General features: G+C 35.4%; 106 protein-coding genes, 1 CRISPR repeat array and 2 other annotated features (1 of these 109 only partly in view). Of the genes, 86 read left to right on the plus strand and 20 right to left on the minus strand.

Annotated features, from left to right (window positions below; all coding sequences use genetic code 11):
• Window positions 1-104 precede the first annotated feature (104 nt).
• Window positions 105-701: a recombination mediator RecR gene (gene recR / locus IGI43_RS14630; protein ID WP_438758860.1), complete on the plus strand. Its 597-nt coding sequence runs from the start codon at window positions 105-107 to the stop codon at window positions 699-701.
• Between the two features lie 320 nt (window positions 702-1,021).
• Here recR and IGI43_RS14635 read toward each other — a convergent pair whose 3' ends face one another.
• Window positions 1,022-1,693 (minus strand): O-methyltransferase, encoded by a 672-nt coding sequence (locus IGI43_RS14635; protein ID WP_438758861.1) that lies wholly within the window; start codon window positions 1,691-1,693, stop codon window positions 1,022-1,024.
• A 193-nt stretch (window positions 1,694-1,886) separates the two neighbouring features.
• Here IGI43_RS14635 and tmk point away from each other — a divergent pair, with 193 nt between their 5' ends.
• From tmk to IGI43_RS14690, 11 genes are all read left to right on the plus strand, one after another.
• Window positions 1,887-2,531: a dTMP kinase gene (tmk, locus tag IGI43_RS14640; protein WP_438758516.1), complete on the plus strand. Its 645-nt coding sequence runs from the start codon at window positions 1,887-1,889 to the stop codon at window positions 2,529-2,531.
• Window positions 2,532-2,545: 14 nt separating this feature from the next.
• Entirely contained in the window at window positions 2,546-2,875 is a 330-nt protein-coding gene (locus IGI43_RS14645) for a cyclic-di-AMP receptor (protein ID WP_438758518.1), read from the plus strand.
• A 1-nt stretch (window position 2,876) separates the two neighbouring features.
• Entirely contained in the window at window positions 2,877-3,827 is a 951-nt protein-coding gene (holB, locus tag IGI43_RS14650) for a DNA polymerase III subunit delta' (RefSeq protein ID WP_438758519.1), read from the plus strand.
• Between the two features lie 14 nt (window positions 3,828-3,841).
• Window positions 3,842-4,681 (plus strand): PSP1 domain-containing protein, encoded by an 840-nt coding sequence (locus tag IGI43_RS14655; protein ID WP_438758520.1) that lies wholly within the window; start codon window positions 3,842-3,844, stop codon window positions 4,679-4,681.
• On the plus strand, window positions 4,674-5,021 hold the full coding sequence (locus IGI43_RS14660; protein ID WP_010773302.1) for a DNA replication initiation control protein YabA: 348 nt from the start codon (window positions 4,674-4,676) through the stop codon (window positions 5,019-5,021). The genes IGI43_RS14655 and IGI43_RS14660 overlap by 8 nt, the downstream gene beginning before the upstream one ends.
• 166 nt (window positions 5,022-5,187) lie before the next feature.
• Window positions 5,188-6,054, plus strand: coding sequence for a 16S rRNA (cytidine(1402)-2'-O)-methyltransferase (gene rsmI, locus IGI43_RS14665; protein WP_438758521.1), 867 nt, complete (start codon window positions 5,188-5,190; stop codon window positions 6,052-6,054).
• Between the two features lie 253 nt (window positions 6,055-6,307).
• Window positions 6,308-7,525 (plus strand): ammonium transporter, encoded by a 1,218-nt coding sequence (locus tag IGI43_RS14670; protein WP_438758522.1) that lies wholly within the window; start codon window positions 6,308-6,310, stop codon window positions 7,523-7,525.
• Window positions 7,526-7,536: 11 nt separating this feature from the next.
• Window positions 7,537-7,878: a P-II family nitrogen regulator gene (locus IGI43_RS14675; protein ID WP_438758523.1), complete on the plus strand. Its 342-nt coding sequence runs from the start codon at window positions 7,537-7,539 to the stop codon at window positions 7,876-7,878.
• 156 nt (window positions 7,879-8,034) lie between these two features.
• On the plus strand, window positions 8,035-9,012 hold the full coding sequence (locus IGI43_RS14680) for an HD domain-containing protein (protein ID WP_438758524.1): 978 nt from the start codon (window positions 8,035-8,037) through the stop codon (window positions 9,010-9,012).
• A gap of 45 nt (window positions 9,013-9,057) precedes the next feature.
• Entirely contained in the window at window positions 9,058-10,200 is a 1,143-nt protein-coding gene (gene dinB, locus IGI43_RS14685; protein WP_438758525.1) for a DNA polymerase IV, read from the plus strand.
• Window positions 10,201-10,294: 94 nt separating this feature from the next.
• Entirely contained in the window at window positions 10,295-11,713 is a 1,419-nt protein-coding gene (locus tag IGI43_RS14690; protein WP_438758526.1) for a cryptochrome/photolyase family protein, read from the plus strand.
• A 126-nt stretch (window positions 11,714-11,839) separates the two neighbouring features.
• Here the strand turns inward: IGI43_RS14690 and IGI43_RS14695 are convergent, their stop codons facing one another.
• The 3 genes from IGI43_RS14695 to nrdD all read right to left on the minus strand — a co-directional run bounded on the left by IGI43_RS14695 (window position 11,840) and on the right by nrdD (window position 15,750).
• Window positions 11,840-12,628, minus strand: a complete 789-nt coding sequence (locus tag IGI43_RS14695) for an SDR family oxidoreductase (RefSeq protein ID WP_438758528.1) — start codon at window positions 12,626-12,628, stop codon at window positions 11,840-11,842.
• Between the two features lie 178 nt (window positions 12,629-12,806).
• Complete coding sequence (gene nrdG / locus IGI43_RS14700; protein WP_438758529.1) at window positions 12,807-13,409, minus strand: anaerobic ribonucleoside-triphosphate reductase activating protein; 603 nt, start codon at window positions 13,407-13,409, stop codon at window positions 12,807-12,809.
• A gap of 148 nt (window positions 13,410-13,557) precedes the next feature.
• Window positions 13,558-15,750 carry an anaerobic ribonucleoside-triphosphate reductase gene (gene nrdD, locus IGI43_RS14705; protein ID WP_438758530.1) on the minus strand — a complete coding sequence of 731 codons (2,193 nt, stop codon included), beginning with the start codon at window positions 15,748-15,750 and terminating at the stop codon, window positions 13,558-13,560.
• A 308-nt stretch (window positions 15,751-16,058) separates the two neighbouring features.
• On the opposite strand from nrdD, the gene IGI43_RS14710 reads away from it, so the two are divergent.
• The 18 genes from IGI43_RS14710 to IGI43_RS14795 all read left to right on the plus strand — a co-directional run bounded on the left by IGI43_RS14710 (window position 16,059) and on the right by IGI43_RS14795 (window position 35,337).
• Window positions 16,059-16,826, plus strand: coding sequence for an ABC transporter ATP-binding protein (locus tag IGI43_RS14710; RefSeq protein WP_438758531.1), 768 nt, complete (start codon window positions 16,059-16,061; stop codon window positions 16,824-16,826).
• Window positions 16,816-18,900 (plus strand): FtsX-like permease family protein, encoded by a 2,085-nt coding sequence (locus IGI43_RS14715; RefSeq protein ID WP_438758532.1) that lies wholly within the window; start codon window positions 16,816-16,818, stop codon window positions 18,898-18,900. Before IGI43_RS14710 ends, IGI43_RS14715 begins: the two co-directional genes overlap by 11 nt.
• Before the next feature lie 263 nt (window positions 18,901-19,163).
• Complete coding sequence (locus IGI43_RS14720; RefSeq protein WP_438758533.1) at window positions 19,164-19,313, plus strand: teichoic acid D-Ala incorporation-associated protein DltX; 150 nt, start codon at window positions 19,164-19,166, stop codon at window positions 19,311-19,313.
• A gap of 14 nt (window positions 19,314-19,327) precedes the next feature.
• Window positions 19,328-20,845, plus strand: coding sequence for a D-alanine--poly(phosphoribitol) ligase subunit DltA (dltA, locus tag IGI43_RS14725; RefSeq protein ID WP_438758534.1), 1,518 nt, complete (start codon window positions 19,328-19,330; stop codon window positions 20,843-20,845).
• On the plus strand, window positions 20,842-22,047 hold the full coding sequence (gene dltB, locus IGI43_RS14730; RefSeq protein ID WP_438758535.1) for a D-alanyl-lipoteichoic acid biosynthesis protein DltB: 1,206 nt from the start codon (window positions 20,842-20,844) through the stop codon (window positions 22,045-22,047). Before dltA ends, dltB begins: the two co-directional genes overlap by 4 nt.
• A gap of 48 nt (window positions 22,048-22,095) precedes the next feature.
• Window positions 22,096-22,332, plus strand: coding sequence for a D-alanine--poly(phosphoribitol) ligase subunit DltC (dltC, locus tag IGI43_RS14735; protein ID WP_438758536.1), 237 nt, complete (start codon window positions 22,096-22,098; stop codon window positions 22,330-22,332).
• Window positions 22,332-23,603: a D-alanyl-lipoteichoic acid biosynthesis protein DltD gene (gene dltD, locus IGI43_RS14740; RefSeq protein WP_438758537.1), complete on the plus strand. Its 1,272-nt coding sequence runs from the start codon at window positions 22,332-22,334 to the stop codon at window positions 23,601-23,603. The genes dltC and dltD overlap by 1 nt, the downstream gene beginning before the upstream one ends.
• 181 nt (window positions 23,604-23,784) lie before the next feature.
• On the plus strand, window positions 23,785-24,867 hold the full coding sequence (locus tag IGI43_RS14745; protein ID WP_438758538.1) for a M42 family metallopeptidase: 1,083 nt from the start codon (window positions 23,785-23,787) through the stop codon (window positions 24,865-24,867).
• Between the two features lie 19 nt (window positions 24,868-24,886).
• Window positions 24,887-25,684 (plus strand): DUF975 family protein, encoded by a 798-nt coding sequence (locus IGI43_RS14750; protein WP_438758539.1) that lies wholly within the window; start codon window positions 24,887-24,889, stop codon window positions 25,682-25,684.
• A 179-nt stretch (window positions 25,685-25,863) separates the two neighbouring features.
• Complete coding sequence (locus IGI43_RS14755) at window positions 25,864-26,604, plus strand: MBL fold metallo-hydrolase (RefSeq protein ID WP_438758540.1); 741 nt, start codon at window positions 25,864-25,866, stop codon at window positions 26,602-26,604.
• A gap of 13 nt (window positions 26,605-26,617) precedes the next feature.
• Window positions 26,618-27,622 (plus strand): lipoate--protein ligase, encoded by a 1,005-nt coding sequence (locus IGI43_RS14760; RefSeq protein WP_438758541.1) that lies wholly within the window; start codon window positions 26,618-26,620, stop codon window positions 27,620-27,622.
• Window positions 27,623-27,882: 260 nt separating this feature from the next.
• Window positions 27,883-29,379 carry a phytoene desaturase family protein gene (locus IGI43_RS14765; RefSeq protein ID WP_438758542.1) on the plus strand — a complete coding sequence of 499 codons (1,497 nt, stop codon included), beginning with the start codon at window positions 27,883-27,885 and terminating at the stop codon, window positions 29,377-29,379.
• A complete protein-coding gene (locus tag IGI43_RS14770; RefSeq protein ID WP_438758543.1) occupies window positions 29,360-30,247 on the plus strand; it encodes a phytoene/squalene synthase family protein in 888 nt (295 codons plus the stop codon). Before IGI43_RS14765 ends, IGI43_RS14770 begins: the two co-directional genes overlap by 20 nt.
• Before the next feature lie 156 nt (window positions 30,248-30,403).
• Window positions 30,404-31,084 carry an O-methyltransferase gene (locus tag IGI43_RS14775; RefSeq protein ID WP_438758544.1) on the plus strand — a complete coding sequence of 227 codons (681 nt, stop codon included), beginning with the start codon at window positions 30,404-30,406 and terminating at the stop codon, window positions 31,082-31,084.
• 76 nt (window positions 31,085-31,160) lie between these two features.
• A complete protein-coding gene (locus IGI43_RS14780) occupies window positions 31,161-31,787 on the plus strand; it encodes an endonuclease III domain-containing protein (protein WP_438758545.1) in 627 nt (208 codons plus the stop codon).
• Window positions 31,788-31,870: 83 nt separating this feature from the next.
• A complete protein-coding gene (locus IGI43_RS14785) occupies window positions 31,871-32,719 on the plus strand; it encodes an alpha/beta hydrolase (RefSeq protein ID WP_438758546.1) in 849 nt (282 codons plus the stop codon).
• A gap of 272 nt (window positions 32,720-32,991) precedes the next feature.
• Complete coding sequence (gene ahpC, locus IGI43_RS14790; RefSeq protein ID WP_438758547.1) at window positions 32,992-33,555, plus strand: alkyl hydroperoxide reductase subunit C; 564 nt, start codon at window positions 32,992-32,994, stop codon at window positions 33,553-33,555.
• 96 nt (window positions 33,556-33,651) lie between these two features.
• Window positions 33,652-35,337 carry an FAD-dependent oxidoreductase gene (locus IGI43_RS14795; protein WP_438758548.1) on the plus strand — a complete coding sequence of 562 codons (1,686 nt, stop codon included), beginning with the start codon at window positions 33,652-33,654 and terminating at the stop codon, window positions 35,335-35,337.
• A gap of 46 nt (window positions 35,338-35,383) precedes the next feature.
• On the opposite strand, the gene IGI43_RS14800 is transcribed toward IGI43_RS14795, so the two are convergent.
• Window positions 35,384-35,917: a 3'-5' exonuclease gene (locus tag IGI43_RS14800; RefSeq protein WP_438758863.1), complete on the minus strand. Its 534-nt coding sequence runs from the start codon at window positions 35,915-35,917 to the stop codon at window positions 35,384-35,386.
• Window positions 35,918-36,043: 126 nt separating this feature from the next.
• Window positions 36,044-36,802: an exodeoxyribonuclease III gene (locus IGI43_RS14805; RefSeq protein ID WP_438758549.1), complete on the minus strand. Its 759-nt coding sequence runs from the start codon at window positions 36,800-36,802 to the stop codon at window positions 36,044-36,046.
• Window positions 36,803-37,358: 556 nt separating this feature from the next.
• Between IGI43_RS14805 and IGI43_RS14810 the strand changes: the two genes are divergently transcribed.
• Both IGI43_RS14810 and murB read left to right on the plus strand, forming a co-directional pair.
• Window positions 37,359-38,273, plus strand: a complete 915-nt coding sequence (locus IGI43_RS14810) for a Gfo/Idh/MocA family protein (protein WP_438758550.1) — start codon at window positions 37,359-37,361, stop codon at window positions 38,271-38,273.
• A 71-nt stretch (window positions 38,274-38,344) separates the two neighbouring features.
• Window positions 38,345-39,247, plus strand: a complete 903-nt coding sequence (gene murB / locus IGI43_RS14815; RefSeq protein WP_438758551.1) for a UDP-N-acetylmuramate dehydrogenase — start codon at window positions 38,345-38,347, stop codon at window positions 39,245-39,247.
• Between the two features lie 133 nt (window positions 39,248-39,380).
• Here murB and IGI43_RS14820 read toward each other — a convergent pair whose 3' ends face one another.
• A complete protein-coding gene (locus tag IGI43_RS14820; protein WP_438758552.1) occupies window positions 39,381-40,238 on the minus strand; it encodes a PhzF family phenazine biosynthesis protein in 858 nt (285 codons plus the stop codon).
• 181 nt (window positions 40,239-40,419) lie between these two features.
• Window positions 40,420-41,064, minus strand: a complete 645-nt coding sequence (gene cbpA, locus IGI43_RS14825; protein ID WP_069654322.1) for a cyclic di-AMP binding protein CbpA — start codon at window positions 41,062-41,064, stop codon at window positions 40,420-40,422.
• A gap of 148 nt (window positions 41,065-41,212) precedes the next feature.
• Here cbpA and rpmG point away from each other — a divergent pair, with 148 nt between their 5' ends.
• The 8 genes from rpmG to rbsK all read left to right on the plus strand — a co-directional run bounded on the left by rpmG (window position 41,213) and on the right by rbsK (window position 47,982).
• Window positions 41,213-41,365, plus strand: coding sequence for a 50S ribosomal protein L33 (rpmG, locus tag IGI43_RS14830; protein WP_010760564.1), 153 nt, complete (start codon window positions 41,213-41,215; stop codon window positions 41,363-41,365).
• 17 nt (window positions 41,366-41,382) lie between these two features.
• Window positions 41,383-41,553, plus strand: coding sequence for a preprotein translocase subunit SecE (secE, locus tag IGI43_RS14835; RefSeq protein ID WP_438758553.1), 171 nt, complete (start codon window positions 41,383-41,385; stop codon window positions 41,551-41,553).
• Window positions 41,554-41,726: 173 nt separating this feature from the next.
• Entirely contained in the window at window positions 41,727-42,272 is a 546-nt protein-coding gene (gene nusG, locus IGI43_RS14840) for a transcription termination/antitermination protein NusG (protein WP_010760566.1), read from the plus strand.
• Window positions 42,273-42,362: 90 nt separating this feature from the next.
• Complete coding sequence (locus tag IGI43_RS14845; protein WP_438758554.1) at window positions 42,363-43,229, plus strand: alpha/beta fold hydrolase; 867 nt, start codon at window positions 42,363-42,365, stop codon at window positions 43,227-43,229.
• Window positions 43,230-43,265: 36 nt separating this feature from the next.
• Window positions 43,266-44,282, plus strand: coding sequence for a LacI family DNA-binding transcriptional regulator (locus tag IGI43_RS14850; protein WP_438758555.1), 1,017 nt, complete (start codon window positions 43,266-43,268; stop codon window positions 44,280-44,282).
• Between the two features lie 143 nt (window positions 44,283-44,425).
• Window positions 44,426-45,346: a ribonucleoside hydrolase RihC gene (gene rihC / locus IGI43_RS14855; RefSeq protein WP_438758556.1), complete on the plus strand. Its 921-nt coding sequence runs from the start codon at window positions 44,426-44,428 to the stop codon at window positions 45,344-45,346.
• 15 nt (window positions 45,347-45,361) lie between these two features.
• Window positions 45,362-46,735 (plus strand): C4-dicarboxylate transporter DcuC, encoded by a 1,374-nt coding sequence (gene dcuC / locus IGI43_RS14860; protein ID WP_438758557.1) that lies wholly within the window; start codon window positions 45,362-45,364, stop codon window positions 46,733-46,735.
• Between the two features lie 347 nt (window positions 46,736-47,082).
• A complete protein-coding gene (gene rbsK / locus IGI43_RS14865; protein WP_438758558.1) occupies window positions 47,083-47,982 on the plus strand; it encodes a ribokinase in 900 nt (299 codons plus the stop codon).
• A 129-nt stretch (window positions 47,983-48,111) separates the two neighbouring features.
• On the opposite strand, the gene sdaAA is transcribed toward rbsK, so the two are convergent.
• Both sdaAA and sdaAB read right to left on the minus strand, forming a co-directional pair.
• Window positions 48,112-49,005 (minus strand): L-serine ammonia-lyase, iron-sulfur-dependent, subunit alpha, encoded by an 894-nt coding sequence (gene sdaAA, locus IGI43_RS14870; protein ID WP_438758559.1) that lies wholly within the window; start codon window positions 49,003-49,005, stop codon window positions 48,112-48,114.
• A gap of 25 nt (window positions 49,006-49,030) precedes the next feature.
• Window positions 49,031-49,699 (minus strand): L-serine ammonia-lyase, iron-sulfur-dependent subunit beta, encoded by a 669-nt coding sequence (gene sdaAB, locus IGI43_RS14875; protein ID WP_438758560.1) that lies wholly within the window; start codon window positions 49,697-49,699, stop codon window positions 49,031-49,033.
• Window positions 49,700-49,999: 300 nt separating this feature from the next.
• On the opposite strand from sdaAB, the gene rplK reads away from it, so the two are divergent.
• From rplK to IGI43_RS14900, 5 genes are all read left to right on the plus strand, one after another.
• A complete protein-coding gene (gene rplK / locus IGI43_RS14880) occupies window positions 50,000-50,422 on the plus strand; it encodes a 50S ribosomal protein L11 (RefSeq protein WP_069645399.1) in 423 nt (140 codons plus the stop codon).
• A gap of 112 nt (window positions 50,423-50,534) precedes the next feature.
• Window positions 50,535-51,224: a 50S ribosomal protein L1 gene (rplA, locus tag IGI43_RS14885; RefSeq protein ID WP_438758561.1), complete on the plus strand. Its 690-nt coding sequence runs from the start codon at window positions 50,535-50,537 to the stop codon at window positions 51,222-51,224.
• Window positions 51,225-51,311: 87 nt separating this feature from the next.
• Window positions 51,312-51,439: a sequence feature (ribosomal protein L10 leader region), on the plus strand.
• Window positions 51,440-51,482: 43 nt separating this feature from the next.
• Window positions 51,483-51,983: a 50S ribosomal protein L10 gene (rplJ, locus tag IGI43_RS14890; RefSeq protein WP_438758562.1), complete on the plus strand. Its 501-nt coding sequence runs from the start codon at window positions 51,483-51,485 to the stop codon at window positions 51,981-51,983.
• Window positions 51,984-52,045: 62 nt separating this feature from the next.
• The gene (gene rplL / locus IGI43_RS14895) at window positions 52,046-52,411 is read left to right on the plus strand and encodes a 50S ribosomal protein L7/L12 (protein ID WP_438758563.1); all 366 of its coding nucleotides are present in this window, start codon (window positions 52,046-52,048) and stop codon (window positions 52,409-52,411) included.
• Window positions 52,412-52,784: 373 nt separating this feature from the next.
• The gene (locus IGI43_RS14900; RefSeq protein ID WP_438758564.1) at window positions 52,785-53,027 is read left to right on the plus strand and encodes a GlsB/YeaQ/YmgE family stress response membrane protein; all 243 of its coding nucleotides are present in this window, start codon (window positions 52,785-52,787) and stop codon (window positions 53,025-53,027) included.
• Between the two features lie 70 nt (window positions 53,028-53,097).
• On the opposite strand, the gene IGI43_RS14905 is transcribed toward IGI43_RS14900, so the two are convergent.
• Window positions 53,098-54,996: a BglG family transcription antiterminator gene (locus tag IGI43_RS14905; protein WP_438758565.1), complete on the minus strand. Its 1,899-nt coding sequence runs from the start codon at window positions 54,994-54,996 to the stop codon at window positions 53,098-53,100.
• Window positions 54,997-55,396: 400 nt separating this feature from the next.
• Here IGI43_RS14905 and IGI43_RS14910 point away from each other — a divergent pair, with 400 nt between their 5' ends.
• The 4 genes from IGI43_RS14910 to IGI43_RS14925 are packed head-to-tail and all read left to right on the plus strand — an operon-like array spanning window position 55,397 to window position 58,784.
• Window positions 55,397-55,717, plus strand: coding sequence for a PTS sugar transporter subunit IIB (locus IGI43_RS14910; protein ID WP_438758566.1), 321 nt, complete (start codon window positions 55,397-55,399; stop codon window positions 55,715-55,717).
• 21 nt (window positions 55,718-55,738) lie between these two features.
• Window positions 55,739-56,992 carry a PTS sugar transporter subunit IIC gene (locus IGI43_RS14915; RefSeq protein WP_438758567.1) on the plus strand — a complete coding sequence of 418 codons (1,254 nt, stop codon included), beginning with the start codon at window positions 55,739-55,741 and terminating at the stop codon, window positions 56,990-56,992.
• 4 nt (window positions 56,993-56,996) lie between these two features.
• A complete protein-coding gene (locus IGI43_RS14920) occupies window positions 56,997-57,341 on the plus strand; it encodes a PTS lactose/cellobiose transporter subunit IIA (protein ID WP_438758568.1) in 345 nt (114 codons plus the stop codon).
• An 18-nt stretch (window positions 57,342-57,359) separates the two neighbouring features.
• Window positions 57,360-58,784: a glycoside hydrolase family 1 protein gene (locus IGI43_RS14925; RefSeq protein WP_438758569.1), complete on the plus strand. Its 1,425-nt coding sequence runs from the start codon at window positions 57,360-57,362 to the stop codon at window positions 58,782-58,784.
• Window positions 58,785-58,849: 65 nt separating this feature from the next.
• On the opposite strand, the gene rlmD is transcribed toward IGI43_RS14925, so the two are convergent.
• On the minus strand, window positions 58,850-60,220 hold the full coding sequence (gene rlmD / locus IGI43_RS14930; protein ID WP_438758570.1) for a 23S rRNA (uracil(1939)-C(5))-methyltransferase RlmD: 1,371 nt from the start codon (window positions 60,218-60,220) through the stop codon (window positions 58,850-58,852).
• A 137-nt stretch (window positions 60,221-60,357) separates the two neighbouring features.
• On the opposite strand from rlmD, the gene recX reads away from it, so the two are divergent.
• From recX to bph, 3 genes are all read left to right on the plus strand, one after another.
• Window positions 60,358-61,158, plus strand: coding sequence for a recombination regulator RecX (gene recX, locus IGI43_RS14935; RefSeq protein WP_438758571.1), 801 nt, complete (start codon window positions 60,358-60,360; stop codon window positions 61,156-61,158).
• Window positions 61,148-62,317, plus strand: a complete 1,170-nt coding sequence (gene mutY / locus IGI43_RS14940) for an A/G-specific adenine glycosylase (RefSeq protein ID WP_438758572.1) — start codon at window positions 61,148-61,150, stop codon at window positions 62,315-62,317. Before recX ends, mutY begins: the two co-directional genes overlap by 11 nt.
• 221 nt (window positions 62,318-62,538) lie before the next feature.
• A complete protein-coding gene (gene bph / locus IGI43_RS14945; RefSeq protein WP_438758573.1) occupies window positions 62,539-63,072 on the plus strand; it encodes a biofilm phosphatase Bph in 534 nt (177 codons plus the stop codon).
• 70 nt (window positions 63,073-63,142) lie between these two features.
• Here bph and IGI43_RS14950 read toward each other — a convergent pair whose 3' ends face one another.
• Window positions 63,143-63,577 (minus strand): GNAT family N-acetyltransferase, encoded by a 435-nt coding sequence (locus IGI43_RS14950; protein WP_438758574.1) that lies wholly within the window; start codon window positions 63,575-63,577, stop codon window positions 63,143-63,145.
• A 341-nt stretch (window positions 63,578-63,918) separates the two neighbouring features.
• Here IGI43_RS14950 and IGI43_RS14955 point away from each other — a divergent pair, with 341 nt between their 5' ends.
• Window positions 63,919-65,055: an AI-2E family transporter gene (locus IGI43_RS14955; RefSeq protein ID WP_438758575.1), complete on the plus strand. Its 1,137-nt coding sequence runs from the start codon at window positions 63,919-63,921 to the stop codon at window positions 65,053-65,055.
• Between the two features lie 165 nt (window positions 65,056-65,220).
• Window positions 65,221-66,597, plus strand: a complete 1,377-nt coding sequence (locus IGI43_RS14960) for a hemolysin family protein (RefSeq protein ID WP_438758864.1) — start codon at window positions 65,221-65,223, stop codon at window positions 66,595-66,597.
• Between the two features lie 120 nt (window positions 66,598-66,717).
• Here the strand turns inward: IGI43_RS14960 and IGI43_RS14965 are convergent, their stop codons facing one another.
• Entirely contained in the window at window positions 66,718-68,208 is a 1,491-nt protein-coding gene (locus IGI43_RS14965; protein WP_438758576.1) for a helix-turn-helix domain-containing protein, read from the minus strand.
• Between the two features lie 521 nt (window positions 68,209-68,729).
• On the opposite strand from IGI43_RS14965, the gene IGI43_RS14970 reads away from it, so the two are divergent.
• Window positions 68,730-70,307 (plus strand): peptide chain release factor 3, encoded by a 1,578-nt coding sequence (locus tag IGI43_RS14970; RefSeq protein WP_438758577.1) that lies wholly within the window; start codon window positions 68,730-68,732, stop codon window positions 70,305-70,307.
• 135 nt (window positions 70,308-70,442) lie between these two features.
• Here IGI43_RS14970 and IGI43_RS14975 read toward each other — a convergent pair whose 3' ends face one another.
• Entirely contained in the window at window positions 70,443-71,612 is a 1,170-nt protein-coding gene (locus IGI43_RS14975; protein ID WP_438758578.1) for a SulP family inorganic anion transporter, read from the minus strand.
• A 136-nt stretch (window positions 71,613-71,748) separates the two neighbouring features.
• On the opposite strand from IGI43_RS14975, the gene IGI43_RS14980 reads away from it, so the two are divergent.
• The gene (locus IGI43_RS14980) at window positions 71,749-72,054 is read left to right on the plus strand and encodes a helix-turn-helix domain-containing protein (protein ID WP_438758579.1); all 306 of its coding nucleotides are present in this window, start codon (window positions 71,749-71,751) and stop codon (window positions 72,052-72,054) included.
• Between the two features lie 115 nt (window positions 72,055-72,169).
• Here IGI43_RS14980 and IGI43_RS14985 read toward each other — a convergent pair whose 3' ends face one another.
• Both IGI43_RS14985 and IGI43_RS14990 read right to left on the minus strand, forming a co-directional pair.
• On the minus strand, window positions 72,170-72,484 hold the full coding sequence (locus IGI43_RS14985) for a DUF1827 family protein (protein WP_438758580.1): 315 nt from the start codon (window positions 72,482-72,484) through the stop codon (window positions 72,170-72,172).
• Between the two features lie 205 nt (window positions 72,485-72,689).
• The gene (locus IGI43_RS14990) at window positions 72,690-74,945 is read right to left on the minus strand and encodes an AAA family ATPase (protein ID WP_438758581.1); all 2,256 of its coding nucleotides are present in this window, start codon (window positions 74,943-74,945) and stop codon (window positions 72,690-72,692) included.
• 311 nt (window positions 74,946-75,256) lie between these two features.
• On the opposite strand from IGI43_RS14990, the gene IGI43_RS14995 reads away from it, so the two are divergent.
• The 13 genes from IGI43_RS14995 to cas6 all read left to right on the plus strand — a co-directional run bounded on the left by IGI43_RS14995 (window position 75,257) and on the right by cas6 (window position 89,032).
• On the plus strand, window positions 75,257-75,448 hold the full coding sequence (locus IGI43_RS14995) for a hypothetical protein (RefSeq protein WP_438758582.1): 192 nt from the start codon (window positions 75,257-75,259) through the stop codon (window positions 75,446-75,448).
• Between the two features lie 173 nt (window positions 75,449-75,621).
• Complete coding sequence (locus IGI43_RS15000; protein WP_010773230.1) at window positions 75,622-75,888, plus strand: phosphocarrier protein HPr; 267 nt, start codon at window positions 75,622-75,624, stop codon at window positions 75,886-75,888.
• Window positions 75,888-77,615, plus strand: coding sequence for a phosphoenolpyruvate--protein phosphotransferase (ptsP, locus tag IGI43_RS15005; protein WP_438758583.1), 1,728 nt, complete (start codon window positions 75,888-75,890; stop codon window positions 77,613-77,615). Before IGI43_RS15000 ends, ptsP begins: the two co-directional genes overlap by 1 nt.
• 604 nt (window positions 77,616-78,219) lie before the next feature.
• Window positions 78,220-79,140, plus strand: a complete 921-nt coding sequence (locus IGI43_RS15010) for an ABC transporter substrate-binding protein (RefSeq protein WP_438758584.1) — start codon at window positions 78,220-78,222, stop codon at window positions 79,138-79,140.
• A 14-nt stretch (window positions 79,141-79,154) separates the two neighbouring features.
• Window positions 79,155-79,877 (plus strand): aspartate/glutamate racemase family protein, encoded by a 723-nt coding sequence (locus tag IGI43_RS15015; RefSeq protein ID WP_438758585.1) that lies wholly within the window; start codon window positions 79,155-79,157, stop codon window positions 79,875-79,877.
• Between the two features lie 17 nt (window positions 79,878-79,894).
• Complete coding sequence (locus IGI43_RS15020; protein ID WP_438758586.1) at window positions 79,895-81,133, plus strand: dicarboxylate/amino acid:cation symporter; 1,239 nt, start codon at window positions 79,895-79,897, stop codon at window positions 81,131-81,133.
• A gap of 284 nt (window positions 81,134-81,417) precedes the next feature.
• Complete coding sequence (locus IGI43_RS15025) at window positions 81,418-82,389, plus strand: DUF1002 domain-containing protein (RefSeq protein ID WP_438758587.1); 972 nt, start codon at window positions 81,418-81,420, stop codon at window positions 82,387-82,389.
• 387 nt (window positions 82,390-82,776) lie between these two features.
• On the plus strand, window positions 82,777-83,646 hold the full coding sequence (locus IGI43_RS15030) for a DUF6602 domain-containing protein (protein ID WP_438758588.1): 870 nt from the start codon (window positions 82,777-82,779) through the stop codon (window positions 83,644-83,646).
• Window positions 83,646-85,703, plus strand: coding sequence for a Cas10/Cmr2 second palm domain-containing protein (locus IGI43_RS15035; protein ID WP_438758589.1), 2,058 nt, complete (start codon window positions 83,646-83,648; stop codon window positions 85,701-85,703). The genes IGI43_RS15030 and IGI43_RS15035 overlap by 1 nt, the downstream gene beginning before the upstream one ends.
• The gene (locus IGI43_RS15040; RefSeq protein WP_438758590.1) at window positions 85,700-86,407 is read left to right on the plus strand and encodes an RAMP superfamily CRISPR-associated protein; all 708 of its coding nucleotides are present in this window, start codon (window positions 85,700-85,702) and stop codon (window positions 86,405-86,407) included. The genes IGI43_RS15035 and IGI43_RS15040 overlap by 4 nt, the downstream gene beginning before the upstream one ends.
• Before the next feature lie 79 nt (window positions 86,408-86,486).
• Window positions 86,487-87,374: a hypothetical protein gene (locus IGI43_RS15045; RefSeq protein WP_438758592.1), complete on the plus strand. Its 888-nt coding sequence runs from the start codon at window positions 86,487-86,489 to the stop codon at window positions 87,372-87,374.
• Complete coding sequence (locus tag IGI43_RS15050; RefSeq protein WP_438758593.1) at window positions 87,358-88,158, plus strand: hypothetical protein; 801 nt, start codon at window positions 87,358-87,360, stop codon at window positions 88,156-88,158. Before IGI43_RS15045 ends, IGI43_RS15050 begins: the two co-directional genes overlap by 17 nt.
• Window positions 88,151-89,032 carry a CRISPR system precrRNA processing endoribonuclease RAMP protein Cas6 gene (gene cas6, locus IGI43_RS15055; protein WP_438758594.1) on the plus strand — a complete coding sequence of 294 codons (882 nt, stop codon included), beginning with the start codon at window positions 88,151-88,153 and terminating at the stop codon, window positions 89,030-89,032. Before IGI43_RS15050 ends, cas6 begins: the two co-directional genes overlap by 8 nt.
• A 167-nt stretch (window positions 89,033-89,199) precedes the next feature.
• Window positions 89,200-90,524: a CRISPR direct-repeat array (repeat unit 33 nt; unit sequence GTCTCACTCTTTATTGAGTGAGTGGATTGAAAT).
• A 112-nt stretch (window positions 90,525-90,636) separates the two neighbouring features.
• Here cas6 and IGI43_RS15060 read toward each other — a convergent pair.
• Entirely contained in the window at window positions 90,637-90,909 is a 273-nt protein-coding gene (locus tag IGI43_RS15060; protein ID WP_438758595.1) for a hypothetical protein, read from the minus strand.
• Window positions 90,910-91,828: 919 nt separating this feature from the next.
• Between IGI43_RS15060 and IGI43_RS15065 the strand changes: the two genes are divergently transcribed.
• The 4 genes from IGI43_RS15065 (at window position 91,829) to tig (ending at window position 96,351) form a co-directional block, all read left to right on the plus strand.
• On the plus strand, window positions 91,829-92,200 hold the full coding sequence (locus IGI43_RS15065) for a T7SS effector LXG polymorphic toxin (RefSeq protein WP_438758596.1): 372 nt from the start codon (window positions 91,829-91,831) through the stop codon (window positions 92,198-92,200).
• Complete coding sequence (locus tag IGI43_RS15070; protein ID WP_438758597.1) at window positions 92,201-92,428, plus strand: hypothetical protein; 228 nt, start codon at window positions 92,201-92,203, stop codon at window positions 92,426-92,428.
• 639 nt (window positions 92,429-93,067) lie between these two features.
• Window positions 93,068-93,324 (plus strand) — a binding site (T-box leader).
• Window positions 93,325-93,388: 64 nt separating this feature from the next.
• Window positions 93,389-94,501, plus strand: a complete 1,113-nt coding sequence (locus IGI43_RS15075; RefSeq protein ID WP_438758598.1) for a 5-methyltetrahydropteroyltriglutamate--homocysteine S-methyltransferase — start codon at window positions 93,389-93,391, stop codon at window positions 94,499-94,501.
• Window positions 94,502-95,067: 566 nt separating this feature from the next.
• Window positions 95,068-96,351: a trigger factor gene (tig, locus tag IGI43_RS15080; protein WP_438758599.1), complete on the plus strand. Its 1,284-nt coding sequence runs from the start codon at window positions 95,068-95,070 to the stop codon at window positions 96,349-96,351.
• 78 nt (window positions 96,352-96,429) lie between these two features.
• Here the strand turns inward: tig and IGI43_RS15085 are convergent, their stop codons facing one another.
• Window positions 96,430-97,293, minus strand: a complete 864-nt coding sequence (locus tag IGI43_RS15085) for an alpha/beta hydrolase (protein ID WP_438758600.1) — start codon at window positions 97,291-97,293, stop codon at window positions 96,430-96,432.
• Between the two features lie 332 nt (window positions 97,294-97,625).
• Between IGI43_RS15085 and allC the strand changes: the two genes are divergently transcribed.
• The 8 genes from allC (at window position 97,626) to arcC (ending at window position 107,136) form a co-directional block, all read left to right on the plus strand.
• Entirely contained in the window at window positions 97,626-98,852 is a 1,227-nt protein-coding gene (gene allC / locus IGI43_RS15090; RefSeq protein ID WP_438758601.1) for an allantoate deiminase, read from the plus strand.
• Window positions 98,853-98,874: 22 nt separating this feature from the next.
• A complete protein-coding gene (gene allE / locus IGI43_RS15095; RefSeq protein WP_438758602.1) occupies window positions 98,875-99,660 on the plus strand; it encodes a (S)-ureidoglycine aminohydrolase in 786 nt (261 codons plus the stop codon).
• Window positions 99,661-99,679: 19 nt separating this feature from the next.
• Window positions 99,680-100,747 (plus strand): ureidoglycolate dehydrogenase, encoded by a 1,068-nt coding sequence (gene allD / locus IGI43_RS15100; protein WP_438758603.1) that lies wholly within the window; start codon window positions 99,680-99,682, stop codon window positions 100,745-100,747.
• Window positions 100,748-100,958: 211 nt separating this feature from the next.
• Complete coding sequence (allD, locus tag IGI43_RS15105; protein WP_438758604.1) at window positions 100,959-102,008, plus strand: ureidoglycolate dehydrogenase; 1,050 nt, start codon at window positions 100,959-100,961, stop codon at window positions 102,006-102,008.
• A gap of 154 nt (window positions 102,009-102,162) precedes the next feature.
• On the plus strand, window positions 102,163-103,920 hold the full coding sequence (fdrA, locus tag IGI43_RS15110) for an acyl-CoA synthetase FdrA (RefSeq protein ID WP_438758605.1): 1,758 nt from the start codon (window positions 102,163-102,165) through the stop codon (window positions 103,918-103,920).
• A gap of 135 nt (window positions 103,921-104,055) precedes the next feature.
• The gene (locus IGI43_RS15115; protein ID WP_438758606.1) at window positions 104,056-105,324 is read left to right on the plus strand and encodes a DUF1116 domain-containing protein; all 1,269 of its coding nucleotides are present in this window, start codon (window positions 104,056-104,058) and stop codon (window positions 105,322-105,324) included.
• Between the two features lie 3 nt (window positions 105,325-105,327).
• On the plus strand, window positions 105,328-106,185 hold the full coding sequence (locus IGI43_RS15120; protein ID WP_438758607.1) for a DUF2877 domain-containing protein: 858 nt from the start codon (window positions 105,328-105,330) through the stop codon (window positions 106,183-106,185).
• A gap of 12 nt (window positions 106,186-106,197) precedes the next feature.
• A complete protein-coding gene (gene arcC / locus IGI43_RS15125; protein ID WP_438758608.1) occupies window positions 106,198-107,136 on the plus strand; it encodes a carbamate kinase in 939 nt (312 codons plus the stop codon).
• Between the two features lie 59 nt (window positions 107,137-107,195).
• On the opposite strand, the gene IGI43_RS15130 is transcribed toward arcC, so the two are convergent.
• Complete coding sequence (locus IGI43_RS15130; RefSeq protein ID WP_438758609.1) at window positions 107,196-108,833, minus strand: PucR family transcriptional regulator; 1,638 nt, start codon at window positions 108,831-108,833, stop codon at window positions 107,196-107,198.
• A 343-nt stretch (window positions 108,834-109,176) separates the two neighbouring features.
• Between IGI43_RS15130 and IGI43_RS15135 the strand changes: the two genes are divergently transcribed.
• The 5 genes from IGI43_RS15135 to IGI43_RS15155 all read left to right on the plus strand — a co-directional run.
• Window positions 109,177-110,385 carry a pyridoxal-phosphate-dependent aminotransferase family protein gene (locus IGI43_RS15135; RefSeq protein WP_438758610.1) on the plus strand — a complete coding sequence of 403 codons (1,209 nt, stop codon included), beginning with the start codon at window positions 109,177-109,179 and terminating at the stop codon, window positions 110,383-110,385.
• A gap of 212 nt (window positions 110,386-110,597) precedes the next feature.
• A complete protein-coding gene (locus tag IGI43_RS15140) occupies window positions 110,598-111,881 on the plus strand; it encodes an MFS transporter (protein ID WP_438758611.1) in 1,284 nt (427 codons plus the stop codon).
• A 163-nt stretch (window positions 111,882-112,044) separates the two neighbouring features.
• Entirely contained in the window at window positions 112,045-113,505 is a 1,461-nt protein-coding gene (gene allW / locus IGI43_RS15145; RefSeq protein ID WP_438758612.1) for an allantoin permease, read from the plus strand.
• Window positions 113,506-113,601: 96 nt separating this feature from the next.
• Complete coding sequence (gene allB, locus IGI43_RS15150; protein WP_438758613.1) at window positions 113,602-114,969, plus strand: allantoinase AllB; 1,368 nt, start codon at window positions 113,602-113,604, stop codon at window positions 114,967-114,969.
• Between the two features lie 121 nt (window positions 114,970-115,090).
• Window positions 115,091-115,343: the beginning of an MFS transporter gene (locus IGI43_RS15155; RefSeq protein ID WP_438758614.1), read on the plus strand. Its footprint extends 986 nt past the window's final position; 253 of the gene's 1,239 nt are visible here — the first part of the coding sequence; its start codon is at window positions 115,091-115,093; its stop codon lies beyond the right edge, outside the window.

A 115,343-nucleotide genomic window follows, 5' to 3' on the forward strand; every position in this document is an offset into this window, starting at 1 on the left:
ATGAAACGAAGGTACTTGAATTATATTGATTGTTTTGTTACTCTATTTGTTACCTTAAAAAATCATTCTCTGAATGCCTGATATGAAAGGAATTGTTGGAAAATATGCATTATCCAGAACCCATCGCCAAATTAGTTGAAAGTTACATGAAGTTACCAGGTATTGGTCAAAAAACGGCCGTTCGTTTGGCTTTTTATACACTTGATATGAAAGAAGAAGATGTCAATGCTTTTGCCAAATCCTTGATCAGTGTGAAACGTGATCTGCATTTTTGTAGTATCTGTGGGAATATTACAGAGGAAGATCCTTGTGAAATTTGTCAGGATACAACAAGAGACCGTAGTATTATTTTAGTTGTTGAAGAATCGAAAGATGTGATGGCGATGGAGAAAATGCGTGAATATCATGGACTGTATCATGTCCTTCACGGTGTGTTGTCACCAATGGAAGGAACTGGACCAGAAGACATCAATATTGCCTCGTTGATTCAGCGTCTCCATGATGATGAGGTCAAAGAAGTGATTATTGCAACGAATGCGACAACGGAAGGAGAAGCGACAGCAATGTACCTTTCTCGTTTAATCAAACCAGCAGGAATCAAAGTGACAAGATTAGCTCATGGATTATCTGTCGGCAGTGATATTGAATATGCAGATGAAGTGACTTTATTAAAAGCGGTAGAAGGACGACGTGAACTTTAAAATAAAAAAGATTACGGGAAAAAGTCTGGATTTCACTTAATAATGCAAGATTTGCAGAAGTAAATTTAGTGAAAGAGCTTGTAAGAGAGTAAATTTCAAATAAATAGTACATTAAGGTTTTGAAGTGAATCGAACACGTCAAATCACAATAACAACTCAAAGAATATTAAAACAATAAAGAAAAAATGGGGCGATAATATAACTTGTAGAGTTATATTATCGCCTCATTTTTTCTTACTATTTTTGAAAGGTTCTTCACTGTCTCATTCCTAAATACCGATAAATAAGTTTATCTTTTATACGCGTATATCTTTTATTTATTATTCTACAATACTGATTGTGAAACCATCGTACCCTTTCACACCAACTGTTTCAATTGCCGTTGAAGTCAAGGTCTTAGAAGTGGCAAGATCATCTACAAAAGATCGTACCCCTAAAACTCTTCCATCAGAACTACTCGAATCAAGAATAGCTCCATCACGAACGACATTGTCACCAATAATAATTGTTCCTGGCGTTGAAAGTTGTAGTGCATATTGCAAATAAACTGAATTATTTTCTTTATCTGCATCAATAAAGATCAAATCGAAAGGTGCTGTTTGAGTGTGTACCATTTTTTTTAAACTATCAGAAGCCGTTCCGACTATAATCGTTGTTCTATTTGAAACACCAGCAAAATCTAAATTCTCTTGAGCAACTTCTGCATGCTTTTTATCATATTCAAGCGAGATGACCTGTCCATCATTATCCAAAGCTTTAGCAAACCAAAGTGTACTATAGCCACCAAGTGTGCCAATTTCTAAAATACGTTTAGCACCTTTGATTTTTGCAAGAAGATAAAGAAATTTTCCTTGAGAAGGTGAAACATCATGCGGTGGTAATTGATGTTTTTGATTATTTGCAAGGATTTGATCAAAGACGGGATCATTTTCTACTAATTTTTCAATAAAATAATCATCAACTGCTGCAAATAATTGTTCCAAATAAATCACTCCCGGTTTTTTATTGATATCTCTAAAGTAATTATACTTCTTTTCTATCAAAAGGCAAAGCCTATCAGGTTTTTCATCCCAGTTTTATTTATTCAACAGGAAAATTTTAATAATAAGGAATTCAATTAGACTGATAGCAATAGATAAAGTATAATAGATAAAAGGAATCAAAGTAAGTAAGGGGATTAGTAAAGTGCAAGGTATTTTTATAACGATCGAAGGTCCAGACGGTGCTGGAAAGACAAGTGTATTGAATGAGTTATATCCAAGGCTAGATCTGGCAGCAGAAAGAAGTATCATTAAGACAAGAGAACCTGGCGGTATTCCCATTGCTGAGAAGATTCGTCAAATTATTTTAGATCCAAGGAATCAGGAGATGGATGAGCGTACAGAAGCATTGCTTTATGCAGCCGCAAGACGTCAGCACTTGATGGAAAAAGTATTACCAGCATTAGAAGATGGCAAGATTGTTTTATGTGATCGTTTTGTGGATAGTTCATTAGCTTATCAAGGTGCAGGGCGACGAATTGGCGTTGAAGCAATTGCTGCAATCAATGAGTTTGCGATTGAAGGGACCGTACCTGATTTTACAATTTATTTAGATGTAGATTCAGATACAGGATTGAACCGTATCAAAAATCATCGCCATCAACAAATTGATCGATTAGATTCAGAAGGGCTTGAATTTCATCAACGTGTTCGCCATGAATATTTGAAACTAGTGGAGGCAAATCCAGAACGAATTATCAAGATCGACGCAAGAATGAGCTTGGAGAATGTTGTAGAGGCAACTTTTCAAGCAATCGTAAACCGTTATCCAGAATATTTTAGAAATTAGGAAGGTGACCGAATATGAAAATTATTTTAGCAATTGTCCAAGATAAAGATAGCAACCGTTTAGCCAATGAACTGATTGATGCTAATATTCGTGCGACAAAACTTTCATCAACAGGCGGCTTTTTAAAAGCTGGAAACAGTACATTTATCGTAGGGATCGATGACGATCGTGTAGATGAAGCATTGGAATTGATCAAAAAAACTTGCCAATCTCGTAAACAATATGTGTCAACTCCTGTAACACTAGATATTACGATGGATGGACAAATTCCTTACCCTGTCGAGGTAGAAGTAGGCGGTGCAACTGTCTTTGTTCTTCCTGTAGAAGGTTTCCATCAATACTAAGATGAATGAAGCACAGATTTTAAAAGAACAACAACCGCTTCTTTACCAGCAACTTCAAAAAAGTTTCGAGCATGGTCGTCTTGCCCATGCTTATCTTTTTGAAGGCGATACAGGAGCTGGTAAAAAAGAATTTGGCTTATGGATGGCAAAGCACATTTTCTGTACGAATCTGACTGAGAATAATCCTTGCAATCAATGCAATAATTGTCTGCGAATCAATGGAAATGAACATCCTGATGTGTTACGTATCGCACCAGATGGTCAAACGATCAAAGTAGATCAAATCCGAGAGTTGAAAGCAGAATTTAGTAAAAGTGGGGTTGAGACTGCTCAAAAAGTCTTCTTGATCGAACAAGCAGATAAAATGAGTATTGGTGCAGCAAACAGCCTATTAAAATTTCTGGAAGAGCCGGAAGGTAAGGTTTTAGCGATATTAGAGACGACGTCATTAGCAAAAATTTTACCGACGATCCAATCACGGTGTCAAGTTCTTCATTTTCAACCTTTAGTGAAGGAAAAACTAGTTCAGACTTTAGTAGAATCTGGAATCAGTAAAAATACAGCCAGCCTTTTGACAGAGTTAACAAATAGTTTTGACAAAGCAGTTGAAATCTCGCAGGATGAATGGTTTAATGAAGCTAGGGAAATTATTCAACAATGGTTTGATTATATGATAAAAGATGATTTACAGGCTTTTGTCTATGTTCAAAAAAAGATGATCAAAGTATTTAAAGAAAAAGATCAACAAGCGTTGAGTTTCGATTTATTACTTGCTTATTACCGAAAACAACTCACTGAGAGTGTGACTCAAGAACAGCTAAAACGTGTGATAGTACAACAAGCACAACGAGTTGAACTGATTTTAAGAGCACGGCAAAAGTGGGAAGCCAATGTAAGCTATCAAAGTGTTTGTGAGCAATTAGTAATACGAATGATTCACCCTAAAACTTAATTAGGAGGATGAAAATGGTAGAAGTAGTAGGAGTTCGCTTCCGTGAAGCAGGTCATATCTATTATTTTGCTCCTGGAAAATCAGAATATTTTTACAACGATAAAGTACTTGTGGAATCACAGCAATCCAAACAGCTTGCCACAGTTGCAGTACCGAAAAAAACGATTGATCCGGAAGATTTACCCGAGGATTTAAAACCTATTTTAAATAAAGCATCAGAAACCGATTTAGAAAAAGAACAAAAGAACGTAGATGATGCAAAAGCTGCATTGAGTGTGGCCAAAGAAAAAATTAGAGCACACGAATTAGAAATGAAATTGATTCGTGTTGAATACACGTTTGACCGCAGCAAGATGGTTTTTTATTTTACAGCAGACGGTAGAATCGACTTCCGTGAGTTGGTCAAAGATTTAGCGGCTATCTTCCGCACAAGGATTGAATTACGTCAAATCGGTGTCAGAGATGAAGCAAAAATTTTGGGTGGAATTGGTCCATGTGGTAGACAATTATGCTGTTCTACTTTTTTGGGTGATTTTATGCCAGTATCGATCAAAATGGCAAAAGACCAAGGCTTATCATTAAACCCAGTAAAAATTTCAGGTTTATGTGGACGCTTGATGTGTTGTTTGAAATACGAAAATGATGAATACGAAGCAGCGAAAAAAGAATTACCCGATTATGGTAAAGATGTATTAACACCTGAAGGTAAAGGTCGAGTAGTCGGTTTGAATTTATTGAGCCGTATTATCAAAGTCCGTTTAGTTGGACGAGAAATCGCTGTGGAATATGATTACGAAGAAATCAAAGAAGCAACACAAAAAGCTCAAGCCGAAAAAGGTGATCAGAATGGATAAACGTTCTTTATACGATGGTCTTAGTTCGTTAGAGACAGATCTACAAGGAACTTTGGGACAATTATCAGAAATTAAAGAAGCACTTCATGAGTTAGTCGAAAAAAATACCACACTTGAAATCGAAAACCAACGCTTAAGGGAACATTTGCAGGAATTGACCAAATTAGCCAGTGACCCAAATGATCCAGCGAAGCAAGAGTTATCTAAATCTCGTATGAATTTAGAAAAACTTTATGAAGAAGGATTTCATGTCTGTAACATTTTATATGGTTCACGCCGTGAGAATGATGAGGAATGTGCTTTTTGTTTAGATGTTATTTATGGAGAACGATATAAATAACTGGTAATCAAATCAAATTTAGAGGGTGTGGGACAAAAGTAAATCCACTTTTGCTTCACACCCTCTATGCGAATAAATGGTGGAACAGAAACAATCCTTTTGGGTACAAGCTTCTGTTTCAGCCTCTTTTTATAATAGCGTAAATAAAAAGTTAAAAGGAGCGCCTATGCAAAAACAAAAAAGTTTTGATTCATCAAGTATTGGGCAACTATATTTGGTGCCGACACCAATCGGAAACTTAGAAGATATAAGCTTTCGCTGTATCAACATTTTAAAAGAAGCAACGATCATTGCAAGTGAAGACACTAGAAATACGCAAAAATTACTGAATCACTTTGAGATAGCAACTCCTCAAATCAGTTTTCATGAACATAATTATAAAGAACGGATTCCACAGTTTATTGAACGCTTAGAAGCTGGCGAACTGATTGCTCAAGTCAGTGATGCTGGGATGCCCTCAATTAGTGATCCAGGTCATGAATTGGTTGAAGCATGTATTGAAGCTGGAATCAAAGTGGTTGCTTTGCCAGGACCGACAGCTGGAATTACGGCATTGATTGCTTCAGGATTATCGCCGCAGCCATTTACGTTTTATGGCTTTTTACCTAGAAAGAAAAAAGAACAAATAGATGTTTTAGAAAAGTTAAAAACAGCATCGCCAACGCAAATTTTTTACGAATCACCACATCGAATTGCGACAACGATTAAGCATTTCTCAGAAGTATTTGGTGAAGAACGTAAAGCCGTGATTTGTCGTGAATTGACGAAACTCCACGAAGAATATCTTCGAGGTACTTTGGCTGAATTGAGTGATTATTTAGCAGAGCATACGTTAAAAGGAGAGTGTTGTCTTTTGGTTGAAGGGGCTGATGGATTAGAAGTAACAGAAAATGCAGATCTAGAGCTTTCAATTAGGGCGCATATCGACGTATTGATGAATACGGGCAGTTCCTCTAAAGAAGCAATCAAAGAAGTTGCAAAGCTTCGTGGGTTAAAAAAACAAGAAGTTTATAAGGAATTTCATGTAGATTAAATACTAAAAGATAAGCTGATTTCAAAAGTCAGCTTATTTTTGTATAATCGGTGTAGTTGATTAAACCTTGATAATAGAATGAGAGCGTTCTATTGGTATAGATGTTATTTTTTATAACGTGAATTGTCAGAAAAATGAAATTATTTTAGTTGATTAAGCGATTTTTGCTAGGATAATTTAAAAAACGATGCTAAAATAACCGACAAAGCTAAAAAGAAGGTTGGCTTTATTTTTTGAATTGGAGGGGTTTGGTATGGAAACAGGAAATATTGCCTTTATTATGATTTGTTCGGCAATGGTATTTTTGATGACACCTGCTTTAGCATTTTTTTACGGTGGTTTGGAAAGAAGGAAAAATATTCTCAATACAATGATGATGGTGATTTGTGTGATGGGTTTGGCGTCCGTTCTTTGGATCATTTTAGGGTATTCCATGTCATTCAGTGGAGAAAATTTATTTGTAGGAAACATTGACAAGCTATTTTTCAATCATGTGTCAATGACAAAAGGTGAGACAATTCCAGAAGGACTATTTGCAGGATTTCAAATGATGTTTGCATTGATCACGACAGCGATCATTACGGGGGCTGTAGTTGGGCGGATGCGCTTTTCAGCTATCTTCTTATTTATAGCTATTTGGTCGATCGTCGTTTATTATCCAATGGCTCACATGGTTTGGGGCGGAGGATTTTTAGAAAAAATAGGATCGATCGATTTTGCAGGCGGAAATGTGGTTCATATTAGTTCTGGAATTGCAGGCCTTGTATTGGCGATTGTGTTAGGTCAACGTCGTGAATATCGGCAAATAGAATATCGTCCACATAACATTCCTTTTGTAGTGTTAGGTGCTGGGTTGCTATGGTTTGGCTGGTTTGGATTTAATGCAGGATCGGCATTGGCAGCTGACGGATTGGCGATTCATGCTATGCTTACAACGAATACAGCTGCTGCAAGTGGAATGCTTTCGTGGATGTTGATTGAAAAATTGGCAATTGGCAAACCTACTGTTGTTGGTGCTTGTACGGGAGCGGTTGTTGGTTTAGTTGCGATTAGGCCAGGTGCAGGTTTTGTTTCTCTTTGGAGTTCATTTGTCCTGGGTGCTTTAGTTAGCCCGTTTTGTTATTATTTTATTTCATTTGTTAAACATAAATTTGGCTATGATGATGCACTGGATGCTTTTGGTTGTCATGGTGTGGGTGGCATTTTTGGAGGAATCATGACAGGGATATTTGCTGATCCAGCTGTAGGAGGAAAAAGCGGACTGATCTATGGTGGAACGGAATTGTTTATAGCGCAGGTTGCGAGTATTGCTTTTACGATTGTATTTGCTGGTATTGCTAGTTTTCTTATTATTAAAGGAATTCAATTGTTTATGCCGATTCGAGTTTCAGCTAAAGAAGAAGCATTAGGATTAGACAGAATCGAACATGATGAGACGGCGTATCCGACATTTATGGGACTAGATTCTTAGGAGGAAAATAAATGAAAAAAGTAGAAGCAATCATTCAGCAAGAAAAATTAGAAGAATTGAAAGTGAAAATAGATGACAGTTTTGAAGCTTTAGGCATGACTGTCAGCCAAGTATTAGGTTTTGGTAATCAGAAAGGGTTAAAAGAATATGTGCGTGGTCAAGAAATCATCACGACATTACTACCTAAAGTCAAAGTCAGTTTTGTTGTTTTAGATGAACAAGTCGAAGAGGTTATTTCATTGATTTTGACTATTTGTCAAACAGGAGAAGTGGGCGATGGAAAGATTTTTGTTTATAATGTAGAAGAGGCGGTTCGAATTAGAACAGGTGAAAGAGGCGTAAAAGCGATTTAAAGAGATAAAAAGAAGTGATTTAGCTGAATTTTAATGCTGAATTGCTTCTTTATTTTTTATAAATGTAGTATATTCAAAAAAATGAATGTAGTTGTAAATGAACAAACGTTCGTATATAATGGTTGTAAAGGACAGCAAAATTTGGAGGAAAAATAGATGATTGTTGAAGATGCTCTTTATGGTTCGTTTGAAGTTGAGGATGTTCTAACTACTTTGATTTTATCGGAAGAAATCCAGCGTTTAAAAGATGTTCACATGGCTGGTCCTGCATTTTTGATCCATTCACTTTGGAATGAGACAAGATATGAACATTCTATCGGGGTTATGTTGCTGATCAGAAAACTTGGCGGAACAATGGAAGAGCAAATTGCAGGGTTATTGCATGATGTGTCTCATACAGCCTTTTCACATGTGGTCGATCTGACGTTATTTAATGAAGCGGATGATTACCATGAACAGATCAAATCACAATTGATCGAACAATCAGAAATTCCTACTCTCATGAAGCAGTATGGCTTTGATTATAAGACGATTCTTTTTTATGAGGAACAATGGCAATTGTTAGAACAAAAAGTACCTTTATTATGTTGTGATAGGATCGATTATACATTGAGAGAAGTATATCGTTATTTTTCAGTTCCAATAGAAGAAATTCAGCAATTTTTAAAATCAATCCGCATTATAGAAAATAAAATTGTTTTAGATTCAATTGAATGGGCAATTTGGTTTATAGATCAGTATAGAAAAGTAGTCATCGATTTTTTTTATGATACTCGAAATATTTGTAGTTATGAGTGGCTGGCAAAAGCGATTCGTCTTAGTTTAGAGAATCATGAAATTACTTTAGATGATTTAATGACGACCGATTCGGTCTTTCTAAAAAAATTACAATCAAGTCAAAGAATTGAAATCATTCAATTGCTAGATAAATTAGATAATCCGCCGAAATGCAGTGTTTGTTCTAGTGAAGATAATTATGATATTTGGCAAAAGAAAAAAATCAGATTTGTTGATCCTTTAGTAAAAGTCGCTGATAAAGTTGTGTCAGTATCAAGTGTGTCAACACCTGCTCAAATAAAAGTTAAAAAAATTCTTGAAGATAGCGAAAAAGGAATTTTTCTTAAATTTGATTAAAGATCAACTATTATACTGCATCCGTATGAAAGGAGAATGGCGATTATGATTAGTGAACTACGTTTTCCCTTGAAAAAAGATATATCACGTAAGATTATTCATATCGATATGGATGCCTTTTTCGCGTCAGTAGAAGAACGTGATCATCCTGAACTTGTGGGGCATCCTCTAGTGATCGCGCGCCATCCAAGTGATACAGGTGGTAAAGGTGTTGTGACTACTGCGAATTATGAAGCGCGTAAATTTGGGATCCATTCCGCAATGAGTGCTCAAAAAGCTTATGAATTATGTCCAGAGGCAATTTTTAAACCTGGAAATTATGAAAAATATTCTGAAATTTCTAAGCAGATTAGAGAAATTTTTCATCGTTATACAGATATTATCGAACCAGTTTCGATAGATGAGGCTTATCTAGATGTAACAACGAATAAAATCCATAGTAAGTCAGCAATAAAAGTTGCTAAATTGATTCAATACGATATCTGGAATGAGCTACATTTAACTTGTTCTGCAGGTGTCAGTTATAATAAATTTTTAGCAAAATTAGCTTCTGATTTTCAAAAACCGAAGGGCTTGACAATTGTCATGCCAGATGAAGCCGAAGCTTTTTTGAAAGCTTTACCGATTGAAGCATTTCATGGAGTTGGAAAAAAAACAGTTCCTAAAATGCATGATTTAGGTATTTATACGGGTGAAGATTTATACGGACAAGATGAGATGGAATTGATCCGCCATTTTGGTAAAATGGGTTATTCTCTTTACCGAAAAGTACGAGGAATCCATGATTCACCTGTAAACATAACGAGAGACCGTAAATCCGTGGGCAAAGAACATACATATGGCACGCCTCTAACGACTGAAGCCCAAGTGACTGCTCAGTTACGACAGTTGGCCAAACGAGTAGAGGAATCATTAGAACGAGTTCAAAAACATGGGAAAACAGTTGTTTTAAAAGTGCGTTATGCAGATTATACAACGGTGACGAAACGTCGAACACTGCCGGAATATATTTCTAAAAAAGAAGAATTATACTATCAGGCCAATTTGATTTGGGAAGAAATTCTCGGTTTGGAACAAGGAATTCGACTATTAGGGATAACGTTGACCAATCTTGATCCGATGGCGTATGAGAATATGGTTTTACCTTTATGGGAAAAACGACAAAAAGAGGAGAATCAAAAAAACTAATTGATTCGTTGATAGAATCGAATCAATTTTAAATCTTGGTGATAAATTCATTTCTATGCTACGATTTATTCAGAAATGCGAAAGGAAAGATACAATGAGTAAAACAATCATGTGGTTTCGTAAAGACCTTCGTTTTGATGATAATACAGCATTTAATAAGATGTTGGAGAATAGTACAGACAAGGATGAATTAGTCTGTATTTTTCAATTAAATCCAGTGCAGTTCTTGGAAGAGAGCTACAATCAGGATTCTTTTTTCTACAGTCTATTGACTTTTTATGAGCAGGCCAAAGCACAAAATATAACGATTCATTTTTTATACGGAGACTTAGAAGATAATTTTATTGAATTAAAAAAAGCATTTCAGGATTGGAATGCAGTATATTTTAATAAAGATGAACGTGGCTTTGGTAGAGAACGCGATCAAAAGATGATTGCTTTTTTTGAACATAACCAGATTCAAGTATATTCTTATCAAGACAGTCATTTACACGGTGTTCAGGAAATAAAAAAACCTACCGGAGAAAGTTACAAAGTCTTTACCCCTTATTTTAGAAAATGGATTACAATGCCTAAAAGACCCTATCAAAGAACTAAAGAAATAGATCACCACTTAAACGAAATCAATCACTCTTTATTTAGTGAAGGGGAAAAAAAGTTTAAACAAATCATTGAACAAATTGACTTACCTTTTGATTATGAATGTGGAGAGGCAGCAGCAGAGAGTTATCTCAAAGATTTTGTGAAAAATCACTTACACGATTATCAAAAAGGGAGAGACTATCCTTATTCAGATCAAACAAGTAAATTATCAAGATTTTTAAGAACGGGTGAATTATCAATCAGAAAAGTTTGGTACGCTCTTAATGCCGAGCCAGATTCTGATGGTCGTCAAACCTTTATTTCTGAACTTTGCTGGCGAGATTTTTACAATATGATTTATTTTGAGAATCCCAAACAGAAGACGCAAGAAATCAAAGAAAAGTATAGAAAACTACATTGGAATTATACTCAAGAATCCTTTGAGCGGTGGAAAAATGGTCAGACCGGTTTTCCGATCGTAGATGCTGGTATGCGGCAACTCAATCAGACTGGTTGGATGCATAACCGTTTGCGAATGATCGTGGCTTCATTTTTGACTAAAGATTTAATGATCGATTGGCGGATGGGGGAGAAATATTTTCAACAAAAATTGATCGATTATGATGCAGCAAGTAACATTGGAGGTTGGCAATGGGCTGCTTCTACGGGAACGGATGCTGTTCCTTATTTTCGAATATTCAATCCCACGACACAAGGTGAAAAATTTGATCCTCAGGGTGATTTTATTCGTCAATTTATTCCAGAATTAAAAAATGTGCCAAATAAATATATCCACGAGCCGAGTAAAATGCCAATAGAGATTCAAAGATCTATTGATGTTTCAATTGGGAAAGAATATCCAACTCCAATAGTTGATCATGGTAAAATTCGTTCGGAAATCCTTGAATTTTTCAAGACAAGTTCTTCATAGAATAGATAAGAAGGGTGTGAAACAAAAGTAGATTTTACTTTTGCTTCACACCCTATATACGAATAAGCGTTGAAAGCAGAAACAAGATCTTCTTACTTCTCACAGGTCAGCTTCCACTGATACTTATCAAAGTAAAGATTCTGCTCCATCTACATACAGTTCAGTTCCAGAAATATTGGCTGAAGCATCCGTTGCTAAAAATAAAACAGAATGAGCGACTTGTTCACTAGTTCCTGTTTCACGTTTTAATGGGCGATCACCTTCTGGAAATTCCACTTTTATCTCAACTTCTTTTAATTCATCAGAATATGTTGTTTTTTCATTGATTGCAGTATCAATAGCACCAGGACAAATTACGTTTACACGAATATTGTAGCGGGCTAGTTCTAATGCAGCCATTTTTGTAAATGCTACTTGTCCAGCTTTAGAAGCACTATATGCAGAAGCACCAAAATTATTGAAAATCCTAGTACCATTGATAGAGCTTGTTATAATGATCGAACCACCATTTTCTTTCATATGAGGAATCGCAAATTTTGTGCATAAAAACGTACTGCGTAGATTTGTGTTTAGCGTACGATCCCATTCATCAATTGTTAATGATTCAATGGGTGCCCAAGTTCCATTTATTCCAGCATTACTGAAAAAAATGTCTAGTCCTTGAAGACTATCAGTTAATTCATCGATTGCTTTTTTTAGACTGGTTTCATTCGTTACATCCACACTTCGATAGTAGCATTCATAGCCATCTTCTTTGAAATCTTTAGAGATTGTTTCTAAACGAGTTTGGTCGGCATCGATCAGACCAACTTTAAAGCCCTGTTCAACAAATAATTTAGCTGTTGCATAGCCAATTCCTGAAGCAGCTCCTGTGATAATTGCCCTTTTTACAGATGATGACTGATTTATCGTCATAATAATTTTCCTCCTATTTTCTTTTTTGAGTCTGTTTGGGAATAAGTCATTCTTTTTTATTGTAATATACATACAAAAGATGAGCCAATAATTCGATAGAGGATAAAACGCAAAGAAAAACCAATGAAGCAATGAGGTGTTTATCTCAAGCTGCATCGGTTGATTGTAATAGGATCGATTAAATCAATTTATCTTTTTTTATTTGTTCATAACCTTGTTCAGCATCATGGCATTTGTCCCAAATGACAGCTTGCCCACAACTTAAGGATTTTTTAACATCGATAATCCGTTGATTGCTACTGCCTCTGAATTGGAGATTCAAGTTTCGTTTTGACAATTCAAAACGTCCATCTACTAAGATATCTATCTTGTTTAATAATTCAAGTTTATCGTCAGATTCTAACAGTAGTTCTTCAAAAGTATAACCTGACCAAGACCAGATATCTTTTTTTTGCCCGAATTCTTGATGAACTCGATCGACAACATTTAGACAAACATCAGTATTTAAAAAAGGTTCTCCACCTAATAAGGTCAAACCTTGTACATAATCGTGAGATAAATCTTCAATGATTCGGTCTTCTAATTCTTTGGTGAAAGGTTTGCCATAGCGAAAGTTCTGGACTGCTTGATTAAAGCAACCTTCACAAGCAAATAGACAGCCGCTAACATATAGGCTATTTCTTACACCTTCACCATCTACAAAATTGAATGCTTTATAATCCGCGATATAATTTTGACTGAAGTCTTTTGTTACCCATTCTTGTGGTTTAGGATTTCTCATTTCTAGCATCCTTTCAACTAAAAACGATGCCTGCAAATTATTGCAGGGAGCATCGTTTTTTTGTGATTGGTTCGTTCCTCTTTTTACTAATCTAGCTATATGAACCATATCTCTCAACAAATAGATATAACCGGTCCAATCCTCTTTTTTATTTCATGTGTTTCACTCGCGAAGAGATTTCTTTATGTCGTCCATGAACCATTGGTCTAGCTTGTGGATTGCCTAGATAGCCACAAGTTCGTTTCACGACGTCGCAGGATTTTGGATCATGATTGCCGCATTGAGGACATTCAAAACCACGTTCAGTTGGGTTGAAATCTCCTTCAAAGTTACATTCATAGCAGTGATCGATAGGTGTATTCGTACCTAGATAGCCAACACGATCATACGCATAATCCCAAACAGATTCTAGTGCTTTGGGATTTTGTTGTAAAACTGGATATTCACAATAATGGATAAAACCGCCAGAGCAATATTGCGGATAGTCCTTCTCAAAATCTAACTTTTCAAATGGAGTTGGGTTTTTACGAACATCATAGTGGAAACTGTTTGTATAATATTCTTTATCCGTGATATTTTCTACTACTCCGAATTTTTCAGTATCTAAATGACAAAAACGGTCAGTTAAACTTTCACTTGGCGTTGAATACACGCTAAAGTGATAACCATATTCATTCCCCCATTCATCAGCATGACTTTTTAAATTCTTTAAAATATCAAGCGTAAATTCCTTCGCTTCAGGAACGGTTTCCCAATCACCGCCGTAAAAAGCGGACGCAACTTCATATAAGCCAATATAACCTAGAGAAACAGTTGCTCGTTTATTTTTGAATAATTCATTCACTGATTCTTTTCTAGATAAACGTTTACCAAAAGCACCATACATATAAAGAATGGGCGCATTTGCAGGAGTTGCTTCCTTACAACGATCAACACGATAGACCAAGGCATCTTTCATTATTTCAAGACGCTCGCTTAAAAGTGTCCAGAATTTATCCACATCACCATGAGCTTCCATTGCGATTCTAGGCAGGTTCAAGGTAACAACACCTAAATTCATACGGCCCACATTAATGTCTTCCCCCTGTTCATTTTTCCAACCTTGTAGAAATGAACGGCATCCCATCGGTACTTTAAAGCTGCCTGTTAAATCAACTAATTTATCATAATTTAAAATATCAGGATACATACGTTTCGTTGCGCATTCTAATGCTAATTGTTTTATATCATAATTTGGATCTGTTTCATTTAAATTTACGCCGCGTTTTAATGTGAAAATCAATTTAGGAAAAATAGCCGTTCTGTGTTCACTGCCTAAACCATTGATCCGGATTTGTAAAATAGCTCGTTGAATTTCACGTTCAAACCAGCTCAGACCTAAACCAAATCCTAAAGAAGTGAACGGTGTCTGACCATTGGAAGTAAATAATGTATTGATCTCGTATTCTAAACTTTGCATCGCATCGTAAATATCTTTTTTTGTTTTACTTTTTGCGTAAGCTTCCTGGCGATCAGAGCCTTCGATCCATTCTTTTGCGTCAGCTAAATGTTTTTGATAATTTAATTCAGCAAACGGTGCCAACAATTCATCTACACGATCTGCCGAACAACCACCGTACTGGCTAGAAGCTACGTTTGCGATGATTTGTGAAATTTGAGCAGTCGCTGTTTGGATCGACTTTGGTGCTTCAACTTCGGCATTTCCGATTTTAAAACCATTATTCAACATCCCTTTAAAATCAATCAAACAGCAGTTTGTCATTGGTGTATAGGGATGATAATCTAAATCGTGATAATGTATATCACCTTTTTGGTGAGCATTGGCAACATGAGGAGGCAGCATTTTAAGTCCAATCGATTTACCAACGATTCCAGCAGTTAAATCTCGTTGTGTATTAAAAACATCACTATCTTTATTAGCATTTTCATTCACAACAGACTGATCCTTATTGATCAACTTACTGATCGTAAAGTTGATATCAGTTGCTTTACTACGCTCAAAATCACGGCGAGTACGGTAATTGATGTATTCTTCAGCCAACTCATATTCATTTCTTGCTAGTAAAATATGTTCGACAATATTTTGGATTTCATATATTTTTACATCTTCAGCGAAACGATCGGCAATTTCTCGATCGATTCTTTCGACAATTTCTTGAATACGCTCATGGGCAAGCGGGTCTAAAGAACCGCGAATATTTTGTTCAGCTTTGATCAAAGCGTCATAAATTTTCTGATCATCAAAATCGACCAATCGCCCATCTCTTTTTACAATTTTTATCTTGTGCAGGGCTGAATCAGTAGAACTTACTTCATTATTAGCTTGCTTAATCTCCATCATTTTTACCCATCTCCTCATAGATTTATTCCTTCCTTATCATAAAACAATTCAATAAATCTTTCAACTATATATAGTGTGAAACTTAATTTTAATCATACTGATGCAACTACATATAGTGTTTATTAGAAATGAAAAAATAGTGAAAACAACTCGCCGAAAGGTTTGTAGGAATTGTCACAACATTCTTGCTTAGAAATTAAAAAATAAAATAAAAAAAATGATTCTTACTTAATTGTAAGAGGAAACGATGTTCAGTTACGCCAAATATTGATAGAATAAGAATAATGAATAAACTGGAGCGAAAAAAGATGAAAAAAATTCTAGAAGTGAATCATTTAAGTAAATCATATGGCTATCGAAATAATAAAGTTCAGGTATTGAATAATATTTCCTTTTCCGTTGATCAAGGTGAATTTGTGGGAATTATGGGACCAAGTGGTGCGGGAAAATCAACATTACTGAGTACTATCTCAACGATTACGTTGCCTACGATCGGGACTGTTCAAATTGACGGGCAGGATATTTTGAAAATGCGCGATAATCAGATCAGTGATTTTCGTCGTAAAAAATTAGGGTTTATCTTTCAAAATTTCAATTTAATGGATACTTTGACTGTTAAAGATAATATTTTACTCCCTTTGACAGTCGATCGAATGCCCTTAGTTGAAATGGAAAAGCGTTTAGCTCATGTTGCAAGTGTTTTAGGTATCGACCAATTACTAAACACTTTTCCAAATACTATTTCTGTTGGACAAAAGCAACGAGTAGCAGCTGCTCGTGCATTGATCACTAAACCCAAAATAATTTTTGCAGATGAACCAACAGGATCTTTGGATTCTAAATCAGCTGCTGAGTTATTGCAATATATGACAAATATGAACTTACAAGATGATGCGACCATCATGATGGTCACACATGATCCTTATACAGCAAGTTATTGCAATCGGATTTTATTTATTAAAGATGGTGTGATATTTTCAGAAGTTGTTCGCCAAGGCTCAAGAAAAGAATTTTTTAACCGTGTGATCGATATGCAAGCTACGATTGGCGGAGGTGGTCGTGCCAATGATTTTTAATTTGTCTTGGAAAAATTTCAAAGGCCAATTTCTTAATTATTTTGTTTACTTTGTTAGTATGACTTTTGCAGTAGTTGTTTACTATTCTTTTAGTGCGATTACCTATAATAGAACACTGGCAAATCGGGTTGGACAAGAGGTTCATATCGATGGCGCCATGAATTTAGGCGGTATTCTTATTGTGATCATGATTTTAGGTTTTATGCTATCTGCGAATCATTTCTTCTTATTAAAACGTGCTAAGGAGATTGGGTTATATCATTTAATTGGGATGCGAAAAGATAAAATCTCTTTTTTATTTTTTGTGGAGACACTAATGCTAGGTGCAGTATCTTTGATTACCGGTATTTTTCTAGGTATTATTTTCTCTAAATTATTTTCGATGATACTTGCAAAAGCGATGTTCTTGCAAGTAGAGAGTCTATTTTTTGTATCCATTCCATCTATGATACAGACTAGTCTAGTCTTTGTTTTTATGTTGTTAGTGGTCTCTCTTCGAAGTAGTTGGCTAATTTATCGTTATCGACTAACTAATTTGATGAAACCAAGTGAAAAAAATACTGTTAAACCCAATAAATTTCCTCTAATGAAGGGGGGGCTAGGGATTGTTGGATTAATCCTTATTATTACAGGATATTTCTTATCCTATAATGTGATTCAATTTGCAACAATTTTGACGCACACATCATTAGGGTTGACTGGCTTTTTTGTTGCACCATTGGTGATTATGTTTATCTGTATGATAGGAACGTATCTATTTTTTAACTATACGATGTACTTGTTTGCATTTCTTTTCGGAAAGAATAAAGTTAATTATTATAGAAATCTAAATATGTTAGCTTTAGGAAATACAAAACTCCACATTAAAAGAAGCGGGAACATGTTGTCGGCGGTAACTATATTTATTGCCATAGCATTAGGCATGATTGGCGGATCGGCGTCTATGTATACACTCGGTATGAATTCAGTGAATACAACAGCACCGACAGATTTTATTGTTGCAGAGGATAATTTTAAAGCAATAGAACAAATAATCGAAAAGGAACCGGATACAAAAATTGATTCCATAGTAAAATTAAATTATAAGTTGACGGGTAGCCAATTTCGTCTTAAAATTGGACAGGATGAAAAAGGAGACACTCTAGGTCCTGTAAATTTACTAGCACTTTCAAATTATCAAGCGTTTCAGAAAATAAATCCCTATTTGAAAAATATCAAGCTGAAAAATAAACAGGATATTGTCATCATAGATAGTATTCAAAATATTCTAGGTGGTTATATTCGTTACGATTCTACATTAAATTTATCAGAAGGAATAAAACTTCATGTTTCTGCTGTACGTCCAGATTATTTGGGTCAAGTTTTATTAAGATACAGTTTTCCAACAGTCGTTGTATCCGATGAACAATTCAATGAGATAAATTCTGGCATCACATACACGCTTAGAGCGTTTAATATTCAATCGAAAGATGAAGAGGCATTAGCCAATAAATTATCTGAAGCGGTAAAACCAAATTGGAGCGCACCGATATATTATAAATATCAATGGGTCAATAATCAGTTGGAAGGCTACACATCTAAAACCAGTCGAGAACCTGAAAAAAAGAATACACAAGGGTATTCAGAAGAAAATGAGCAAGAATATTCACAATTAAACTATATTAGTCGTTTCGTTGAATTAAGATATGAGAGAAGAGTGATGGGCTTATTTATTTATGTCGCAATGTTTTTAGGCATCCTAGCCTTGATCATCACGGGTAGTATCTTGATGCTGCAGCAATTTTCTGAGGCAGAGCGAGAAAAGGAAAGTTATGATTTATTAAAGAAAATCGGAATTCCTAAAAAGCAAATCACTAAACTTGTTTATCAGCAAAATAGTATTGTCTTCTTTCCACCGATGATCATCGGGGTGTTGCATGCAACGTTTGCGATTTATGTTTTCAGTAAATTTATTTCAAGTTCGGGTTATTGGTTAGCTTATCTTTCTTGCGGAATGTTGATTTTGATTTATTTAGCATATTACTTTTTAACGTCAGCGATTTATTCACGGATCATACATGGAAGAGACAATTAATAGTTAAAATTTTTTTAAATCATTCGTATGTGAAATTTACCTGAATGTGGAATGAAAAGATTTCTTTGTTCTATTGTTTATACTACTAAAGGGGTGGAACAATGATTCTATTTTTTGTCCCACCTTCTTTTTATATGCAAGTGACAAAACTGTTAGCGGAAAAGAAACTTTTGTTAGCAAATTCCGTATCTTTTCTCTTGGGTTTTGATTACAATAACAGTACAAAAAAATGAATGAATGTAATTTTGGAGGCATAAAATAAAATGAAACAATTTTTTGATAAACCTAATATAAACTATTGGGGCAAATTCATTGGAAAAACCGTTTTTTATTTTGGAATACTTTTAATGTTGATTTATTTATACCATTACAAAAATATTGATGGCGGCTCATTTATTTATAATGAGTTTTAGAAAGGGGACACTTCATGACGATTTTAAATATTATTGATGCAATCGATCGTTGGGGGATGAAGGAACCAAACCGTCCCGTTTATATTGAAACTACTCAAACGTATACTTATGGAGAGTTAAAAAAAACCTCCGATGCAATAGCTGCATACTTGCAGAAAAACATAGAACGCGATCGTCCAGTAGTCGTTTATGGAGAATTGGAATTTGAAATGCTGACGTGCTTTTTAGGCGCATCCAAAGCAGGACATGCTTATATCCCAATTGAGGCACATACACCAAAAGAAAGAGTTGACATGATTTTAGAGGTAGCAAATCCGGCTGTGATTTTTTCTGTAAAGGAATGGCCTGACTTGGATACGGAAGCTGAGATTGTTTCATTAGAAAAAATCCATGATATTTGTGCAAAGTCTTGGATCTTGGATGTACCGCTTAAACCAGTAGACGATTCAGAAACCTATTATATTATCTTTACTTCTGGTACAACCGGTGTACCGAAAGGCGTCCAAATTAGCCATAAAAATCTTTTGAGCTTTGTTAATTGGGAATTGACCGATTTTGGTATTACGCAAGGCATGCGTTTTTTATCCCAGGCACCCTATTCATTTGATTTATCCGTGATGGATGTCTATCCAGCTTTGACTTCGGGCGGCTCTTTAACACCAATGCGCAAAGAAGTCATCAATGACTTTAAGAAATTATTTACAGTACTGCCAACATTAGATATAGAAGTTTGGGTTTCGACGCCATCATTTATGGATATTTGTTTGATGGAACTAACTTTTGATGGGAAACATGTTGAAAGCTTGAAGATTTTTCTCTTTTGCGGAGAAGAGTTACCTAAAATGACAGCACAGAAATTAGTGGAACGTTTTCCTAAAGCGCGTATTTTTAATACGTATGGGCCAACAGAAGCGACAGTTGCTATTTCTGGTGTGGAGATCACACCCGAACTTTTGGAGAAATACAGTCGTGTTCCAATTGGTTATGTAAAAAGTGATACGCAAGTTTATATCATGAATGAAGATCAGGAAGTTTTAGCTGAAGAAGTTGGCGAAATTGTGATTGCAGGTCCCAGTGTATCTAAAGGCTATCTAAATAATCCAGAAAAAACGGAAGCGGCTTTTTTTAACTATAAAGGCCAACCAGCTTATCGCACTGGTGATGCTGGAAAACTAAAAGATAGTTTATTGATTTATGACGGACGGATCGATTTTCAGGTCAAACTTCACGGTTATCGTATCGAACTTGAAGATATCGATCATCATCTAGCAGAGGTTTCCTATGTAAAACAAGCTGCAGTTGTTCCCAAATATCAACATCATAAAGTCCAACAGCTTGTCGCTTTTGTGGTCGCACATCCTCATGATTTTGACAAAGAATTCAAATTAACAAAGGCAATCAAAGAGGAATTAAGCACCTCAGTGATGGATTACATGGTTCCACAAAAATTCATTTATGTAGAACGACTACCACTTACAGCTAATGGAAAGATCGACCGTAAAGGGCTGATGAATGAGGTGAATGCAACATGATCGACTTTCCTCACATGATTCCCTATGCGAATCCGATTTATTTTGTTTACTTGTTGATTGCTCTACTACCGATGATCTTGACGTTATTGATTAAAGGAAAGCGTTGGGGCTGGTATCAAGTACTCGTTACATTATTATTCTTGTATATGAGCTTTGGCGGTGAAGATTGGAAACAAGGCGTAGCATTGATTGTTTATGTCATCTGGCAGACGATTCTTGTTTGGTTCTATTTTCATTATCGGCAAAAGAAAAATGCAAGTATGGTTTTTTATCTGGCAGTATTTTTGGCAATTTTACCCTTATTTTTAGTTAAGGTAATGCCTTTTATTTCTGGACATGCCTCGTTGTTAGGTTTTCTAGGTATTTCCTATTTGACCTTCAAGTCTGTGCAGATCATCATGGAAATGCGGGATGGTTCGATCAAAGAGTACAACATCTTTCGTTACATCGAATTTCTGTTGTTTTTTCCAACGATCTCGTCTGGACCGATCGATCGTTATCGTCGTTTTGAAAAAGATGTTGAGAATCCACCAGCACCTGACAAATATGTCGATTTTTTAGGAAAAGGAATCCATAATTTTTTCCTAGGATTTTTATATAAATTTATTATTGGGTATTATTTTGGTCAAGTGTGGTTGCCTGTTGTAGCTAAAGTAGCCTTGAAAACAGGTGGTTTTTCTTGGGAATTAGTTGCTTATATGTATATTTATAGTATGTATTTATTCTTTGATTTTGCTGGTTATAGCTTGTTTGCTGTAGGAACTAGTTACTTGATGGGATATGATACACCAGTCAACTTTAACAAGCCGTTCTTGAGTTGGAATATAAAGGAATTTTGGAATCGTTGGCACATGACCCTATCATTTTGGTTCCGAGATTATGTTTATATGCGTTTGATGTTTACTTTGATCAAGAAAAAAGTATTTAAAAGTAGAATCGTTGCGTCAAATGTTGGTTATTTTGCCTTGTTCTTATTGATGGGCGTCTGGCATGGGCTAACGTGGTATTATCTAGTTTACGGAATTTATCATGCTGCATTGATTTGTTTGACAGATGCTTGGTTGCGTTTTAAGAAAAAACATAAAGAGAAAATTCCTTCGAATAAATTTACACATGTGTTTGCGATTTTCTTAACTTTTAATGCGGTTTGCTTTAGCTTCTTGATTTTCTCAGGATTTTTAGATACATTATTTTTTAAATAAAAACAAATAACTTACAGCTAAAAACTGTACGATAGAGGAGAAATACACATGAATATAGAAGAGACGATTTTAGATATTTTAGAAGAAATTGCAGGTACAGATGAAGTAAAAGAAAACAGAGATGTCGACTTATTTGAAGAAGGCTTGATGGATTCACTTGCAACTGTTCAGTTATTAGTTGAGATCGATGGACAATTAGGTGTACAGGTACCAGTTTCAGAATTTGACCGCGATTTATGGAACACACCTAATAAAGTTATTGACCAAGTGAAAGCACTACAATAATGAGTATGAAGAAAAAACTTTTTGGAATCTTTGGGCCACTCTTAACTGCCGCGGTTCTACTAAGTATTTTTTTCTTTGCACCGTTTAAAATAGATTTGGATAGTAAACAGGTATTAGCGGATGCATCCACTTCTATGGCGACCAATGTGCTTAGAGGAAATGCTATCAAAAATAAAGCGATTGGTTCAAAGGAATATATTCCATTTTTTGGCTCTTCAGAGTTGAGCCGAATCAGTCCGTTTCATCCATCTGTTTTAGCAGAGAAATATGATCGTAATTACCGCCCCTTTTTGTTAGGAGCTCCAGGGACGCAGTCTTTAACGCAAGCATTGATGATGCAATCGATGGGGGAAAATCTTTCTCATAAAAAAGTAGTGTTCATTATTTCGCCACAATGGTTTGTAAAAGATGGCGTAACCGATGATTATTTTAATGCTTATTATTCTGAACTGCAAACCTATCAATGGGTTAGTGATTTGAAAAAAGTAACCCCTGATGATATTTATCTGGCAACACGATTAATGGATTTTCCAAAAGTTAAGGAAGATAAACGCTTAGACAGTGCGTTGAACGATATTATTGCTGGAAAATTGCCGAGTACTTCCGATAAGGAGTATATCGATTGGATGATCAATCTGTTTTCTCGTGAAGATGAATTATTCGGTAAGATTGGTATGATAAGCAAAGAGAATGAAATCGAAAAAGCTAAAAAGCATTTGCCTAATGCCTATAATGTGACAGAGTTGGATCAACTAGCAGCTAAAATAGGTCAGAAGGCGACCAATAATAATTCGTTAGAAATTTCTAATTCTTTTTATGCGAAACGGCTGAAAAATAAACTGAATCGCTTGGAGAATTCTCAGACAAAATTGGATTATCGTTTTTCTCCAGAATTTTCTGATTTGCAGCTAGTATTGAGCCAATTGGCTCAAGATAATGCGGAAGTGTTATTCATTATCCCACCAGTAAATAAACGATGGTCGGATTTTACAGGACTTTCTCAAGAGATGTTGCAAGATTTTTCAAAAAAGGTCAAATATCAATTAACTAGCCAAGGGTTCAATAATATTGCCGATTTTACCAAAGATTCTGATAAGCAATATTTTATGGCTGATACGATTCATTTAGGCTGGAGAGGTTGGCTAGCTGCGGATCAACGAATTGAACCATTCTTGGAAAAAAAATCAACAGAAGCACCGAAATATAAGCTTGACGAATCCTTTTATTCGAAAGAATGGCAACAAAAGGAGCCGGATGACATAAAAAAATAAATTCTATTTAAAGCAAGGAAGAACCCAAGTTTGTTCTTCACTTGTTTTTTATTGAAATAAATAATTTTTAATTGACTATTGGTTTGATACCATTTGAAATTGAGTGAAGTAATGTTTTCATTTAAATGATCAATGAATGGTATAATACTCGTGAACATATAGTTGAAAGGAGTGTTAGAATTTGGATCAAAAAGAAGAACGATTATTAATAGACTTAACAACTGCTAAAGGTGTACCTGGAAACGAAGAGGAAGTCAGAGAAATATTTAAAAAATATGCAGAACCTTTTGCAGATAAAATCATGTATGATGGTTTAGGTAGTATTATTGCCAAACATGTAGGGGATAAAGAAGGACCCAAAATTTTCTTCTCCGGGCATTTGGATGAAGTTGGTTTTATGGTAACGCAAATCACTGAAAAAGGGTTTATCAAGTTCCAAACTCTCGGTGGCTGGTGGGGGCAAGTAATGCTGGCCCAGCAAGTACAAATCAAAACGGCTAAAGGTGAATTGTTTCATGGTGTGATTGGTTCAAAACCACCACACGTTTTGACAGTAGAAGCGAGAAAACAGCCGTATGATGTAGCAGATATGTTTATTGATATCGGTGCATCAAGTGACGAAGAAGTTGCACAGTGGGGCATTAAACCAGGAGATATGATTACACCATATATTGAATATCGCCGAATGAACGATACTAAATTTATGTTAGCTAAAGCTTGGGATAACCGTATTGGTACTGCTGTATCTTTAAGAGTTTTAGAAAATTTAGCGACAGAAGGACATCCCAATATTTTATTTGCGGGTAGTGATGTACAAGAGGAAGTTGGCTTGCGTGGCGCTCAAACAAGTACGCATTTAGTTGATCCGGATATTGCCTTTGCGCTAGATACTGGAACCGCAGGAGATACACCAGGAATGACACCTAAAGAGGCCGATTCTGAATTAGGAAAAGGACCACAAATCTTGATTTTTGATGCATCAATGATCCCCCATAAAAAATTGCGTGATTTTGTGATCCAAGTAGCGGAAGAAAATAATATTCCATTCCAATATACCGTGATCACTGGAGGAGGAACCGATGCTGGGAGAATGCACTTAACAAGAAATGGTGTACCATCGCTTGCTATTACAGTGCCTGTTCGTTATCTCCATTCTCATACATCCATGATCCATGAAGATGATTATTTGAATACCGTTAAATTAGTAACAGAAGTTGTGAAACGATTGGATAAAGAAACAGTAAATAAGCTTCGTAGCTATTAAACCAAGAGGAGAACTTTAAATGAAAAGTCAAATTAAAAATTCAATGCATCGAGAACAAGCTAGAATATCATTAAAAAATCAATGGGGAACGATGGCTTGGATTACATTTCTAGCTGTATTCATCCGCTTTATCATTGGCTCAGTAGTTGGTAGTATTGCCAATTTACCCCAAGATAGTGCAGGAAGCAATGTTATGTCATTTTTACTAAATAACTTCCTTTTTTTCGCGATTACCTATGGGACTTATTACTGCGCATTACAAGTTTTAAGAGGAAAAAAAGTTCAGCCAGGAATGTTGACACACATTTTTCAAGGAAAATTTTATCTACCAATGTTATTGATTAATTTAATTCAATATTTTGTTGAATTAGTCTTGAATTTAGTGGTGTTGTTACCAATACTTTTATCGTATGGCGTGACGATGTACTTTGGTTTGATGTTTAATACTGTATCAGTTGATCAATTTCAAACGCAAATGGGAGGAGATATCTTTTTAGCACTATTATTATTGATCTTCGGATTTTTAATGATTTTAGTCGGTGTCTTTGTCAGTGGTGTTTTCCAATTTGCTGTTTGGGTAAAACTTGATGATCCTGAATTGTCAGTAGGTGATGCCCTTAAATATGCATTGTTCTTGATGAAAGGCCGTTTTGGTCAATATTTACTTTTACAAATTTCATTTATCGGTTGGTTTATTATTGGTGCTTTAGTCTTTGGGATCGGTCTATTATGGGTGATTCCTTATCATGATGTTGCTGTGGCAAGTTTTTATGATACTGCACGTGAGGAAAAAGGGGCACCAGCAATAGTTGAATAAAATATAAAAGCAGAGCAGTCTCTCATTAGAGTTGTTCTGTTTTTTTATAGCTCATCAAATTAGGAATAGGAACATACTCTAAAAATAGAGCAAACTTTCCTTTTGAAGGACAAATAACTGTCGCCATTTGCTTTTTTTATGTTACCATTAAGTGAAGAAGAATCAGGAGGTCGATAAAGTTGAAAATAACCGTTTTAGGCTGTCTAGGAGCGTACCCGTACAAAGGTGAAGGCACTAGTTCTTATCTTCTAGAATCAGATGGATTTAAGCTCTTGTTAGATGCTGGAAGTACAACTTTAGTCAATTTAGAAGAGCATCTGGATCCCCTAACATTAGATGCAGTGATTTTGTCTCACTACCATTATGATCATATCGCAGATCTTGGTGTGCTGCAGTATTATCGTCAATTATATCCAGCGCTCGAACCGACACCTGTTTTACCAATTTATGGACATACAGATGATCCTGTTCATTTTGAAGCATTGAATATGCCAGGAGTGTCAAAAGCTGTTCCTTATTTTGAAGCAGAAGAATTAAAATTAGGGCCTTTTCTTGTGACATTTATGAAAACAATTCATCCAGTGCCTTGTTATGCAATGCGATTTGTAGAAGAAAAAACGGGTAAAGTGTTTGTTTTCACCGGTGATTCTGGCTATTTGGAAAGTTTTGTCGATTTTGCAAAAGAGGCTGATGTTTTTTTAGCAGATACCTATCTGTTTGAAGGAAATGAGAACCATCATGCTCATTTTACCTCAAAAGAATCAGGAGAAATCGCAAAAGCAGCCCAGGCTAAACATCTGATCTTGACTCACTTGCCTCAACATGGCTCTTTAGAAGAGTTGAAACAGCAAGCAGAAAATGCTACTGGCGACCAAGTAGCTGTTAGTTTGGCAGAGAAAAATTTAGTTATCGAAATTTAAGGAGTGGTAAACGATGATTTTTGTACCAAATGAAAACAATGATCCTAGAATCAATTTAGCGATCGAGACGTATTTGTTAAAAGAGAAACCTTTAGATGAGCCGATTTTATTATTTTATATCAATGATCCATCGATCATTATCGGCCGTAACCAAAATACAATCGAAGAAATCAATAAAGAATATGTAGATAAACATGGCATCCATGTAGTTCGTCGATTAAGTGGCGGTGGCGCTGTCTATCATGATCATGGAAATTTGAATTTCAGTTTTATCATGCCGGATGATGGCAATTCTTTCCGTGATTTTGCGAAAGTAACCCAACCGATCATTCAAGCATTGCATGAGCTTGGTGTTTCAGGTGCAGAATTAAAGGGCCGTAACGATTTAGTCATCGATGGGATGAAATTTTCTGGCAATGCGATGTATGCAACAGCTGGCAGAATGTTTGCTCATGGTACATTGATGTTTGACAGCGATATTGATGAAGTAGTCAATACATTAAAAGTTCGCAAAGATAAAATCGAATCCAAAGGCATTAAATCGGTCCGTTCGCGTGTAACCAATATCAAACCATTTTTGCCAGCTGATAAACAAGATATGACGACAGAAGAATTCCGTGAAGATATTTTATTGAAAATCTTTGGTGTAAATTCTGTTGATCAAGTAAAAACATACGAATTAACGGATGAAGATTGGGAAAAAATCAACAAAATTTCAGACGAATATTATCGTAATTGGGATTGGAATTATGGTAAATCACCAGCATTTAACATAGAACGTCATCAACGCTTTCCTATCGGTTCTATTGATGCGCAAATGAATGTAGAAGCTGGTGAAATCAAAGAAATCAAAATCTTTGGTGATTTCTTTGGGCTAGGTGAAATAAAAGATGTAGAAACTATTTTGACTGGCACAAAATATGAAAAATCAGCGATTGGGACAGCTGTTGATCAAATCGATATTAAAAAATATTTCGGTAATATTGAAAAGAAAGATTTAGTTGATTTGCTTTATTAAATTAAAAATCAAGCAATTAAAATAATATCACTGGATAATAGAAAGAAATAATGAGTATTCTGATAGTTAGGGTGTGAAACAAAAGTATAATTCACTTTTGTTTCACACCCTAAATGCAAACAAACGAAATCTCATCTTATATCCAGAGCATCAACTATCTGTTATTTCTGCTCATTTATTTTTTCTCTTGAAAATCTAAATAATTTACATTATCGTTTGATAAGGATATACTAAAAAAAACAAGTTGGCGGTGTAATATAGTGAAAAAAATTATAGTTATTGGTGCTGGAGCAGCTGGTTTAGCAGCTGCTATTCGTTTACAACATGAAGGTTATGAAGTCCATTTATACGAAAAAAATAAGCAAGTCGGCGGCAAAATGTATCAAATCAAGGAGCAAGGTTTTACGTTTGATGTAGGTCCAACGATTGTCATGATGCCAGATATCTATCGTGAAGTCTTTGAACAATGTGGGAAAGATCCTGAACAATACATACCAATGAAAAAAGTTGATCCAATGTTATCCTTAAATTTTCCAAATGAAGAAACATTGAACATGTCATCGGATTTAGTTTCGTTGACGACTCTTTTAGAAGGCATTTCAGAAGACGATATGCAAGGGTATTTAGAATATTTGGCAAGTATTTACAAACGGTATCAAATCGCTAAAAAAGCATTTATTATGAAATCATTTCGGTCTTTTTGGGACTTTTACAATCCAAAATCATTAATTGATGGTTTTAGATTACATACATTTAATGATGCGTATAGTTCAATTTCAAAGTTTGTAAAAGACGAAAGATTACGCAAAGCATTGGCATTTCAAACGCTCTATATAGGGGTTTCTCCATATAATGGTCCGTCGCTTTATACGATTATTCCTATGATTGAATTGATTTATGGCATCTGGTTTATTGAAGGCGGCATGTATACTTTAGCTACAGGGATGGCCAAGGCATTTGAAGAGCTTGGCGGTACGATCCACCTTGATACAGCTGTGGAAGAAATTATTATTGAAAACAAACAAGCAAAAGGAATCAAGACAGCAGATGGGATTATTTCAAGCGATTATGTAGTTTGTAATGCTGATTTTCCTTACGCAATGAAATCGTTGCTGCCAGATGAAAAAACAAGAGGAAAATATACAGATAAAAAGATTGATCAGTTAGATTATTCCTGCTCATGTTTTATTCTTTATCTTGGGCTGGATAAAAAATATCCAGTAGAGTCTCTTCATACAATTCGATTCGCTGAAGATTTTGAGAAAAATATTAATGACATTTTTGAAGATGGCAATCTACCAGAAGATCCTTCTTTTTATGTGTATGTTCCATCATCCATCGATGAGAGTTTAGCGCCGGAAGGGCATGAAGGTGTTTATATTTTAGTTCCTGTCCCAGAACTTTCTCAAGGAGTGAACTGGAATGAGTCAACAACGAGTGAATTTCGTCAAAAGATTTTAAACTTAGTTAAAAAGGAAACCATTTTTTCAGATATTGAAGAACATATCGTATTTGAAACGGTTTATACACCTGAAGATTTTAAGAAAAATTTCAATGCATACAATGGTGCAACATTTGGCCTAAAACCTACTTTGAAACAAAGTAATTACTATCGTCCGCATAATAAATTTGATTATGCAGATAATCTTTACTTTTGTGGAAGTAGTACGCACCCAGGCGCAGGCGTTCCAATTGTTTTAACAAGCGCTAAGCTAGCAGCGGAGGAGTTATTGAAAGATGATGCAAAGAAAAAATGAATTAAATGAAGTATTTTCAATGTACGAATCAGATTTTGCTATTTGCGAGCAAACAATTCGAAATCATTCAAAAAGCTTTTATAAAGCATTTTCTAAACTCCCTAAACAAAAAGCATTAAGTATTTTTGCGATTTATTCTTTTTGTCGTGAAGCGGACGATAGTATCGATGTGCATAATGACCTTGAGCGTCTAAATAAATTAAAGCTTGAATTGGACGATTTCTTAGCTGGTGAAATTCCAGATCGCTATTTTTGGCGTGCATTAGTTCCTGTTTTTGAAACATACAAGATGGACGATCAACCTTTTTATGATATGTTAGCTGGACAGGAAAAAGATTGGCATTTTCACCAACCCGATACACAAGCACAATTAGAGGAGTATTCTTATTTTGTTGCCAGTTCAGTGGGATTGATGTTACTTCCCATTCTCTCAGACAAAGCAGAATATATAAAAACACAAGCGATTCAATTGGGGCAAGCAATGCAGATCACAAATATATTAAGGGATATCGGGGAGGATTTAAAAAATCAACGAGTTTACCTTCCTAAAGAAGTGATGAGAACCTTTAATGTTTCTTTGGACATGCTAAAAAAAGAAACGATCAATGATTCCTTTATTGAAATGTGGGAATATGAAGCGAATAGAGCAGAGCAATTATACGAACAATCCACAACAATGCTTTCAGCTATAGATGAAGATTGCCGAGAAGCGCTCCTGCTGGCTATGTATTTTTACAAAGGCATTCTAGATGCGGTTAGACAAAACGGTTATCAGTGTTATAACAAAAGAAATTTTGTGAATAAAAAGCAGCAATTTGAACTTTATCAAAAGGTGAAAAGTCGTTTAAAAGGCAGTTTAAAAGAATAAATCTTGTTGAGCCGATAAGTATCTAACGCGTTAAATTTAGAGAATATCTATTTTTATGGGGAAATTGTAAAAAAAGCCTATTTTCTGAAAAGGATTTCTGTTATATTACTATTTAGTGAATAATAGAAATGATAGATGTGTGGAAGGATGAATATAGTGCGAAATGAAATGATGCATCGACCAGTTGTGAAAGAAGAGCTTGTTGATTTTATGAGAAATAAACAAAAAAAGATCGAAGGCGAACTTGGCTTGATCGAAGAAGAAGCGCACGAGGCAGGAGTGCCGATCATTCCTCATGAAACAGTTGTCTTTCTGCAATTTTTCCTAAATCAGATCAAGCCTAAAAATATTTTAGAAATTGGTACAGCAATCGGTTTTTCTTCTAGTTTGATGGCTCAATATGTAGGAGAAGACGGGCATGTTACGACGATCGATCGTTTTGATGTGATGATCAGAAAAGCGAAAGTAACCTATGAACGCTTAGGATTGACAGATAAAGTAACCTTATTAGAAGGCCAAGCAGCTGAAATTCTACCTACTTTAACGGGTCCATATGACTTTATTTTTATGGACAGCGCTAAATCCAAATATATTGAATTTTTACCAGAATGTTTACGTTTATTACGTGTTGGTGGTGTGCTGATGGTAGATGATGTCTTCCAAGCAGGAACGATTTTAGATCCAATCGAGGAAATCCCACGTAGTCAAAGGACGATCCATAGAAAATTAAATCAATTTTTAGACACGGTCATGACCCATCCTGAGTTGACTTCTACATTGTTGCCACTTGGGGATGGTGTGATCATGATCACAAAAGAAAAAGAATTATCTGAATAAAAACACTACGACTTGGGTCAGAATTTAATTATTTTGATCTAAGTTTTTTTATATGATACTAAAGGAGTAGATAAACGTGGAATTAGATAAAGAAAAGCTTCAAGTACTAAACAATCTAGTAAGTCATTATGGGTTCCAATATTGGTGGGAAGATGAGAACCGCATCTCTGATTGGGTATCGATGATCTTGATTCAACAAACGACTGAAAAAAATGCCCATAAAGCATTGGGGAATCTAGAACCTTATTTAACCGTGGAAAGCCTTCAGGAAATTGAATTGGAAACACTACAAGAACTGATTCGTCCAGCAGGATTTTTCACCCAAAAAAGTAACTATATCAAAGCTTTGATCAATTGGTTTATTTCTCATGGGAGTGATTTTGATAAATTCAGTGCTTACTCCACTGATGAACTTAGAAAAGAGCTACTGACGATCAAAGGTGTTGGCTCAGAGACAGCGGATGCAATGCTTCTTTATATCTTTGAACGAAATGTTTTTATCGCGGATCAATATGCCATTCGTCTCTTTAATCGCTTAGGTTTTGGTCCATATAAGACATACGAAGAAATGCGGAAAGACTTTATTCATTTGACCGAATCGATTCCCCATGATTTATGCAAAGAGTGGCATGCCGTAATTGACGTTCATGGAAAGCATTTTAATAAAGATAAGAATATGGATGAATCGTTTTTAATCTCTTAAACTAAGATCCTCCTCTTTACTTTGTGTTTAATTTTCGTTTAAGTTTCAAGGCGTACACTTTCCTTAGAAGAGGAGGCAATGCCTTGAATAATAATACGAAAACTATAAAAAAAGGGGTTTCTAAAATACTTTTGATTGTAGGTGTTGTTCTAATGCTCTTTTTTTTATTTCAAAAAAGCTTAACGGCATTTGCCGAAAAATTTACACTAGTGAGTGAACCTGTGGAAATTCAAACCCCGACGATTTTTGTTCCAGGTACAAACGGGACAGTCAATCGATTTAATGGATTGATCAAAAATCTAGATCCAAAAGCCGATGTGTTAAAAGTTACTGTGGCAACGGATGGAACTGTTTCATCTAAAGGAAAACTAACAAGTTCAACGGAACATCCTATGATAGTGATTGCTTTTGAAGATAGTAGTGACAAAACATTACCTGTTCAAGGTAAATGGTATCAATTAGCCTTGCGTTATATTAAAGAAAAATATTCATTTAAAACATACAATTATCTAGGCCATTCCAATGGTGGACTAGTGATTACTTCTTATCTGGAAGAATTTCAGCAATCTGATGATCCAAAATTAGCCAAACTGATAACACTAGGAACACCATATAATGATACTTCAAAAAAATATAATGACGCTGTGACTTCCTTTGTACAACTAAAAGAAACTAGCGATCTACTCAAAAGCTATTTAAAAAATTTAGAAAACATTCCTAATACGATCAAGATGCTGAATATAGCTGGAGAAGTGGACGACACCGCTTCTGATAGTACGGTATCAGTTCAAAGTGTTTTTTCTGGGAGATATATTTATCAGGATCAAGTAGCTGAGTATCAGGAAGTATTGATTCAAGGAGAAAATACCAGTCACAGTGAGTTGGTTGAAAATCAGAAAGTCGTTCAATTATTTAAAGATTTTTTTTGGTAGAATAGAATGAAGATGAAATAAATGGAGAGGGCTATTTTTGTTTTGTTTTCATTTCATTGTGTAATAAGGATCGAACAATCAATAAACAGTAGTTTTTCATGTTATTGAGAATTAGAGAGCTATTTTCTCAAATAAAAAACAAAAACAGCAAAAATAAAATAACTAAACTATAATAATTCTATTGACATAATAATTTTAAATTGATACGCTAAGAGTGTAGAAAAATGGAGTAGCTTTGCTACTAACTTTTAAATTTTAGGAGGAATAATTAGATGAACTTAATCAACACAAAACTATTAAACTTTGAATGTGACGCATACCAAGACGGAGACTTTATTAAAGTATCAACAGCAGATGTATTAGGCAAATGGAGTATTTTCTTTTTCTATCCAGCTGACTTTTCATTTGTTTGTCCGACAGAACTTGGTGACATGCAAGATCACTATGATCATTTAAAAGAGTTGAATTGTGAAGTATACTCAGTATCAGAAGATAGCCACTTTGTTCATAAAGCGTGGGCAGATGCGACAGATACGATCGGTAAAATCAAATACCCTATGTTAGCTGATCCAAATGGTAAAATTGCACGTTTCTTCGGTGTTTTAAATGAAGAGCTAGGTCAAGCATACCGTGGAACATTCATCGTTAGCCCAGAAGGCGAAATCAAATCTTACGAAATCAATGATATGGGCATCGGCCGTAACGCAGATGAATTAGTTCGTAAATTAGAAGCTTCTCAATTTGTAGCAGAACATGGCGACAAAGTTTGTCCAGCAAATTGGAAACCGGGCGAAGAAACGATTGCACCAAGTTTAGACTTAGTTGGTAAAATCTAAACCATTAAATAGACAACTGTAAGACTTCCTTTTTTAGGGGAGTCTTTCTTAAAATTTATAGATCAAAATAATGAAATGTACAAAAGGAGAACATACATGAGTCAAGAAATTTATGATTTGATCGTAATCGGCGGCGGATCAGCTGCTTTATCAGCTGGGATTTATGCAGGTCGTGCGATGTTAGATACATTGATCATCGAAAAAGATAAGATCGGTGGACAAGTAACGACAACTTCTGAAATCGTAAACTATCCAGCGATCCGAGCAACAACTGGTCCTGAATTGATGGAAGACATGCGTTTACAAGCGCTGGATTTCGGAGTTGAATTTACAACGGATGAAATCATTGATGTTGATTTAAGCCAAACGGTCAAAACAGTCAAATCCGCGACGAAAACCTACCAAGCATATGCTGTGATTATTGCAACAGGCGCTTCAGCACGTAAAATCGGTTTTCCTGGTGAAGTTGAATTTACAGGACGTGGCATTGCCTATTGTTCGACATGTGATGGTGAATTCTTCCAAGGATTAGATATTTTCGTACTTGGCGGCGGTTATGCGGCAGCCGAAGAAGCCGTTTATTTAACTCGTTATGGTAAATCAGTCACAATGATCATCCGTGAACCTGATTTTACTTGTGCCAAACTAACAGCGGAAGATGCCAAACAACATCCTGATATCAAAATCGTCTACAATACAGAAGTCAAAGAAATCACCGGGGATGACTTTGTTCGTAAAGCCGTTTTTGTCAACAATGAAACAGGCGAAGAAACAACTTACGAAGCACCAACTGACAGTACGTTTGGCATGTTTGTCTTCGCTGGAAATAAACCAAGTACAGAAATTTTTGAAGGAAAAGTTGAATTAGACCGCGGTTATGTACCAACAAATGAAAATATGGAAACCAATGTTCCAGGCGTATATGCAGCTGGAGATTTACGTATCAAAGAATTGCGTCAAATCGTCACCGCTGTTGCAGACGGTGCGATCGCTGCAACGAATGCACAAAAATATATCACAGAAGAAAAAACAAAAGCTGGTTTGCCAATCGTCAATGAACGTATGGAAAAACGTTTAGCGAAACAACATGCTGAAAGTAAAGAAACACAACCAAAAGCAGACAAAAAACCGGCTAAAGCAACTAGCAATAACACATGGTTCCCTGATGCAATGAGAGAACAATTAGGGGGCATTTTCGGGAAATTGACGAAGAATGTAACGTTATTACAAGTTATGGATAGCAGCGAAGAGAAATCACTAGAATTGAATTCTTTCCTAACTGAATTTGCGTCATTAAGTGATAAAATCTTGCTGGAAACCGTTCAAAAAGGTGCGGATTCTGACGTAGAAACAAAATATGGTATCGATAAATTGCCAAGCGTGGTTGTTTTAAATGATCAAGGCGAGTACACAGGAATCAAATTCAGCGGTATTCCAAGCGGACATGAAGTCAACTCAATCGTGTTAGCCGTTTATAATGTAGGAAGTGCTGGACAGCCAATAGAAGAGCCAGTTGTTAATAAAATCAAAGAACTACCTAAAAAGAAAGTACAGATTTTTGTTTCATTGACTTGTCATTACTGTCCAGATGTCGTAGCAGCGTGTCAGCGAATTGCTTCAATCAATCATAATATTGAAGCTGAAATGATCGACATCGGTGTTTTCCCAGAGTTAAAAACAGAAAAGAAAATCATGAGCGTCCCTGCAATGATCATCGATGACAAAGATATTGTTTTTGGGTCTAAAAACATGGATGAAATCGTTGAGATTTTAGAAAAATAAAAAAAAGCCGAATCAAGTGAACATTTAGTTCATGATTCGGCTTTTTTTATTTTATCGTAACAAGTTTTTTTAACGGTTCCACACCAAAATGCTTTTCTTGATACAATAAAATTTCAGCACATGCCCGGCTATCTTCCAACGCATCGTGGTGATTGTTCAATTGAATATCTAGATTCTCACAAACCGTGTTCAGCTTGTGATTGGGCATCTCTGGGAATAGCTTACGACTGGTTTTCACTGTACAGAGTGAAAGGTAATTCGGCTGATCAATACCATAATAACCTAAACAACCAGCTAAAACACCACAGTCAAACGGCGCATTATGCGCAACAACTAAACTATTCGGTTTAAAACAAGACTGGATCTGATTCCAAACATCAGGAAACTTGGGTGCATCCGCCACATCTTCTGGTTTGATCCCGTGAACTTGAATATTTTTCCAGAAAAAATCTGTTTCTGGTTTGATCAGGGAATAATATTCATCAACGATTTTATTGTTTTCTACTTTTACTAACGCGACAGAACAGGCACTATGCTTAGCATAACTAGCTGTTTCAAAGTCTATGGAATAAAAATTCATATTCATTATCCCTTTCGGTTCAAAATTAATTCATACATGTAGTATAACAAAATAAGTGAGATATAGTAAGTGCATATTAAAAATATTAACAGAAACTAAATAAAAAACGAGAGAAGAAACCTCTCGCTAAGCAATTGTCAAATCAACTTCGACTGGACAATGATCGCTACCCGTAATGTCAGTATGGATCTTCGCACTCGTTAAAGCCTCTTTCAATCCGTCAGAAACAACAAAATAATCGATTCTCCATCCAGCATTATTTTTCCGAGCATTAAAACGGTAACTCCACCAAGAATAAACACCTTCTTGGTCAGGGTAGAAGTAACGGTAAGTATCAATAAAACCACTATCCAATAATTCTGAGAACTTCTCACGTTCTTCTGGTGTAAACCCAGCATTTTTTTGATTTGTTTTCCAGTTTTTTAAATCGATATTTTGATGAGCCACATTCAAGTCACCACATAAAATCACTGGTTTTTCTTTGCTCAATTCGTTCAAATACCCACGAAACGCATCTTCCCATGTCATGCGATAATCTAAACGTTTCAATTCATTTTGTGAATTTGGTGTATAACAAGTGATCATAAAGAAGTTAGGATATTCCAATGTGATCAGACGTCCTTCTTGATCATGCTCTTCAAGATCCATGCCGTAGCGAACGCTGATTGCTTCTTCCTTGGCAAAAATGGCCGTGCCAGAGTAGCCTTTCTTTTCAGCATAATTCCAGTATTGATGGTAACCTGGTAGATCTAAATCAATTTGACCTTCTTGCAATTTTGTTTCTTGTAGGCAGAAAAAATCGGCGTCTAATTCGTTAAAGACTTCCATAAAGTTTTTCTTAACAACAGCACGCAAGCCGTTGACATTCCATGATATACATTTCATTTTCATAACTCCTTTCGAAATAAGCTTCTTATTATTTTACTCTATCTTAGTTTAACATAAGGCGTATTGAATGTATGGAAAGTTGTTTATTTACTTCTGAATAAAATGAGTCGCTACTTTTCTTTCATGAGCTAACTTCTGAATTTTGACTTGTTCGGCTTTCAGCAAACGGATAAATTCTGTAAAAAAGACATGGAACAAATGACCGCATACGTAGTATTTTTTGACTACCTTTTTCTTGTTGATCGAACGCGTGCGGAATTGGAAGAAATAATCAATCATTAGTTTAAGCAGGTTAACTGATTATTTTTTCCAATAAAATTATGCTACTGACTTTAAAGGTTCAACATGGGAGAGGTATGTTAGCCCATATCGCTCATATTTAAATTACAGCACAAGATTTTTTTGGCCATATTTATAGAGTTATATTTAGATTGCAAGTAGATATATAGCATTAATATTACTAATTAAATCGATTTTAAAATGCTTTTGTCTTAAGGACAATCCAAAAATATAGTACTATGAGTAAAGAACGACCCAATCAAGGAGGACTCTCATGAAAATCGGAATCATCGGCTTAGGAAATATCGCACAAAAAGCGTATCTACCTGTTTATTCTCAACTAAGAGACAAAGCAACATTTGTTTTAGCCACCAGAAATAAACAGACTCAAAAAGAAATCAGTGAAAAATATGGCTTCAACGAAATGGTTACATCCACAGATGAGTTGATCGCAACTGGAATATCAGCCTGTTTCGTCCATACAGCAACCAAAGTTCATGGTCAACTAGTCAAACAATTATTAGAAGCTGGGATCCATGTTTTCGTTGACAAACCTTTAAGCGAAAACCTAGCAGAAGTCAAAGAAATCCAAACGTTAGCAGCAGAAAAAAATCTACTTTTAATGGTAGGTTTTAATCGCCGGTTTGCACCCTTTGTAGAAGAATTAAAAACAATTGAGAATAAAAATATGCTACTGATCCAAAAAAATCGTATCGCATCAGAAGCTACAGTTAATTTTGTGATCTACGATTTATTTTTACATGTAGCTGACACACTTGTTTACCTACTTGATGACGAAATTCGACATGTCCAAACCAAAATCATCGAGGAAAATAATCTATTAAAAAGAGCCGTACTCCATGTAGAAACAAAAACCACAACAGCAATCGCTTCAATGAATCTCTATGCAGGGGCAAATACTGAAACCTATCAGCTGGCAAGTCCAGAAGGAACGCTAATATTAGAAAACCTAACGGACTTAACGATCAAAAATCAGTTAGGAATGCAACAAAAAAACTTTGGTGACTGGGCCACAACATTAGAAAAACGTGGCTTTAAGCAAATGGTAGAGAAATTTATCGAAGCAGTTCAAACAAATGACGGATCTCATTTAAAACAAGAAAAAGTCTTTACAAGTCATGAGCTATGTGCTCAAATGTTACGAAAACATCAAGAACATATTTTATAGAGTCAGACTAGAAAGTTTCTCTTTGACATGCTAGAATAAGTAGGATGTTTGAAAGAAAGGAACGACTTTCGATGAATAAAATTGAAATGATGAATGAATTAACGGATATAACCTTACTATTTGATGAACCTTTAATGAATTTTACCTTTACTAAAACGGGTGGACCTGTAGATGTCTTAGCATTTCCAAAATCAAAAGAGGAAGTGGCGACTCTGGTCGAATACTGCAAAAGTCATGACATTCCTTGGCTTGTTTTAGGAAATGCCAGCAACTTGATTGTTCGAGACGGTGGGATTCGCGGAATGGTGATCATGCTGGAAAATATGAAACAAATCTCTGTTTCTAACAACCAAATTGTTGTTGAAGCAGGAGCAAAATTGATCGATACAACATATGTTGCTTTAGATCATGATTTGACAGGTTTTGAATTTGCTTGTGGCATTCCTGGCAGTGTGGGTGGCGCAGTCTATATGAATGCTGGAGCTTATGGTGGAGAAATCAAAGATATTTTCACAAGTGTTGATGTTTTATTAGAAGATGGAACAATCAGAACGTTTACAAATGAAGAGATGGCATTTTCTTATCGTCACAGCGCGATTCAAAACATGCATTGTATTGTGCTGGAAGCGACTTTTTCTTTAGAAGACGGAGAAAATAGTGTGATCAAGAGTCAAATGGCTGAATTGACTGAGCTTAGAGAGTCGAAACAACCATTAGAATACCCATCTTGCGGCAGCGTCTTTAAACGACCGGAAGGACATTTTACAGGTAAATTGATTCAAGATGCTGGCTTACAAGGATTAAAATGGGGCGGCGCTCAAATTTCAGAAAAACATGCTGGTTTTATTGTAAATATCGACCAGGCTACAGCGACAGATTACGTAGAATTGATTGCGCATATCCAACAAGTAATCAAAGAAAAATTTGGTGTTGTACTGGAGACAGAAGTACGTATTATTGGCGAGGAACGTTAAAAGAGGCTAGGACATAACTCTACGAGTTATACCCTAGCCTTAATAAATTCGAATAAACGGTGGGAGCAGAAGCAACTCCTTCGGAGCTAAACACTTCTGTCCCAACCTCTTTTTTAATCTGAGTTTCTTTATTTTACTCACTATCTTCTATATTTAACCACTGCGTTTCACAGTAATATCCTTTACCACCAACAAATACTTTTTCTATTTCATTCTTATTATTGGTTGCTAATTTAACGAATATTTCAGAAGGCGAGTGTAAAGAGTAACCTTGTTCAAATACATAAATATTTTTTGATAATGAGTGCTGTTCATAAAGGTAGCAAGCTAGCGCACCGTTTGAAGTACCAGTGGCTGCTTCTTCATTAATATCGTATAGTGGCGCAAAATTTCTACATATTATTCGGTCATTATTAAATGTATAGAGATGCATCCCGACAACATTATACTGCTTGCTGATTTTCTTGATTTTTTCAAAATTGGGCTCCAGAGTATTTAATTGTGTTTCGTTTTTTATAGGAACTAAAATATCTTTTAGGCCTGTTGAAACAATTTGAATTGGGTAGTTGCTGTCTATAGTATTACTGTCAAAACAATCAATGAGCTCATTTGTTGCTATAACATCATAGAATATCGGTTTGTTTTGTTCCATGAATATAGTGTCGTTTGATATGATAATCGAAAGAACACTATTGTTTGTTTCAATTGTATAATGATTTTTGAAAAGTCTATTCAAATGCATCAGTATCGAAAAAGAGCCAATTGTAGCATGACCACATAAATCAACTTCTTCTTTTGGTGTAAAATACTCAAATTTATAATCAGCAATTTCAGATTCTGATATAAACGCGGTTTCCGCATAACCTAGCTGTTTGGCTATTGCCATTTTTTGAGTAGTGGACAATGTATTTTCAAACAATACCACTCCAGCTTTATTTCCACCCTTGTAATCTTTACTGAATGCACTTGCAACATAAACGGTTAGTTCCATAAGCTACCTACTTTCCTCACATATAGCAAATTGTAGCATAGAAATTATTATGTCTAAAGCTGTGGGATGAATTTTTTTTAAAAAGGAGATAGATTATTTTTAGTATCTAATCACTCAAAATTAGTTTATGTCAATAAAGAAAAAAAGCCTTTCAACTGAAAAGCTTCTTTTCTTAATTATTTTATTCAGCATTTGCTTGTAAATCTTCGATTTCAACTACTTTAAGATTCTTACGCTCTAAATTCTCAACAATAACTGCGCATGTCTCTTCAGTTGTTTCAGCAGGCAAAGTGATCAAGGTACGGCGGATAAATTCATCCTCTCCAATATCTAACGTAATACAACTGGCGATACTGCTGTGTTTCGCAATGATTTTCGTCATAGCAGCCAAGTCCCCTTGTTTACCGGTCGTAGCAATTGTCAAAACATAACTACCACGCTGGATATTCCAAGATTGAGCAAGGATATTCAATAACGTACTATGCGTTAAAATGCCATAAAAATAGTTATTCTCATCCAACACAGCGATGTACGGTAATTCTTTGATCGTAAAGAAAACTTTAAAGAATGACGTGTTTACAAAAATAAATTTTGTAGCATTTTTTAATAAATAAGTAACGGGTAAACTCATGTCTCCACCGTTTGCTTTATGGCGGTAGATGTGCATTTTATAGATATTTCCTCTAAAAATCTTTTCTGATTCATCTAAGATCGGTACACAACGATACCCTGAATCTTCAAGAATGGTCAATGCTTCTTCCAATGTGCAAGATTCATTGACGGTCGTAAGGTTTTTCTTTTTGATAACGACGGATTTTAATAACATATTTTGACCTCCCGTAGGTTAAATTCGTCTGACAACTTAATGATAACATAATTTGAAAAAAAACCATAGTTTATTGAGTATCCATTGACATTTAGCTAAAACAATGATAATGTTATTGAGTAAATTTGTGAATAGAGGAGGTTGAACAATGGCAACAAAAAAATCAGCACTTGCTTGTTCAGATTGTGGCTCCAGAAACTATTCTAAAGCCGTCAGTGAAGGAAAACGTGGAGAGCGGTTAGAAATCAAAAAATTCTGTAAATACTGTCAAAAATACACGTTACATAAAGAGACGAAATAGATATTGGAGGAGTTCAAATGAAATTTTTACGTAGTGTTAAAGATGAGATGAAACAAGTTTCTTGGCCATCAAAAAAACAATTACGCAAAGACACGTTGGTTGTTATCGAAACATCAATTATTTTTGCAGCATTATTCTTCGTAATGGATACAGTGATCCAAACCGTATTTGGTTGGATTCTTAAGTAATTCAAACTAGTATTTCATTGCAAACAGTGCTATAATAACAAGTGAGGAAAAACTTCGGGGAACTGAGGTTTTTTTATTTTCATATGAAAAAAAGAAAACGAGTACCAAGGTTCTGCTTGCTACTCTTGAGGTATTATTTTAACCAACTAATAAATTAAAGGGGTCAATCAAACATGGAATCATTTGAAAAGAATTGGTATGTATTACATACATACTCAGGTTACGAAAACAAAGTAAAAGCGAACATTGAATCACGTGCACAAAGCATGGGAATGGGAGATTTTATTTTCCGTGTAGTCGTTCCAGAAGAGACAGAGACAGAAGTGAAAAATGGTAAATCAAAAGAAATCGTTCATAAAACATTCCCTGGTTATGTGTTAGTAGAAATGACGATGACAGATGATTCTTGGTATGTAGTACGTAATACACCAGGCGTTACTGGTTTTGTCGGCTCACATGGTGCCGGAAGCAAGCCAGCACCACTATTACAAGAAGAAATCAACCACATCTTACGTTCAATCGGTATGAGTACTCGTCAATCTGATCTAGATGTTGCACTAGGCGATACAGTCCGCATTATTGAAGGTGCGTTTTCTGGCCTTGAAGGTGAAGTAACAGAAGTTGATGAAGAACGTCAAAAATTAAAAGTAAATATCGATATGTTCGGTCGTGAAACAAGTACAGAGTTAGACTTTGAACAAGTAGATTCAATCCAATAAAAGCTAGGCAATCAGAGAGAGTGGAGCAAAACTAAATATAGTTTTGCCCTGCTCTCTTCTTGCTATAGTGATAAGTGAAAAGAGGATAAAATGAAAAATAAAAAGTATTATTTGCTTGTAACGGTCTGTATCTTGCTATTTTTGGCTGGCTGTACTAGTAAAAAAGCGCCTAAAAATGAAAAACAACAAGCTGCTAAGAACTCAGCTATTAGTGAAACAATTCAAAAATCATCAATCCCCACACTATTTATTCATGGATACAGTGGTGGTGATAATTCTTTTGGCGGCATGATTAGAAGAATGGAAAAAAATAATCTGACTAATAAAGAACTAGTTTTGACCGTTAGTGTTGATGGAAAAGTCAAAGAAAAAGGCCAACTGACAGGCAAAGAAAATAATCCTAGTATCCAAGTTATTTTTGAAGATAACAAAAATAATGAATGGAATCAAGCAGAGTGGATCAAGAATTGTTTGACCTATATTCGAGATAATTATGGTATAACACAGGTTAATTTAGTAGGACATTCTATGGGTGGAGCGAGCTCTTTACGCTATCTAACTACATTTGGTGATGATACAAGTCTTCCAAAAATCAATAAATTTGTTGGTATAGCAGCACCTTTTAATAATTTTGTAGAGTTATCAAACGGAGAGACGATCGATGATCTCATCAATAATGGCCCTACGGTTCAAAGTGAACGGTATGCTGAATATGTCAATGGGATCGAAAAAATATCTAAAGACATGAAAGTCATGATCATCGCAGGAGATGTAGAAGATGGTAGTATAGGTGATGAGGCTGTTCCAGTTGCAGATGCACTAAGTGTTGTTTCACTGTTTAAAACACATGGTAATGAAGTACAAGAACAAATCTTTTATGGAAAATCGGCACAGCATAGCAAGCTACATGAAAATACAGAGGTAGATCAACTTGTTGCAGATTTTTTATGGAAATAAACGACTAAAACAAATGGATCGATAAAGGAGAGAGCCATGAAAATCAGAATGAAAGACATTGCAAAAATGGCCAACGTATCTGAAGCTGCGGTTTCTTTAGTATTAAATGATAAACCTTCAAGAATCTCTGAAAAAAAGAAGCAAGAAATAAAAACAATCGCAAAAGAATTAAATTATATTCCGAATATCGCGGCTCAAAGTCTGGCTAAAAAAACCTCTCAAACCATTGGAGTTGTTATTCCAGATATTGAGAATCCATTCTTTTCAAAGCTATGTAAACAATTAGAAGAACAATTTAGAGCCTTGGGTTACTTAACTATCATTGTCAATTCTAATGACGATTTTACTGTGGAAAAAAACCTGATTCAAATGCTGTTGAATCGTGGTGTTGACGGGCTGATTATTGCGCTATCAAACGAGTCTTTTTCATTCAAAGAAGAACAAGAGCATTTCTTGAAAGAAATTGATGCACCTTTTGTTTTAGTCGATAGACAAGTGTCATTTACTGGGGTTAATCAAGCCTATTTTGATAGTCAAGCTGGGGGGAAACTTGCTACAGAATACCTTTTGGAAAATGGCCATCGAAATATTGCTTTTATGACTGGAGATTTTAAAGTTCCAAGTACGCTTGACCGGATCAATGGCTATAAACAAGCATTAGAAACTTATGGTGTAAAAGTAAGACAAGATTATATCATTGAAACGGGCTATCGTTTTAACGATGGCATAAAGAAAGCCAAAGAACTTTTTGAGCTAAAAGATGCAACAGCTGTGCTTACATCCAATGATATGGTTGCTTTTGGTGTATTGAAACAAGCCTTGAGTCTTGGGAAAATGATTCCAGAAGATCTTTCGATCATTGGGTATGACCGTTTAGAGATGGCTGATATTCTAGGGATTTCATTAGCTACAGTCGAGCAAAATAGTCTATCTTTAACAAAGCAAGCTGTTGCGCTATTGAAGAATAACCTTACCAAACAAAAGCAAAAAAAGGAATCGATTATTTTGAAACCGAGTCTGTTTGAAGGGGAAAGTGTCAAAAAAAGAAAATAGTTATTGACTAACCAAAAATAAAACGCTATCATAATAGACAGATAGATTAAGCGGTTAATCTAAAAATACTTTTTTAGTTATTGAAAAGGTATTTTTTTATACGATTTAGGTAATGCGCTTAACCTAATAAGGAGGAAGCTTTTATGACAAAAGAAAAAAGACCAATCATCATCGACACAGACCCAGGAATTGACGATGCAGTAGCTTTATCGATCGCTCTTAATCATCCAGAATTAGAGGTTAAGTTATTAACAACTGTTGCAGGAAATGTAAACGCACACAAAACAACAGCGAATACATTGAAATTAGTGTCATTTTTCGGTAAACAAGTCCCTGTCGCTAAAGGCTGCGACAATCCTTTATTGATCCAACTTGAAGATTCAGCAGAGATTCACGGAGAAAGCGGGATGGATGGGTACGATTTTCCAGAAACTACAACCAAAGCACTTACTGTTCATGCTGTTGAAGCGATGAAAGACTGCATTCTTGAAAGTACAGAACCGATCACATTAGTTCCAATAGCAGCATTAACGAATATTGCCTTACTTTTCAGCATGTATCCAGAAACAAAGCGAAACATTAAAGAAATCGTTATGATGGGCGGATCCTTATCAAGAGGAAATACGAATACGAGTGCAGAATTTAACACATATGTGGATCCACATGCCGCGCAAATCGTGTTCCAATCAGGCGTTCCGATTGTCATGGTCGGCTTGGATGTGACAAGTACAGCTGTATTGACTAAAAAAGAAACAGAAAAAATTAAAGAATTTGGTAAAGTCGGGAATATGTTTTACTCATTATTCCAGCATTATCGTGGGGGAAGTTTACAGACTGGCTTAAAAATGCATGATGTATGTGCCATTGCTTATTTAACGGACCCAACTTTATTTACAGTTCAAGAAACATTTGTTGAAATCGCTCTAGAGGGTCCAGCAGCAGGTGCCACAGTTGCTGATTTAAAAATGAAATACCACGACACAACGAATGCAGTTGTTTGTTTAGATATCGATATACCAGCATTTCAAAAATGGGTTGTTTCAAATTTAGAAAAAATAAATTAAAGAAGGAGTTATACTATGATTGAGTCATTATTAGTGTTAATTGTTTTAGCTTTGGTTGCTTATTTGATTATTAAAAATTACCATCCGGCTTTAAGTTTGATCAGTGGTGCGTTGATTTTGTTACTGTTTGCGGTTTTGTTAGGTCATCCTCTATATCCAGCAGGTGAAGGAACTGGTTTAGCATTTTTCGATATCTTTTTGAAATTTAAAGATACGATTATCACCCAAGTTAGTTCAGCTGGGATCGTGATCATGATTTTATTTGGTTACTCTGGGTATATGAATGTAATCGGTGCCAATCAAGTAGCTGTTAATATTCTAGTAAAACCACTGAAAAAAATAAAATCCAAATCCTTGTTTGTACCTTTAGTTTTCTTGGTGGGAAATTTAATGTCTTTGGTAGTCCCCAGTGCGTCTAGTTTAGCGATTATTTTGATGGCGATTTTGTATCCGATGTTGTCTAGTATGGGGATTTCCTCATTGACTGCTGCTGGAGTGATTGCGATGACTGCAACGATCATGCCGACACCACTTGGAGCGGATAATGTGATTGCTGCTGAAACGTTAGGTTATGATCTGTTGACCTATGTTGCTTGGAATGCGAAAATTTCAATTCCAACCTTATTGATCATGGCCGTAGCGCACTACTTCTGGCAAAAGCATTGTGATAAAACAGAAGGTGCTGCAGCTTTTGTCACGATCGAAGAGGATGGGTTGACCAAACAAGAAGAATCAGATACGCCCAAAATTTATGCGTTGTTGCCATTGTTACCATTAATGCTGATTTTAATCGTTGGAATTACTGGAATGTTTGTTAAAGGAATCCAAATGGATATTTTTGTTTTGACGTTTATTTCATTTTTCGTTGCTGTAGCTTTTGAAACGATCAGACATAAATCATACAAAAAAATTCAAGATTCAGCAGCTGAAATGTTCAAAGGCATGGGGCAAGGATTCAGCCAAGTTGTGATGTTAGTGGTTGGTGGTTCATTGTTTACAACGGCTATCCAATCACTAGGGATCATTGATAATATTATGTCATCTGTCGAATCTTCTGCGTCAGCAGGTCTTGTGACAACGCTAATCTTCAGTGGAGCTACAACAGTCTTTGGTATTTTAAGTGGTGGTGGTTTAGCCATGTTTTATGCGGTGATTGAATTGATTCCTGATATTGCAGCAAAAGCTGGTATCGATGGGATTCTAATTGCATTACCTATGCAGATGATCGCAAACTTAGCAAGAACGATTTCACCAGTTGCAGCAGTTGTCATGATCGTAGCATCAACTGTTGATGTGAGCCCAGTTCGGATTTTGAAACGGACGAGTGTGCCAACAATCATAGGGATCATTTGTGTGGTTCTGTTATCTATTCTTCTGTTGCCTTATTAGCATCATATGATCAGCATTTATATAAATTACTTGATAAACGTATTATAGTTGCCATGGCTACTTTGGAAGTCATAAGACAGATGAACTATATTTTAAGACGCATCGCAACAAATCAAAATCATTTGTTTAATGGTTATGCATCAAAATTACTGAATGCTATAATAAGTATTATAAAAGAAAAAAATGGAAAAATATTTATTCAAGTACAAATCACTCCAATCTCAAAATGCAGCATTTTTTTTAAAAGTACGGTTTTGAAAAGATTTCAGAGTATACTGAAATTGAAAGAGAGCATCTGGGTTCTTTCTATAAGTATTTGAAGAAAATATAAGTAAGGAGAGTCCGCGATGAACAAAGTAATAGTATTAGGAAGTATCAATATGGATATGGTCATGGAAACAGACCGATTGCCCAAAATAGGAGAAACCCTTTTGGGAGAGAGCATCGACTATTATGTTGGCGGAAAAGGAGCTAATCAAGCAGTTGCAGCTGCTCGTATAGGGTCTAATGTGTGCTTGGTTGGCAAAATCGGTGAGGATACATTTGGTTCAAAAGTATACAAGCATCTTGAAAAAGAAAAAATTGATGTCAGTGCAGTTACATTTGAAAAAAATATTTTTACAGGTGTTGCCTCTATTTTTAAATTAAAAGAAGATAATGCGATTGTTGTATTGCCAGGAGCAAATATGTTGTTGAATGATATCGACGATGAATTAAACAAAAAAATTCAGGCTGAAGATGTACTATTGACTCAATTAGAGATTCCAATAGAGACCGTAAAAAAAGGTTTAGCACTGGCGAAAGACAAAGGCGCAATAACGATTTTAAATCCAGCTCCATACAATGACAGCGTCATCGATATGCTGCCCTTTGTGGATATCATTACGCCGAATGAGACAGAATTTGAAGGTTTGTTAGGTCATCCAATCACTGATTCGGTACAATTTGAAAAGGAAATGTTGAGCTGGTCAAAAACCAATGATACACAGCTGATTGTAACTCGTGGTGGAGAGGGAATCTCTTATACCAATGAAAATAACGTCATTACGATCCCAGCTGAAAAAGTAACTGTAGTTGATACTACAGGTGCGGGAGACACATTTAATGGGATTCTGGCGGCGTGTTTAGCAAAAGGTATGACTGTTTCAGAGTCAATTAAGATTTCTGGGAAAGGGGCCACACTGTCTGTGACTAAATTAGGGGCGCAGACTGGAATGCCGACGTTAACTGAAATTAATGCATTTTAAGTAATAAAAATAAGAGGTTGGGACAGAAGTGTTTAGCTCCGAGAAATAAGAGGAAACTCACGAAAATTGCTCTTCAAATTTTTGTGAATTTCAACTTATTTCCGAAGGAGTTACTTCTGCTCCCACCGTTTATTCGGATTTATTTGACGTTGCAGATTGATTATCTAAAATTTCCTTTGCCAATCGCTGCGCAGTCGGTGTCACAGCCAAACCACCTTCAGCTGTTTCTTTAAAGATTTGCGGCATTTGACGACCCACTTGATACATCGCAGCTACGACTTCATCCGGTGGAATCACACTGCGGATGCCGGCTAAGGCCATATCAGCTGAAATAAACGCTTGGGAAGAGCCTAAGGCATTACGTTTTACACAAGGAACCTCTACTAGACCTGCTACAGGATCACAAATCAGTCCCATCATGTTTTTTAAGGTGATTGCAATCGCTTGTGCGGCTTGATCAGCTGAACCTCCAGCAGCACACACTAAAGCGGCACTAGCCATCGCACTAGCTGAACCGACTTCTGCCTGACAACCACCTTCAGCACCACTGATGGATGAGTTGTTGGCAATTACTAGTCCAAAAGCACCAGCAGTAAAAAGAAAATTTAATTGCTGTTCATGTGTGAGCTTTAATTTTTCGATCGCTGCCATCAAAACACCTGGTACAACGCCAGCACTTCCGGCAGTCGGAGTGGCGCAGATCAAGCCCATATTTGCATTGACTTCATTGACCGCAACAGCATTTCTAACAGCTGTTAAAATTGTTTCTCCGCTTAAAAAATTCCCGTTTTTGATATATTCCTCGAGCCGAGTGGCATCTCCACCAGTAATACCTGTCACAGAGGTCACACCAGCAACACCTTCTTCGATCGATTGTTTCATAACAGTAAGATTACGTTCCATTGTTTCGATGATCCGTTCGCGGCTGTGACCGTGATTTTCTATCTCAGTTGCGATCATCAACTCAGCAACCGATGGAAAATCTGCGGCTTGTTTCACTAATTCTTCTATAGATAGAAACATAACTCGTTTGCTCCTTTAATTTAGATTAATCAAAATAATTCACACTGTAAATATGAGGGATTTGGACTAATTTCATTGTAATATCGCCAATATCAGCATGGTCGATTTCAATGATCATAATCGCTTTTTCACCTTTTGATTCTCGTGTTACCGTCATTGTTCCAATATTGATATTTGTGTCAGATAATAGATTTGTAACTTTAGCGATCATTCCAGGTACATCTTGATGAACGATAATAAATGTAGGCGTACCCATCGTCAAAGAAATTTTAAACCCATTCAGTTCTGAGATTTGAATGTTGCCACCGCCAATCGATATTCCTGTGACAGAAAGCTTTCGATCTCCTTTAGAGACTAGCAATTTGACTGAATTCGGATGCTCAGCTTTTTCCTTAAGTGGAACAAATAAAACTTCCATGTCCTGTTCGTGCGCGATTTTTAAAGAATCAGCAAGCCGTTCATCATCTGGTTCCATATCCAGTAAACCACCAACTAAGGCAATATCTGTTCCGTGACCGCGATATGTTTTTGCAAAAGATTCATATAAGTATATATCGACAGTATCAGGCTGTTCACCAAAAATACTTCGGACAATTTTACCAATGCGGGCAGCTCCAGCTGTATGGGAACTACTTGGACCGATCATGACGGGACCAATGATGTCAAAAACACTTTTATAACGCAAGTTTTCCATTATTTGTTCACCTATCCTTTCATTTGAATCAGGATTTTTCTAACGAAAGTCTATCATAATTAAAGAGAATAAACTAGAACAGTAATAAAAATGCCAGAAAAATTTATCTTTTTCTCATTTCCAAACGAAACTCCCTAGGGAAAAAGAATAGAAAGGTATTGAAATTTAATCAGAAGCAGAGTATACTATTTAAGTGTGCATTTTTGCATACAGGTTTTCTTTGATTCGTCAAAGAATGACGTGGGAGGAGAAATCTTCATCTCCAATTAACCACATCACGGACTCAAGGAGGTATGTCTCGTGGCAAAAAAAGTAGAAAAATTAGTTAAATTGCAAATTCCTGCAGGTAAAGCAACACCAGCTCCGCCAGTAGGTCCAGCACTAGGTCAAGCGGGTATCAACATTATGGGATTCACAAAAGAATTCAACGCTCGTACAGCTGATCAAGCTGGTTTGATCATTCCAGTAGTAATCTCTGTATATGAAGACCGTTCATTTACATTCATTACGAAAACACCACCAGCTGCAGTATTACTTAAAAAAGCTGCGAAAATCGAAAAAGGTTCTGGTGAGCCAAACAAAAATAAAGTAGCGAATGTCTCTAAAGATCAAGTGAAAGAAATCGCTGAACTTAAAATGGCAGACCTAAACGCAGCAGACGTTGAAGCGGCTATGCGCATGGTTGAAGGAACTGCAAGAAGCATGGGAATCACTGTAGGATAATTTTTTTATTCTAGGTAACCCAAAGAAGTAGCTTCTCAGTTTATTTCATATTCAAAGATATGAATTACGTGGGAGGTTCGACCGTTATAACCACAATCAAGGAGGAAACAAAATGGCTAAAAAAAGCAAAAAAATGCAAGATGCATTAAAAAAAGTTGAAGCAACAAAAGTTTACCCTGTAGCAGAAGCGATCGCTTTGGCTAAAGAGACAAATATTGCAAAATTTGACGCAACTGTTGAAGTTGCTTACCGTTTAAATGTAGATCCTAAAAAAGCAGACCAACAAATCCGTGGTGCAGTAGTGTTACCTAACGGAACTGGTAAAACACAAAGCGTTTTAGTTTTCGCTAAAGGCGAAAAAGCAAAAGAGGCTGAAGCTGCTGGCGCTGACTTTGTAGGCGATGCAGATATGGTTAATAAAATTCAACAAGGCTGGTTTGGTTTTGACGTAGTAGTAGCAACTCCAGACATGATGGCTGAAGTTGGTAAATTAGGTCGTGTTTTAGGTCCAAAAGGCCTAATGCCTAACCCTAAAACTGGTACTGTAACAATGGACGTAACAAAAGCTGTTAACGAAGTAAAAGCAGGTAAAGTAACTTACCGTGTTGATAAAGCTGGGAATATTCATGTACCAATCGGCAAAGTTTCATTCGATAATGAAAAATTACTAGAAAACTTCAATACAATCAACGATGTATTGATGAAAGCTAAACCATCAGCAGCAAAAGGTCAATATATTAAAAATATTTCAGTAACAACTACATTTGGACCTGGAATCCATGTTGATCAAGCTTCTTTTTAATTAGAAAAGTATAATAGATCGTTTAGATCGATAGAAAATCTAAAAAAATTATTGACTCAACTACCTTCCCCATGGTAAGGTAGTTGAGGTTAATAATTAACTGTACCGAAGACAGTAGGTGACGTAAGTCTTAATTTCCTACCGAGGACAATTGTTGATACATACAATTACGTCCCTCTATGTCAACGGTGGCATGGGGTTTATTTTGTTTTAATGACAATCTAAACTTCTCCATCAATAATCAGGAGGTGAAAATAAATGAGTGAAGCAGCAATCGCTAAAAAAGAAACCTTAGTCGAAGAAGCAACAGCTAAATTTCAAGCAGCAGCTTCTGTAGTCATCGTTGACTACCGTGGTTTAACTGTAGAAGAAGTGACTAACTTACGTAAACAATTGCGTGATGCAAATGTTGAAATGAAAGTTATCAAAAACTCTATCCTTTCACGTGCAGCTAAAAAAGCTGGACTAGAAGGTATGGACGAAGTATTTACAGGCCCTACAGCAGTCGCTTTCAGTAACGAGGATGTAGTAGCACCTGCTAAAATCATCGACGAGTTTGCAAGTACTGCCAAAGCATTGGAAATCAAAGGTGGCGTTATTGAAGGTAAAGTATCTTCAGTAGAAGAAATGACATCTTTAGCAAAACTTCCAAGTCGCGATGGACTACTTTCTATGCTATTATCTGTATTACAAGCGCCAGTCAGACAAGTGGCTTACGCTGTCAAAGCAGTGGCAGAAAAAGAAGACGAAGTTGCATAATTGCAGCTTAGTAACAAACTAAACTAAAAAAATAATGAATTATTAAAACGGAGGAAATCATAATGGCATTGAACATTGAAAACATTGTTGCAGAATTAGAAGGCGCAACTATTTTAGAATTAAACGACTTAGTAAAAGCTATTGAAGAAAAATTTGACGTATCTGCAGCAGCTCCTGTAGCAGCAGCAGCAGGACCAGCAGCAGCTGGCGAAGAACAAACTGAATTCACTGTAGAATTAACTGCAGCTGGAGACCAAAAAGTTAAAGTTATCAAAGCAGTTCGTGAAGCAACTGGTCTTGGCTTGAAAGAAGCTAAAGCAGTAGTTGATGGCGCTCCTGCACCAGTTAAAGAAGGCGCTTCTAAAGATGAAGCAGAAGCTTTAAAAGCTGCTTTAGAAGAAGTTGGCGCTTCAGTAACAGTAAAATAATCTTTTTTAAGATTAAATTTCAAGCTAGAATCCATCTGGATTCTAGCTTTTTTTTGATTTAATCAAACAAAAAATCGATAATGTTTTAACTTGTAAAAATGACACTACTTAAAACAACATAACAGTTCTAGACACAGATTAGATGAAATAAAAATGATAATTATATGATATAAAATGCATTTCTTTCGCAAGAAAATGAATAATCTGTTAGCATTATTAAGTAATTATTATTACATTATTCTATTAGCTTGTTAGGTTATTAGCCCAGAAAAATGAATTATAAATGAAGGAAAAACAATCTCACTTATAATGTTTTATTTTTCAATAGGGATTAAATAAGTCTACTATGCTATCAACTTAAGGAGTGGATATTATGCATTGGTTATGGGTTTTAATCGTAGGTGGCGTTATCGGAGCAATTGCCGGAGCGATCACTAGTAAAGGGAAATCAATGGGCTGGATCTTTAATATTATTGCAGGTCTTGTAGGTTCATCGATTGGTCAATCACTTCTAGGAAGTTGGGGACCACAAATCGCTGGTATGGCATTGTTTCCATCAATTATTGGTGCTGTGATTTTAGTTGCAGTTGTATCATTTTTTGTAGGTAAAAATTAAACTGATCTATAGAAAAACCGCTTAGAGATTAAATTCTCTTAGCGGTTTTTTATTGTTTGGATTTGTGTATCTATTTAAATAATTCATCAATAAATTCTTCATATTCATTAACCTTTAAAAGATTATTTAACTTCTCTGGATTTGAAAAGGTATCGATCATAAAATCAAATAATTGCCGAAATTTTTTCATATCATCTTGATTCATAACGATCATAATAATCACTTGAACATAGTGATTTCCCCATTTTACAGGTCGATCATTTAAAATAATAGAGATTCCCGTTTTTTCAGCACTCATTTCAACCGCATGTGGTAAAGCAACAGAGTTATTGAATGAGGTAGCAGACATTTTTTCCCGTTCTTTGATCAAGTCAACAAAATGGGTATCAATATAATTTTTTTCGATCAATTGAGCGCCTAAATGTTCAATGTATAGATTTGGAGTATTTAAATAAATGTTTCGTTCAAATCGCTCTGGTGTTAAGTATGTTTGGACACTTTCTTTTAATGTTTCCAATAATTTATCCTGCTTTACTAGCTGGATGGATTGTTGGATTTTTTTAATATCTTTTTCTGATAAAAAAGGAGAAATTAGAACGACATGTTCCATATCTTTCATTTCTATAGTCGATAAAACCAAATCAGCTTGTTGCATTTCGGTCAGCTTCTTACTGTCTAAGCGATAAAAAGTTTCTATGATATTTAAACTAGATTTGAATGTATCTCCGATTTTATAGATCAATCGTTTGTGCATGTCATAATATTCTGGCGTATAGATCACACAGCTTAATTTATTTTCTGTCTCAAATTTTTCCTCAAAGTATGAGCCGATGTGAAGTGCGATAAAGGTGATTTCATCATCTGAGATTGGTATATTGATCTGTTTTTGAATTTGTTTGGCAATAAAGACAGCTACTTCATAGATAAAAGCATAGGACTGCTTGATTTCTTCAGATAAAGGATTATGAACTTGCTTGCCGCTTTTTGCTCGTGAGATCAAATTAGACACGTGCAACGCTAAATTTAATACTAACTCGTCTGAGATATGAGTAATAAAATACTTTTCAGCGACTGTTTTCATCATAGTTGAAATAAAAGTATAGACAGAAGTGCCCATATAATTTTTTAAAAAAGCATCATTTGAGGGTGAGATTTTAGTCATTAATAAAAGGGTCAAATTGTTGATTTCATAAGGATCCATTTCTATAGTAAAAGCTTGATCGATATCTTTTCCAATCTGCGTGGCAATTTGATATTCAATTTGATCGTTAGTAAATAGTTCAGGAATAAAATCTACTTCAGATCGTTGATGATGTTGAAGCCGATTGATGGCAATCGTTATATGGAGCAACAGACTGTTAATAGCATAGCCATTTATATAGAGATGTTGACTACTCAAACGATCGATCACGATTTTTTGAATCGTTTCAATCGGAATATCCGGGAATACTGTTTGAATGTAATCGATGGATTGAAAATTTTGTAGAGTTTCATCCAATAGCATATCACTAGTGAGCTTTCTAAAGTTTGATTCATCACCTTCCATACTGAGAAAATGCCTATGTTTAACGATTTTTAAATGATAGTTCGTCATTTTTTTACGTAGTCGAATGGTATCTTTTTCGATAGTTGGAATACTGACAAATAACGTTTCTGCAACCTCAAAGTAATCGACATTTTTGTGTTTTATCAATAAATTCATCAAATAATTCATGCGTTCGACAGGCGTGTTCAATTCCGGTTTATTATAAGAAATAAATTCGTCAATCTGAACACTGCTATCGATTTTATATCCTTGTCTGGAAGACTGGATCATTTCAAAATTAGCATTTTGGTTGATTCGAGCTACATAGTTACGTATCGTTCTGGTTGATGTGGATAATGTTTCTCCTAGAAAAGCTGAAGATAACCAATTGTGATGCTGAATCAACAACTTTACGAGTGCCGCTTCTTTCTTATTTAAGGACACAATATCCGCTCCTTTCCACTTTTATATAACTCTGATTATTCTTTCTTTTAAATAGCAAATCAAGTACAGTTGTTTCCGCTAAAGCAGTAATAGGAGGAAAAAATCATATTTGAAAGCGGTATCTAAAACATAGATGATAGGGATGTAATAACTGAACGAGTTCTTCGGAAAAAAGATAAAAATAGAATGTGACAAAAAGCGTCACAGTCAATTTTTCCTATTTTTCAGTCAGAACAAAATGAGCTTGTTCAGCTTTTATTGTTGTCTAGCTTCACAAGCTAGTTCTTCGGAAAAAAGATAAAAATAGAATGTGACAAAGAGCGTCACAGTCAATTTTTCCTATTTTTCAGTCAGAACAAAACGAGCTTGTTCAGCTTTTAAAGTAGAAAGGAGAAAGAATATGAGTGAATTAAATGTATTATTAGTCTGTGGATCAGGTGCTAGCAGTGGGTTTATGGCTGCTAATATGCGTAAGGCAGCCAAAGCAAAAAAATTAGACATGAGTATTGTAGCAAGAAGTGAATCAGAAATTGAAAACTATATTGAGGAAATCGATGCGTTGATGGTGGGGCCACATCTAGAATATATCCTTGATGAAATCGATGAGATTATTCACGGATTTCCAGTAAAAGTTATTCTGATGAAAAAAGAGTATTATGCGACGCTAGATGGAGATGCGGCTATTGAACATTTGTTAAGTTCGTTAAAAGAAGACGAATAATGTAAAAAAGGAGACGTAAATATGAATAAGTTGATCTTTTGGTTGGAAAATAGTTTCTCACCTAAAATGAATAAAGTGAATAATAATCCTTGGATCGTCAGTATCAAAGATTCAATCATGCAGACGTTGCCGTTCATTTTCTTAGGTTCGATTTTTTCGATGTTGGCCATTTTAAATGAGTATTTTCCTGCTTTACCAAGTTTTTGGGTACCATTCGGCTGGACGATGGGGAAAATTTCACTGTTTGTTGCTTTTTTGATCCCATTTAACTTAATGGAGAAAAAAAGATTACGAAAGCAAAGAATCGTCGCTGGGATGAGCGGGTTAGTTTTGTTCTTAATGATTATTTCGCCTCAAATCGAGAAAGACGGTGTGGTTGGTTTTGGTCATGATGCATTAGGAGCTGGCGGGATGTTTGTTGCGATCGTTGCTGGATTGATCGCTGGATTTGTCTTGGTCACTTTAGGTAAATTTACATTCTTTAAAGAAGAATCTGTGATTCCAGATTTTGTCAGAGCTTGGTTTGATTCGATGTTGCCGATTGGGCTTATTATCATTTTCGGTTGGGTCGTTGTTTTGATTATGAAAGTAGATTTATATAACATTGTTTTAAGTATTTTTATGCCATTATCAAGTTTTATGGAATCTCCTGGAGGCTTTGTAGGGATGATGTTTTTAATTTGTTTCCTTTATTCGATGGGAATTTCTACTTGGGTTTTGACACCTGTGGTTCAGCCAGTTTTGCTGAAAGCAATTGCTGAAAATATCGCACTCGTTCAAAATGGCACAGCATCGGTTGAAACGTTAAATTTAGTAACTAGCAGTACTTTATATTCAGCATATCTATGGATCGGTGGAATTGGTTGTACGATGCCGCTTGTTCTCATGATGATGCGGGCTAGATCTAAAAAAATCAGTGCATTAGGCAAAGCGTGTATCGTGCCATCGATTTTTAATATCAATGAACCAGTGATTTTTGGTGCTGTTGCGTGGAATCCGTTGTTGATGATTCCAATGTGGCTTCAAGGGATTATTTTGCCGATCGTAATTTATATTTTTACAAAGATGATTCCATTTGCACCGATTCCTAAAGTTCAATTTGAATTGTGGTATTGTCCGTTTCCATTTGCTACTTGGTTTACGACAGGGACGATCACAGGAATTATCTTGATGCTAGTCATTTTTGCGATATCGACCGCTATTTGGTATCCCTTTTTTAAAGCATATGATGATCAAGAATCAAAAGCTGAAAATCAAGTGTTGAAGGAGGTTTAATTAGATGGATGATGTATTGTCACAACAAGCGATGAAAATTATTTTATTCGCTGGGGATGCTAGAGTCAATTGTAAAAATGCCCTTATTGCAACTGAAAAGAACGATTTTGAAACAGCAACAGAAGAAATGAAAGTTGCCAAAACAAATATCACTGAAGCACATAAAACTCAAACGCAAGTCATTCAAAGCGAGATGGGAGAAGAGGCAACACAACATGAGCATTCGTTGCTATTCACACATGCGCAAGATACGTTGATGACGATCTACAGTGAAATCAATATGGCGAATCACTTAATCAAAATAGCCAAGCAACTTAATGATCGTTTAGCATTACTTGAAAAAAATTAAAGAAAAGGGGTCAAAAATATGTATCAAGTACCAACTGGGTTTCCAAAAGGCTTTTTATGGGGCGGAGCTGTTGCTGCTAATCAATGTGAAGGAGCGTATCAGTACGAAGGCAAAGGCACAAGTGTTGCTGATATCAATGAGTTTAGAGCAGATCTTCCATTAGAAAAAAGATCGAACGCAGAAATTTCCACTGACTACATTGAAGAAGCCTTGAATAGTAAAATAGGTATTTTTCCAAAAAGGTGGGGAATTAATTTCAAAGAAACTTATCCACAAGATTTAAAATTATTAGGAGATATGGGTTTAAAATTATTTAGAACCTCAATCGATTGGTCTCGAATTTTCCCAAATGGTGATGAACTTGAACCGAACGAAGCAGGATTGCATTTTTATGATAAACTGATCGATGAAATTATCGCAAATGGCATGGAACCCATGATCACACTTTCCCACTATGAAATACCCCTTAATCTTACGTTGAATTATAAGGGCTGGTATTCAAGAGAAGTCGTTGATTTCTTTGTTCGCTACTGTAAAGTTCTTTTTGACCGTTACCAAGGCAAAGTAAAATATTGGATTGTGATCAATCAGATCAATTTGATCGGTCATGAATCTTTTAATCATTTAGGTATTGCTGAGGATAAGGTAGCTAATCTCGCGGAAGCTAAATATCAAGGTGTACATCATATGATGGTAGCATCGGCTTTAGCGACTGAATATGCACATCAAGTTGACGAAAATTATGAAGTAGGAATGATGCTTTGTGGCGGTCCAGAATATGCGGCAACCTGTGATCCAGAAGACGTTTTGGCCACGCTGAAAATCAATCAAATGCAGTATTTTTTCGCTGATGTGTTATTAAGAGGCTATTATCCAGGTTATGCATTTCGCTATTTTGAAGAACATGATATTCAGTTGGAATTTGCTGAAGGAGATGAAGCTGCTCTGAAAAATACGGCAGATTACTTATCATTTTCCTATTACTATACACAAATTTGTGATGCAAAACAGGATGAACCTTATCGAAATAAAGCTCTGCCGGCAAATCCTTGGGGCTGGACGATTGATCCACTTGGGCTAAGAACATTACTGAATTCTTTTTATGACCGCTATCAATGTCCGATCTATATCACCGAAAACGGTATCGGCTGTTATGATAAGTTAGAAGAAGATGGAAGTGTTTACGATGATTACCGAATCGATTATTATAAAGCACATATCGAACAAATGAAAGAAGCAATCAAAGATGGTGTTGATCTAAGAGGGTATTGTGCTTGGGGACCAATCGATATTATCAGCTGTTCCTCTTCTGAAATGAGTAAAAGATATGGATTTATTTATGTAGATCAAGATGATTATGGAAAAGGGAGTCAAAAACGGTATTTGAAAGATAGTTATGATTGGATGAAAAAAGTTATTGCTAGTAATGGAGCAGTACTTTAGTAGTACACTAAAAAAGAGCCGACAACCAGATTTTATTCTAGTTGTCGGCTCTTTTTATTATCAAATCATCTCTTAGTCAATTTCACGACAACTTCACATCGCGCAGTCTGTGGAAACATATCGACAGACTGCATATATTTCACATCAAAGACTTTAGCTAAATCAACTAAATCTTTTGCAAGCGTCGACACATTACAAGAAATATAAACCATCTTTTTAGGAGGCTGCTTTAAGATCGCTCTCAGCAGCTTTTGATCCAATCCGGTTCTAGGAGGGTCAACGATGATTGCATCGGGCTTAAAACCGCTCTGAAGCCATTTAGGCAGCAATTCTTCTGCTGTGCCCACTTCATAATGGGTATTCGTCACACCTAAGCGCTCAGCGTTCATCTTAGCATCTTCGATGGCGGCTGGAATAATATCCATTCCCCGAACTTCTTTGGCCTGTTTAGCGATACTCAAACCAATTGTTCCAACACCACAATAGGCATCAACGACTGTTTCATTTGGCTGTAAGTCTAAAGCTTTCAATGCTTCGTTATATAAAACTTCTGTTTGTTCTGGGTTTAGTTGGAAAAAGGCTCTGGGAGATAAATCAAAAGTTACTTCGTTGATTTGCTCTTCAATACTTTCTTTCCCCCAAACATGAATCGTTTCATCACCCATAACAATCGAAGTTCTTTTGTTTTGAACGTTTTGCATGATCGAAACAACCTCTGGAAGCTGTTGGGTGATTTCTTCGATCAGAGCTTTTTTCTGTGGAAATTTTACAGATTGCGTAATAAAAACAACTTGGACTTCATTGGTTTTGATACCTACACGAACCATTAACGTTCGGAAGATACCGCTGTTTTTTCGTTCATTATAAATCGGTAATTGGTATTTGTTCAATAACTCCACCAAAGCGTTCATTACTTTAGTTGTAGCAGGTTGTTGAACGAGGCAATCAGCAATAGGAACTAGACGATGAGAATCCGCTTGATAAAGTCCAGCTTCAACTTCCCCCTCGATTTTCCGTAATTGAAATTGGGCTTTATTGCGATAATTCCAAGGATTTTTCATTCCGATTGTTTTTGGTAGTTGGTAATTTTCATAGTTTCTTGGTCTGAACTTATTTAGCGACTGCTTTAATAGATCTTTTTTAAAGAGTAGCTGTGCCGGATAAGCCAAATGTTGCAGCTGACAGCCACCGCAGGCTTCGTAAACGGGACAAGGCGGTACAACACGCTCAGGTGCTGCTTTTACGATTTTTTTCAGTTGTCCTTCAACAAAACGAGGGGCTATTTTTGTGATTTCTACAGAAATATCTTCTTTTGGTAAAGCACCAGGAACAAATACGATCGTCTTTTTATAATAGCCGATACCTTCACCGTTGATACCTATACGTTTTATTTTTAAAGGAATCGTTTGTCCTTCTTTTAATAATTGTGTGGTCATAATTCCATCCTTTTGATCCGTAGATCGATTAATCAAATATATCGATAGTTCTTATTTTAGCACAATTTAGCTAGTTTAGCTTCTGTCAAATATATGTTATAGTAGAATATATGTTCTCACTAGAAAGGCGGAGAAAGATGGAAACAATCACGAAAATTACAAAAGACAAAGGTCAGTTTTATCTTATCTGGCTATCTTCAGGAGAAAAATTGCGTGTATCTGAGGATACTTTAGTCCGACAACGTTTGTTAAAAGGACAAGAATTATCAGACGAAATGGTCGAAAAAATAAAAAAAGCTGGTTCTTATGATGTAGGCTTGCAAATGTCTTTAAATTATTTAAGTTATCAATTACGTTCAAAAAAAGAAATTTTAGATTATTTGAAAGAAAAGGAAATTTTACCGGAAGATCGCAAAAGCATTGTGGTCCGCTTAGAAGAAATGAACCTTTTAGATGATAAAATATTTAGTGAAAGCTATGTCCGTACGTTAATGCGAACAAGTGATAAAGGACCCAAAATGATTGAACAACAACTAAAAAGAAAAGGCTTGAATGACGAAGACATTCAACATGGGTTAGCGTTTTATACTATGGATGAACAAGTAGAAGTAGCAAAAGAGACCGCTGAAAAAGCAATGAGACGTTACCGGACAAAAAGTTTTAAAGATGCTTTGCAAAAAGTTCAAATGCACTTGATGCAAAAAGGCTTTAATCGTGAAGTGATCGATTTGGCTTTAGAAGAGCTATCGTTTGAAAAAGATGAAGAGCAAGAATTAGATGTGATCCGAAAAGAAGGCGATAAATTATGGGAAAAGCACCGTAAATTAGATTCCTATAAACGCCTAATGAAAGTCAAACAAGGGCTTTTCCAGAAACGTTTTGACTCAGATTTAATTCAGCAATATTTTGATGAAAAGGAATTAGAGAATGAAGAATGAAAAAAATTGGGAAAATTGGAGTGACGAAAAACTTGACTCATTTCAAGAAGAATTTGTTGCTTGGTATGAAAAAGAAAAACGAAATTTACCTTGGCGAGTCAATCTAGATCCATACCGTATTTGGATCTCAGAAATCATGCTACAGCAAACTCGTGTTGATACGGTGATTGATTATTATTATCGTTTTATGGAATGGTTTCCGACGATTCAGGATCTCGCTGAAGCACCAGATGATCGATTGTTGAAAGCTTGGGAAGGGTTAGGCTACTATTCCAGAGCAAGAAATTTAAAAGTTGCAGCGCAACAGATCATGACAGAATTTAATGGTCAGATGCCTGAAACAATCGATGAAATCCGTCAATTAAAAGGAATTGGGCCATATACAGCGGGCGCAATCGGCAGTATTGCTTTTCAAATTCCAGAACCTGCGATTGATGGAAATGTCATGCGTGTGGTCAGTCGTTTATTTGAAATTGGTGATGACATTGCAAAACCTAGCAGCCGTAAGATTTTTGAAGAGGCGATGTATAAAATCATCGATAAAGAACGTCCTGGTGACTTTAATCAGGCGATGATGGATCTAGGATCTGCGATCTGTACACCAACGTCACCAAAGTGTGAAGAATGCCCGATCCAGTCTTATTGTTTGAGTTTCAAAAATAATACAATGACCAATTTTCCAGTCAAATCAAAAAAGTTGAAACCAAAAGATGTCTATTATATTGGGGGAATTATCGAAAATAAAAATCAGGAATTTTTATTATGTCAACGCAATACAACGGGACTATTAGCAAATATGTGGCTGTTTCCAATTACTGAGATAACAAAAGAACGATTTGATTTTTTACAAAAAAATTGGACTATAGAAGAACAACAGATGTCTTTAGAACTTGACGAGCAAAGCATGATCGCTGAAGAAAATACAGAAATTTTTGAAGAATATCCTCAAGTCGTTTGGCAAAAACGGACTTTAGGTGAAGTGACGCACATTTTTAGCCATTTAAAATGGCATATCCTTGTGTTTTACGGGCGTCAGACAGGTTTATCAGAATTGGCTGACAATCAGCGCTGGGTAAAGGAAGTCGATTACCCAAATTTAGTTTTTCCAAAACCGCAACAAAAAATGGTAGAGCTTCTTGAGAAAGATCGAAAAAAATAATAAAATGACATTTGTTATTTAACCTATAGGTAGCAACGTTTCGTGGTATTTTTTAATTTTGGTTCATTTTATTCACGGCATTTCAAAACAAAACCAAACTCCTTAGTATGCAAAGTTGAAAATTATGATATAATTACATTGATATCGGTGTAATGAACACCCAAACGAAGAGCAATCAGCTTTTAGAAGCGATTTTTCGTACTAGGGAAAGTTGGGGGACTATGGCAATTCCAAAAGAAGGTGAATTTGTAACGATCCAAAGTTACAAACACGATGGGCATTTGCATCGAACATGGCGAGATACTATGGTATTAAAAACAAGTGAGTATTCTTTGATCGGTGTCAACGATCATACTTTGGTGACCGAATCTGACGGACGCCGTTGGGTTACTCGGGAACCAGCTATAGTTTATTTCCATAAGAAATACTGGTTCAACATAATAGCGATGATTAGAGAAAAGGGGGTTTCTTATTACTGCAATCTTGCGTCACCTTATCTTTTAGATGATGAAGCATTGAAATATATCGATTATGATTTGGATATCAAAGTTTTTCCAGATGGGGAAAAGCGTTTGTTAGATGTCGATGAATATGAATTTCATAGTAAAATCATGGATTATCCAGAAGCGATTGATTTTATTTTAAAAGAAAATGTTAAGACGTTAGTGGATTGGATTAATAATGAAAAAGGCCCTTTCTCTGAAGCTTATGTAGATATCTGGTATCAACGTTACCAAGAGCTATCAAAAAAGTAGCCAATGTGAGATGTTAAATGAAAAAAGGAACTGAAGCTATGTTGAGCTTCAGTTCTTTTTTGTTTTGACATTAGAGTGATTTATTCATTTGAAAATGCTCAATCTTTGCATCTAAGAACATTTCGCCTTCTTTGACATAGCCCATTCTTTCGTAAAATCCAATAGCTGTGATTTGGGCCCCTAAAGTGATAGAGTTACAACCTAAATCTTTTGAAAAGTCTTCAGCTGCTTCCACGAGTAGTCGACCATAATCATGTCCTCGATAATTTTTTTGAACGGCCATCCGTTGTAATTTCATGACTCCTTTTTCAAGCGGCAATAAACGGCAAGTTGCGATTGCTTCATTATTATCGCCATACAAAACAAAATGAATACAGGCAGCTTCATATTTATCGATTTCAATTTCACTTGGAACGCCTTGTTCCAACATAAACACTTGATGACGTATTTTAACAGCATCTAAGTAGATCGTACTCATAGTATCTTTAGTATGAACAATTTTCATTTGGCACCTCTGTTATAGTTATTTTAGTTATTATACACTATAAAATACGACTTTAGAACCTAGGTATGATTCTCAGGTTTTTTGTAAAACGAGTATCAGTATTATATAGTATAATCGAAGTGGAAATTACCAGTTTAAATATATTGTGGGAGCCAATTAAGGAGAAAAATAAATATTATTCCTATTTTTAGATAATCGTATGAGGTATTTAGAAATTAAAAAATAGGAATAATGAATTATTGCTATCTTATTTTATACAGGTTATGCTAAAATCTATTAACAAGCAATTGTTTTTGAAAAAAATAAAAAACAAAAGTTTTAATGATGAAGGAGGATCATCTTTGTTTGAAAAATTAAGACAGTCAAAATTATTTTTTTGGTCAGCTGAATTATTAGTAATCGCAACATTGATTTTTGTGTCGACAAAAATCAATTTCCTGTTTACGCCAATTGGGACATTTTTTTCAACCTTATTTGCACCAGTTTTAGTTGCGGGATTTCTCTATTATATTTTAAATCCTATCGTTAATCTATTGATGAAGACTAAAATGAAGAGGATATACGCTGTTATATTAGTTTTATTGATTCTAGTTGTGGCGATCATTTTGATTCTAGTAAGTGTTATTCCCAAATTAGCTTCTCAGTTAGCGAGTTTAGCATCTAATATGCCGACCGTTTTCAGTGATGTAGAAGCATGGGTGTATAGAATGGCTGATTTGCCATTATTTAAAGATATTGATTTAACGAGTTATATAGAAAAATTGGATATTTCTTATGGAACGATTATTCAGCAATTTTTAAGCGGGCTATCCAATAGTCTAGGTTCTGTCGTTTCGACTGTTGCTTCAACAACGATCGTTATTGTTACAGCACCATTTATCCTATTTTATATGCTAAAAGATGGAGATCGATTTGTTCCAGGGATCGAGCGCTTTTTCCCTGAGAAGCGTCGAGAAAGTATTTCTGAGTTGTTGAGTAAAATCAATAAAACATTGGCTAATTATATAAGTGGTCAAGCAATCGAGTGTTTATTTGTTGGAACCTTTACAGCGATCGGCTACTCGTTGATCGGTGTTCGTTATGCCTTTTTATTTGGTGTAATTGCTGGATTTACTAATCTAATCCCTTATTTAGGACCTTATTTAGGATTGGCTCCAGCTGTTTTTGTGACGGTTTTTGATGAGCCGATAAAAGCTGTACTTTGTTGTGTCGTGGTTTTAATAGTTCAGCAAATTGATGGCAATGTCATTTACCCAAATGTAATTGGAAAATCATTAAAGATTCATCCTTTGACGATCATCATTGTTTTATTGGTTGCTGGAAACTTAGCAGGGTTATTAGGAATTTTCTTAGGTGTTCCGGTATATGCAATTGCTAAAACGATTGTCATTCATGTAATGGGAATGATTCGAGAAAGCAGAAGCGAAAAAATTGTACTGACAGGTGAAGAAAATGAGCTATCGGTGAAAGAAAAATGACATCGATTATTGAAATTAATAGCTGTTTGTGATAGGATTTTAACGTGATTACTTTTAGTAGTCACGTTTTTTATCAAATTAATTAGTAAACAGTTTTTTACTAAATGGAATTGGAAGGCGAAATATAGCTTTTCTAAATAATTTTAAGAGGAGAGAGTGCACATTATGAATGCTGACCCCGAGAGTCAGTCGCTTATCGCGCAAATTGTATTATTGATTGTACTAACATTGATCAATGCGTTTCTTGCTGCAGCTGAGATAGCAGTTGTTTCAGTAAATAAGAATCGCGTTGAACAAAAAGCCGAAGAAGGAGACGCGAAGGCAAAGAAGCTATTGAAAATTTTGCAAGATCCTACAAGCTTTTTATCAACGATTCAAGTTGGTATCACTTTAGTTAATATCTTGTCTGGAGCTTCCCTAGCGGATGCTTTATCAGCAAGATTAACACCAGTTCTTGGTGGTGGAGCTGCTGCAAAAAGTATAGCGAATATTATTATTTTAGCTATGTTGACTTATGTTTCTATTGTTTTTGGTGAATTATATCCAAAACGAATCGCAATGAATAAATCAGAAGAAGTAGCACAAGCAACGTCTGGATTCGTGCGTGTTTTAGGGATAATTGCCCGACCATTTGTATGGTTATTGTCTGCTTCAACAGACTTGCTTTCGAAAATCACACCAATGAAATTTGATGATGCTGATTCAAAAATGACACGTGACGAAATGCGTTATATGTTAGAATCAGAAGGTGTTTTAGATAATGATGAACTGGAAATGCTTCAAGGTGTCTTTTCTTTAGATACAAAAGTTGCTCGTGAAGTAATGGTTCCACGGACTGATGCTTTTATGATCAATATCGAAGATGAGATGGAAGAAAATATTGATTTGATTTTATCTGAAAACTATTCAAGAATTCCAGTATATAATGATGATAAAGATAAAATCATCGGGATCTTACATACAAAGAATTTACTGAAAGCTGCTCATAAATTAGGGTTTGATAAGATTGAATTATTAAATATTATCCAAGAACCTTTATTTGTTCCAGAGACGATTTTTATTGACGATTTACTATATGAATTAAAAAGAACCCAAAACCAAATGGCTATTTTGTTAGACGAGTATGGTGGTGTCGTTGGTTTGGCTACCTTAGAAGATTTGTTAGAAGAAATTGTTGGAGAAATTGATGACGAGACAGATGAAGTAGAAAATTTATATGCTAAGATCAATGATCACGAATATTTAGTTCAAGGAAGAATGTTAATCGATGAATTTAACGAAGCATTTGAAACCGACTTGCATATGAGTGATGTTGATACAATGGCAGGGTATCTAATTACGGCATTAGGCACGATTCCTGATGAAGGTGAGAAGCTGTCATTTGATGTTGGCAATATCACACTGACATCTGAAGAAATGGAAGGAACAAGAGTATTAGCATTGAGGGTTGTTTTCCACGATGAAGATGTAGTTGATGAGGAACCAGAAGAATACCGCCGTTTTTTCCGTAAAGAAATGGAAGATGACGAGCCAAGAAGATAGACTAAAAAGAGCCCGGGACAAAACTAAAAATCCGTTTTGTTTCGGGCTTTAAATCTGAATAAAAGTTGAGAAAAAGATAGATCCTTCGGAAATAAGCGTTTTTTGTCGGGGTCTTTTTTGTTACTCTACTATATTTATTTTTTTATTACGAAGTTCTTTTATCGCTTGATACAGACCAATATATTGTTCATCATTATCCGCAGAAAAGCGAAAAACAAAAGATGGTAAATGACAGTCCTCTGGAATTAGATAAGATGAAGTAGTGACGATAAAATCAAAAGAAGAAAACTCACCATATTTGTAAGCAATTAATTCAACAAAAGGCATTTCTTCTATAAATTGTGCCAGAGGTTGAACAAGCAAGTAATTAGATTCTGCGACCAATGCAATGCGGAGAATATTATCAGATTGAAATGATTCATATAGGGGGACTAGTAGTGCTGCCAGCGTATCGGACAATGGATTAATACTTTCTTTAAGCCAGCTAAAATTTTTTCTCTTGGAAATTTTTTGAAATATGGCTTTAAAATAAGTCAACAAGTGATAGTAGTATTCATTTTTTGAGTACTGAGAGTGATTGATCAAATGAAATAGTGTTGGAAATGGCTTTTCACTAATGATTGTAGTAAAAATAATGTTAGCTATATTTCCAAATAAAATAGGCTCGGTCTGCCAAGAAAAATCCTTAGGTAAAAATTTTTCACGAAACGAAGTACAAACTTCTTCTAAAATTTTAGTTGCTGTATTTGTCTGAGTGCTTAAATACTTATTTAATAAAGAGAGCCGATAATCATTATTTCTAAAAAAATTGGGTTTTGAGATCAACAAATATGCACTAAACTGAGCTTCAGCTTCCAGCATTTTTTTATCTTCAATCAATTCACTTAAGCTAGTTTTTATATAAGTTATATCTGTTGGAATATAAGGCTCAATCGCAGTTTTTTCAGACAAAACATTACCAGCTTTTACTCTTAAAAAAATAATATTCACCATTAAGGATATTTGTTTATGGGCAGAATAGCTATAACTATCCGGAAAATATGGACTGATTGCTTTAGTAATTTCATCATAGTTGATTGGATTATTTTTGATTTTAGGCAGATGAACACCTTGAGAAGCTAGCCAGATCAAAGAATAAAAGGTCACTCGGATGATTCTTTCATCACCATAAAGATGTAATTTAGAGGTATTCATTTTGATGCCGAATCGATTAAAGTAACTACTTAATAACTTAGATTTGCGAATAACTGTTGTTCTGCTATGGTAATTTTTCTCGCAAAATGTAGTCAGATCATCATTTGGATAATAGAGGATCGAAATCAATAATTGATAAGGAACGCTTTGAGTAATTAGAAATTGATAATACATATCATATGAAATAGTTTGTCTATAATGAATACCATTTAATTGGAATAGTTTGATACTTTCTCCGGTCATTTTAGTAAGATCTTGTTGGATCAATTCAAGGAGGTAAACGACACGACTATATGAATAATCAAGTCTATTTTCAAAAAAATTGATGCTGTGTTGTTTGTTAGAAAATTTAGTTAATAGTTTAAATAATGTTAATTTTCGTTTAGAAGTATCCTCCAACATCATTGCTTCAAACATTTTGCGCGCTCCTTTAAAATGAATTTGTCAATAAAGTGAAAAAAATATAACGAATTTGGAAAATATTCGTTTATAAAATAGTTTAATAACGTTGAATATAATACAATTGTTTGGATAAAAAAGGATAAATGAGAATAAATAACAAATAAATTCCTTTAGAAAATGATTTAGTGAAGAAATTTCAATAGTTGCACATCAAGTCGGCTAACTTTATACTTAATTTAATAAAGTGTAAAGTAAATCTTAGTACTAAAACTAGTTTTTGGCAAATAAATTAAGAAGTTCATTTCTTCCCCAATTAATAGAGATCAAGACAAAATTCATTGAGTTTTGTTTTGGTCTCTTCGATTTTGTTTGAAACTTGATTAAAGACTTTGAAAACTAGAGTAATTCCATGATATACTATACTAGTTGAAGAATAAAGAGTAGGGAGACTTTTCCAATGTAAATGTCCTTTAAATAAAATCATAAGAGATAAATGCAGACCTTTTTAAGAAAAATATGATAGATTGGAGCAACGAATGAATAATCCACATTTAAAAGAACAAGTAGATAGCCGCCGCACGTTCGCTATTATTTCTCATCCAGATGCTGGTAAAACAACGATTACAGAACAGCTTTTATTATTTGGAGGAGCAATCCGCCAAGCTGGAACGGTTAAAGGAAAGAAAACAGGAAACTTTGCAAAATCTGACTGGATGGAAATAGAAAAGCAAAGAGGGATCTCTGTAACCAGTTCTGTGATGCAGTTTGACTATGATGGAAAGCGTGTAAATATTTTAGATACGCCAGGGCATGAGGACTTTTCAGAAGATACGTACCGAACGTTGATGGCTGTAGATAGTGCTGTTATGGTAATTGATAGCGCCAAAGGTATTGAAGCCCAAACGAAGAAATTATTCCAAGTTGTTAAAAAGCGTGGAATTCCGATTTTTACGTTTATCAATAAATTAGATAGAGATGGTCGGGAACCATTAGAATTACTTGAAGAATTAGAAGAGTTGCTGGATATCGAATCTTATCCAATGAATTGGCCGATCGGTATGGGAAAAGGGTTGGAAGGATTATACGATATTTACAATAAACGTGTAGAAGTTTATCGACCTGAAAACAATAATGGGGAACGTTTTATTCCATTGGTGGATGGCGATATTTCAAGCGATTTACCACTGCACAAGGATAGCGTGTACCAACAAGTGTTGGAAGAAGTTGAATTATTAGTAGAAGCAGGGGACGAGTTTGATACAGAGAAAATTGCTCATGGTAATCAAACACCCGTCTTCTTCGGTTCAGCATTAACAAATTTTGGTGTACAGACGATGTTAGAAACATTTTTACAATTTGCGCCATCTCCTTATGCTCATAAGACAGAAGATGGACAAGAAATCAGTCCTTATGAAGAAGAGTTTTCAGGGTTTGTCTTTAAAATCCAAGCGAATATGAATCCTGCTCATCGAGATCGTATTGCATTTGTCCGTATTTGTTCAGGAACATTTGAGCGTGGAATGGATGTCACTCTTGGTAGAACGGGCAAAAAAATAAAGTTAAGCAATGTGACACAATTCATGGCAGATGCTAGAGAAAATGTGGAAGAAGCTGTGGCAGGGGACATTATCGGGATTTATGATACTGGTAATTATCAAATAGGTGATACATTGTTTGAAGGGAAACTAAAAGTTCAGTACGAAGAATTACCTTCATTTACACCAGAGCTGTTCATGAAAGTCAGCGCTAAAAATGTGATGAAACAAAAATCATTCCATAAAGGGATTTATCAACTCGTTCAAGAAGGTGCCATCCAATTGTATAAAACGTATTTAACTGAAGAATACATCATTGGAGCTGTTGGACAATTGCAATTTGAAGTATTCCAACACCGTATGTTGAATGAATATAATGCAGAAGTGATCATGACACCGATGGGATCTAAAATCGCACGTTGGATCGATCCAAATGATTTGGATGAACGAATGAGTTCTAGTCGAAATATTTTAGCAAGAGACCGTTTCGATCAGCCGTTGTTTTTATTTGAAAATCAATTTGCTATGCGTTGGTTTGCAGATAAATATCCTGATGTTGAGTTGAAAAGTTTGATGTAAGCCATTAATTGTTAGTCGAGTCAGCAAATAATTAAAAGGGTCCAAGAGATATAACTGATCGAGTTATCTCTCTTGGACCCTTAAAAAATAAGTATATATTGAGTTGGAAACTGACTATTTTTAATTTGTATGATACTAGATAGCCTTCTTCCTTTTGGAAAAGAAATAGACTATCCCACTCAGCAAAACGCCTAGCATGATTCCAACAGCTAAATTATGTGTATACACAATAACAGCAACCGTTGCAATCATAATAAAACTTTCAGTTATTTCAAAGGTCCGTATTAATTGGAGACTTTCCCATTCAAATGTTTCGATTGAAACAGTTATCATAATTCCAATCAAAGCTGCAGTTGGAATTTGAATCATAATATCTTTGAAAACAAATATAAATAATAATAACGATATAGAAGCAATGAAGGTGGACAGTCTTTTTCTTCCTCCAGATTTTACATTGATCACAGCTTGTCCAATCATTGCACAACCGGCTTGTCCACCAAAAAAACCTGTAATGATGTTGCCAAGACCCTGTGCTTTGACCTCCCGCTGACTATCACTTTGACTATCTGTCATTTTATCAACAATAGGAACCGTTAATAACGATTCAATCAACCCGATCATTGCCAAAGCAAGCGATGTAGGCAAGATGGTTAAAAGCGTTTGGAATGTAAATGGAACCGCAGGTAAAGCTATACTTGGAGAGACGGTACTCATATCTCCTAAATTACCTACAGTCTGTAAATTGTCTTTAAATATAAAGGAAATGATCGTCATAAATAAAATAATGATTAGTGCAGGTGGAACGACTTTAATGATTTTAGGGATAATGTACATCAGTACAATTGTTGTAAAAATCATAATATAAGACCAGACTGTTTGATTAGGAAGTTGTCGGATTTGTGCTAGGAAAATCAAAATTGCTAATGCATTTACGAAACCAAACATGACCGTTTGAGGAATAAATCTCATTAGTTTATGAATACCCATATACCCAAGAAATAATTGAATGAATCCTGTTAGAATAGTCGCAGCAATCATGTAACTAAGTCCATGAGATTCAATAAGAGAAGCAATGACAAGAGCCATTGAGCCGGCAGCTGCCGATACCATAGCTGGGCGACCGCCGGTAAAGGTTATGACGAATAGTGTGATGGCAGATGCAAAAAGTGCGGAAATAGGATTTACACCCGCAATAATGGCAAAACCAATGACTTCTGGAAGTATAGCAATGGAGGACACAAGCCCTGCAAATAAATCATTTTTTTCATTCCCTAACCATTCATTTTTATTGATACTAAATAACATGTGTTATTGACACTCCTTTTTCTTTTTTGCATAACGAACTATATAATAGTATCATAATTAAATAAGGAAATGAATCTATAAATGAATTTTTTTAAGATAAAAGTCAGTTATGACTTAATTTGATAGAGGTGAACAAATGAATATAGGAAAAAGAATTCAAGAGTTAAGAAAAATAAATAATATGACTGCAAAACAATTAGCAGAAACGATCGACATTTCACCTTCGTTTATTTCTGCAATCGAAAATAATACGTCAAAATTATCTTTACTAACATTAACTCATATTTGTGAGGCTTTAGGAGTGAGCTTATCTGAATTTTTCAATAGTAGTTTATCTTCAATAGATCAAAAGTTATTATCAGTCATCATGGAATTACCTGAAAATAAAAAATATGAGCTACTAGATTTTCTAACAGGATTGTCTTTCACAAAAAAGAAATGACTTGTTAGAAAAGCAATATCTAAATAGTAGAGAATAGTAGAAAAAAATTGAAAATAAAAACCTGGAACAATTCTCATCAAGAATTGTTCCAGGCTCTATCAGAATGGGTAAATTTTTAACCAGCAATCAGACTAGATGTTATTGGAATTGAAATTTCTACAACATCTTTCAGTTCAATTATTGAAATTTGCTCACGACTGTATTTTTCTTTGGGTATACGTTTTAAAAAGTAATTCAAGACTTCATTGATTTCAGTTTTTCGAACAGCTCTTTTTTTATTGATAATTAATATCTCAGCATGCTGAATAGCTTCTGTATACACGACGGTTGTATTTCCTGCTGAATAAACTTTAACAAAGTATGCATCAGTATTTTCTAATTGTTTATTAACTAGCTGTTTGTAGCTGTTGGTTACATTTACTAATTTCATTTTTCTCACCTCAATATAGTAGTTGATTTTTACATTAATAATAAAAACAGAGTATTCAACTGTTGGGTAAACCTAGAATAATCTTTTCTAAAATTTGAACGAAATGCTATACACTTCAATTATAATTTCTTTTTGCTCAAATAAAAAGAAATTAGTCTTGGAAAACACAAAAAAGTCAATCAGTTTGCCTGATTGACTTCACTTTTTATTCTTCTTCTGTCGTGACTTCACTGGTATCACTGGGTTTCTCAGTGGTTTTTCCAGTAACAATGATTTTTCCGTCATCATCTAATTTAGCTATCAATTGATGGTCTTCTGGATGATCTAGGAAATATTCGGCAATCCCGTCTTCGATTTGTTCTTGGATCGTCCGACGAAGTGGTCGAGCGCCCATTGCAGGATCGTATCCTAAATCAACTAATTTTTCTTTGACATCAGTGGTTACTTCAATATGAATTTTTTGATGGGCAAGTAAATTATTGACTTCGTCTAACATCAATGTAACGATATTCATCAAGTTTTCTTTGCTCAAGGCTTTGAATTCAACGATTCCATCGAAACGGTTTAAGAATTCCGGGGTAAAGAAGTTATTCAATTGTCCTAAGACAGATTTTGTGAGCCCATCTCGAGCAGCACCAAATCCGACATTTGCTTCTACATTGCCCGTACCAGCATTACTTGTCATGATAATGATCGTGTCTTTAAAACTAACTGTTCTACCTTGGGCATCTGTTAAACGACCATCATCGAGGATTTGTAAGAACATATGCAGCACATCTGGATGTGCTTTCTCGATTTCATCTAATAAAATCAAGCTATAAGGATTGCGGCGAACTTTTTCCGTTAATTGTCCGGCTTCATCATATCCAACATAACCAGGAGGTGACCCAATCAATTTAGATACACTATGTTTTTCCATATATTCACTCATGTCAAAACGGATCATTGAATCTTCTGAGCCGAATAATTCATAAGCCAATTGTTTTGCTAATTCTGTTTTACCAACACCTGTCGGTCCGACGAATAAGAAAGAACCGATTGGACGATTTTGTTTGCCTAAACCGACGCGGTTACGACGAATTGCTTTTGAAACTTTATCGACTGCATCATCTTGTCCGACGACATGAGCTTTCAAGTCGACAGCTAGGTTTTTCAGTTGTGTTTGTTCTTTTTCTTTTAGATCGCCAACAGGAATACCTGTTTTTTGTTCCACGATCGCTTCGATACTTTTTTCATCGATCACAGGTGTTTCTTCATCGCTGATCTGCTTATCTTTCATTGTTTGCAATTTGTTGATTTGATCGCGGTAGTAAGCTGCTTTTTCAAAATCTTCTTCTGCTGAAGCTTGCTGTTTTTGTTGTTCAGCATCTGCAAGTTTTTTCTCGATCGTCTTAGGATCAACGATTTGGATCGTTAAGTTCATTTTAGAACCAGATTCGTCTAATAAATCGATTGCTTTGTCAGGTAAGAATCGGTCTTGAATGTAACGATTCGATAAAGTTGCAGCAGCTTTAATTGCTTCGTCAGTATATTTTACATGATGATAATCTTCATAGCGTTTTTGCAGCCCTTTAAGGATGGCAATTGTTTCATCTACAGTCGGTTCATCGACACGTACAGGTTGCATACGTCGCTCTAAAGCAGCGTCTTTTTCAATGATGCGATACTCATTTAAGGTAGTTGCTCCAACCATTTGCAACTCACCCCGAGCAAGCGCTGGTTTTAAAATATTGCCAGCATCCATATTACCGTCACCGGCAGCACCTGCTCCAACGATTTCGTGAACTTCATCGATGAACAAGATGATATTTTCTGCTTGCTTGATTTCATCGATCAGCTTTTGCATCCGTTCTTCAAATTGACCTCGGATACCTGTACCTTGAACTAATGAAACGACATCTAAACGAATGACTTCTTTGTCCAATAATTTCTGTGGGACATCACCATCGACGATTTTTTGTGCTAAACCTTCGACAACGGCTGTCTTACCAACACCAGGTTCACCGATTAAGACAGGATTGTTTTTAGTTCGGCGATTTAAGATTTCAATCACACGTTTTATTTCTTCATCACGGCCGACAACAGGATCGACATCGCCGTTTCTAGCAGCTTGAGTGATATTGATACCGTATTCTCCTAATAAACCATCAGTTTGGTTTGCACCACCTCTTGGAGGCTGACCGCCATTAAAGCCGTTGCCATCACCAAATTGAGTAGGTGGGACTTGACCATTAGGATTTCCTTGTTGTTCTTGCATTTGACGAGAGAGGGAACGGTATAAATCATCTAAACTTCCAAAACCAAATGGATCTTGTTGAGACATGGTTGGTTGATTATCATTTGCTTGTGCTTTTAATTTTTGATAGCAACTTTGGCAATAGTCTAATTGTTTTCTTTGACCATTAACATTTGCATATAAGTGAATCGTTGCTGGATTGTGTTGACAATTTTGACAGATCATAGGATAAAACACGTCCTTTCAAAATGAGACTAAATTTTAGATTAAAGTCCTTTTTACAAAGTCAAATGGTTTGTTGACCATTTTTGACCTTTGAGGATATTATAGCATTTTTTGAAGAAGAATCAAGCAATTGAACTTTTAATTAGCAGGATGAATAATAGGAAGAATCACTGTAACAGGATACTTGGTTTATTCTTATGAAAATAGTAAGATTTGCTTATTTTAGATCGTCAGTATAATTTAGACAAATATCTATTTTTGTCATACAATATCTTCAGTCCAAAAATAAAAGTGAAAGCTGTGATCAATCAATGCATGAAAATCCGTTTGAAGAACAAATCAATGCCTTAAAAGAAGGGACTATTTCTGAACTTACTATAGAGTCAAAAGATTTTACAATCTTTAGAGAGGTTTGGAAAAATTTACCAGATAGAATGTCTTTTGTTGGGGAAGCTGGATTAAATGGACGAATTATATATCGTTATATGAAGGAAGAAAAATAATTGATCATTTCAATTGATAAAAAAAAGGGGAAAAGTGTTGTAACTACTCACAAAAAATGGTAATCTTAAAAATTGAAAGGGTATTATCCAGATTCTAGTTTCTTTTGAAACGTGTCAAGAAAGGAAAACCCTAACATAAAAAATTATTTTACTTATGAAGGAGACCGATTTATATGGAAAAGAAAGAATTTCACATCGTAGCAGAAACAGGGATTCACGCTCGTCCAGCTACATTATTAGTACAAACTGCAAGTAAATTCAACTCAGATATTAACTTAGAATACAAAGGTAAATCTGTTAACCTTAAATCAATCATGGGCGTTATGTCTTTAGGTGTTGGTCAAGGTTCAGACGTAACAATCTCAGTTGACGGTGTTGATGAAGCTGATGCATTAGCAGCAATCGTAGACACTATGAAAAAAGAAGGACTGTCAGAATAATGTCTGAAATGCTAAAGGGAATTGCCGCAAGTGATGGTGTTGCTATTGCTAAAGCTTACCTGTTAGTTCAACCTGATTTATCTTTTGACAAAAAATCTGTAGATGATTCATCTGCTGAAGAAAGCCGTTTAGATGATGCTCTAGCAAAATCTACGACTGAGTTAAAAGCAATCAGAGAAAAAGCAGCGCAAAGCCTTGGTGAAGAAGAAGCTCAAGTATTTGATGCTCATTTGATGGTTTTATCTGATCCTGAAATGATCGGTCAAATCAAACAAAATATACAAGATAACAAAGTGAATGCTGAATCTGCGTTAAAAGAAGTAACGGATATGTATATCGGTATGTTTGAAGCAATGGATGATAATGCCTACATGCAAGAACGTGCTGCTGATATTCGTGACGTTGCCAAACGTATTTTAGCTCATTTATTAGGTGTTACTCTTCCAAATCCTTCAATGATCAACGAAGAAGTTGTTGTGGTTGCCCATGACTTAACACCAAGTGATACTGCTCAATTGGACCGTACCTATGTGAAAGCATTTGTAACGGATATTGGCGGACGTACATCACATTCAGCGATCATGGCTCGCTCTCTTGAAATTCCTGCAATTGTAGGAACAAAAGAAATCACTGCTAAAGTGAAAGAAGGCGACATTTTAGCTGTTAATGGAATTGATGGCGATGTTATCATTCATCCAACTGATGCTGAAAAATCTGATTTTGAAGCAAAAGGAAAAGCGTATGCTGATCTTAAAGTTGAATGGGAAAAATTAAAAAATGCTGAGACAGTTACTGCTGACGGTAAACATATCGAGTTAGCTGCAAACATTGGTACACCTAAAGATTTAGATGGCGTACACAACAATGGTGCTGAAGCTGTTGGGTTATATCGTACAGAATTCCTTTATATGGATTCTCCTGATTTCCCAACGGAAGATGAACAATATACAGCTTACACTGCAGTTCTTGAAGGAATGAACGGCAAACCTGTCGTGGTTCGTACAATGGATATTGGTGGAGATAAAGAATTACCTTATCTGCAATTACCACATGAAATGAACCCGTTCTTAGGTTACCGTGCATTACGTATCAGTTTATCTGAACGTGGCGACGAAATGTTCCGCACACAAATGCGTGCGTTACTTCGTGCTTCTGTTCATGGTAACTTACGTATCATGTTCCCAATGGTTGCAACATTAAAAGAATTTAGAGCAGCGAAGAAAATCTTTGACGAAGAAAAAGCAAAATTAGTTTCTGAAGGAACAAAAGTTTCTGATACGATTCAAGTTGGTATCATGATCGAAATTCCTGCAGCCGCTGTAATTGCTGATAAATTCGCCAAAGAAGTTGATTTCTTCAGTATTGGAACAAATGATTTGATTCAATACACAATGGCAGCAGACCGTATGAATGAACGCGTTTCTTACTTGTACCAACCATATAACCCATCGATTTTACGTTTGATCAAAAACGTGATTGACGCATCTCATGCAGAGGGTAAATGGACTGGTATGTGTGGAGAAATGGGTGGCGATCAAATGGCTGTACCATTATTGGTAGGAATGGGCTTAGATGAGTTCTCAATGAGTGCGACATCTATTCTTCAAACACGTAGCTTGATGAAACGTCTAGATACTAAGAAAATGGCTGAACTTGCGGATCGTGCATTAAATGACTGCGATACAATGGAAGAAGTTATTGACTTGGTTAAAGATTATACAAAATAAATAAGTATTAAAGGCTTTCGTCATTTAGAATCCGTTCTGAATGGCGAAAGCCTTTTTATTTTACCAATTATGCTGAGACAAAAGAGATAAATTTACATTTGTTAAAAATGTGATTCTTCAAGCTTCAGCACTTTTAAGCATGTTTGTTGTGTCAGAGCAGCAATTACGATCGATAATAGTAATTGACAATTTCAACATACTTTTTGAAAGCTGCCAAAAAAGTGTATTATCGTACATCAAAACAGTTTTTAAATAGCCTTATTATACCGATATATTATATATAATATATCGTTTTTTGTATAAAATTAGTAATAAATGGTTATTTTAAACAAATAATATAAATAAAATGTAAAATAGTTCAATGAAATAAAAATGGAGAACGCTTACAATTTAGGGAGAGTTAGTTAGAAAAATATATCTAGAAGTATAGAAATAGAAAAAACGTCTTATTTGAATTTGAGTTGAAAAATGAAATGATTGATTTTAAACGTACAAAATATCAACTGAATCAAATAGCCACAAAATTATAATAGCGGGTCACAAGGGACAATTAGCATTTAATGCTATAAAAACCTAAATATAGTATAAAAGGAGCGTTTATAAATTGACTACATTTACAATTGCTGCAACAGGATTATCAATGAACTATATGCCACAGTATATTGCTGAACAACAAGGATTCTTTGAAGAGCAAAACCTAAACATTTGTTCATATTTACCTGATCCTTGGACAAAAGGGCTTGATGATTTAGAAAATGGACAGGCAGATGTTGTGTTAGGTGGAATGTGGCTGCCGATGATTTATTCTCAGGATATTCAAAAATACACGTCAGTTGCAAAAATAGCGTCTAAGTGTCCATTAGTTATTCTTTCAAGAGAAAGATTGACAGGGGGATTTGATTGGAAGAATTTAGAAGGAAAAAGAGTACTTGTTTCTGGAGGTGACGGAGCTGGTCATTATTTAATGACTGTCGGTAGCGCTCGAGAAGGTGGTGCTGACCCAAGCAAAATTCGATTTATTCATGATTTCTCAACCTCTATGATCTGTGATCTTTTTGAAAAAGGATTTGGTGATTTTATTGTTGTCCAACCAGATGTTGCTCATTCTATGATTGATCGACAGGTAGGATTTAATTTTTGTGATTTAACTAGAAAAGGAAGTAATATACCGTGGAGTGTTTATTACGGTTTACCTGAAACAGTTGAAAGTAAATTAGATGAATTTGAAAAATTCGCTGTTGGGCTTCAAAAAGGAACATCTTATTTGTTAGAAAATGGAGGAGAAGCGTGTAGAAATATCATTAAAAAGAATTGGCCAGCGATTTCCGTTGATGACGGTATCAAGACAATTGATATGTTTATAAAAGAGGGGATGTGGCGTTCGACAATAAATATTGAGTATCAAGAAGTTGATCGGTGGCAAGATTATTTGATACTAGGAGACGTATTAGATCGAAAAATAGCCTATGAACAGTTAGTTGATAACCGGCCATATCTATATTCTAAAAACAAATTAAGTTTATGAAAAAGGAGATTTAAATGAAAATTATTGTGGCTAATCCAAATAGCAATACAGAATTAACAAATGTTTTAATGAAATCAGCAGAAAAAGGGTTTAATGATTCATCAGTGGAATTGATCCCATATACTAATCCAAAAGGTTCTAAACATATCGATTGTACATTTGGTGATTATCAATCTGTATGGTCGTTTGTGCGAGGACTCCTAGATTATACAGAGGAAGTGAAACCAGACGCAATCGTATTAGCTGGGTTCGGAAATTTTGGCTTCTTTGCTTTAAAAGAAGCATTAGCTATTCCAGTTATATCAATAGCAGAAGGATCACAAGTCATTGCTACCATGCTAGGGCATAGATACTCAATTTTAACTGTTTTTAAACAAAATGTACCTTATCAAGAAGATCTTACACATTTACTTCGTTTAGAAGGCAAACTTGCATCAGTGCGAGGTATTGAAATGGATACGGAAAATGTGAACACAAACAATACTGTAAAAGAATCGCTAAAAAACACAATCATCAAAATGATCGAAGAAGATGGTGCGGAGGCCGTTGTATTAGGTGGTGCTAGATTTGCTATGTATGCTGATTCATTAAGCGAAGAAATAGGAATTCCAGTTATAGATCCTGTTTCAGTATCAGTAAAATTAGCTAAATTATTTGTAGAGTGTAATCTATCGCAAAGTAAGATTGGTAAATTTAATTATCCACCACAAAAAATTAGTGACTATTTTGTTGACTGAAAAGGAGTATGAGTAAAATGATTTTAAATAAAATAAAAAACTCTAGTTTATCTACAAGGATTGTTATCGGTTCTATAATAGGCTTGATCATAGGCTTTGTAATAGGAGAAAATGCGGAAAGTCTAAAGTTTTTAGGTGATATCTTTTTGAGATTAGTCAAGATGTGTGTGCCTTTGTTAATTTTTTGTTCGATTGTTGAAGCAACAGCTTCCTTACCTTTAAAGGAATTAAAGACAGTTGGGCTCAAAACATTGAGTGTATTTTTTGTCAGCACTTCTTTGGCGGCTATTTTATCGATTATAACAGTAAAAATAATCCCGATTAATTTAACCTTGACTGCACCAGATTCAGATGCATATAAAGGAGCGGTTGCTGGTGGTAATATTCAAGAAACCATTGTAAATTTTATTCCAGATAATGCAGTTGGTGCACTTGCAGATGGCGTGATCGTTCAAATTATTGTTTTTGCAGCTTTATTTGGAATTTCTGTAAATATAATGAAAGAAAGTTTTGAAAGTGTGAATGCACTTTATGAGTTGATATTAGGTTTAAGAAAAGTCATCATGAAGATCGTTTCCATTGTGATGGTTTATGCACCAATCGGGATTTCGGCGATGCTTGCTGGTGTCATTGGAACAAGTGGGATAGAGGCATTGAAATCACTTGTTCAGGTAATTATAATTGTAAGTGTATTAGATATTATATTCTTCGTTTTGTATACTCTCTATATTGCTATAAGGTATCGATTAAGTATTGTTAAACTTCTTAAAAACAGTCTAAATATTATGTTAATAGCTGTGACGACTACTTCTTCGGCTATAACATTACCAGTATCCTTGGGTGATGTACCTAAAAAAATGGGTGTTAAAGAACGAATATCTGATTTTGTTTTGCCTTTAGGGAATGCATTAAATACAAACGGTTCACCGATCTCGAATATTGTTTCTGCTGTAGCTTGTGCATCTGTATTTGATATCCAATTTACAACACAAAATCTTATTTTGTTAGGAGTATTTTCAGTCGTTGCATCTTTCGGAAATCCAGGCGTTCCAGGTGGTGGAATTGTTTCTATGGCAATTGTTTTTCAAATGATCGGTATTCCGATTGAAGGGGTAGCTATTTTTGCAGGTTTAGATTATTTCTATTCTTTAACAAGAGCACCACTAAATGTTATGGGAAATGTCTATTCATCAATTATTGTTGGTATTAAAACAGATGAGTTTGATAGAAATATTTTTGAATCGAATAATTTCTAGAAATTTAGGACAAAAGTTTACACTTCGAAAATAAGTTAGATACCTAATTGATCTTGGAAATCTAATCCTATTTTGAAGATGTTGCGTTTGTCCTTATTTAGTTTTGAACGATTTAAAATGAATCCTTTTTAAGAAAAACGTTTGTGTTATAGGTTTACTCACAAAAAAGGGTGTATTTTTGGATCAGCAAAGATAATAAAATTTTCTTAAAACTGAGCATACTTAAGGAATAACTAAACTGATTGTTGTATAGTAATCAACAAGTAAATCTTTAGGAGGTTACTATGAAATATACACAAAAAAAACTCGCTGTAGCAATGACAATACTTTTGATTTCTACAGGTTTATACAATGGAAAAACAGCTTTTGCAACTGCACAAAGCAGTTCAGTAGAAAATTCATCAGTCAGTTCCAGTAATACGGAAACAACCCAAAGTTCTGAGCAAGAATTACAAATCAATGCGGTTGCATTGGGAAATGCATTGACACAAGAACAAAAAGATTTTACTTTAAAAGAATTAGGAATTAAAGGCGAAACACCACAATATACAACGACAGGACAAGATTTGATGAGTTTTATTCCTGATGGTGGATTTACACCAGAATGGGCTGTTTACAGCTCTGTTCGTATGGAAACACAGAAAAAAGGTTCTGGAATCTCTGTAGATATTGCAACGCCTAAAAATATCACAAAAATTACAGAAGCCCAATATCAAAATGCAGCACTAACAGCTGGTATATCAGATGCTAAGCTAACAGTTGCTTCAGCAGTACCGATCGATGGATCGGGAGCCTTAGCGGGCGTCTATAAAATTGTCGAAGAATCTGGTGGAATCATCAATCGAGATCGCGTAGGCGTAGCCCAAGATGAAATGGACGTACTGTCTAAAATCACAGAAGAAAATAAAGACAAAGACGGTTATTCTGATAAAGCTTTAAATGCAGCACAAGAACAAGCGAAAAAAGAACTCGCTGCAAAAACTGCTGATGGTAAAAATCTAACCCAAGCAGATATTCAACAAACCGTTGAAAATGCTTTGCAAAGTCAAGGAATCAAAGATGTCATGTCAACAGATCAGGTCAAAGAATTGACCACCTTAATGAGCGATATGAAAGATAAAAATATTTTTGAAGACTTTGTGAATCAATTAGATTTGTCTAAAACGAAAGAACAAATTCAAGAGAAATCTAAAGGACTTTGGGCGAATATCAAAGGATTCTTTAGTGGACTTTGGGATTCGATTACTGGGAAATAAGATCGTATAAGCAAGATTTGATGCGTTTGGGACGTAAGTCCTAACGAAAAATCCAGATACCAGTCAACTTGATTGGTATCTGGATTATTTTTTTTGGTTCTTTATCAACTAACTAATGTTGGTGAAGAAAATCCAAAGAATGAAATCGATTAGTATGATTCCTATCTTCAATTTAAGATAACATCTTTTTTTCACATGTGTCGGCGAAATAACTTTAATTGAAGTTTTAGTAAACATAAAGATTTTTCACTATTAAACTGTGACCGTAATATAAAATAAGAACAATGAGCTGATAAATTGACATTTAATTTTTTTCAAATGTTCATATTATGTTATTTTGATGATATAATTAAATACATATTATTTATATTTTAGGAAGTGTTTATTATGTCAGATGAACAAGTATTAACAGGGGAGACGGTTATAAAAAATATTTGGAAAAATTATGAGCAATTGGAAAAATCAATTGTTGCTCAATTAGATATGGTTCATGACAAACATGGCACAACGATTGGTACTATGAGAGAAATAATTTGGCAGGATCTGTTTAGACAGTCGATTCCTAAAAAATTTGTGATTGAGCATTCGGTTTTTATTATTGATTCAGAAGGACAAATTTCTCGAGAAGTTGATTTAGCCATTATAGACGAAATGTATACCCCATATATTTTTTGCTATGGGAAAATAAAGTTTATTCCTATCGAAGCTGTTGCTATTGTAGTGGAATGTAAGAGCGTTGTTCCAGAGGATAAAATAATTAAACCTTGGTACGAAGCAATCCAGCAATTAAAAACACATAATGAAAGCATTGCTCGGTTAGCAAGTTATATTTCTACAGAGGCTGCCTCTACTCAACAATCCACACGACCTATTCGGATTTTATGTGTAAAAAGTATTCCTGATACTAAGAAAAAAGCCTATTTAGAAAAATACTTTGATATTATTCTTTCGACAAATGCAAATACCCAAAAAATCTTAATTGATTATGCTCCTGATCGCACATTGTGGGAATGGTTTACGGCATTAAATTTTCATACAATAGACTCTAATGATGAAAAGCTAGAAAAAGTAAAAGAAAAAGGAACAGACCTGGAAACAGTAACACTAAAAGAATATAAAATTGAGGGGAATCCATTACTATCCTTTCATTTTCAGTTAAACCAATTATTAATGCTAATTAACAATCCAATGATGTTTCCTCATAGAAAATATGTAAAAATGTTTCAAAAGAATGCACCAAAAGTAGGTGGAAATTAGTGAAAAAGAATGTTGTTGCTGTTTCGATTGACAAAGTTCAAACGTTTTTGTACTACAAATTAAGTAGCCAAGCACAGGAAAACCAGACAAATAATAAAACATTAAGTCAGGTTATTTCATCTTCAGAATTTGTCTCAAGTAAATTTCAAGAAGATATTCAAGAAAGATTTTCAAAAGAAGAGAATCATTATTTATTGTCTTGTTCTGGAAAGTATATTTTTACAACAGGCTTATCTCAAGCAGAAGTATTTTCTTTGTTAGATGATCTGTTTCAAAAATATTATGTGGAGTTGCAGGGACAATTATTATTAAAATATATCTGTATTCCTTCTGCACCGTTTCAAGGCGATCAATTAAAGGCAATTCAGCAGTGTACAAGTGAATTAAAACAAAGCCAATGTTTAAACAGCATCATTAATCGTAATCAAGAGCTTCTATTTACCTATTCTAAGGAGCTAGAAAGAGCAGATAAACGAAGTGAAATACCATTGACTGAGTATCCTTATTTTTCTGAAACGATAAATGACTTGTCCCCAGAAACAGAACTGATAGAAGTAAATAACAATCATTTTCGAACTGCGGTCATAAAGGCGGATTTAGATGGGATGGGGTTGCTGTTTAAAAAGATGAAAAGCTGTCAGCAATATGTGCAGCTAAGCGATATTTTAAATGAAGTGATTTCATTACCAACATTGCATCGATTAACCAAGAAGGTAAACGAGCATGTAAAAAATAATACAAGCAAAGAAAATAATTTTAAGATTTTCCCACTTTATGTTGCAGGAGACGATATTTTCTTTATAGTGGCGATCCCGCACTTATTGAATGGGATTACACTATGTAAAGAAATTCTTTATGAACTAAATAATAAAATTGATTGTCTTAATAATCAATTTCAAACTAACATTCCAAACTTATCAGCAAGTATAGGCATAGATATTAGTTTTAATCGTGAGCCGCTTCGCTACTATTATGAACGAGTAAATTTACAATTAGATACTGCAAAAAAAGAGTATGCACCCTTAGTAGAAAATGTCCCATTCACGGCATCTCATATAAAAATATGCCTGAATCATGCGGTGTTTTTTGATATCTTAGACAAAGAATATCAAAGTGTGTTCTGGAAAAAACAGTCGGATAAGTTAAGCTATTATTTATTTGTACAAACAATCAGAAAGATGAATACAGCGTTAAAAGTACTTGAAGACAAACAAAAGGATGATTTAGCGGGCAATCGCTTTTTCTATACCCTTTTAGAGAAAATTACGACACCAGAAATCACAGAGCAGCCATTGAGATGCTCTAATGTTGTTATTAATCACTTATTGCCCCAAACATGGAGCAGCAATGATTGGGAACTACAAAAAGCGGAATTTACATTATTAACGATTTTAATTGAATTATTGTCAGAGCCAAAGGAAAAAAGAGAAGGAAGAGGGAAAAAATTAGTTTTTGATAATAAACATCTCGAAAAATTGAGAACTTATCTGCGTTTATTTTTGATTTTTTCTACCCCTCGTTTTCAATTAATTACACTAGAGAATAATGTAAAAGAAAAATATCCCAAGACCTTACAGCAGAAAGGTGCGACTCTTTTATTAAATCGTTCTATAGATTATTTATATACGCATTCTTTACAGGTAGAAAATCCCCAGTCTTTAGGTAGTTTATTTATAAAAAAAGAAAGCTACAAACCTTCTTCAAATAGAATAAAACATCGGCCCCAGGTTCATCGAAAACTTCGTATCGGTTCATCTATGTTTTATCGATTAAAGAAATTAGAAAAAGAAAGAACACCAGAGAGTTATCAAAGAAGCATTGCAATGATTCAGTCAATGAATACACAAACAAAAGAAGAGATTCAAGAGATTGATGAAAAACGTGAATTATTGAATAGAGCACCATCAAATTTGTGTTTTGATAAGGTGCGTTTAGAGGAGAAAATGGCTTCTGGGGAATGGACAAATGATGTGATAGACAGCTTATTACTTTTTTATAAATTAGATCAACTAAGCATTACATTTAAAACAAAAATAAAAAAAGGAGGAAAAAAATGAAACTACCAGTGAGTATTACGACTAAATCTAACCTATTTATCGGAGGATCGCCTACAGCTTATGAGATAGGTGGGATTGATTCTTACACAGTAACAGACTATGAAGAGAATCCGTACATCCCAGGATCATCGTTTAAAGGTGCTTTAAGACATTCAGTCAAGCAACTGGAAAACAGCGAAGCGTATAGAGAACTGACAATTATCTATCAAGAATACTTAAAAACGTTAATAAAAGAAGCTAAGCATTTTCCTAAAATTGAACAAGAACAATTTGATAAAATGAACGAAAAAGTAGCATCTGTTATACAAAATGCTTCTGCAGAATATGTATTTGGAATAGAAGGATTTAATCAAACGCCTAAGTTACTATTCTCTGATATGAATATTAAGAAAGAAGCAAATCAGCCGATTTTTTCAATAGATTCAAAAAATTCTGTGCGCTTCGATCAACAATCCAATGACCTTTCGGCTGTGCCTCGAACCTATAAAACAGTTTGTCCCAATGTTACTTTCAAAGGCAGTATTTTATTTCAAAATATAAATAAATTAGAAGAGCCGGACAAGTTTATCCAATTAACTATTACACTTCTAGAAGAATGTTTTCAACTATTTAATGAAGGCTTTCATCGCTTAGGAAATTCTGGCAGTCGTGGTTACGGTCGAGTAGAGATTATTGCCGCAATGGAGGACATGGGTCATGTCTAAAATAATGACGTACAAAATTACTATGGAAAGTTTAGGGAGAATGACGCACTTACCAGATTCTCATCAATTATTTGGTGCATTGACTTATCTTTATGCAGAAAAAAGTGGGGAGGATCATGCTAGCCAATTTGTTCAACAGGTAAAAGAATATCAATTGGATTTTTCCTTGTCTAATTTATTACCTAATAATTATTATCCTATTCCTAAAGTTTATTTGAGTAGCAGAATAGAAGGAGAAAAGCTCATATATAAAAATATAAAAAAACGTCACTTTTTACAAAAAAAAGAATTGACGGTGGCTTGCGTAAATCCTAAACAAATAGCTCAAATCTACCCATTTGTTCAGATCATAGATAGCCAACAAATTCATGCTTCTATTGAAAGTTTGCGATATGATTTGCCAGGATTACCTCCAAATATTTTTTCAGTACCAGAAATTACTGTGATCGAAAAAAATAGTAAGGATAGTGTTAAAAAGATAACGGAATTTTGTTTTTATTTCACAGGGAATGCTAAAATTCAGCCGTTGCTTTCTTTTATAGAACAAGCACAAGTAGAAGAACGAGTTTTTACATTAGGGCCAAGGAGTTCTCAAGGTTTAAATTTGTATACTATTTCAGCGATTAAAGTAGAAGAAAATCTAGCTTTTCCAGAGGCAGAACTATTTTTAAATCTAGGCTTGCTTTTACCTAATCAGTTTGATTTTGATCGCTCTTTTATTGAAATTTATACTTCAGAACGACGTGGGTATGAAAATTATGGTGAAAGAAATCAGAAAACAAAGAAACAGTTTATTAGCTTTATTGGAGCGGGGAGCATAATTGCGCAAGAGAATAATCAGAAAGAACAAATTAGCAAATCAATAAATACCCCATCCCATTTAAAAAATAACGCGATTACCTTTGGGCAGAGTTTTTTGTATCCTATGCCTGATTTGAAAGGAGTCACATATGAATCATTTGCTTAAATATTCTTATAAGATAACTACCTTATCTAAAGTCATTTTTTCACCTAGAGAAAAGGAAGCATATTTCATTGATGACCTGGGAAATGTTAATCAGGAATGTGGAGAAAAGCAGGGGGAGTCAGATCAAAGTGTAGAAACAACAAACAGCATTCGCATCATTTATCCATTTTCTCGTTATGGTATGTATGAGAACTATGAGCAACCTTCGGAACGTATACAGTATTATATTCCAGGTTCGTCAATGAAAGGTGTATTAAAGAGAGGAATAGAAGGCACTTACAAATTACTAGTGGATGATATTTTGGTTCCATACCATCATATAATTTTACAAAAATTGGTCAAAGTACAATACTTGGCTACAGATGAAAAAAAAATAAAAGTAGGTACTTTTTTTAAAAATATTGACATTGAAATGTGTCAAGAAAATGTCACTCTTTCTGGTCAACTATTCAGTCAGCAGTCTATTATAAATTGTTTAAAACAACAGCATAAAATGTCAGTTCAATTATTAAAGCAATGGTATGAAACACTTGAACAAGCGACAACTGAAAAAGAATATGATGCAACAGTTATTAGTGTAAAAAATCAGGTAAAACAAGTATTAGAGAAATCTGAGCAGGCTACTGACAAATATCTATTGATCGTTGGTGGCTATAAAGGCTTGCTATTGTCTCATTTGGTTAATTCAGAGAAGGAAGTTAAATCTGGTTTATTTGTTGATAAAAGTACATTATTGCCATATGGAATGATAGAAATTTCGGAGGTTAGACAACAAAATGACTAAGTCAATGCCATTGTTTAGCTTTACTTATTTACCATTACTTATTTGTTTGGAATGTCAAGAAGATGGAGAATTACCTTCATTTTTAGGTTCTACGTTAAGGGGCGCATTAGGCTGGGCCTTACAAAAAGACAAACAGGTTTATTATGATCTTTTTGAAAATAATCATACTAGTCATTCTGCAGCACACACAGTGAACCCTTATATTATTGAACCACCAAAACCTAAGCAAAAGTACAAAAAAGGAGATAAGTTGTTTTTTTCATTTATTTTATTAGGTCATGCGACTTCTTGGTATCAAAAAATCATCACGATACTAGCTGAAAGAAATAAATTAGAATTAGGCGCAAGAAGATTGCCATTTCGTATACATCGTATTTTTCATGGGATAGATTTATCATTGATTTGGCAGTGTGAGCAGCCAAAATTAATTTCAGCGATAGATAATGCAGTGGATATTTTTCCTGAGTATCAAGAAGGGAAGAGGTGCGCTATCCAATTGCAAACACCTTTAAGAATTAGAAGAAAAGGAAAACTAGTTACGCAACTAGATTTTGCCACTATTATTCGAAATATTTCCAAAAGAATTATAGAATTAACAGAACGATACGGTGGTCATGTAGACTTGAAGGAAGTGGAAGATATTTGTTTATTAGCTCAAGCTGTTTCATTATCAGAATCATTGATTTATCCATATGAATTAAAACGTTATTCTACACGACGAAATAAGAAAATGGACTTTACTGGTATTTTAGGTATGTTAACATTTGAAGGTGACTTAACACCCTTTATTCCGTTGTTAAATTTAGCACAATTGCTACATATTGGTAGGAATACTACATTTGGTTGTGGTAAAATTGATATAACAATTGTTTGATTTTTTAGGTGCGAACCTATAGTGCACATAAAAACCCTAGGAGATCCGCACCAAAAATTAGTCGAAAATAGATGATATTCGTTCGTTTTTCTAATCTTATTTTAATCTTAAAGTTATTTCTAATGAATAAAGATATCAAAATGTTACTAATATCAACTATTTTCACGGTCTCACTCTTTATTGAGTGAGTGGATTGAAATTGCTCTATTTGATGAATCACTTTGATTGTTATTAGTCTCACTCTTTATTGAGTGAGTGGATTGAAATATTTTTACAGAAACAGCTTCAACTTGATCAAATGTGTCTCACTCTTTATTGAGTGAGTGGATTGAAATTAAGGCAGAAGCCGCTTATTACTATCAGCTAAAACGTCTCACTCTTTATTGAGTGAGTGGATTGAAATTTCTTCTCCTCCTAATTTCTGTATTCTATCTACTACGTCTCACTCTTTATTGAGTGAGTGGATTGAAATCTTACATGCGGAATCGGATCGACACGATCTTTTTCCGTCTCACTCTTTATTGAGTGAGTGGATTGAAATGCTGATTTCCCGGTATACCCAAAGCTCTCAGCAATGTCTCACTCTTTATTGAGTGAGTGGATTGAAATATCAAAAAAATTAAGACTAAAGAAGCTTTAGAACGTCTCACTCTTTATTGAGTGAGTGGATTGAAATTAGGGGGATAAACATGAATAAGAAAATGACCGAAAGGTCTCACTCTTTATTGAGTGAGTGGATTGAAATCTAAGCAAAGGCGGTAAGGTCCGATGATGATCACGTCTCACTCTTTATTGAGTGAGTGGATTGAAATTGCGTATCTTGCTTTGTTCCAATCGCCCTGACCTAAGTCTCACTCTTTATTGAGTGAGTGGATTGAAATCCTAACGTTTGATTTAACTTCACCGGTCTTTTCAGGTCTCACTCTTTATTGAGTGAGTGGATTGAAATTAGTCCCTCATTAACATGGGCTACAGCCAGATTTTTGTCTCACTCTTTATTGAGTGAGTGGATTGAAATATTTAAAATAGAATCCTCGGTTAATCCGTAATCTCTGTCTCACTCTTTATTGAGTGAGTGGATTGAAATGAATGACATCCTGATCATATTTGTAGTAGTTTTGTCTCACTCTTTATTGAGTGAGTGGATTGAAATTTCGACAGTATTAGCTGATTCATTAACGCCACTGGTCGTCTCACTCTTTATTGAGTGAGTGGATTGAAATATGCCTAAAGCATCGTAAGTGCTGCATATGCGGGTCTCACTCTTTATTGAGTGAGTGGATTGAAATTTCTGGATTGTCGTTAAAATGCAACGTAGACAAGCGTCTCACTCTTTATTGAGTGAGTGGATTGAAATGTTTATAATTCTATCATTTTTAAGTTTGTCTTCAGTCTCACTCTTTATTGAGTGAGTGGATTGAAATTGCCTTGAGTTCATTTATCGCCTTGTCTAGTGACCGTCTCACTCTTTATTGAGTGAGTGGATTGAAATTTGAGCTTTCGCTAATACTTTGTAAGATTTAGCCGTTTTCACTTTTTATTAAGTGAATGTAATAGAAAATGGTAATAAACCTAAAAATAACCTTATCTTAACTTCTTTGCTACTATTGTTTATGACCCTTTTGAATGGTCAACACTTGTTTTTCAGCAGTTAAGTTGAGCTTTTTAAACTCTGTATTAAAAGTTTGGAAAAGTTTTGAACAAGCATAATAATCTTTCACAACCTGTTTCTTATTAATCGGCGTATTTGGATTCGTAAAATACTTCTCTAAAACCGTCAGCGGTTCTTGCCATGATTGCAATCGTTCAACCGTATCTCTAAGATCAATAATATCCTGATAAGGAACAGCTTTAATACAAAGTGCAGAATTTTTCATAAGTTAGTTCTCCTTTTTATTGTTTATGTAAGCAACAATCAACAATTGAGAAAAAGAAAAAACGATAGAGATTGCCGTCTCTATCGTTGGGATGACTAACAGACTATAGCGCGTTTCTTAGCCCAATTTGAAGAAATTTCAAAAACTGTCTAGAAATTCTTACAAAAATTAGGTACAATAAAGAAGCTAGTGCTACGGTACTAGTAATCAGGCAACTTGGATAGATAGGTTACGCTGTCTATTCAGGGCTTCATTTACTGGGTGGTACCAGTGGATGAAGTGCCTATTTTGCTTTGAATCACTGCGATTGGCAATAAGACAGAGCAGATGATGAAAAGTACAAGGTGAATAAAATGAACGTTGTCACCATATTGTCGATTCTTTTTCTCAAAGTTTATAGGATAGCAACAAAAAAACGATCACAGACTCCCTGCAATCGTTGACAATAGGCAAATCAAAGAACGGCTATTTTTACTCGTTTGTACTTGAAAGGAGAAGAGTTGCGGTCTTCTGGTAGACAAAAGTATGTAAAAATAAGAATTTGACGTACACTATTGGCGATTTGTTTAAGCAGGTTACGCTGTTTAATCAAAACTTCTCTAGTTTGGTTGGTAGCCAGATCAGGAAGTGCCAATTATTTAGTTTTATCGTTAGGAGTAACAGCCACTAATTCGCTCATTTCTGGCTGAGTGAAAGTCTGATGTTCTCCTTGTTTATTATTTCTATCCTATAGATGTTAGTATACCGAAATAAATAGCTATTCGCAATAAAAAATCTTACATTCTGCGATTAAATAACACCTAAAATCCTCTCTCTTATATATAAGGAAAAATAACAAAAAATTTTTTATAAACCCTTCAAATTTAACCTACTTTACAACTGACTAAAAAAGCGCAAAGAGAACTTGAGGAACAACAAAATGGAACTTGATTTTTATATCGGTGAAGTTCAAGCACAAGCGAATCAAACCGCTCGGATGAATAATCAAGCGAGCCAAGCAATCACTTCACTACAGACAAGTATCCAGTCTTTTTCATCAGCGCCCTTAACCAGTAAAGCCTATGATGCAGCGAAAAGCTATTTTATGGTGGCGTACACACCGTTGTGCCAATCTGCTATAATGACAGGTGAAGCACTAGAAAGTGCGAATAAACGCTTGCTAAGCGACTATCAGAGCATGGTTTGTGGAATTGATACGATCAAAGATGAAATTTTGGAACAAATCGCTCGTTTTGAAGAGGTCAAACGTGATATTGACCAACAAATGAGCATATATGGAACGAAAAGATAGATGTGGGTTATTGATCCAAATCACATTACTCAAGAAGACTTCCGAGTGAATGAATGGAATGAATCTAAAATTCGCGACGCGGGTAATCACATAAATAATCTACCACAGAATAAGAATTTGCCTGATAGGCAGTGGGTATTTGGAGATTATGATGATGTTAGAGTTGGGATAATAAAGAGAGATGGCAAAGTGACAACAATAATACCTGATAACTCTAAACAACCGTAAAAGAAAGAGAAGACTAAAAATGATCGATTCTGAAAAAATAGAAAGTTTAATCAATGAGAGAAAAAAATTAATACCAGATGATCCAAAAATTGGTGAGATATGGGATGAATTGACACAAATATTCTCATAAGATGAAAAATCGACGATTGAATATTTAAATAATTGTCCTAAAAGTCAATTAGAATGGATAAGTGAAGTGTTTGAAGATATATCAGAAAATCTACGAAGTGAATATTTTATTGATACTTTAGAAAAATTACAGAAGAAATTTCCAGATTTAGATTTAGAGGTGGATATTTCATATGCGAAGGAAGCATTAAAAAAATTAAATTAGTAAAATAAAAAAACACTTTGCCATCCCATTGGAGCCAGTTTTTCAGTAAAAAAGAATTTATTTTACCTAAATCAAAGAAGAGAGTTTATTTGGAAACAAACTTTAGTTCATATTATGGGGATAAAATTGCGATGAGAATGGTTAGAATGACGGAAAAGCATATGGAAAGTCTTCAGAACGACAGAGAAGAAGTTGATAATGAATCTGTTTTGATTTCTTGAAGATTAAGTAAAAATTTTTTTTATTCTTCATCTATCAATTTGACACCCACCACCTCATCTGCTATTATAATTAAAAATAAATAAAAAAACACGTAGAAAAAGAAAGTAAAATTCTGTGGAATTTCTAAAAGAGAGCCTTGGTAGCTGAAAAGAGGCGGAAGAAAACGAATTTGAAAATGGCTTTTGAGTGGGCATTTCGAGAACATGTTTTAGAGATGCACGGTTATTCCCGTTAGCAAGAATCCTAATATCAAACGTTAGTGGCGTATTAGAGTAGAGGCGAAAATCATATGATTTTTGTAAATTAAGGTGGTACCATGTATGTTTATTACATCCTTAGAAGAGTCTTTGACTTTTCTAAGGATTTTTTTGTTTTCTATTTAAAAAATGAGGGGGAAATCAATTATGTGTCAAAATTCAGTACATCATTATGAAATCGTAGGAAGTTTTTTACGTCCAGAATCATTGAAAATAGCTCGGGAAGAGTTTGCAGCTGGTACGATTTCTGGAGATGAATTAAAAGTAGTTGAGGATCAAGCAATTCGGGATTTAGTCGCAAAACAAAAAGAAATCGGGTTGAAAGTTATCAGTGATGGGGAATTTCGCCGGAGTTACTGGCATCTTGATTTTTTCTGGGGATTCAATGGAATCGAGCATAATGTAATGGATCAAGGGTATTTATTTCATGGGGAAGAAACACGAGCGGATTCAGCACGTTTAACAGGAAAAATAAGCTTTAATCCAGAACATCCAGTTTTTGGGGAGTACGAATTTTTAACAGAAATTGCTGGTGGGACACCTGTTCGCCAAAGTATTCCAGCACCAGCCCAGTTATTAGCAGAGTTGGTTCGAAGCTCTAATGAAGAAAAGGTCAATGAATTTTATCCAGATCGGGAACTACTTTATCAAGATATTGCTAAGGCATATCGGGAAACGATTCTAGCTTTATATGACTTAGGTTGCCGAGATATTAAACTGGATGATTGTACTTGGGGCATGTTAGTCGATAAGAATTTTTGGACAACGATGACCAACGGAGAATATGATACCCAAGCGCTGCAAGAGTTATATTTACGTTTGAATAATGAGGCGATTGCTGATTTACCTGATGATTTGCATGTAACAACCCATGTGTGTCGTGGTAATTATCATTCAACATGGGCTACTTCTGGCGGTTATGAGCCTGTTGCAGACACATTGTTAGGGAATCAAAATGTAGAAGCCTTTTTCTTAGAATTTGATGACGAACGTTCAGGCGATTTTGAACCATTACGCTTTGTTCCAGAAGACAAACAAGTGGTTTTAGGCTTGGTTACGAGTAAGGACGGCAAGTTAGAAGAGAAAGAAATAATAGTGAATAGAATTAAAGAAGCAAGTAAATTTGTACCGTTAGATCGCTTAAGTTTAAGTCCTCAATGTGGATTTGCTTCGACAGAAGAAGGCAATATTTTGACAGAGGAAGATCAGTGGAAAAAACTTGCATTAGTGATCGATGTGGCGAATGAGGTTTGGGGTTAAATAAAATAATCAGTAGGATAGTAATTATTCGCGGAATTTTTGATATTGCAGGAGCTAGGGTGGCATCTTTTGATGTTCATTTGGAGAAAGCTTCACGTCATGCATTTTAAAAGACAAGAAGGTGAATTCGCATAGTAGAAGGTAATTAAGTGATTACAAAGATGTTTGAGCTTTAAAAAGCTGAACATCTTTTTTGTGGAGTCTATTAATAGGTCACCTATTTGTAAATAATTATTACGATGTCACTATTTATTGGTGGAATAGGTTCATGGTTGTTTTTCGGCATAAAAAGCAAGCTTGTCAAAAGAGCTTATCTTAAATCAAAAAAAAATCGTTCAAAGGATTTAAACATTCGTAATGAGTATTTAAAATTAGCCGAAAAATATAAAAAATAGGCAAATTAGTCCAGTTCGTTTATTAAGTAATTCATTTTACAATATAAAAATCTAGTTTATTTTCTTTTCTTCTCACCTAAAATGTTTACATTTATCTAGCTATAGTGTAATATTTAAAGGTATGCATAACATAAATTCATGTATAAAATTAAGTTATTCGGAGGGAAACAAATGTCTGCGAAATTTGAAAAAAAAGGCACCAATGATGGTGTGTTAACTTTTTCAGTTGATCAAACTCTAATTGAAAAAGGCTTGAAACAAGCATTCGATAAAGTCAAAAAAAATCTTAACGTACCTGGATTCCGCAAAGGGAAAGTGTCTCGTCAAGTATTCAACCGTATGTACGGCGAAGAAGCATTGTATGAAGATGCTTTGAACGCAGTCTTACCAGAAGTATACGAAGCAGCTGTAAAAGAAGCTGGAATCGATCCTGTATCTCAACCTAAAATTGATGTTGAAAGCATGAACAAAGGTGAAGATTGGGTAGTAACTGCTGAAGTAACTGTAAAACCTGAAGTTAAATTAGGCGAATACAAAAACTTAACAGTTGAAAAACAAGACCGTGAAGTAACAGATGAAGACGTAGATGCACGCATCCAACGTGAATTAGATGCACAAGCTGAACTAGTAATCAAAGAAGACGAAGCCGCTGTTGATGGCGATACTGTCGTAATCGACTTTGAAGGATTCAAAGACGGTGAGGCTTTTGAAGGTGGAAAAGGTGAAAACTATTCTCTTGAATTAGGTTCTAACTCTTTCATCCCAGGCTTTGAAGAACAATTAGTTGGTAAAAAAGCTGGTGAAGAACTTGAAGTAAAAGTAACATTCCCAGAAGATTACCAAGCAGAAGATCTAGCAGGTAAAGAAGCTGTTTTCCAAGTGAAAGTTCACGAAGTGAAAGCAAAAGAATTACCAACATTAGATGATGAATTCGCTAAAGACGTTGACGATTCAGTAGAATCATTAGACGAATTAAAAGAAAAATACCGTAAAGAATTAACTGAATCTAAAGAAACTGCTGCAACTGAAGCAAAAGACGAAGCGGCTATCCGTCAAGCTGTTGATAATGCAGAAATCATTGAACTGCCACATGTAATGGTACATGATGAAGTTCACCGTTCAATGGATGAATTCTTAAATAATATGCAACGTCAAGGAATCGCTCCAGAAATGTACTATCAATTAACTGGAACAACAGAAGATGATTTGCATAAACAATTTGAGGCAGAAGCTGAAGTTCGTACGAAAACAAACCTTGTGATCGAAGAAATCGCTAAAGCTGAAAATATTGAAGTATCTCAAGAAGATATGGATAAAGAAATCAACGAATTGGCTGAACAATACAATATGCCGATCGATCAAGTTAAAAAAGTTTTAACTGAAGATATGCTAAAACATGATATCCGCATGAAACGTGCAGTAGAAGTTATTACAGAAACTGCAACTGAAAAATAAATACAATTTAAAAGACATTCCTGAGTGATCGGGAATGTCTTTTTTTCTCTATTTATATAAGGGAATATTTATATTAAATCAAGTAGTAGTTAAGGTCTGATCAAGCCATGCAATCAGAGCGTTGTAAATTTGAAGTCCTTCACTTTTAGTAATGTCACCATCGAAATCATGAGGGAGTTTTTCAACTTCTTCATATGTAACATTAGGGATTTTGTTGCTAGCATCACGTGATAGCTCAACGGGCACATCTTGATCAGCTGAACTATGAGCTAAAAAGACAGGCGGCAATTTGGCAAGCTCTGTATCCGATAGGCTAAAGGTTTCTTTTTCACTAGGGGTGTTGACTAGATAACTCAACCAATTACCAAATTGTCGACCAGATAAATAGAGTGAAAAACGTTCATTAATAGAAACCGCTGCAATTGGTTTGGGTTGAATCATCGCTTGGGCAGTCAGTGGCGCTATTTTTGGAAATTGATTGTAGTAGCTACTAGGCTGACTGAAAGCTGGGTTCGTCAAATCATAATAACCGTAAAAGCTGATCAGTCCTTTTTGCTCGGGTAAAGAATGTCGAGCAGATAATAAATAGGCAAGAAAACCGCCAGCTGAACGTCCAAACAAGAAATAATCTGAGCAATCCAAACCCAAAACCGTTTGATGATTTTTCAAGAACCAATCGACTGCTTCTATCAAACAATTCATAATAGTTGGAAGTTTAACTTCAGGTGCTAAAGGATAATCAACAGTCAACAAATTATAGCCATTCTCTACTAACAGCTCACAATAGCTTTCTGGTAAGTCATCTCGCGTACCATATAGCAGTCCTCCGCCATGAAAATAAAGGAGTGTGGCTTTAACAGAAGTGTCATTTTGATTTGAGTAAAAGGTCATGGATAAATCTAACTCATCTAGCTTACTGTAAAGAAAATTTTGTTTTATCATTATTAACAGTCCTCCTGAATTGAAATAGGTAGCAATGAAACAACTAGTATTTTTCAACGTCAAGTAATGAATGGAAGGAACGTTCCTTTCAATGTAGACAGAAAAATATTAATTTAGATCATTTAAGTCATAGTGCTATTTTATCTTTTTTTCGAAGATTAGACTATAAATTTAGAAAATTTCACTAACTTAATTCTATTTTAACCCAAATAGCCTCAGTCTTTATGTTTAATACGCACAAAGATAGCACTTAATTTGTGAAATGTGGATAGTGTATGAAAACGGGCAACCGCTTACAATAGTTATGATAATAAAAGAGGGAGATGTATCAAATGGACTTAAAAAAAGTTTTACAAGAAAATATCGATCACTTATCTACTATTGGCAACGATCCAACAGGTGGAATGACGCGCCTATTATATTCTGATTCTTGGTTGGAAGCGCAAAAATCTGTAAAAGAAAAATTAGAAGCAATCGGCATGACGGCTTCATTTGATGAGATCGGAAACCTCTTTGGTAGAGTAGAAGGAACTGAATACCCACAAGAAACGATTTTATCAGGCTCACACATCGATACAGTTGTTAATGGTGGAAACTTAGATGGCCAATTTGGTGTAATAGCAGCCTATGTCGCTATTCAATATTTACTAGAAACACATGGCAAACCAAAACGTTCATTAGAGATCATCTCAATGGCTGAAGAAGAAGGTAGTCGTTTCCCAACAGTATTCTGGGGTAGCAAGAACTTTGTTGGTGAAGCGAAAAAAGAAGACGTTATTGAAATTGCTGACTTTGAAGGATTGAAGTTTGTTGAAGAAATGCAACGTCATGGGTTTGATTTCAAAGATGAGAATAAAGCAGCTAGAGATGACATTAAGGCTTTTGTAGAAATTCATATCGAACAAGGAACAGTACTTGAGAAAGAACAACTACAAATTGGTGTTGTAAATAATATCGCTGGACAAAGACGTTACACAATCGTCTTAAAAGGTGAAGCGAATCATGCTGGAACAACACCGATGGAGTATCGTAAAGATGCAGTGTATGGATTTGCTAAAATTTGTTCTGAAGCAATCGATCGTGCATTGAAAGTTGGCGATCCTCTTGTTTTAACTTTTGGTAAAGTGGAACCAAAACCTAATACTGTCAACGTTGTACCTGGTGAAGTTCTATTTACAATGGATTGCCGTCATACGGATAGCGAAGAACTTCATGCATTCACAAAAGAAATTGAACAATTAATGAAAGATATCGCTGCTGAACATGGTTTAGAGATTGATATTGATTTATGGATGGATGAAGCACCCGTTCCAATGAATGAAGAGATTGTCAAAGCAATCGAAACAGCAGCTATTGCTGAAAACATGAAATACAAAGTCATGCACAGTGGCGCAGGACATGATTCTCAAATCATTGCACCTAATTTCCCAACAGCTATGATTTTCGTACCAAGTATTAATGGTATCAGCCATAATCCTGCAGAAGCAACTGATATCGATGACTTAGTCAACGGTGTTAAAGTTTTAGCCAGCACATTATATGAACTAGCTTATAAATAAAAGAAAGTAGGAGAAATAAAAAATGGGTTATAAAAATAATCAAACAGGTTATCTTGACGGACTATTATCTTCAAGAGCTGTTATTAAAAAAAATAATTATGCATTACTCCCTCATGATGGGTTAGTAAATAATGTGATACCTGGTTTTGAAAATTGTGATTGTTCGATTTTAGGGTCTAAACAATTAGGAGCGAATTTTGTTGATTACATCATCACATTGCACAAAGATGGAAAAAACCAACGTGGTTTTGGTGGTGAAGGTGTCGAAACTATTGTCTATGTTATCGATGGCGTATTAAACGTAAATGATGGAAAAGAAACACACAAAGTAACAAAAGGTGGCTATGTATATCTTCCAGCCAGCACATTGATGTATTTAGAAAATGGTCAAGATGCTGATACAGAAATTTTCTTATACAAAAAACGCTATCAGCCATTGGAAGGCTACGAAGCACATAAAGTAGTTGGCAACGTTAATGACATGGAACCAATTGAATATGAAGGTATGAAAGATGTACTTTTATGGGACTTTTTACCAAAAGATTTAGGATTTGATATGAACTTCCATATTCTATCATTTGAGCCTGGAGCAAGTCATGGCTATATCGAAACACATTACCAAGAACATGGTGCTTACTTACTTTCTGGACAAGGTATGTATAACTTAGATAACGAATGGATGCCGGTCGAAAAAGGAGATTACATCTTTATGAGCTCATATGTACAGCAAGCAGCCTACGCTGTTGGTCGTGATGAGCCGTTGATGTACGTGTATTCAAAAGATTGCAACCGTGATCCAGAAATTTAATGTAGAGGAAGTTTAAGAAATGAATGAAACTGTTGTAGTGAAACCAGAAGAATTGCATGAATTGATTGAAAAAAAATTGACAACAGCTGGTTTAAAGCCAGAACATGCAGACGAAGTGGCGACACATTTGGTATTTGCAGACGCATGCGGCATTCACTCGCATGGAGCCGTACGGGTAGAATATTATGCAGAACAAATCGATAAAGGCGGTGTAACGCTTGATCCAAAAATCGAATTTGAAGAAACTGGACCAAGTTCAGGTATTGTCCATGGTAAGAATGGTGCGGGACAATTCGTTGCAAATATTGGATTGGGCTATGCTATTGATATGGCGAAAAAATCTGGAGTTGCAGCAGTTGGAATTTCAAAAATCAGCCATAGTGGAGCATTATCTTATTATGTGAAAAAAGCAGCTCAGCAAGATTTGATAGCAATTGCCATGTGTCAATCAGATCCGATGGTTGTCCCTTTTGGTGGTAAAGAAAACTATTTCGGCACCAATCCGATTGCCTTTGCCGCTCCTCGAAAAGGCCATGAGCCAGTTGTATTTGATATGGCAACCACCGTTCAAGCATGGGGGAAAGTATTGGATGCACGCTCGAAAAATAAAGAAATTCCTGATACTTGGGCAGTCGATAAAGAGGGAAAACCTACCACTGATCCCCATAAAGTCAATGGACTATTGCCGATTGCTGGGCCAAAAGGCTATGGCTTGATGATGATGGTGGATATCTTATCCGGGATGCTGTTAGGCTTACCATTTGGTAAACATGTTTCTTCTATGTATGACGATATAAGCAAAGGACGTAATGTTGGTCAATTGTATATTTTGATCGATCCAAAACGGTTCACGGATTTAGATATGTTCAAAGAATCAGTCGATGGTATGGTGGAAGAGCTACATGAGATTCCAGCAGCGGATGGATTTAAACAAGTATATTATCCAGGAGAGATCAATCAAATCAATTATGAAAAATCAATGACTGATGGAATCGACATCGTTAAAGATATTTATGATTATTTAAAGAGTGATACACTTCATTTTGATCGATACGAAAATACGAATGCTTTTGGTGAGAAAAAATAAAATTGTTATGAAACTAGGATCCATTACAAAAAAGGTTGTTGGTTTGTATAAGTATTAGCGAAGCGGAGAATTGTTGCCGTATGTTTTCTAGCTGCGCGAGCTCGCTTCGCTTTTACTTTGAAACACAGTGAATAAAATGAGTTGCTGTTAAAAAGTAGAAGGTGTAGCAAAGCGTAATATTGTTACTGATAATAAAAGGAGGCGTTTTAAAATGAGAGTAAAAAAAGCGGATTTACATCAACTGATCAAAGATAAAATTCAAAAAGCTGGTTTGTCAGAGGAACATGCAGGAATCGTAAGTGATGTTTTAACCTTTGCAGATGCTAGAGGAATTCATTCCCACGGTGCGATGCGGGTGGAATATTATTCAGAAAGAATAGCAAAAGGCGGAATCACGAATGATCCTACTTTTTCTTTTAAACAAACAGCTCCAAGTTGTGGTATGTTTGAAGGCGATAATGGCTCTGGATTTGTTGCAGCTGAAAAAGCAATGGATCTAGCGATTGAAATGGCCAAAAAAAATGGAGTAGCTGTTGTTGGAGTTCGCAATATCTCTCATAGCGGAGCGCTTGCTTATTATGTTGAAAGAGCAGCAGAACAAGATATGGTCGCACTCTCAGTTTGTCAATCAGATCCGATGGTTGTCCCATTTTGTGGAAGTGAACCGTACTTTGGAACAAATCCTATTGCCTTTGCAGCACCTAGCAATGATGATCGTGTTATTACGTTTGATATGGCAACGACGGTTCAGGCATGGGGCAAAATTTTGCATGCTCGTTCTAAAAAAGAAGCTATACCAGATTCATGGGCAGTAGATGCAAAAGGAAATCCGACAACAGATTCTACAGCTGTCAATGCTTTATTACCGATTGCAGGTCCAAAAGGGTATGGGTTGATGATGATGGTAGACATTTTATCTGGTATTTTACTAGGCGTGCCATTTGGCAAACACGTATCTTCCATGTATCATGATTTATCTAAAGGACGCGAATTAGGTCAACTTCATATTGTGATCAATCCAGATTTCTTCATTGGGTTGGATGTATTCAAAAAAAGTATTTCAACAATGTTGGATGAGCTAAAAGAAATCAATCCAAGTCCTGGTTTTACAGAAGTCAATTATCCAGGTGAGCGAGGACGCGCACGTGAGAAAAATTATGAAGAAAATGGAATTGAAATCGTGGATGATATCTACGAATACTTAATTAGTGACGCTATTCATTATGATCGCTATGATCATAAAAATAAATTTGCAGAATAACCTTTTTGCAAAATAAATTATTTAGCTATGTGAACTAGTCTCTAGGAGAAAAGACAAAATCTGATTGTGGCGAAGAGCGCGACGCTCATATTTTCTTATTTTTCTGTTAAGGTTGAACGATCTACTACACTTTTAAACAAATGGAGGAATTTCAATGCTACACACAATAATTAAAGCGAATAGCTATCAAGATTCGATCGTATTGATGCTATTAACGAACAAATTAAATACGATCGATGGAGTCGATAATGTTTCTGTAATGATGGGTACACCTGCAAATAAAGATATTTTCAAAACAGGTGGTTTATACACAGATGAATTAGAAAAAGCTTCTTCTAACGACATGGTGATCGTGTTAGACATTGAAGATGATTCATTGATTGATCAAGTCTTAGAAGAAATCGATGTATTTCTTGAAGAACAAACAAAAGGTGGCGGCGAAAATTCTGGAGAAGAGGTCGTAAAAACTTGGGATAAAGCATTCGAGCTTGGAAAAGATGCTGGAGTAGTTGTGTTTTCTATTCCTGGTACCCATGCTGCACTGGAAATTGAAAAAGCTTTGGATGAAGGAAAGCATGTTTTTTGTTTTAGTGATAATGTTACAATCAAAGATGAAAAACGTTTAAAAGAAAAAGCACATGATGCAGGTCTTTTGTTAATGGGACCAGACTGTGGTACTGGGATTATTAATGGGATTCCAGTTGCGTTTACGAATGCTGTTCGTAAAGGAAAAATTGGTGTTGTCGGCGCCTCTGGAACTGGTATTCAAGAAGTGACAACGATTATCCACAAATTAGGTGGCGGTGTAACGAACGCAATAGGGACTGGTGGACGTGACTTAAAAGCTGAAATTGGCGGAGTTACATTAAAAGACAGTATCATGACGTTAGAGAAAGATCCTAATACAGAAGTCATCGTCGTGATCTCAAAACCACCAGCACCAGAAGTTCGTGATGAAGTATTAAATCTTTTGAGAAGTATTTCAAAACCTGCTGTCACAATTTTCTTAGGAGAAAAACCGACCTCACATGAAGAAAATCTTTATCGTGCTTACACATTAGAAGAGGCTGCACAAACAGCAGTTCAATTACTGAACAAAGAAGCGGTCAAAGCTGTAAAAGAAACACTGACAGTTCCAGCTCATTCTTTAAAACCAGAACAAAAATATGTTAAAGGTTTGTACTCTGGTGGTACTCTTGCGTATGAAGCAGCTATGTTGATCAAAGAAGGTCTAGCATTAACAGGTGACGAACATGCACCAGAAGGCTTTATCTTAAAAGATCAAGGACATGAAATTATTGATTTAGGAGATGATGTTTACACACAAGGAAAACCTCATCCAATGATCGATCCAACGAAACGTAAAGAAATGTTAGAAGAAGCAGGGAAAGATCCCGAAACGGCAATCATTTTATTAGATGTTGTATTAGGTTATGGTTCTCACGCTAATATGGCACAAGAGTTAGCACCAACAATCAAAGAAATTAAAGAACAAGCAGCGAATGAAGGACGAGAGTTATTTGTAATTGGTACGATTGTTGGGACAGATGAAGATCCTCAAAATATCAATGAACAAGAAACAATCATGAAAGAGGCTGGTGTGATTCTTTGTGATAGTAATGCGCAAGCTGTTCGTTTAGCACTAGCTATTTTAGATCATCCATTGACTCAAACTGATAAAGCAATCGAAGCAACACCAAAAGTAACACCAGTTGTGATTGAACCAACTGAAGAAATGTTAGCATTGTTGACGAATCAAGGATTTATCAATGTAGGCTTACGCAGTTTCTCAGAAGCAATCATCAATCATGGCGGAAAAGTTGTCCAATATGACTGGCAACCAGTTGCAGGTGGAAATATCACGCTGCAAAAAGCATTACAGTTTTTAAATAAAGTGAAATTAGGTAAATAAATTATTCAGCTTACTGAGCTAGCTCCTCAGAAAAAAGACAAAAATAGATTGTGATAAAGAGCAATACATTCGATTTTTACTATTTTCAGTCGGAGCTAATCAAGCTCATTCAGCTTTCAACGGAGGAAAATCAAAATGTCATACAAAACTATCGATGAAGCAAATCAGGCAGTAGCCGCAAAAATCGTTGCTGGTTCTCCTTTCTTATTGGACGTAGTTTCAGCAAAAACAGTTATCAAAGAATTAAATGAAGGAAAGGTCTTGCTTCATGCAGGACCTCCAATCACGTACGATAAAATGGTAGATCCAATCCAAGGCGCTTGTGTAGGTGCAGCATTATTTGAAGAATGGTGTGAAACGGAAGAAGAAGCAAGAAAGATGCTAGAATCAGGAGAAGTAAAATTAATTCCATGTCATCATGTCAATGCTGTTGGACCAATGGGAGGGATCACTTCCGCAAATATGGCCGTTTTAGTTGTTGAAAATAAAACAGACGGTAATCGTGCTTTTTGTACAATGAATGAAGGAATCGGCGCAGTGTTACGTTTTGGCGCTTATTCTGATGAAGTAATTACTCGTTTAAGATGGATGAGAGATACTTTAGCACCTGTTTTAAGTGCAGCCTTAAAAACAAAAGAAGACGGCTTAAACGTTAATGTATTGGTTGCTAAAGCAATTGCAATGGGTGATGAATTCCACCAACGTAATATTGCAGCATCATTAGCATTTTTAAAAGAAATGGCGCCGATCATAGTCGGTTTAACTGAAATCGACCAAACAAAACGGGAAGAAGTAGTGCAATTTTTAGCAGATACAGATCAATTTTTCTTAAATATCATGATGGCTTCAGCGAAAGCTGTTATGGATGGTGCGAGAAAAATTCAAGAAGGAACGATCGTAACTGCGATGTGTAGAAATGGTTACGAATTTGGTATCCGTATTGCTGGAATGGGCGATGAATGGTTCACAGGACCTGTAAACACGCCTCAAGGATTATACTTCTCTGGTTTTAGTGAAGCTGATGCAGCTCCTGATATGGGGGATAGTGCCATCACTGAGACATTTGGTGTTGGTGGTATGGCCATGATCGCAGCTCCTGCTGTAACACGTTTCGTTGGTTCAGGTGGTTTTTATGATGCACTGAATACAAGTAATGAAATGACAGAAATTTGTATCGACACAAACCCTAATTTCCCCGTTCCAACTTGGGACTTTAAAGGAATTTGTTTAGGAATCGATGCAAGAAAAGTTGTCGAAACAGGCATTCTTCCTGTGATCAATACAGGAATCGCAAATAAAAAAGCAGGCTTGGGTCAAATTGGTGCAGGAACAGTAACACCGCCAATCGATTGCTTTGAAAAAGCAGTTTTAGCGTATGCCAAAAAATTAGGTTTTGCAGAATAAAAGGTGAAGATATTGTTTGTTAATGCTTGTTTTATAGATCAGCTTCTTTTAATCGATAATGCTGAAAATCAAAAATGGCAGGTTCATAGTAAATATAAAAATAGTTTCAATATTCAAGATGAAAGGAAACAACAGTTAGTGGTCATTACGACCACTAACTATCCTTTTATGCCGAATGGAATTTATTTGCAATCTGATGATTTTTTACACGTTTTATCAACAATTAAAATTGAGGAACAAATTACGTGGGAGCAAAATTGTTTGCATTTTTCTAAAAATCATCTTTTGCTGACTCATGGGAAACCGTATTCATCGTTAGTGGATAAGGCAACGATGAGTTTATTGGAAATAAGTCAAAAAAAAATATTTTCATATTCAAAGTCTCTCATAAAAGAAACAGGGAGTCACTATTCATTAGCTCAGTTTTTGAAAGAGACGAACCCATTTAAAGAAGCGATCGTTGCATTGTGTTCTGAAAATCAGTTAAAGCAAAAATTAGGTTTAGACTTTCTTATAGGTAGAGGTATGGGATTAACACCATCAGGGGATGACATGATTGTTGGACATCTTGCTGCAAGAATTCTATTGGATAAAGAATGTTCTCGCTTGACCGAGCTATTACTTACTGAACTGTTAGCAGAACAGTCTGTGACAACAGATATCAGCAAGCATTATTTGTTATGCGGACTATCAGGTCGTTTTAGTGAACCTGTTCTTAAACTAATTGAAGCATTAACGACAAATAGCACTGAAGAAAAAATTGAAAAAATAGTTAAGACAGTCATTTCGGTAGGGCACACATCAGGTGTTGATTTATTGGCAGGCTTTTTAACAACAATCCAAATATTAGGGACTAAATGAAGGAGGATTTTTATGGCAAATCGTGTCGTAATAGCATTGGGAGGCAATGCTATTTTAAAACCAAACCAAGAAGCAACGCTTGAGGTACAACTAAATAATGTCAAACTAAGTGCAGAACTAGTTGCAAAAATTGAAGAGATCGATTATGAAATCGTTTTAACACATGGCAATGGTCCGCAAGTAGGAAATATTTTAAGACAAAATGAAGAGGCAAAAGATGTGGTTCCGCCATTTCCTTTAGATGTGTGTAATGCTGAATCACAAGGATTTATTGGTTATATGTTAGAACAAAGTTTAAAAAATTCATTAGAAACAAAAGGTTTGACGAGCAATGTTATTACGTTACTTACACAAACAGAAGTTTCAGCGGATGACGAAGCGTTTAGCAATCCAAATAAACCAATTGGTATTTTTTATTCAGAAGAAGAAGCAAAACAAATGGAGCAAGAAAAAAATTGGGTGATGATGGAAGATGCTGGACGTGGTTATCGTCGTGTTGTGCCTTCTCCACAACCAAAAGCGATCCATGGCGTGGATGCGATCGTTAATTTATTAAACCGAAACACGATCGTGATCGCAGGAGGCGGAGGCGGAATCCCCGTCGTTCGTGATCAAGATGGTTTATTAAAAGGAATCGAAGCTGTTATCGATAAAGATCGTACTGGTAAGAAGCTGGCGGAACAAGTCGATGCTGATGTGTTCATGATGCTGACAGATGTAAGCAATGTATACATCAACTACGGTAAAGAAAATCAAGAAAAACTAGAGACGATTACGGTAAAACAGGCACAACAATATATGGATGAAGGTCATTTTGCTGATGGTAGCATGGGTCCGAAGATGGAAGCTGCAATTGGGTTTGCTGCACAAGGGAATACAGCGATCATTTGTTCTTTGGAAGAAGCTGATCAAGCATTATTAGGCAGAGCAGGGACAAGAATTGTAGGATAAGTGAATAAAAAATAAGTTAGAAGAAATGAGTTGTATTTCTTCTAACTTATTTTTGCTTATTAATGTTGATTAGATCGTTCTGACAACTCTAATGCTAAACGCAAATTCAAGCTAATTGTCGGATCTTGAATATTTTTTTCAAGTAATTTGGCACAGTGATCGATTCTATATTTAATCGTATTACGATGTAAATACATTTCTTTGGCAGTTTTTGAAATTTCACATTGAAAACTTAAATAACATTGCAAGGTCTTACGAAGTTCAATAAATGAATCTTCAACAGGATAGGCAAGTTCTTTTAGTGTTGTTTCACAGAAATAATGAATGTCTTCCAAACTCATTTTCTCAAATAAACTTTTCATTCCTTTAGGGTGATAGCGATGAGTAAGTGCACCATTCGTCATTGTGAGCATTTCTTCGTAAGCAGTTTTTGCTTCAATGAAGGAACTTGCGATTTGTTCAATCGTTTCATATAGATTTCCCAAAGCAAAAGTTAGAGTAATCGGAAGTTTTTCAGATAATTCCATAGATAATTCGCTTAAAATTTTTTCTAAATCATCCACTCTACTTTGAATCAAAATGGCTAAGTGATTGGTATTTTTCACTTTAAAAATACTGATATGTTTGATTCTAGGTGGTAAAGATTCCAATAGCCATTGAAATGCAACATCACTTTCTTCTTGTTGGTATTTGATTTTTGTGGCAGTTGTTTTTGTTTGGGTGCAAACGGCATAGACAACTTGATACTGCGTGCTTTTCTTTAGACCGTAATTTGTACCTAAGTCAAGCCAATCGCGGCTAGATTGATGAGGCGTTTGTTGGTATTCAACTAGCTGACCTAAAAAATCACTTTTGAGAAAATCCAAGGATTCTTGTACTTTTTGATTTTTATACAGCATAAAGGATAAGACTAAACAGGCTTGTTCTACTGCAAATTCTGACATCGGATAAGGAACTTGTTGTGGGTTTAAAATCAGCAAATGGTGAGGAAAATAGCTATTTGCATTGACTGAAAAACCAGCAATCTGTAACGGTTCTTGATTCAAATCTTTGATCATAAATGATGCATGGCTATCCTCATTCCAGCTATCGTATTTATTGATCAGTTGTTCAACATAATATTCGGCTGGTTTTGATGTTTGTGTGAAGTGTTTTGAATGAGCGATTACTTTTCGATAAGGGCTCAACAAAATCACAGGTGCATTGATCATTTTACCAAAATCAGCAACAAAACGGGCAATACTGACATCGTGAATCAGTAAATCAGAAAAGCGTTTTTGAATATCTAATGCGTAGCTCAGTTGTTCTGTTTTAGTATCCCATAAATAATTTAGTAATTGGTGTAATACAGCACCCAAAGGTTGAGTGCTTGGTACTTGAACAACTGGAAAATTGATTTGATTTGCATAAGCAACGACTTCAGGATCGATAGTTTCGATAAAACGTCCTACCTTGATACCGATACCGGCTGCGTCTTGTTCTTTTAAAGAATCAATCAATGTAATAAGCTCTTTTTGATTATTTTTATAAACCATTGCAGTAGTTAAAAGGAAAATATTTTTTGGAATAAAATCTGACACGTCAGGAGTTTCTGAAATTTCGATACTATTCACGATCGTATTAGCTTTTGTAGGATTAGTTAATAATTTTAAGTCGGAAAATCTTGGTATTTTTAATAAATCTTCTAAAGTGGTCAATGGGTTTCCTCCTAAATATAAAAGCTGAACAGGGTAACCTGCGAAGCTGGATAAAATATATGTATGATGAGCTTATTTAGACTTACTAGAAAAAGGTTGGCTTTTTCCGATTGTCTAGCTCAGGATGTTAGATAATGAGTAATAACAATAGTTTAAGTCACCACATAATATCTAATTATTAGTTCAGTTTTTTTTACCTATTTCTATTCTAAATGATAGCTTGTGCAGATTCAAGAATGTTTTGTACATAATAACCGAAAATTCATTTTTTTTATTCAAAAGTGACAATGACTTTTTCTGATATAAAGGTAGGATGAAGTTAAAACAGAAAAGAGGAATAGTTATGTTTTCAGAGATATCAGTACCAAGTAGAACAATCATGACACCAGGTCCAGTTGAGGCTCATCCAGTAGCATTGAGAGCAATGTCTGCTTCTATTTTAGGTCAATTTGATCCAGCTTTTTTACAAATAATGGATGAAGTGAAAGAAATGATCAAAATTCCTTTTGGCACAAAAAATGAACAGGCATTTGCAGTTGATGGAACATCTCGTTCTGGATTAGAAGCGGCATTGATTGCCTTGATCGAACCAGGCGATAAAGTTTTGATCCCAGTCTATGGTCGTTTTGCGTACCTTTTAGGAGAAATCTGTGAGCGTGCTAAAGCAGAAATTCATTATCTTGAAAAAGAATGGGACGCTCCATTTGAACAAGAAACAGTAATTGAAGAAATTAAGAAATTTCAACCGAAAATTGTCGCTATGGTTCATGGTGAAACAGCCAATGGCCAAATGCAATCGATGGAAAAAATTGGTCAACACTGTAAAGAAAATGATATTTTCTTTGTCGTAGATATGGTTGCGACATATGGTGGTGTGCCTCTTGAAGTTGATGCATGGGGTGTTGATATTGCTATTGCTGGAACACAAAAATGTGTGAGTGTTCCGTCAGGTTTATCATTGATCACATACAATGACCGAGTGGAAAAAGTTCTTACAAGTCGTTATCAAAAAGAATTGGGACTAAGTAAAGATATTCGCAATAAAAATCATATCAGCAGTAATTATCTTGATTTAAGTCAGTTACAACGCTATTGGAGCGAAGAGCGGATCAATCATCATACTGAAGCGACAAGCATGATCTACGGGCTACATGAAGGTCTGAGAATGATGCTCAAAGAAGGTATGGACAATGTTTATGCTAGACATGCTCAAAATGATCAAGCGATCGTTGCGGGTATTAAAGCAATGGGCTTAGGTTTTTATGGTGATTTAACGACTAAAATGCCAACAGTTACACCTATTATGATTCCGGCTGGAATCGACGGTGAAAAAGTTCGTGCCCTGATGCTTGATGATTTTGGTGTAGAAATAGCTTCATCTTTTGGTGCGCTTCAAGGAAAAGTTTGGCGTATCGGAAATATGGGCTACAGCAGCAGAAAATCTAATGTACTTCATGTATTATCTGCTTTGGAAGGTGCGCTTAATTATTATGGGGCCGATATCAATAAAGGTGAGGCTGTAAAAGCAGCATTATCGATTTACAAAAAATAGGAAAATAGTAAAAATTGTTTGTGTGAAAAAACAAGTGATTGTTTATTTTGCACAAACTTTTTAACAAGTTTGTGAAAAATAATGATGCACGAAAGTTTGCTACCGCTTACAATTGAAAGGAATAAGAAGTTATTTATTTAAATGTTTGAAGTGGAATTACACAAACATTTTACCCATGAAACATTTAAAAAATAACATATGGAGGATAAGAGATGGATGCAAAAAGTAAGGGTTCCGGAATGGACTATTGGAAAAAAATTGTTATTTTGTTATGTGCAGGTTGGGTAACGATATGGGTGTATCGTTCAGCGCTATCACCAGCATATCCGCAAATAAATGAATCTCTTGGCGGAAATATCACAGATACAGCGTTAGGTTTCATCTCTACTTGTTACTTTTTTGGATATGTAGCAATGCAAATTCCAGCAGGTTTCTTAGTAGATAAGATCGGAAAGAAAAAAGTATTGATTCCTGGATTTATTGTTTTTGGGATCGCCGCTTTCTTGATTTCTCAAGCAACGAATATCCAAATGATTTATTTTGGTAGTGTTTTAGCAGGTTTGGGTTGTGGATCTTTTTATGGATCAGCCTATTCATTAACTTCTCAAAACATTCCACGAGAAAAAAGAAGTTTTTCTACTGCAATTGTAAACAGCGGATCAGCTGTTGGTTCAGGTTTAGGCTTGATTTTATCTAGTTTCTTAGTTGTTCAATTACAATTCCCATGGCAAACAATGATGTACATTTCTGTAGCATTGATCGCTGTGATGTTAGTGGCATTTGTTGCAATTATTCGTAATAATAAAGAAGATGCTGAATTTTTAGCACAATCAGAAGCAGCTGAGGCAGCAGAAGCAGCAGCTGCTGCACCAGAAGCGCCAGTAGTAGAAAAAGAACATGTTTCAATCAAAAAATTATTTGCACCAAAAATGTTATTTGCTTATATTTTATACTTTGCTACTTGTTATGCATACTATATGACCGTTACTTGGTTGCCAAACTTCTTGGGAACTGAACGTGGATTTGAAGGTGCCGCAATTGGATTTTCTGCTTCTCTTGTAGCGTTTGCGTCGATTCCAGGAGCATTATTTTTCAGCCGTTTAGCTGATAAATTTATGCATAAAAAAGTACAGTTTATCGTTATCTTAGAATTTTTAGCGGCAGCAATGCTACTATTGACTGTACAAGCAACAAATTCAACATTGTTATTAATTGGTTTGATTTTATATGGATTTTTAGGTAAACTAGCTGTAGAGCCGATCATTATTTCTTGGCTTGGAGAAAACGCACCTAAAGTTGGTATCGGGACAACACTTGGTGTATTTAACTTTTTTGGAATGATGTCCTCAGTTATCGCTCCGACCTTGACAGGATCGATTTCGGATGCAACTGGTTCAAAAGAAATGGGCTTTTATATTTCAGTCATTTTATTAGTGGTTGGAACGGCGTTATTCTTATTAGCAAACTTAAACAAAAAGAAAGCAGCTGCTCAATAAGTAGTTGTAATCATAGGAGATAAAAAAACGATGTGTTTAGCTTCTGAAACTAATATAGTAGAAAGAGACTAAACACATCCTATTTTTTCTCTAATAGCAATACATAAAATAATATACTATTTGGCATATCACGGTATGTAAGCGCTTAAAGGGAGGCGGAATAATGGAACAACAAGATTATCAAATTACTGAAGAAGAACTTCAACGTTATCGAGAGCGTGGTTATAATGAAGATCTACTTCCTAAACCGTTGTCGAAAAGAATGATGGGAAAAATGAACTATTTTACGTTATGGATGGGTTCAGTGCATAATATTCCTAATTATACGGCGGTAGGAGGATTTTTGTTTTTAGGACTTTCTCCAATTAATATTATGTTGGCTTTGGTGATAAGTGCGATGGCAGTCGCTTTGTTTATGACTTTTAATGGTCGGGCAGGATCAAAGTATGGCATTCCTTTTGCCATTCATTTGCGGTCAACTTATGGAGATATTGGTGCGAAGCTACCAGGTTTTCTTAGAGGAGGTGTAGCTGCAATCGCTTGGTTTGGATTGCAGAATTATACAGGCTCATTAGCGTTATTGATTTTAATTGGTAAAATTTGGCCTGGCTTTTTAAATCTTGGCGGAGATACAATGATTTTTGGTATTTCTATTCCAGGATTGATCGCTTTTACAATATTTTGGGCAGTGAATATGTTGATCGGTTTTGGTGGAGGTAAAATTCTTAATAAGTTCACTGCTATTTTGAGCCCACTGATTTATATTGTATTTGGCGGAATGGCGATTTGGGCGATTGGTGCAGCAGGTGGTTTAGGACCAATTTTATCTTATGATGTTACAGGAGCTGTTCATAATATTTCACCAGTGTTTGTCTATTTTATGATTATTAATTCAGTTTTGGCAGTCTGGGCAGCACCTGGTTCAAGTGTGTCAGATTTCACTCAAAATGCAAAATCAACGAAAGATCAAACGATTGGTCAAACCGCTAGTTTTTTAGTTGGGTATGGGATATTTGCTTTTTCAAGTGTAGTGATTTTAATCGGAGGTTCTATTCGTTATGGTATTCAAGAATGGAATATTTTAAATATCGTGAATCGTTGGGATAATTCATTTGCTATTATTGTTGCAATGTTGGTATTCTTATTAACAACAGTATCGACAAATGCAACAGGAAATATCATTCCGGCTGCTTATCAGTTATGTGCATTATTTCCTAAGAAAGTTGATTATAAAAAAGGAGTGCTGCTTGCCAGTATCATTAGCTTTCTGATCATGCCGTGGAAACTAATGGAGAATGCAGATAGTATTTTCATTTTCTTGAATACAATCGGTGCAGTATTAGGACCTGTTGCGGGGACAATGATTGCTAACTACTACTTTGTTCAGAAACAAAAAATCGATTTGAATCAGTTGTATATGGATCCAAAAGCGGATAATAGTCATAATATCTACAAAGGGTTAAATAAACCTGCATATGTTGCTACTGTTGTGGCGCTAGTCGTTTGTTTAAGTGGCAATTTTATTCCGGCTTTAAAAATAATTTCTGATATTTCTTGGATTTCTGGTTTTGTATCTGCTTTTGTTTTATATTTATTATTAAGGAAATTCTTTGATAAAAAATAAGTTGTTACAAGTTATCACAATGACGAGCAGTATAAATGTATATTACCTAGCTATTTAGGCAAGCCTGTTTAGCTATTAAATTTAGGAGGAAGACAAATGAGTTATGATTTAGTGATCAAAAATGGTTTAGTGATTTTGGAATCAGGAGAAGTTAAGACAGATGTGGCTGTAAAAGATGGTTTGATTGCAGCAATCGGCCATGATCTTGGTGACGCTGACCATGTCGTTGATGCAGCAGGTTTAGTTGTAAGTCCAGGGATGGTGGATGCTCACGTGCATATTACGGATCCAGGTGGCGGTTATCGCGATCAATGGGAAGGATATATCACTGGGACAGCTTCATGTGCAAAAGGCGGCGTTACTTCCTTTATGGAAATGCCTTTAAACCAAGTACCAGCAACAGTCGATGGGGAATCCCTTGAAATAAAATACGATGCGGGTAAAGGTAAATTGAAATCCGATGTTGGTTCATTTGGCGGTTTAGTACCATTTAATCTGACAGGCGGTATTCAAGAGTTAGATGATGGTGGAGTAGCAGCATATAAATGTTTCATGGCAACTTGTGGTGACCGTAGTATTGATGGTGATTTTATGAATGTAGATGATTATTCTCTTTATGAAGGAATGAAACAAGTTGCTAAAACAGGAAAAGTTCTAGCAATTCATGCAGAAAATGCAGCAATCACAGATAAACTAGGAGAAATTGCCTATAAAAATGGAGAAACAACCCTAAAAGCTTATGTTGAAAGCCGTCCAGTCTTTACAGAAGTTGAGCCAATTCGTAGAGCCATTTTGTTTGCTAAAGAAACTGGTTGTCGTATTCACATTTGTCATATTGCTTGTCCAGAAGGTGTAGAAGAAGTCACAAAGGCAAGAGAAGCTGGTGTTGATGTCACATGTGAAACGTGTACGCATTACCTATATTTCGATACCGATGAATTAGATGCAATTGGACCTGTTGTAAAATGCTCACCGCCGATCCGTGACAAGGAAAATCAAGATGGTATGTGGGAAAAAGTCTTGTCAGGTGAAATTGATTTTGTAACGTCTGATCATTCTCCTTGTACGCCTGATTTAAAAGATAAAGACAATGCTTTTGAAGCGTGGGGCGGAATCTCAGGTGTTCAAAATAATGTAGATGTTCTTTTTGATGAAGGGGTTCAAAAAAGAGGCATGTCATTGAAACAATTTGCAGATATTATTGCTGCAAATCCTTCTGATCGCTATGATTTGGATCAAAAAGGTCGAATCAGTGTTGGGAAAGATGCTGACTTTGTCTTGATCAAACCAAATGCGCCATATACGCTAAAAGCTGAAGATTTAGAATATCGTAATAAAATCAGTCCTTACATTGGCCGTGAAATTGGTGCTCAAGTTATGCAAACTATTTTAAGAGGTCATGTTATCTATACAAAAGAAGAAGGAGTTTCAACTGATTTCGTTGGTACTTTTATCAAGAAGTAGTTAAATTAATAAGATAAGAGAAAGATCAGGCATGATAATAGCTATTGTCTGATCATTCTTTCTTTTGAGAATAAGTAGCTACTTATTTAGTTATTTAGCCTGATAAAGGAGAATGTGTACGATGTATGAACAAAAAAAGTCGAATGGACGGACACCATATTGGAAACAGATCATATATATATTAACGATTGGTTGGATCGTTATTTGGATTTATCGAACTGTATTAACGCCTATTTATCCAATCATCAGTGATTATTTTGGAGGAGCAACAGATGCCCAGCTTGGTCAGATTTCAAGTTTTTATTTTTTAGGCTATGTTTGCATGCAAATCCCTTCAGGGGTGTTGGTAGATAAAATAGGTAAGAAACAAATTC

It is taken from the genome of Enterococcus sp. AZ126, assembly GCF_051714545.1.
Taxonomy (GTDB): domain Bacteria; phylum Bacillota; class Bacilli; order Lactobacillales; family Enterococcaceae; genus Enterococcus_L.

Excerpts from the sequence above, each read along its gene's own strand:
- IGI43_RS15075 (WP_438758598.1), top strand. The coding sequence starts at position 93,389 with ATGTGTCAAAATTCAGTACATCATTATGAAATCGTAGGAAGTTTTTTA.
- IGI43_RS14670 (WP_438758522.1), top strand. The coding sequence starts at position 6,308 with ATGGAAACAGGAAATATTGCCTTTATTATGATTTGTTCGGCAATGGTA.
- IGI43_RS14920 (WP_438758568.1), top strand. The coding sequence starts at position 56,997 with ATGGATGATGTATTGTCACAACAAGCGATGAAAATTATTTTATTCGCT.
- nrdG (WP_438758529.1), bottom strand. The coding sequence starts at position 13,409 with ATGAGAAATCCTAAACCACAAGAATGGGTAACAAAAGACTTCAGTCAA.
- holB (WP_438758519.1), top strand. The coding sequence starts at position 2,877 with ATGAATGAAGCACAGATTTTAAAAGAACAACAACCGCTTCTTTACCAG.
- recR (WP_438758860.1), top strand. The coding sequence starts at position 105 with ATGCATTATCCAGAACCCATCGCCAAATTAGTTGAAAGTTACATGAAG.
- nusG (WP_010760566.1), top strand. The coding sequence starts at position 41,727 with ATGGAATCATTTGAAAAGAATTGGTATGTATTACATACATACTCAGGT.
- dcuC (WP_438758557.1), top strand. The coding sequence starts at position 45,362 with ATGATTGAGTCATTATTAGTGTTAATTGTTTTAGCTTTGGTTGCTTAT.
- IGI43_RS15050 (WP_438758593.1), top strand. The coding sequence starts at position 87,358 with ATGAATCATTTGCTTAAATATTCTTATAAGATAACTACCTTATCTAAA.
- allC (WP_438758601.1), top strand. The coding sequence starts at position 97,626 with ATGGACTTAAAAAAAGTTTTACAAGAAAATATCGATCACTTATCTACT.
- IGI43_RS14925 (WP_438758569.1), top strand. The coding sequence starts at position 57,360 with ATGTATCAAGTACCAACTGGGTTTCCAAAAGGCTTTTTATGGGGCGGA.
- IGI43_RS14845 (WP_438758554.1), top strand. The coding sequence starts at position 42,363 with ATGAAAAATAAAAAGTATTATTTGCTTGTAACGGTCTGTATCTTGCTA.
- allE (WP_438758602.1), top strand. The coding sequence starts at position 98,875 with ATGGGTTATAAAAATAATCAAACAGGTTATCTTGACGGACTATTATCT.
- IGI43_RS14990 (WP_438758581.1), bottom strand. The coding sequence starts at position 74,945 with ATGATCTGTCAAAATTGTCAACACAATCCAGCAACGATTCACTTATAT.
- rbsK (WP_438758558.1), top strand. The coding sequence starts at position 47,083 with ATGAACAAAGTAATAGTATTAGGAAGTATCAATATGGATATGGTCATG.
- IGI43_RS14975 (WP_438758578.1), bottom strand. The coding sequence starts at position 71,612 with ATGTTATTTAGTATCAATAAAAATGAATGGTTAGGGAATGAAAAAAAT.
- sdaAB (WP_438758560.1), bottom strand. The coding sequence starts at position 49,699 with ATGGAAAACTTGCGTTATAAAAGTGTTTTTGACATCATTGGTCCCGTC.
- rihC (WP_438758556.1), top strand. The coding sequence starts at position 44,426 with ATGACAAAAGAAAAAAGACCAATCATCATCGACACAGACCCAGGAATT.
- nrdD (WP_438758530.1), bottom strand. The coding sequence starts at position 15,750 with ATGATGGAGATTAAGCAAGCTAATAATGAAGTAAGTTCTACTGATTCA.
- IGI43_RS15135 (WP_438758610.1), top strand. The coding sequence starts at position 109,177 with ATGTTTTCAGAGATATCAGTACCAAGTAGAACAATCATGACACCAGGT.
- allW (WP_438758612.1), top strand. The coding sequence starts at position 112,045 with ATGGAACAACAAGATTATCAAATTACTGAAGAAGAACTTCAACGTTAT.
- allD (WP_438758604.1), top strand. The coding sequence starts at position 100,959 with ATGAGAGTAAAAAAAGCGGATTTACATCAACTGATCAAAGATAAAATT.
- IGI43_RS14910 (WP_438758566.1), top strand. The coding sequence starts at position 55,397 with ATGAGTGAATTAAATGTATTATTAGTCTGTGGATCAGGTGCTAGCAGT.
- dltD (WP_438758537.1), top strand. The coding sequence starts at position 22,332 with ATGAGTATGAAGAAAAAACTTTTTGGAATCTTTGGGCCACTCTTAACT.
- ahpC (WP_438758547.1), top strand. The coding sequence starts at position 32,992 with ATGAACTTAATCAACACAAAACTATTAAACTTTGAATGTGACGCATAC.
- IGI43_RS14965 (WP_438758576.1), bottom strand. The coding sequence starts at position 68,208 with ATGTTTGAAGCAATGATGTTGGAGGATACTTCTAAACGAAAATTAACA.
- IGI43_RS14980 (WP_438758579.1), top strand. The coding sequence starts at position 71,749 with ATGAATATAGGAAAAAGAATTCAAGAGTTAAGAAAAATAAATAATATG.
- IGI43_RS14970 (WP_438758577.1), top strand. The coding sequence starts at position 68,730 with ATGAATAATCCACATTTAAAAGAACAAGTAGATAGCCGCCGCACGTTC.
- IGI43_RS14950 (WP_438758574.1), bottom strand. The coding sequence starts at position 63,577 with ATGAAAATTGTTCATACTAAAGATACTATGAGTACGATCTACTTAGAT.
- IGI43_RS14850 (WP_438758555.1), top strand. The coding sequence starts at position 43,266 with ATGAAAATCAGAATGAAAGACATTGCAAAAATGGCCAACGTATCTGAA.
- arcC (WP_438758608.1), top strand. The coding sequence starts at position 106,198 with ATGGCAAATCGTGTCGTAATAGCATTGGGAGGCAATGCTATTTTAAAA.
- IGI43_RS14710 (WP_438758531.1), top strand. The coding sequence starts at position 16,059 with ATGAAAAAAATTCTAGAAGTGAATCATTTAAGTAAATCATATGGCTAT.
- bph (WP_438758573.1), top strand. The coding sequence starts at position 62,539 with ATGGCAATTCCAAAAGAAGGTGAATTTGTAACGATCCAAAGTTACAAA.
- rplJ (WP_438758562.1), top strand. The coding sequence starts at position 51,483 with ATGAGTGAAGCAGCAATCGCTAAAAAAGAAACCTTAGTCGAAGAAGCA.
- sdaAA (WP_438758559.1), bottom strand. The coding sequence starts at position 49,005 with ATGTTTCTATCTATAGAAGAATTAGTGAAACAAGCCGCAGATTTTCCA.
- fdrA (WP_438758605.1), top strand. The coding sequence starts at position 102,163 with ATGCTACACACAATAATTAAAGCGAATAGCTATCAAGATTCGATCGTA.
- IGI43_RS14660 (WP_010773302.1), top strand. The coding sequence starts at position 4,674 with ATGGATAAACGTTCTTTATACGATGGTCTTAGTTCGTTAGAGACAGAT.
- ptsP (WP_438758583.1), top strand. The coding sequence starts at position 75,888 with ATGTCTGAAATGCTAAAGGGAATTGCCGCAAGTGATGGTGTTGCTATT.
- rplA (WP_438758561.1), top strand. The coding sequence starts at position 50,535 with ATGGCTAAAAAAAGCAAAAAAATGCAAGATGCATTAAAAAAAGTTGAA.
- rsmI (WP_438758521.1), top strand. The coding sequence starts at position 5,188 with ATGCAAAAACAAAAAAGTTTTGATTCATCAAGTATTGGGCAACTATAT.
- rplL (WP_438758563.1), top strand. The coding sequence starts at position 52,046 with ATGGCATTGAACATTGAAAACATTGTTGCAGAATTAGAAGGCGCAACT.
- IGI43_RS14900 (WP_438758564.1), top strand. The coding sequence starts at position 52,785 with ATGCATTGGTTATGGGTTTTAATCGTAGGTGGCGTTATCGGAGCAATT.
- IGI43_RS14820 (WP_438758552.1), bottom strand. The coding sequence starts at position 40,238 with ATGGAACTAACCGTTTATGTTGCAAGTGCATTCAGTAAAGATTACAAG.
- rlmD (WP_438758570.1), bottom strand. The coding sequence starts at position 60,220 with ATGACCACACAATTATTAAAAGAAGGACAAACGATTCCTTTAAAAATA.
- IGI43_RS14720 (WP_438758533.1), top strand. The coding sequence starts at position 19,164 with ATGAAACAATTTTTTGATAAACCTAATATAAACTATTGGGGCAAATTC.
- IGI43_RS15020 (WP_438758586.1), top strand. The coding sequence starts at position 79,895 with ATGATTTTAAATAAAATAAAAAACTCTAGTTTATCTACAAGGATTGTT.
- dltB (WP_438758535.1), top strand. The coding sequence starts at position 20,842 with ATGATCGACTTTCCTCACATGATTCCCTATGCGAATCCGATTTATTTT.
- IGI43_RS14690 (WP_438758526.1), top strand. The coding sequence starts at position 10,295 with ATGAGTAAAACAATCATGTGGTTTCGTAAAGACCTTCGTTTTGATGAT.
- allB (WP_438758613.1), top strand. The coding sequence starts at position 113,602 with ATGAGTTATGATTTAGTGATCAAAAATGGTTTAGTGATTTTGGAATCA.
- IGI43_RS14810 (WP_438758550.1), top strand. The coding sequence starts at position 37,359 with ATGAAAATCGGAATCATCGGCTTAGGAAATATCGCACAAAAAGCGTAT.
- IGI43_RS14750 (WP_438758539.1), top strand. The coding sequence starts at position 24,887 with ATGAAAAGTCAAATTAAAAATTCAATGCATCGAGAACAAGCTAGAATA.
- IGI43_RS14645 (WP_438758518.1), top strand. The coding sequence starts at position 2,546 with ATGAAAATTATTTTAGCAATTGTCCAAGATAAAGATAGCAACCGTTTA.
- IGI43_RS14995 (WP_438758582.1), top strand. The coding sequence starts at position 75,257 with ATGCATGAAAATCCGTTTGAAGAACAAATCAATGCCTTAAAAGAAGGG.
- IGI43_RS14760 (WP_438758541.1), top strand. The coding sequence starts at position 26,618 with ATGATTTTTGTACCAAATGAAAACAATGATCCTAGAATCAATTTAGCG.
- IGI43_RS15115 (WP_438758606.1), top strand. The coding sequence starts at position 104,056 with ATGTCATACAAAACTATCGATGAAGCAAATCAGGCAGTAGCCGCAAAA.
- IGI43_RS14680 (WP_438758524.1), top strand. The coding sequence starts at position 8,035 with ATGATTGTTGAAGATGCTCTTTATGGTTCGTTTGAAGTTGAGGATGTT.
- IGI43_RS14800 (WP_438758863.1), bottom strand. The coding sequence starts at position 35,917 with ATGAATTTTTATTCCATAGACTTTGAAACAGCTAGTTATGCTAAGCAT.
- IGI43_RS15140 (WP_438758611.1), top strand. The coding sequence starts at position 110,598 with ATGGATGCAAAAAGTAAGGGTTCCGGAATGGACTATTGGAAAAAAATT.
- IGI43_RS15000 (WP_010773230.1), top strand. The coding sequence starts at position 75,622 with ATGGAAAAGAAAGAATTTCACATCGTAGCAGAAACAGGGATTCACGCT.
- IGI43_RS15025 (WP_438758587.1), top strand. The coding sequence starts at position 81,418 with ATGAAATATACACAAAAAAAACTCGCTGTAGCAATGACAATACTTTTG.
- IGI43_RS14695 (WP_438758528.1), bottom strand. The coding sequence starts at position 12,628 with ATGACGATAAATCAGTCATCATCTGTAAAAAGGGCAATTATCACAGGA.
- IGI43_RS15065 (WP_438758596.1), top strand. The coding sequence starts at position 91,829 with ATGGAACTTGATTTTTATATCGGTGAAGTTCAAGCACAAGCGAATCAA.
- IGI43_RS14675 (WP_438758523.1), top strand. The coding sequence starts at position 7,537 with ATGAAAAAAGTAGAAGCAATCATTCAGCAAGAAAAATTAGAAGAATTG.
- IGI43_RS14985 (WP_438758580.1), bottom strand. The coding sequence starts at position 72,484 with ATGAAATTAGTAAATGTAACCAACAGCTACAAACAGCTAGTTAATAAA.
- IGI43_RS14715 (WP_438758532.1), top strand. The coding sequence starts at position 16,816 with ATGATTTTTAATTTGTCTTGGAAAAATTTCAAAGGCCAATTTCTTAAT.
- IGI43_RS14805 (WP_438758549.1), bottom strand. The coding sequence starts at position 36,802 with ATGAAATGTATATCATGGAATGTCAACGGCTTGCGTGCTGTTGTTAAG.
- IGI43_RS14795 (WP_438758548.1), top strand. The coding sequence starts at position 33,652 with ATGAGTCAAGAAATTTATGATTTGATCGTAATCGGCGGCGGATCAGCT.
- secE (WP_438758553.1), top strand. The coding sequence starts at position 41,383 with ATGAAATTTTTACGTAGTGTTAAAGATGAGATGAAACAAGTTTCTTGG.
- IGI43_RS15060 (WP_438758595.1), bottom strand. The coding sequence starts at position 90,909 with ATGAAAAATTCTGCACTTTGTATTAAAGCTGTTCCTTATCAGGATATT.
- mutY (WP_438758572.1), top strand. The coding sequence starts at position 61,148 with ATGAAGAATGAAAAAAATTGGGAAAATTGGAGTGACGAAAAACTTGAC.
- recX (WP_438758571.1), top strand. The coding sequence starts at position 60,358 with ATGGAAACAATCACGAAAATTACAAAAGACAAAGGTCAGTTTTATCTT.
- dltC (WP_438758536.1), top strand. The coding sequence starts at position 22,096 with ATGAATATAGAAGAGACGATTTTAGATATTTTAGAAGAAATTGCAGGT.
- IGI43_RS14960 (WP_438758864.1), top strand. The coding sequence starts at position 65,221 with ATGAATGCTGACCCCGAGAGTCAGTCGCTTATCGCGCAAATTGTATTA.
- IGI43_RS14770 (WP_438758543.1), top strand. The coding sequence starts at position 29,360 with ATGATGCAAAGAAAAAATGAATTAAATGAAGTATTTTCAATGTACGAA.
- cas6 (WP_438758594.1), top strand. The coding sequence starts at position 88,151 with ATGACTAAGTCAATGCCATTGTTTAGCTTTACTTATTTACCATTACTT.
- IGI43_RS15040 (WP_438758590.1), top strand. The coding sequence starts at position 85,700 with ATGAAACTACCAGTGAGTATTACGACTAAATCTAACCTATTTATCGGA.
- dltA (WP_438758534.1), top strand. The coding sequence starts at position 19,328 with ATGACGATTTTAAATATTATTGATGCAATCGATCGTTGGGGGATGAAG.
- IGI43_RS15015 (WP_438758585.1), top strand. The coding sequence starts at position 79,155 with ATGAAAATTATTGTGGCTAATCCAAATAGCAATACAGAATTAACAAAT.
- IGI43_RS15085 (WP_438758600.1), bottom strand. The coding sequence starts at position 97,293 with ATGATAAAACAAAATTTTCTTTACAGTAAGCTAGATGAGTTAGATTTA.
- IGI43_RS15030 (WP_438758588.1), top strand. The coding sequence starts at position 82,777 with ATGTCAGATGAACAAGTATTAACAGGGGAGACGGTTATAAAAAATATT.
- allD (WP_438758603.1), top strand. The coding sequence starts at position 99,680 with ATGAATGAAACTGTTGTAGTGAAACCAGAAGAATTGCATGAATTGATT.
- murB (WP_438758551.1), top strand. The coding sequence starts at position 38,345 with ATGAATAAAATTGAAATGATGAATGAATTAACGGATATAACCTTACTA.
- cbpA (WP_069654322.1), bottom strand. The coding sequence starts at position 41,064 with ATGTTATTAAAATCCGTCGTTATCAAAAAGAAAAACCTTACGACCGTC.
- IGI43_RS15070 (WP_438758597.1), top strand. The coding sequence starts at position 92,201 with ATGTGGGTTATTGATCCAAATCACATTACTCAAGAAGACTTCCGAGTG.
- rpmG (WP_010760564.1), top strand. The coding sequence starts at position 41,213 with ATGGCAACAAAAAAATCAGCACTTGCTTGTTCAGATTGTGGCTCCAGA.
- IGI43_RS14655 (WP_438758520.1), top strand. The coding sequence starts at position 3,842 with ATGGTAGAAGTAGTAGGAGTTCGCTTCCGTGAAGCAGGTCATATCTAT.
- IGI43_RS14915 (WP_438758567.1), top strand. The coding sequence starts at position 55,739 with ATGAATAAGTTGATCTTTTGGTTGGAAAATAGTTTCTCACCTAAAATG.
- tig (WP_438758599.1), top strand. The coding sequence starts at position 95,068 with ATGTCTGCGAAATTTGAAAAAAAAGGCACCAATGATGGTGTGTTAACT.
- dinB (WP_438758525.1), top strand. The coding sequence starts at position 9,058 with ATGATTAGTGAACTACGTTTTCCCTTGAAAAAAGATATATCACGTAAG.